General features: G+C 59.5%; 79 protein-coding genes, 5 tRNA genes, 1 pseudogene and 1 riboswitch (1 of these 86 only partly in view). Of the genes and pseudogenes, 30 read left to right on the top strand and 55 right to left on the bottom strand.

What is annotated here, in order from left to right:
• Positions 1 to 527: GTP-binding protein (locus FHX15_RS13875; RefSeq protein ID WP_138289839.1), on the bottom strand; the 527-nt coding region annotated here is incomplete at its 3' end.
• A 360-nt stretch (positions 528 to 887) separates the two neighbouring features.
• Between FHX15_RS13875 and FHX15_RS13870 the strand changes: the two genes are divergently transcribed.
• Entirely contained in the window at positions 888 to 1,088 is a 201-nt protein-coding gene (locus tag FHX15_RS13870; protein ID WP_184397891.1) for a hypothetical protein, read from the top strand.
• A gap of 35 nt (positions 1,089 to 1,123) precedes the next feature.
• Here FHX15_RS13870 and FHX15_RS13865 read toward each other — a convergent pair.
• Both FHX15_RS13865 and FHX15_RS13860 read right to left on the bottom strand, forming a co-directional pair.
• Positions 1,124 to 1,197, bottom strand: a tRNA-Gly gene (locus tag FHX15_RS13865).
• A 25-nt stretch (positions 1,198 to 1,222) separates the two neighbouring features.
• Positions 1,223 to 1,307 (bottom strand) — tRNA-Tyr (locus FHX15_RS13860).
• Positions 1,308 to 1,511: 204 nt separating this feature from the next.
• On the opposite strand from FHX15_RS13860, the gene rlmB reads away from it, so the two are divergent.
• Together rlmB and FHX15_RS13850 are read left to right on the top strand one after the other, a co-directional pair.
• Positions 1,512 to 2,402, top strand: a complete 891-nt coding sequence (gene rlmB, locus FHX15_RS13855; protein WP_184397889.1) for a 23S rRNA (guanosine(2251)-2'-O)-methyltransferase RlmB — start codon at positions 1,512 to 1,514, stop codon at positions 2,400 to 2,402.
• Between the two features lie 181 nt (positions 2,403 to 2,583).
• Positions 2,584 to 2,739, top strand: coding sequence for a hypothetical protein (locus FHX15_RS13850; RefSeq protein ID WP_184397887.1), 156 nt, complete (start codon positions 2,584 to 2,586; stop codon positions 2,737 to 2,739).
• Between the two features lie 96 nt (positions 2,740 to 2,835).
• Here FHX15_RS13850 and FHX15_RS13845 read toward each other — a convergent pair whose 3' ends face one another.
• Both FHX15_RS13845 and FHX15_RS13840 read right to left on the bottom strand, forming a co-directional pair.
• A complete protein-coding gene (locus FHX15_RS13845; RefSeq protein ID WP_184397886.1) occupies positions 2,836 to 3,177 on the bottom strand; it encodes a hypothetical protein in 342 nt (113 codons plus the stop codon).
• A gap of 106 nt (positions 3,178 to 3,283) precedes the next feature.
• Positions 3,284 to 3,359, bottom strand: a tRNA-Thr gene (locus FHX15_RS13840).
• A gap of 273 nt (positions 3,360 to 3,632) precedes the next feature.
• Between FHX15_RS13840 and FHX15_RS13835 the strand changes: the two genes are divergently transcribed.
• From FHX15_RS13835 to FHX15_RS13825, 3 genes are read left to right on the top strand one after another with little or no spacing between them, the layout of a single operon-like run.
• Positions 3,633 to 4,406, top strand: coding sequence for an NAD kinase (locus tag FHX15_RS13835; protein ID WP_184397883.1), 774 nt, complete (start codon positions 3,633 to 3,635; stop codon positions 4,404 to 4,406).
• A gap of 4 nt (positions 4,407 to 4,410) precedes the next feature.
• Complete coding sequence (locus FHX15_RS13830) at positions 4,411 to 4,941, top strand: hypothetical protein (protein WP_184397929.1); 531 nt, start codon at positions 4,411 to 4,413, stop codon at positions 4,939 to 4,941.
• 31 nt (positions 4,942 to 4,972) lie between these two features.
• Positions 4,973 to 5,992 (top strand): dienelactone hydrolase, encoded by a 1,020-nt coding sequence (locus tag FHX15_RS13825; protein WP_184397882.1) that lies wholly within the window; start codon positions 4,973 to 4,975, stop codon positions 5,990 to 5,992.
• 52 nt (positions 5,993 to 6,044) lie between these two features.
• On the opposite strand, the gene prfB is transcribed toward FHX15_RS13825, so the two are convergent.
• From prfB to FHX15_RS13810, 3 genes are all read right to left on the bottom strand, one after another.
• Positions 6,045 to 7,176 (bottom strand): peptide chain release factor 2 gene (gene prfB / locus FHX15_RS13820; protein WP_184397880.1). Its coding sequence is split into 2 segments (ribosomal slippage): positions 6,045 to 7,106 and positions 7,108 to 7,176, totalling 1,131 coding nucleotides; the frame shifts between segments, so codons are not numbered across the junction.
• A 119-nt stretch (positions 7,177 to 7,295) separates the two neighbouring features.
• Positions 7,296 to 9,743, bottom strand: coding sequence for a penicillin-binding protein 1A (locus tag FHX15_RS13815; protein WP_184397878.1), 2,448 nt, complete (start codon positions 9,741 to 9,743; stop codon positions 7,296 to 7,298).
• Positions 9,744 to 10,003: 260 nt separating this feature from the next.
• Entirely contained in the window at positions 10,004 to 11,173 is a 1,170-nt protein-coding gene (locus tag FHX15_RS13810; protein ID WP_184397876.1) for an N-acetylmuramoyl-L-alanine amidase, read from the bottom strand.
• Positions 11,174 to 11,884: 711 nt separating this feature from the next.
• On the opposite strand from FHX15_RS13810, the gene FHX15_RS13805 reads away from it, so the two are divergent.
• Entirely contained in the window at positions 11,885 to 14,743 is a 2,859-nt protein-coding gene (locus FHX15_RS13805) for a ribonuclease E/G (protein WP_184397874.1), read from the top strand.
• Positions 14,744 to 14,848: 105 nt separating this feature from the next.
• Here FHX15_RS13805 and FHX15_RS13800 read toward each other — a convergent pair whose 3' ends face one another.
• Positions 14,849 to 15,466 (bottom strand): GNAT family N-acetyltransferase, encoded by a 618-nt coding sequence (locus tag FHX15_RS13800; protein ID WP_184397872.1) that lies wholly within the window; start codon positions 15,464 to 15,466, stop codon positions 14,849 to 14,851.
• Positions 15,466 to 17,124, bottom strand: coding sequence for an acyl-CoA dehydrogenase family protein (locus tag FHX15_RS13795; RefSeq protein WP_184397870.1), 1,659 nt, complete (start codon positions 17,122 to 17,124; stop codon positions 15,466 to 15,468). The genes FHX15_RS13800 and FHX15_RS13795 overlap by 1 nt, the downstream gene beginning before the upstream one ends.
• 278 nt (positions 17,125 to 17,402) lie before the next feature.
• On the opposite strand from FHX15_RS13795, the gene FHX15_RS13790 reads away from it, so the two are divergent.
• From FHX15_RS13790 to dprA, 4 genes are read left to right on the top strand one after another with little or no spacing between them, the layout of a single operon-like run.
• On the top strand, positions 17,403 to 18,359 hold the full coding sequence (locus FHX15_RS13790; RefSeq protein WP_184397868.1) for an aspartate carbamoyltransferase catalytic subunit: 957 nt from the start codon (positions 17,403 to 17,405) through the stop codon (positions 18,357 to 18,359).
• A complete protein-coding gene (locus tag FHX15_RS13785; RefSeq protein WP_184397866.1) occupies positions 18,356 to 19,648 on the top strand; it encodes a dihydroorotase in 1,293 nt (430 codons plus the stop codon). The genes FHX15_RS13790 and FHX15_RS13785 overlap by 4 nt, the downstream gene beginning before the upstream one ends.
• 50 nt (positions 19,649 to 19,698) lie before the next feature.
• Entirely contained in the window at positions 19,699 to 20,319 is a 621-nt protein-coding gene (plsY, locus tag FHX15_RS13780) for a glycerol-3-phosphate 1-O-acyltransferase PlsY (protein ID WP_184397864.1), read from the top strand.
• Complete coding sequence (gene dprA, locus FHX15_RS13775; RefSeq protein WP_184397862.1) at positions 20,319 to 21,467, top strand: DNA-processing protein DprA; 1,149 nt, start codon at positions 20,319 to 20,321, stop codon at positions 21,465 to 21,467. The genes plsY and dprA overlap by 1 nt, the downstream gene beginning before the upstream one ends.
• Here the strand turns inward: dprA and FHX15_RS13770 are convergent.
• On the bottom strand, positions 21,447 to 21,653 hold the full coding sequence (locus tag FHX15_RS13770) for a hypothetical protein (RefSeq protein WP_184397860.1): 207 nt from the start codon (positions 21,651 to 21,653) through the stop codon (positions 21,447 to 21,449). The two genes, dprA and FHX15_RS13770, sit on opposite strands and share 21 nt — an antisense overlap.
• A 246-nt stretch (positions 21,654 to 21,899) precedes the next feature.
• Here FHX15_RS13770 and topA point away from each other — a divergent pair, with 246 nt between their 5' ends.
• The 5 genes from topA to rpmG all read left to right on the top strand — a co-directional run bounded on the left by topA (position 21,900) and on the right by rpmG (position 29,097).
• Positions 21,900 to 24,560 (top strand): type I DNA topoisomerase, encoded by a 2,661-nt coding sequence (gene topA / locus FHX15_RS13765; protein WP_184397858.1) that lies wholly within the window; start codon positions 21,900 to 21,902, stop codon positions 24,558 to 24,560.
• A gap of 2 nt (positions 24,561 to 24,562) precedes the next feature.
• A complete protein-coding gene (gene rnr / locus FHX15_RS13760) occupies positions 24,563 to 26,932 on the top strand; it encodes a ribonuclease R (RefSeq protein WP_184397857.1) in 2,370 nt (789 codons plus the stop codon).
• Positions 26,933 to 26,950: 18 nt separating this feature from the next.
• Entirely contained in the window at positions 26,951 to 27,403 is a 453-nt protein-coding gene (locus FHX15_RS13755) for a DUF983 domain-containing protein (RefSeq protein ID WP_184397856.1), read from the top strand.
• A gap of 249 nt (positions 27,404 to 27,652) precedes the next feature.
• Positions 27,653 to 28,837 (top strand): MFS transporter, encoded by a 1,185-nt coding sequence (locus FHX15_RS13750; RefSeq protein ID WP_184397855.1) that lies wholly within the window; start codon positions 27,653 to 27,655, stop codon positions 28,835 to 28,837.
• A gap of 92 nt (positions 28,838 to 28,929) precedes the next feature.
• Complete coding sequence (rpmG, locus tag FHX15_RS13745; RefSeq protein WP_003587245.1) at positions 28,930 to 29,097, top strand: 50S ribosomal protein L33; 168 nt, start codon at positions 28,930 to 28,932, stop codon at positions 29,095 to 29,097.
• 362 nt (positions 29,098 to 29,459) lie between these two features.
• Here the strand turns inward: rpmG and FHX15_RS13740 are convergent, their stop codons facing one another.
• The 3 genes from FHX15_RS13740 to FHX15_RS13730 all read right to left on the bottom strand — a co-directional run bounded on the left by FHX15_RS13740 (position 29,460) and on the right by FHX15_RS13730 (position 31,621).
• Positions 29,460 to 29,645 (bottom strand): hypothetical protein, encoded by a 186-nt coding sequence (locus FHX15_RS13740; RefSeq protein WP_184397854.1) that lies wholly within the window; start codon positions 29,643 to 29,645, stop codon positions 29,460 to 29,462.
• Between the two features lie 213 nt (positions 29,646 to 29,858).
• On the bottom strand, positions 29,859 to 31,232 hold the full coding sequence (locus FHX15_RS13735; protein ID WP_184397853.1) for a PleD family two-component system response regulator: 1,374 nt from the start codon (positions 31,230 to 31,232) through the stop codon (positions 29,859 to 29,861).
• Positions 31,233 to 31,249: 17 nt separating this feature from the next.
• Positions 31,250 to 31,621 (bottom strand): response regulator, encoded by a 372-nt coding sequence (locus FHX15_RS13730; protein ID WP_028754034.1) that lies wholly within the window; start codon positions 31,619 to 31,621, stop codon positions 31,250 to 31,252.
• A gap of 133 nt (positions 31,622 to 31,754) precedes the next feature.
• On the opposite strand from FHX15_RS13730, the gene FHX15_RS13725 reads away from it, so the two are divergent.
• On the top strand, positions 31,755 to 32,069 hold the full coding sequence (locus FHX15_RS13725; RefSeq protein WP_184397852.1) for a DUF3572 domain-containing protein: 315 nt from the start codon (positions 31,755 to 31,757) through the stop codon (positions 32,067 to 32,069).
• Positions 32,069 to 32,749: a hypothetical protein gene (locus tag FHX15_RS13720; protein WP_184397851.1), complete on the top strand. Its 681-nt coding sequence runs from the start codon at positions 32,069 to 32,071 to the stop codon at positions 32,747 to 32,749. Before FHX15_RS13725 ends, FHX15_RS13720 begins: the two co-directional genes overlap by 1 nt.
• On the opposite strand, the gene FHX15_RS13715 is transcribed toward FHX15_RS13720, so the two are convergent.
• The gene (locus FHX15_RS13715; protein ID WP_184397849.1) at positions 32,724 to 33,311 is read right to left on the bottom strand and encodes a GNAT family N-acetyltransferase; all 588 of its coding nucleotides are present in this window, start codon (positions 33,309 to 33,311) and stop codon (positions 32,724 to 32,726) included. The genes FHX15_RS13720 and FHX15_RS13715 overlap by 26 nt on opposite strands.
• A 76-nt stretch (positions 33,312 to 33,387) precedes the next feature.
• On the opposite strand from FHX15_RS13715, the gene FHX15_RS13710 reads away from it, so the two are divergent.
• Together FHX15_RS13710 and FHX15_RS13705 are read left to right on the top strand one after the other, a co-directional pair.
• A complete protein-coding gene (locus FHX15_RS13710) occupies positions 33,388 to 34,677 on the top strand; it encodes a DNA polymerase IV (protein ID WP_184397847.1) in 1,290 nt (429 codons plus the stop codon).
• Positions 34,678 to 34,865: 188 nt separating this feature from the next.
• Positions 34,866 to 36,110, top strand: a complete 1,245-nt coding sequence (locus FHX15_RS13705; RefSeq protein WP_184397845.1) for a L,D-transpeptidase family protein — start codon at positions 34,866 to 34,868, stop codon at positions 36,108 to 36,110.
• 235 nt (positions 36,111 to 36,345) lie between these two features.
• Here the strand turns inward: FHX15_RS13705 and dnaE are convergent, their stop codons facing one another.
• Positions 36,346 to 39,831: a DNA polymerase III subunit alpha gene (gene dnaE, locus FHX15_RS13700; RefSeq protein ID WP_184397843.1), complete on the bottom strand. Its 3,486-nt coding sequence runs from the start codon at positions 39,829 to 39,831 to the stop codon at positions 36,346 to 36,348.
• 312 nt (positions 39,832 to 40,143) lie between these two features.
• Between dnaE and FHX15_RS13695 the strand changes: the two genes are divergently transcribed.
• Entirely contained in the window at positions 40,144 to 40,605 is a 462-nt protein-coding gene (locus FHX15_RS13695) for a DUF5680 domain-containing protein (protein WP_184397841.1), read from the top strand.
• Between the two features lie 3 nt (positions 40,606 to 40,608).
• On the opposite strand, the gene FHX15_RS13690 is transcribed toward FHX15_RS13695, so the two are convergent.
• The 3 genes from FHX15_RS13690 to proS are packed head-to-tail and all read right to left on the bottom strand — an operon-like array spanning position 40,609 to position 43,992.
• Positions 40,609 to 41,292 carry an ABC transporter ATP-binding protein gene (locus FHX15_RS13690; RefSeq protein ID WP_184397839.1) on the bottom strand — a complete coding sequence of 228 codons (684 nt, stop codon included), beginning with the start codon at positions 41,290 to 41,292 and terminating at the stop codon, positions 40,609 to 40,611.
• Between the two features lie 56 nt (positions 41,293 to 41,348).
• Entirely contained in the window at positions 41,349 to 42,653 is a 1,305-nt protein-coding gene (locus tag FHX15_RS13685; protein ID WP_184397838.1) for a lipoprotein-releasing ABC transporter permease subunit, read from the bottom strand.
• A gap of 16 nt (positions 42,654 to 42,669) precedes the next feature.
• On the bottom strand, positions 42,670 to 43,992 hold the full coding sequence (gene proS, locus FHX15_RS13680; RefSeq protein WP_184397837.1) for a proline--tRNA ligase: 1,323 nt from the start codon (positions 43,990 to 43,992) through the stop codon (positions 42,670 to 42,672).
• Here proS and FHX15_RS13675 point away from each other — a divergent pair.
• On the top strand, positions 43,991 to 44,269 hold the full coding sequence (locus FHX15_RS13675) for a hypothetical protein (protein WP_246778949.1): 279 nt from the start codon (positions 43,991 to 43,993) through the stop codon (positions 44,267 to 44,269). The genes proS and FHX15_RS13675 overlap by 2 nt on opposite strands.
• Before the next feature lie 416 nt (positions 44,270 to 44,685).
• Here the strand turns inward: FHX15_RS13675 and FHX15_RS13670 are convergent, their stop codons facing one another.
• The 23 genes from FHX15_RS13670 to FHX15_RS13560 form a co-directional block, all read right to left on the bottom strand.
• Positions 44,686 to 44,961 (bottom strand): DUF1467 family protein, encoded by a 276-nt coding sequence (locus FHX15_RS13670; RefSeq protein WP_184397836.1) that lies wholly within the window; start codon positions 44,959 to 44,961, stop codon positions 44,686 to 44,688.
• Between the two features lie 111 nt (positions 44,962 to 45,072).
• Positions 45,073 to 45,477, bottom strand: coding sequence for a methylmalonyl-CoA epimerase (gene mce / locus FHX15_RS13665; RefSeq protein WP_184397835.1), 405 nt, complete (start codon positions 45,475 to 45,477; stop codon positions 45,073 to 45,075).
• A 3-nt stretch (positions 45,478 to 45,480) separates the two neighbouring features.
• A complete protein-coding gene (locus tag FHX15_RS13660) occupies positions 45,481 to 47,151 on the bottom strand; it encodes a ribonuclease J (RefSeq protein ID WP_184397834.1) in 1,671 nt (556 codons plus the stop codon).
• Positions 47,152 to 47,168: 17 nt separating this feature from the next.
• A complete protein-coding gene (locus tag FHX15_RS13655) occupies positions 47,169 to 47,933 on the bottom strand; it encodes a biotin--[acetyl-CoA-carboxylase] ligase (RefSeq protein ID WP_184397833.1) in 765 nt (254 codons plus the stop codon).
• A complete protein-coding gene (nuoN, locus tag FHX15_RS13650; protein WP_184397832.1) occupies positions 47,933 to 49,378 on the bottom strand; it encodes an NADH-quinone oxidoreductase subunit NuoN in 1,446 nt (481 codons plus the stop codon). Before nuoN ends, FHX15_RS13655 begins: the two co-directional genes overlap by 1 nt.
• Before the next feature lie 14 nt (positions 49,379 to 49,392).
• Positions 49,393 to 50,904: an NADH-quinone oxidoreductase subunit M gene (locus FHX15_RS13645; RefSeq protein WP_184397831.1), complete on the bottom strand. Its 1,512-nt coding sequence runs from the start codon at positions 50,902 to 50,904 to the stop codon at positions 49,393 to 49,395.
• Positions 50,904 to 52,901, bottom strand: a complete 1,998-nt coding sequence (gene nuoL / locus FHX15_RS13640; protein ID WP_184397830.1) for an NADH-quinone oxidoreductase subunit L — start codon at positions 52,899 to 52,901, stop codon at positions 50,904 to 50,906. The genes FHX15_RS13645 and nuoL overlap by 1 nt, the downstream gene beginning before the upstream one ends.
• 7 nt (positions 52,902 to 52,908) lie before the next feature.
• The gene (gene nuoK, locus FHX15_RS13635; protein ID WP_007823900.1) at positions 52,909 to 53,217 is read right to left on the bottom strand and encodes an NADH-quinone oxidoreductase subunit NuoK; all 309 of its coding nucleotides are present in this window, start codon (positions 53,215 to 53,217) and stop codon (positions 52,909 to 52,911) included.
• Positions 53,218 to 53,242: 25 nt separating this feature from the next.
• Positions 53,243 to 53,860 carry an NADH-quinone oxidoreductase subunit J gene (locus FHX15_RS13630; protein WP_184397829.1) on the bottom strand — a complete coding sequence of 206 codons (618 nt, stop codon included), beginning with the start codon at positions 53,858 to 53,860 and terminating at the stop codon, positions 53,243 to 53,245.
• Positions 53,861 to 54,001: 141 nt separating this feature from the next.
• Positions 54,002 to 54,493 (bottom strand): NADH-quinone oxidoreductase subunit NuoI, encoded by a 492-nt coding sequence (gene nuoI, locus FHX15_RS13625; protein WP_183743874.1) that lies wholly within the window; start codon positions 54,491 to 54,493, stop codon positions 54,002 to 54,004.
• A 37-nt stretch (positions 54,494 to 54,530) separates the two neighbouring features.
• On the bottom strand, positions 54,531 to 55,577 hold the full coding sequence (gene nuoH / locus FHX15_RS13620; protein WP_184397828.1) for an NADH-quinone oxidoreductase subunit NuoH: 1,047 nt from the start codon (positions 55,575 to 55,577) through the stop codon (positions 54,531 to 54,533).
• A 12-nt stretch (positions 55,578 to 55,589) separates the two neighbouring features.
• The gene (nuoG, locus tag FHX15_RS13615) at positions 55,590 to 57,671 is read right to left on the bottom strand and encodes an NADH-quinone oxidoreductase subunit NuoG (RefSeq protein ID WP_184397827.1); all 2,082 of its coding nucleotides are present in this window, start codon (positions 57,669 to 57,671) and stop codon (positions 55,590 to 55,592) included.
• Positions 57,672 to 57,892: 221 nt separating this feature from the next.
• Positions 57,893 to 58,555, bottom strand: coding sequence for a 5' DNA nuclease (locus tag FHX15_RS13610; protein WP_184397826.1), 663 nt, complete (start codon positions 58,553 to 58,555; stop codon positions 57,893 to 57,895).
• 4 nt (positions 58,556 to 58,559) lie between these two features.
• Positions 58,560 to 59,864 (bottom strand): NADH-quinone oxidoreductase subunit NuoF, encoded by a 1,305-nt coding sequence (gene nuoF, locus FHX15_RS13605; RefSeq protein WP_184397825.1) that lies wholly within the window; start codon positions 59,862 to 59,864, stop codon positions 58,560 to 58,562.
• An 11-nt stretch (positions 59,865 to 59,875) separates the two neighbouring features.
• Positions 59,876 to 61,021 carry an NADH-quinone oxidoreductase subunit E gene (locus FHX15_RS13600; protein WP_184397824.1) on the bottom strand — a complete coding sequence of 382 codons (1,146 nt, stop codon included), beginning with the start codon at positions 61,019 to 61,021 and terminating at the stop codon, positions 59,876 to 59,878.
• Positions 61,022 to 61,037: 16 nt separating this feature from the next.
• A complete protein-coding gene (locus tag FHX15_RS13595) occupies positions 61,038 to 61,310 on the bottom strand; it encodes a hypothetical protein (protein WP_184397823.1) in 273 nt (90 codons plus the stop codon).
• On the bottom strand, positions 61,310 to 62,500 hold the full coding sequence (locus FHX15_RS13590; protein WP_184397822.1) for an NADH-quinone oxidoreductase subunit D: 1,191 nt from the start codon (positions 62,498 to 62,500) through the stop codon (positions 61,310 to 61,312). The genes FHX15_RS13595 and FHX15_RS13590 overlap by 1 nt, the downstream gene beginning before the upstream one ends.
• A 66-nt stretch (positions 62,501 to 62,566) precedes the next feature.
• A complete protein-coding gene (locus FHX15_RS13585; protein ID WP_184397821.1) occupies positions 62,567 to 63,169 on the bottom strand; it encodes an NADH-quinone oxidoreductase subunit C in 603 nt (200 codons plus the stop codon).
• Between the two features lie 18 nt (positions 63,170 to 63,187).
• The gene (locus tag FHX15_RS13580; protein ID WP_112566273.1) at positions 63,188 to 63,772 is read right to left on the bottom strand and encodes a NuoB/complex I 20 kDa subunit family protein; all 585 of its coding nucleotides are present in this window, start codon (positions 63,770 to 63,772) and stop codon (positions 63,188 to 63,190) included.
• The gene (locus FHX15_RS13575; RefSeq protein WP_184397927.1) at positions 63,763 to 64,128 is read right to left on the bottom strand and encodes an NADH-quinone oxidoreductase subunit A; all 366 of its coding nucleotides are present in this window, start codon (positions 64,126 to 64,128) and stop codon (positions 63,763 to 63,765) included. Before FHX15_RS13575 ends, FHX15_RS13580 begins: the two co-directional genes overlap by 10 nt.
• A gap of 247 nt (positions 64,129 to 64,375) precedes the next feature.
• Positions 64,376 to 64,452, bottom strand: a tRNA-Asp gene (locus FHX15_RS13570).
• 73 nt (positions 64,453 to 64,525) lie between these two features.
• Positions 64,526 to 64,602: transfer RNA gene (locus FHX15_RS13565), tRNA-Asp, on the bottom strand.
• 321 nt (positions 64,603 to 64,923) lie between these two features.
• The gene (locus FHX15_RS13560) at positions 64,924 to 65,325 is read right to left on the bottom strand and encodes a cupin domain-containing protein (RefSeq protein ID WP_184397820.1); all 402 of its coding nucleotides are present in this window, start codon (positions 65,323 to 65,325) and stop codon (positions 64,924 to 64,926) included.
• A gap of 149 nt (positions 65,326 to 65,474) precedes the next feature.
• On the opposite strand from FHX15_RS13560, the gene FHX15_RS13555 reads away from it, so the two are divergent.
• Together FHX15_RS13555 and FHX15_RS13550 are read left to right on the top strand one after the other, a co-directional pair.
• A complete protein-coding gene (locus FHX15_RS13555; RefSeq protein WP_184397819.1) occupies positions 65,475 to 66,461 on the top strand; it encodes an aldo/keto reductase in 987 nt (328 codons plus the stop codon).
• A 75-nt stretch (positions 66,462 to 66,536) separates the two neighbouring features.
• A pseudogene (locus tag FHX15_RS13550) lies at positions 66,537 to 67,022 on the top strand (LysR substrate-binding domain-containing protein); the annotation flags it as partial.
• On the opposite strand, the gene FHX15_RS13545 reads toward FHX15_RS13550, so the two are convergent.
• From FHX15_RS13545 to clpP, 5 genes are all read right to left on the bottom strand, one after another.
• On the bottom strand, positions 67,012 to 67,761 hold the full coding sequence (locus FHX15_RS13545; RefSeq protein WP_184397818.1) for a DMT family transporter: 750 nt from the start codon (positions 67,759 to 67,761) through the stop codon (positions 67,012 to 67,014). The pseudogene FHX15_RS13550 and the gene FHX15_RS13545 overlap by 11 nt on opposite strands.
• A gap of 92 nt (positions 67,762 to 67,853) precedes the next feature.
• A riboswitch (FMN riboswitch) is annotated at positions 67,854 to 68,006 on the bottom strand.
• A 117-nt stretch (positions 68,007 to 68,123) separates the two neighbouring features.
• Positions 68,124 to 68,399, bottom strand: a complete 276-nt coding sequence (locus tag FHX15_RS13540; protein WP_184397817.1) for an HU family DNA-binding protein — start codon at positions 68,397 to 68,399, stop codon at positions 68,124 to 68,126.
• Between the two features lie 207 nt (positions 68,400 to 68,606).
• On the bottom strand, positions 68,607 to 71,024 hold the full coding sequence (gene lon, locus FHX15_RS13535; protein ID WP_184397816.1) for an endopeptidase La: 2,418 nt from the start codon (positions 71,022 to 71,024) through the stop codon (positions 68,607 to 68,609).
• A gap of 401 nt (positions 71,025 to 71,425) precedes the next feature.
• Positions 71,426 to 72,703, bottom strand: a complete 1,278-nt coding sequence (gene clpX, locus FHX15_RS13530) for an ATP-dependent Clp protease ATP-binding subunit ClpX (RefSeq protein WP_183730245.1) — start codon at positions 72,701 to 72,703, stop codon at positions 71,426 to 71,428.
• Positions 72,704 to 73,008: 305 nt separating this feature from the next.
• The gene (gene clpP, locus FHX15_RS13525) at positions 73,009 to 73,638 is read right to left on the bottom strand and encodes an ATP-dependent Clp endopeptidase proteolytic subunit ClpP (RefSeq protein WP_184397815.1); all 630 of its coding nucleotides are present in this window, start codon (positions 73,636 to 73,638) and stop codon (positions 73,009 to 73,011) included.
• A 370-nt stretch (positions 73,639 to 74,008) separates the two neighbouring features.
• Between clpP and FHX15_RS13520 the strand changes: the two genes are divergently transcribed.
• On the top strand, positions 74,009 to 75,262 hold the full coding sequence (locus tag FHX15_RS13520; protein ID WP_184397814.1) for a GGDEF domain-containing protein: 1,254 nt from the start codon (positions 74,009 to 74,011) through the stop codon (positions 75,260 to 75,262).
• A 45-nt stretch (positions 75,263 to 75,307) separates the two neighbouring features.
• The gene (locus tag FHX15_RS13515; RefSeq protein ID WP_184397813.1) at positions 75,308 to 76,552 is read left to right on the top strand and encodes a cytochrome P450; all 1,245 of its coding nucleotides are present in this window, start codon (positions 75,308 to 75,310) and stop codon (positions 76,550 to 76,552) included.
• Between the two features lie 160 nt (positions 76,553 to 76,712).
• Here FHX15_RS13515 and FHX15_RS13510 read toward each other — a convergent pair whose 3' ends face one another.
• The 6 genes from FHX15_RS13510 to FHX15_RS13485 all read right to left on the bottom strand — a co-directional run bounded on the left by FHX15_RS13510 (position 76,713) and on the right by FHX15_RS13485 (position 85,014).
• On the bottom strand, positions 76,713 to 78,839 hold the full coding sequence (locus FHX15_RS13510; RefSeq protein ID WP_184397812.1) for a bifunctional diguanylate cyclase/phosphodiesterase: 2,127 nt from the start codon (positions 78,837 to 78,839) through the stop codon (positions 76,713 to 76,715).
• 147 nt (positions 78,840 to 78,986) lie between these two features.
• Positions 78,987 to 79,331, bottom strand: coding sequence for a cupin domain-containing protein (locus FHX15_RS13505; protein WP_184397811.1), 345 nt, complete (start codon positions 79,329 to 79,331; stop codon positions 78,987 to 78,989).
• Positions 79,332 to 80,191: 860 nt separating this feature from the next.
• On the bottom strand, positions 80,192 to 80,386 hold the full coding sequence (locus FHX15_RS13500) for a hypothetical protein (RefSeq protein WP_064801787.1): 195 nt from the start codon (positions 80,384 to 80,386) through the stop codon (positions 80,192 to 80,194).
• Positions 80,387 to 81,171: 785 nt separating this feature from the next.
• Positions 81,172 to 82,143 carry a sensor histidine kinase gene (locus tag FHX15_RS13495; protein ID WP_246778948.1) on the bottom strand — a complete coding sequence of 324 codons (972 nt, stop codon included), beginning with the start codon at positions 82,141 to 82,143 and terminating at the stop codon, positions 81,172 to 81,174.
• 1,045 nt (positions 82,144 to 83,188) lie between these two features.
• Positions 83,189 to 84,472 (bottom strand): O-acetylhomoserine aminocarboxypropyltransferase, encoded by a 1,284-nt coding sequence (locus tag FHX15_RS13490; protein ID WP_184397810.1) that lies wholly within the window; start codon positions 84,470 to 84,472, stop codon positions 83,189 to 83,191.
• Between the two features lie 113 nt (positions 84,473 to 84,585).
• Entirely contained in the window at positions 84,586 to 85,014 is a 429-nt protein-coding gene (locus tag FHX15_RS13485) for a CoA-binding protein (RefSeq protein ID WP_184397809.1), read from the bottom strand.
• A 103-nt stretch (positions 85,015 to 85,117) separates the two neighbouring features.
• Here FHX15_RS13485 and FHX15_RS13480 point away from each other — a divergent pair, with 103 nt between their 5' ends.
• Together FHX15_RS13480 and FHX15_RS13475 are read left to right on the top strand one after the other, a co-directional pair.
• Complete coding sequence (locus tag FHX15_RS13480) at positions 85,118 to 85,441, top strand: hypothetical protein (RefSeq protein ID WP_184397808.1); 324 nt, start codon at positions 85,118 to 85,120, stop codon at positions 85,439 to 85,441.
• A gap of 477 nt (positions 85,442 to 85,918) precedes the next feature.
• Complete coding sequence (locus tag FHX15_RS13475; RefSeq protein ID WP_184397807.1) at positions 85,919 to 86,755, top strand: EamA family transporter; 837 nt, start codon at positions 85,919 to 85,921, stop codon at positions 86,753 to 86,755.
• Here the strand turns inward: FHX15_RS13475 and FHX15_RS13470 are convergent, their stop codons facing one another.
• A complete protein-coding gene (locus tag FHX15_RS13470; RefSeq protein WP_184397806.1) occupies positions 86,756 to 87,589 on the bottom strand; it encodes an enoyl-CoA hydratase in 834 nt (277 codons plus the stop codon).
• Positions 87,590 to 87,937: 348 nt separating this feature from the next.
• Between FHX15_RS13470 and rplM the strand changes: the two genes are divergently transcribed.
• A complete protein-coding gene (rplM, locus tag FHX15_RS13465) occupies positions 87,938 to 88,402 on the top strand; it encodes a 50S ribosomal protein L13 (protein WP_184397805.1) in 465 nt (154 codons plus the stop codon).
• Between the two features lie 3 nt (positions 88,403 to 88,405).
• A complete protein-coding gene (gene rpsI / locus FHX15_RS13460; protein WP_184397804.1) occupies positions 88,406 to 88,879 on the top strand; it encodes a 30S ribosomal protein S9 in 474 nt (157 codons plus the stop codon).
• A 56-nt stretch (positions 88,880 to 88,935) separates the two neighbouring features.
• On the opposite strand, the gene FHX15_RS13455 is transcribed toward rpsI, so the two are convergent.
• A protein-coding gene (locus FHX15_RS13455) for a VOC family protein (RefSeq protein ID WP_184397803.1) crosses the window boundary here: on the bottom strand, positions 88,936 to 89,136 show its 3' portion. 177 nt of this gene lie beyond the right edge of the window; 201 of the gene's 378 nt are visible here — the last part of the coding sequence; its start codon lies off the right edge, out of view; the stop codon is at positions 88,936 to 88,938.

Here is an 89,136-nt window from a genome sequence, read left to right as displayed (position 1 = left end):
TCTTCAAGAGCAGCAAGGGCCGAACCCTTGACGACCGGGATGTCGTCGCCCGGGAAGTCGTAGGACGACAGCAGTTCGCGAACTTCGAGCTCGACAAGTTCGAGAAGCTCGGCATCGTCAACCTGGTCAACCTTGTTGAGGAAGACAACGATTGCCGGAACGCCAACCTGGCGGGCAAGCAGGATGTGCTCGCGCGTCTGCGGCATCGGGCCGTCGGCGGCAGAGCAGACCAGGATCGCGCCGTCCATCTGCGCAGCACCCGTGATCATGTTTTTCACATAGTCAGCGTGGCCGGGGCAGTCGACGTGCGCATAGTGACGGTTGGCCGTCTCATACTCGACGTGCGCCGTCGAAATGGTGATGCCGCGGGCCTTTTCTTCCGGCGCTGCGTCGATCTGGTCATACGCCTTGAACTCACCGAAGTACTTCGTGATCGCTGCCGTCAGAGACGTCTTGCCGTGGTCAACGTGGCCGATCGTGCCAATGTTGACGTGCGGCTTGTTGCGCTCAAACTTACTCTTTGCCATTTGAATGCTTCCTGTGAACGTAAATTGGTGACCCCGGCGAACCGGTTTAGTGCCGCCGTTTAAGGCTTTCGGCGAAATTGCGCAAGACTTAATTGCAGACGCCATTCTCGGCGTGTGGGCGCATATGGGCGATAATTCGGAACTCGCAAGGTGAGTCGCCGAGACCTGCCTTAAAACACCTGGAATCTCAGGCAAAATCGACAGTCGATCCCGCTTCCGTTGGCGGCAGCAGGTGGCGAGCGCAACTTCTGCAATCGTAACCCCAACATCCGCCGATCAGATTATATTACATTTTACTAATTGATTTCACCAAACAGGAAAGCTTGCATGATACCTCTCTAATATTCGGAGGGACATCCAATGCGATCGGAAAGCTACAACAACCACTATTCGGCATTCGCGGAAGATCATCATGCATTCGGCTTTCCGCACGAAGACGAGACGGGTACGAGCGTTAAAAGAAACGCGGCCCGGTATTCGGTCTTCGTCGCCGGCATAGCCATAGGGGTGCTCGGCTACTGGATCATCGGCAATTTCATGAATCTCGTCTTCGAGTTCTGAAAGCCGGCGTCATTCGGCGGTAGCGGGAGGCAAGATGGAGCGGGTAGCGGGAATCGAACCCGCGTATTCAGCTTGGAAGGCTGCTGCTCTACCATTGAGCTATACCCGCGGGATTGGTCAGATCCAATGACGAATGGTGGAGAGAGTTGGATTTGAACCAACGTAGGCTGAGCCAACGGATTTACAGTCCGTCCCCTTTAACCACTCGGGCATCTCTCCAGTCTTTTCGTCCGGATCGTGAGACCAAGTTCGTCAGACGTTGAAGCGTTGCCGCCCCGTCGTCTGCGCCGCGTATATGACCGGACGATTTCAGTCTGTCAACACGATGACAATGGAAAAGACAGGAAAAATTTCATCGCCTGTTGAAAGCCGGCACATGAAAGAAGGCCTATGCGGCAACCGGCGCCATCGTTATAAAGCCGCATGAGCAAAGATAACAAATCCGGCGGAAAGTCCGCTACCGACAAGTCCGCAAAGGACACGCATTATGCAACGCTCCGGCGCGCGCATCGCGACGCCAAGCGCGAGCGTGGTGAAATTCCGACCCCCGGACCACAGAAGCGTAGGCGCGGCGCAGATGACTGGAAGCCGCCGGCGCTCGCCCCCGATCAGGTCTTCCTTTACGGCCTTCATACCGTTCGCGCCGCGCTTGAAAATCCTGAACGTAAGAACATCAAGCTGTCGGTAACACAGAATGCTCTGGCGCGCCTGGAGATCGATCCGGACGGGATCGGCATTGCTGTCGAAGTCGTTTCCCCGCAGGATATCGACAAAGTGCTCGGCCCGGAAGCAATTCACCAGGGCGTGATGCTGGAAACGCGGCCCCTGCCCGTCCGGCGACTGGAAGCGCTGAAGGACAGCCCGTTGCTTCTCGTGCTCGATCAGGTGACCGATCCGCACAATGTCGGAGCCATCATGCGTTCTGCGGTCGCTTTCAACGCCGGCGCCGTTATCACCACCCAGAGACATAGCCCGACCGAATCCGGCGTGCTTGCCAAATCCGCTTCCGGCGCGTTGGAACTCATACCTTATATACAGATTACCAATCTCTCCGACGCACTTGGCGAATTGCACAAGCTCGGCTTCTTCACGATCGGGCTCGATTCGGAAGGACCGGCGCCGATCGAGGGCACATTCTCGGGAAATCGGGTCGCTCTGGTACTCGGCTCGGAAGGCAAGGGACTGCGGCAGAAGACCCGCGAGACCGTCAATGCGCTTGCCCGGCTCGACATGCCCGGCGCTATCAAATCGCTCAACGTCTCGAATGCAGCGGCGATAGCGCTTTATGCTGCGCGACTGCACCTCAAGGCGTAGAACTGATACCGGCTTGTCGGGCGCCGCCACCAAATGTCGTGGACAGACGTAACGAATACCGCTCTTCCGGTTGAACACCTCTGCTCATGGTCCATATTCCGCTTTGGAAAGAGCGGGCCGGTCCTGATGATCGGCGACACGCTCTCTTTCCAGGGGCGACGGTAAAAAGGAAATCCATACTATGGCATTTCGACCGCTGATCTTCGGCGTCCTCTTTATCGCGGTCTTCGTCATGATCATTCTAAGTCTCATCTGGGTGGACAAGTCGCACCCAATCCGGCAGCCGGACCCGCTGGCGCCGACAGCACCGGCAAACTCGGCTCAGCCGGGGCAGTAGCTTGCCTGGAACAACGAAAGTACAAAACCCGTCGCAAGGTCGAAATCTTGCGACGGGTTTTGTTTTGGCTGGAAGATGGTTAGTCCCTGGCAGCTATCAGCCCCGGTAGAGCCAATAGGGTCCACCGTGATGGCGACGCCAATACTGACGTTCCCGCCAACGCTCTTCCTCCCACGGACTCCAGCGGCGCTCATAGCCCCAGGCCGGGCGCCAGTAGCGACGTTCACGCCAATAGCGGCGCTCGCGCCAGTCACGGCGATCACCCCAATCGCGGTCACCGCGATCGCCCCAATCGCGATCACCGCCGCGGACCTGAATCACATCGTTCTGTTGCGAGACTGCCGGACGGTCGAGAGGGATAGCCTCAGCCGGGGCAACGGCGGAAAACAAAGTGCCGGCCGAAAGGGCGGCTGCTAGGAGAAGACTGGAGATCTTCATGCTCACTTCCTCGTTTCTGATGAAGCGATAGTGGCCGAGCACGCCTGAATTGCCCCTGAATCAGCTCTTCAGTCTCTGTTCATATAGTGGAGAGTGCTTGGAAAGATGGTGCCCCCGGCAGGGTTCGAACCCGCGACCCCCTGATTACAAATCAGGTGCTCTACCAACTGAGCTACAAGGGCAATGGCTGCGAAGTAGCAGATTCTGATTTTTTGTAAAGGAAATTTGCCCCTTATGGCGTTTCGGCAAAGCTATCCACAATGGAGTTTTTAGTCATCGGCCTTTTAATAAGGTTCAATTCGAGTGCGGGCGTAACCTGATACGGCATATCGATCGAAAGGCGGCGACCTATCTCTTGTTTCCTGAAATTGCTCAAACTCCGGCAGCAGACGCAAAACGTCTTGTCGTACAAGCCTTTTATCCTTTAGCTAGAGCAGCATAACAAAGGGCATTGCATGGGCCGTTCATTTCAGACGCTTTCTTTTATCGCTTCGCCGACCACGGAAGCGCTTGCCGCACGAGACGAACTGATTCGTCTCTACGGCGACGTGCCCGCAAACGAAGCCGACGTGATCGTCGCCCTTGGCGGTGACGGCTTCATGCTCCAGACACTGCACAGTACGATGAATAGCGGCAAACTCGTCTATGGGATGAATTGCGGCTCGGTCGGCTTTCTCATGAACGACTACAAGACAGCCGATCTGCATGACCGCATCTGTACCGCCGTGGAGAATGCCTTTCATCCGCTGAAAATGACGACGACCAATGCCGACGGCAGCAATGCGTCCGCGCTGGCAATCAACGAGGTCTATCTTTTCCGCCAGTCCTATCAGGCGGCGAAGCTCAGGGTGGAAATCGACAACCGTGTGCGGCTCGAGGAATTGATCTGCGACGGCCTGATGGTGGCAACACCTGCCGGCTCCACCGCCTACAATCTTTCCGCTCACGGTCCAATCCTGCCGCTTGACGCCCCCCTGCTCGCCATGACGCCAGTCAGCGCCTTTCGGCCGCGACGCTGGCGTGGCGCTCTGCTTCCCAACCGGGTGACGGTCGATATCCACATATTGGAAGCGGGAAAGCGGCCGGTGAATGCCGTGGCTGACAACACCGAGGTCAAGTCCGTATTGCATGTGCGCATTGCCCAATCCGAAGACATGACGGCACGCATCCTTTCCGATCCCGACCGCTCATGGTCGGACCGGATTCTGGCAGAACAATTCGAGGACTGAGATGATGGCCATGCGGCAGGCATTCGTGGCGACGCTCATTGTGGCAAGCTTTACTGCGGCGGGATCAGCCGTCGCGGTCCGGGCGCAGGCCGTTCACGACGACATCCTGCCGCCGTCTATCCTCTTTGCGACCAGTACCGGCTATTGGGAAGACGACGGTAATTCTCTGGCGGTCGAGCGCGCTCCGACCACCACGCAGAGCGTCAGCACCGAAGATGCCAAGCCGCAGCAGCGGCACGGCTACTACAAGCTTTTCGCTGTGCGCCAGCCGGACAAGACCTCCAAAGTCTATCTGCAGCAGATTGCCCAGAGCGACATCGGGCCTGCTATCGTCTCGACGGCCGAACTGCAGGAAATCAGCGACCTGAAACCCTATGTCACCGACATCCGACCCGAAAATTCGAGCGGCTTCATCAAGGAGCCGGGCTTTTTCGCCACAATCTATCTGAAGACCGATCCTGCCGCCGAACCCGATGGCTGGACGGTGCTGATCGATGAGTTTGGAGACATCACCGTAGAGAAGGCGACCAACTGAGCGCCCCAGGTCCATTCGTCGGAGCCAAGCCATGAAGCTCGGCTTTCGGGAAGGCGTTCTCTACGACGAGACGCGGCAGGACTGGGACGCGACCGGCCCCAGACCCGTCCGCTGGTCTCTGTGGTATCCGGCAGCCGAGGGATCGATTGAAACCGACATCCCGGGACGAAGCTGGTTCCGGAGGGCCGCGGTCGCCCGTGATGCGCCCGTTCGGCCGGCAGCAAAGCCCTACCCGCTGGTTCTGCTGTCGCATGGTACCGGCGCTTCGGCCGCAGCGCTGGAATGGCTCGCCCGCCGCCTGGTCAATCGTGGGTTTATCGCGCTCGGCGTCGACCATCACGGCAATACCGGCGGCGAACCTTATCGTGCCGAGGCTTTCGCCTGTCTCTGGGAGCGCGCGCCCGACCTCAGCCTCCTGCTTGATCGCCGAAAAGACTGGCAGGACGACCTTGCCGGGCATATCGGCACCGACAGAGTGTTTGCTGCCGGATTTTCAGCCGGAGCCTATACGGTGATGCTGCTTCTTGGCGCCGTCGCGCAATTCTCGCAATTCGAACAATCTAGCCTGAAGGCTGGAGGGCCGCGCGGTCCTCGGGAATTTCCTGACCTCGCCGACCACATTCCGTCGTTGTTTCGTACGAGCACGGCATTTCGGCAATCATGGTCGCGAATGTCGCAATCCTATCGAGACGACAGGATCAAAGCCGCGCTGCTCTGCGCGCCGGGTCGCTCGATCCGCGGCTTCAGCGAGGAAAGCCTGAAAGCCGTCGATAAGCCCGCACTAATTCTGGTCGGCGATGCCGACGACACGGCCCCAGTCGAAGAATGTTCGTCATGGCTGCATGCGCGCCTTCGCCGAAGCACCCTCAAAATCCTTCCGGGCGGCCTTGAGCATTATATCTTCCTGCCGGAAGGCACTGCATTAGGACTTTCCTTTGCAGAGCACCTGTTTACCGACCCGGCCGGCATAGACCGTTCTGATGCCCACGATGAGATCGCCGATCAGGCGGGTGTGTTCTTTCACGGAGTCGGCATTTCAGCGGACTCCTGAAAAAGAAAAGCCCCGTTACCGGGGCATTTCATCTCAGGCCTGCCTTTTCCGCTCAGTCGATGTCATCGACGACGGCATCGGCTGCGCCGCTAATGCGGTGAGCGAGCGCTGCCTCCATGAACTCGTTCAGGTCACCATCGAGCACGTCGTCGGGAGCGGTGCTCGTAACGCCGGTGCGCAGGTCCTTCACGAGCTGATAGGGCTGCAGGACATAGGAACGGATCTGGTGGCCCCAGCCGATATCCGTTTTGGAGGCGGCTTCGGCATTGGCAGCTTCTTCGCGCTTCTTCAGCTCGGCTTCATACATGCGGGCACGCAGCATTTCCCACGCCTTCGCGCGGTTCTTGTGCTGCGAACGCTCCTGCTGGCAGGCAACGACAATACCCGTCGGGATATGCGTGATGCGTACAGCCGAGTCTGTCGTGTTGACGTGCTGGCCGCCGGCGCCCGAGGAGCGGTAGGTATCGATGCGGCAATCGCTTTCGTTGATCTCAATGTTGATCGAATCATCGACGACCGGATAGACCCAGATGGACGAGAAGGACGTATGGCGGCGCGCATTGCTGTCATAAGGCGAGATACGCACCAGGCGGTGCACCCCCGATTCCGTCTTCAACCAGCCATAAGCGTTGTGGCCCTTGACCAGCAGGGTCGCGGATTTGATGCCGGCCTCTTCGCCGTCATGCACTTCCATGAGCTCGACCTTGAAGCGCTGGCGCTCAGCCCAGCGGGTATACATGCGCAGCAGCATGTTCGCCCAGTCCTGGCTTTCCGTGCCGCCGGCGCCGGAATGAACTTCCAGATAGGTGTCGTTGCCGTCGGCTTCGCCTGATAGCATGGCCTCGACCTGCCGGCGGGCTGCCTCGGCCTGCAGGCCTTTCAGCGCCTCCTCGGCTTCCTTGACGACGCTCTCGTCGCCTTCTTCCTCGCCGAGCTCGATGAGCTCGATATTGTCGGAGAGCTGCTGCTCGAGCGTCCGGACGCCGTTGATGCCGTCATCGAGCTGCTGGCGCTCGCGCATCAGCTTTTGGGCTTCCTGCGCATCGTTCCAGAGGTTGGGATCCTCTGCCTTGTTGTTCAACCAGTCCAGTCGCCTTATTGCCTGGTCCCAGTCAAAGATGCCTCCTCAGCAGGGTGATAGCCTGCTTGGTTTCATCGACTATGTTCTGGATTTCCGCTCGCATTTTCCTGCTTCTTTGCCTCGGTATTCTGTGAGTGCCCGGTATTCTGTAAGGCTGGTGACATAGAGACGCCCGCCACGGATGTAAAGAGCCGTGGCGGGCGTAACGGAGATCAGTCTCTATCAGAAAAGGCCGGGCGTGTTGGTCTGGACCGCCTGGTTTGCTTGCGGCGAGGTGCGCAGGATTTCCTCCGGCGCCATCGTGCCGTCCATGCCGATGACCGAGAGGCTGGTGGCCGGGCCGGTGCCGGGCTTGAAGGCTTCGATAATCGTGCCCGGCTCGCCGTCGCCAGCGGCCATACCGGTCTTGCGGTTGATCGCGACCATATTCATGCCGGCCGGGACGACGAATTTCGATTCCGGCATGTCCTTGACGGCAGCCTGCATGAATTCATTGAAAATCGGCGCCGAGAGAACGCCGCCCGTGCCGCCGCGGCCGAGCGGGGCGGGCGTGTCAAAGCCCATGTAAAGGCCACAGACCAGATCCGGGGTGAAGCCGACGAACCAGGCATCCTTTTCGTCGTTGGTCGTGCCGGTCTTGCCGGCAACGTCGCGGCCACCGAGATCGATCTTGCCTGCAGCCGTGCCACGCTGAATGACGCCCTGCATCATCGAGGTGATCTGGTAGGAGGTCATCGGATCGAGAACCTGTTCGCGGTTGTCGACGATGTGGGGTTCTTCCTGGCTCTGCCAGTCGCCGGCATTGCAGCCTTCGCAGAGACGCTCTTCATGCTTGAAGATCGTCTTGCCGTAACGGTCCTGGATGCGGTCGATCAGCGTCGGCTTGATCTGCTTGCCGCCATTGGCGATAACCGAATAGGCCGAGACCATGCGCAGCACCGTCGTTTCGCCCGAGCCGAGCGACATGGCGAGCAGCGGCGGCATCTTATCGTAGATGCCGAAGCGTTCGGCATATTCGGCAACGATGTTCATGCCGAGATCGTTGGCGAGGCGCACCGTCATGAGGTTGCGCGAATTCTCGATGCCCGAACGTAGCGTCGAAGGGCCGCCGACTTCGCCACCATAATTTTCCGGCTTCCAGACCTGTCCGCCCGAAACGATCTCGATCGGCGCATCCATGATAACGGAGGCCGGCGTATAGCCGTTGTCCATAGCGGCAGCGTAGACGAAAGGCTTGAAGGAAGAACCCGGCTGGCGCATGGCCTGCGTGGCGCGATTGAATTCCGACTGACCATAGGAGAAGCCGCCAACCATGGCGAGAACGCGGCCGGTCTTCGGGTCCATGGCGACCAGACCGCCCTGCACCTTCGGCGGCTGGCGCAAACGATAGGAAGTCGAACCGTCAGCACCGAGGCGCTCGACATAAACGACATCGCCTGCAGAAACGACGCCGACCGGCGACTTTGTCGACCGGCGGTCGCCAGCGGCGGAGCGGAAGGCCCACTGCATATCCTTGGCGGCAATCGAGCCGCGCTCACGTGCCGCGGAAACCTTGCCGCCTCCATCCTTCGGCGGTTGGAGGCCAATATCGACGCCGTCACTGGAAACTGCGAGCACGACTGCCAGGCGCCATTCCGGTACGTCGGAAAGCGCGGGAACGTCAGCCAGCGCCGGTCCCCAGTCACCCGACATGGCGATCTGCTTGATCGGACCGTGGAAACCGCGACGCTCGTCATAATTGACCAAGCCGTCCTGCAGCGCCTTTCGGGCCGCGAGCTGCATCTGCGGATCGAGTGACGTGCGCACCGAAAGACCGCCTTCGTAGAGCGCCTTCTCACCATACTGGTCGATAAGCTGGCGGCGCACGGCTTCGGCGAAGTAATCGGAGGCAAACAGAGATGGGCCGCTGTTGCGGGCCGTAACGCCGAGTGGCTGCTTCTTGGCATCCTCACCGTCGCTCTGGCTGACATAGCCATTTTCGACCATGCGATCGATGACCCAGTTACGGCGCGTGATGGCGGCATCGGGATGGCGGAACGGATGGTAGTTGGCTGGCCCCTTCGGCAGCGAAGCGAGATAGGCTGCTTCGGCGATTGTCAGTTCACTGACGGACTTATTGAAATAGGTCAGAGAAGCGCTGGCGACGCCATAGGAATTCAGGCCGAAGAAAATCTCGTTCAGATAAAGCTCGAGAATCTTGTCCTTGCTGTAGGCCTGCTCGATGCGGAAGGAGAGGATCGCTTCCTTGGCCTTGCGCTCCATGGTCTGTTCGCTCGACAGCAGGAAGTTCTTGGCCACCTGCTGCGTGATGGTCGAACCGCCCTGCGTCGGACCGCCGGTCAAATAGGCAACCAACGCGCGCATGAAACCGGTGATATCGATACCGGGATGCTGGTAGAAATTCTTGTCTTCGGCAGAAAGGAAGGCCGCCTTTACGCGATCGGGCACCGCCTGGATTGGAAGGAACAGGCGCCGCTGCTTGGCATATTCGGCCATTAGCGCGCCGTTGCCGGCATGGACACGCGTGGTAACAGGCGGCTCGTAGCTGCTCAATACGGCATAGTCGGGAAGATCCTTCGTGACGCTGGCAAGATAGACGCCAACGACAGCCGCGGCGGCCAGGAAACCGACGCACGCTATTCCGAAGAAATATCCAAGAAGTCTAACCATATTTTTTCAGCTACCGGTATTTCTAATCACTAGATCGGCGCAGTCGCACAATCGCACGGATCATAGCTCTTCGCACGCTGCGCGGCTTACTCCATGCGCGTTAACGCTACAAGCCGATTTCGTCTCGCCAATGCGAAACACATAGATCGGAGTAATGGCGCGAATGTGAGGAAAATAGGGCCCGACCTGCCACTTTCCCCTTCGCGTTCGGCAAGCGATCCGGTTTCGGCCCCGGTGTCACTTCAGGGCAACGCTTGGCCTCATCCACCGTTCGCCATCAGGCTCGTGCGGTAACGCTTCACCGCATCGGTCAATAGATCGGCCATCTTCACACGCCAGCCATCATCAAGCAGACGCTTTTCGTCCTCGACATTGGAGAGGAAGCCGAGCTCGAGCAGGATCGACGGGACGTCAGGCGCCTGCAGTACACGGAAGCCGGCGTGACGGTGCGGATTGTTAATCGTCCCGACCTGATCTTTGAAGGAGGCTAACACGCTTTCGGCAAGCGAGATCGAGAAAGCCTGTGTCTCGCGCCGCGTCAGATCAAGAAGGATATCTGCGACTTCAGGCGGCTCGGCTACCGTTTCCTTGCCGGCGATCTGGTCCGACAGATTTTCTCGATCGGCAAGATCGGCGGCGAGCTTGTCTGAGGCTTTGTCGGAAATCGTGTAGACCGTCGCGCCGCGAATATCCTTCTGCTTCAGCGTATCCGCATGCAGCGAGATCAAAAGGGCCGCATGGTTCTGCCGGGCGATCAGCACACGCTGCGAGAGCGACAGGAATTCATCGTCGTCGCGCGTCAGGAAAGCCTTGATGCCCGGCTCCTTGTTCAGGCGGTCGGCTAGCGCCTTGGCGAAGGCGAGCGTCACCTGCTTTTCCTCTGTCTTCGTATCGACGCCGATGGCGCCCGTGTCGATACCGCCGTGGCCGGCATCGACTGCGATCACGAAATCCCCAGGGGCGGTCTTTTCCGGCAGGGGAATGGCGCTCGTCGTTTGGGTCGCATCTGCCTGGTTGTTCCAGGACTGGGTCTTCACCAGTTCGGCGAATTTCTGTTCGTCGATCATTTCGGCATCGAGCACCAGCCGATGACCAGTGCCGTTCTCATCGGACTGCACCTTGGCGAGGGCAAGCTGAACCGGACGCGACGCCGTCAATACAATGCGAGCGCTTCCTTCATCCATCGCGCCATAACGGATGTCCTTGAAGAGGCCCCGTGCCTCAAGGTCTTTGGCCGGAAAGCCGAAAGCAGTTGCCGGCAGGTCGACTACGATGCGTTCGGGATTGGCAATGTAGTGGACGGAAAAACGAGGCTCACGGTCGAAATCGATGACGATGCGGGTTCTGGCGTCGTCACCGACGATACGCGCCCCGTAGGCCAGCAAGGGGTTCTTTATGCCGGTCGCGCCGCCTGGAACCGCGCAAAGCACTGCAAAGGCACAAAGCCACCACGCGAAACCTAGATTTCGCCCTACGGACAACCCCGCCGCGATTCGATCCCTCTTAAACAATAGCCCGCCACACCCTATTTATTCTGCGATGGCCCCTTACAGCGTCCTGCGGACGCCCGCTAGAGGCGAGCCCGCACGCGCCGACCCGCGAATCGGGATCGCTTATCCCCGAGAAGTTTATGCGATACGAAATCCATCAATATTATGGCACATTTGGCTTTTCCCTTGCTATTGTGACAGAGAAAACATACAACGAATTTTAGGGTAGAAGTGTCGACGGGATAGAATCGCCGCAAGGCAGCCAGCCGCCCCCGGACCTGGCGCCACAACCGGTAATCGTCCGCCGTCTAATGCATTTCCGCCCGAGAACTGGATCCTGATTTTCCGGCATCATGCTGGGATTTCATTGGTGGATCAGCCACCACGCTCTTAGGGAGCAAACTCATCGGACCCGAAATGGGTCTTCGTCATTGTCGATCACGCTTGGTTGTTGATGGTTTCGCAGCAGGTTTTATCTGAAGTGTACAGGCCCCGGAACGAAAAGGTTTCGGCTGCGGTCTGGCTGCTGCCCTCCCCCTCGCACCAATCGCGACTTTCATTATCCGGCGCGGCCACGGCGGACCGCATTCTTTCTGTGTCAATAGCAGTCGGGAATGCGCTCTCGCGGCCTCGCCGAGGAGCTCAGCTTACATGGCAGACAAAATGCTTATCGATGCGTCTCACGAGGAAGAGACGCGCGTCGTTGTCGTTCGCGGGAACCGCATAGAGGAATTTGACTTCGAGTCGCAGCACAAGAAGCAAATCCGCGGCAACATCTATCTTGCAAAAGTAACGAGGGTCGAACCCTCGCTGCAGGCCGCTTTCGTCGACTATGGCGGCAACCGGCACGGCTTCCTGGCCTTCGCCGAAATTCATCCTGATTATTACCAGATTCCGCTCGCCGACCGTCAGGCCCTACTTCGCGCTGAAGCCGAGGAGCATCGCCGCGACGAGGATGTCGAGCATGTCGAGACCGCTCCAGTCGTCGATCTCTCGACACAGGAACAGCCCGATATCGGCATCGTCCCGGTCGAGCAGCCCGAAACCGAGTCTGCGGAAACAGACGTAGCGGCGGCGCCGGCCGAAGAAGCAGCACCCCTCGCTGAAGAAGCGCCGGCCAAGAAGCCTCGCGCCCGTCGCAGCCGCAAGAAGGCAGCCGAACCTGTCGCCGAAGAGGCCGCAGCACCGGAAGCATCCTTTGCCGATAGCGACGATGAAGGCTCCGCCGGTGGCGAGATGGCCGCTATGGTCGAAACGGACTCTATTTCCGAGGACGTCGAGGTCTCCAAGCGCCGTCAGGACGATGACGACGATGACGACGATCACGGCGAAGAAGAAGTCATCGAATCCGTCGGCGCCGAAGACGCGATGGAAGAGGTTCCCGACCGTGTGCAGCGCAAGCCGCGCAAGCAGTACCGCATCCAGGAAGTCATCAAGCGCCGGCAGATCCTGCTGGTGCAGGTCGCCAAAGAAGAGCGCGGCAACAAGGGTGCTGCCCTCACGACCTATCTCTCACTTGCTGGCCGCTATTCGGTTCTGATGCCGAACACGGCACGCGGCGGCGGCATTTCCCGCAAGATCACCAATCCGCAGGATCGCAAGCGGCTGAAGGAAATCGCCCGCATGCTGGAAGTTCCGCAGGGCATGGGCGTGATCCTGCGTACCGCCGGCGCGAACCGCACCAAGGTCGAGGTCAAGCGCGACTTCGAATATCTGATGCGCCTGTGGGAGAACGTCCGCACGCTGACGCTGGCATCGACCGCCCCATGCCTCGTCTATGAGGAAGGATCGCTGATCAAGCGCTCGATCCGCGATCTCTACAACAAGGATATCGGCGAGATCATCGTTGCCGGCGAAGAAGGCTATCGCGAAGCGAAAGACTTCATGAAGATGCTGATGCCGAGCCACGCCAAGGTGGTTCAGCCCTATCGCGACATTCACCCGATCTTCTCGCGCTCCGGCATCGAAGCCCAGCTCGACCGCATGCTGCAGCCGCAGGTGACGCTGAAGTCCGGCGGCTACCTGATTATGAACCAGACCGAAGCGCTGGTTTCGATCGACGTCAACTCCGGCCGCTCGACCCGCGAGCACTCGATCGAGGACACGGCGCTTCAGACGAACCTCGAAGCGGCGGAAGAAATCGCCCGCCAGCTTCGCCTGCGCGACCTCGCAGGCTTGATCGTCATCGACTTCATCGACATGGAAGAGAAGCGCAACAACCGCGCTGTCGAGAAGAAACTGAAGGAATGCCTTAAGAACGACCGCGCCCGTATCCAGGTCGGCCGGATCTCGCATTTCGGCCTTCTCGAAATGTCGCGCCAGCGTATCCGCGCTTCCGTTCTCGAATCGACGACCCAGGTCTGCTCGCATTGCGGCGGCACCGGGCACGTCCGTTCGCAATCCTCCGTCGCCCTGCATGTGCTGCGCGGCATCGAGGAATATCTGCTCAAGAACACGACACACAATATCACTGTACGGACGACGCCGGACATCGCGCTCTATCTGCTCAACCATAAGCGCCAGACGATCGTTGACTATGAAAGCCGCTTCGGCGTGGCGATCATCATCGATGCGGATGGCTCGGTCGGTGCGCAGCACTTCGCGATCGATCGCGGCGAGCCGGTCGAAAACCCGGTCAAGATCGAAAGCCTCTTCAACTTCGCAGCCATTCCTGATGACGATGACGACGATGTCATTATCGAGCATGACGAGGAAGAAGACGAAGAACTGGAAGAAAAGCCCGCTGCCGCCGAGCGCCCTGTTGCCCGTGCTGAGAGCGAGGGCGAAGGTGGACGCAAGCGCAAGCGCCGTCGCCGCCGTCGCGGCCGCAATGGCAATGCCGAGCAGCAGGTTGCTGCCGATGCCGTTTCCGGAGATGCGGATGAAGGAGATGAGGGCGACGACGAAGGCAGCGAGGGCGATAGCGATGCGGCCGAAGGTGCCGCAGAGACCCGTGCCGAAGGCGAAGACTCCCAGCGCCGCAAGCGCCGCCGTCGCGGCAAGCGTGGCGGTCGTCGCAATCGCGGTGAGGAAGGCGCCGAGACGGGCGCTGCTTCCGAGGGCGACGATGCCGATGAAGGCGATGATACCGCAGCCGAGGAAAGCATAGAGACCGAAGGCGAAGTAATCGAAGTCGCTACGATCGACGTTGTCGATGCTCAGCCGGCCATGGCGGCTACCGAAGGCAACGAGAGCGTTGCCGAGGAAGTCAAGCCGGCACGCGGACGCGGTCGCGGTCGTCGCAAGGCTGATGCCGCACCTTCGCCGGTCGAGGAGCCTGTGATCGAAGCGCCGGCTATGGAAGCAGAAGCCGAGCCGGAAGCGGCGGAAGCGTCTGCAGATCTTGCCGAACCTGCTCAGGAAGAGGCCAAGCCGGTTCGTGCTAATCGCGGATCCAACATCTCGTCTTCCGAGCCGACGGTCACCTCGAACCGCACGGATAGCGGGGAAGCCGAAGGTGAAGGGAAGCCGAAGAAGGCAGGCTGGTGGCAGCGCCGCGGTTTCTTCTGAAAGCTGCTTTTCGGCGATAAATGACATGATCCGGCTGCGGCGACGCGGCCGGATTTTTTGTGCCGTAGAGTGACGAACGGTCAGCCTGTGGCTAATAGAGAAGGCTTAGAGTGCGCGCCCGAACCAGACGGAGACTTCCGATGCCGGGACGAGCGGCGGTAGCAGGCGCTCGAAACCACGGGAGGACCAGAAGCCTAGGCCGCTCTGGTTGCCGGCATTGACGCCGAGATGAATGCCGCGCACACCGGCCTGACGGGCTTCACATATCCACTGCTTCAGAAGACGGCTTCCGACACCCTTTCCCTGCAGGCGCGGCAGCAAGTTCATGTGGATATGGGCCGGATAGGCGTCGACGATCTCGGCCCACATGGTGTGCGGATGATGGATCGCAAAGCTGCGGCGCTCATCGGCCGTCCATCCGGAGGGATCGCCGGCCGGATCGGCATATTGATCGCGCAGAGCGGGCCACCATTCGCGTTCGAGCCGCGCTTCGAAAGCTGCTGTATCGTAGGCGCCGACGATATAGCCGGCGATGCCCAGCTCATCCTCCGCAACGAGGGTCATTTCCGGATTGAGCGCGACATAAGGCGCAGAATAGATATGGCCGACCAGGCGGCCATCGCGGTAGAGGTGGCTCGCATCCTGGCCGCCGTCGCCGGTGGCAAGCGAAATACCGTATATCTGATCGAGATCGTCCCGCCGCGCGTTCCGAAACATCTGCATCAGGCAGCCGGCGGGTAAAGCAGGTCGACAATGTAGCTCGCGTCGAAACGGGAATCGAGCATGCCGTAGGTGGAGCGCCAGCCACCCGCGAGACGGGTCTCGATGAAGGCGTCGGCAATGCGCCCTGCCCCGAGACGGTAGAGCTCGGCTGCGCCGGCAACGAGTGCCAACTGCTCGACGAGCAGGCGGGCAGCGCCCTCGTCCTGTTCGCAAAGCGCAATTGCGGCGCGCAGCACGTCGATCGTCTTCTTGCCGGCGGGGCCAAGGTCGCGCGCGAAACCTGCAAAGACCGTCTCGAAGAGATCCTTGCCGCGGTTCAGCACGCGCAGCACGTCAAGCGACATGACGTTGCCCGAACCTTCCCAGATCGCATTGACCGGGGCCTCACGGTAGTGCCGGGCGATTGGACGCTCCTCAATGTAGCCGCTGCCGCCGATGCACTCCATCGCCTCATAAATCAGCGACGGGGCGATCTTGCAGCACCAGTATTTGGCGACCGGCGTCATGACGCGGGCATAGGCAGCCTCTTCGGCGTTGCCGCGAGCCTTGTCGAAGGCGTCTGCCAGACGGAAGGAAAGAGCCGTGGCGGCTGCGACATCAAGCGCCATGTCGGCGAGTACACGCGCCATAATCGGCTGGTTGACCAGCATCTTGCCGAAGACGCTGCGACCGCGCGTATGATGCACGGCCTCGGCGAGAGAGGCGCGCATGATGCCCGAAGAAGCCAGAGCGCAATCGAGCCGCGTCAGCGTCACCATGTCAAGAATAGTGCGGATGCCGGCATCGGAGCCGCCGAGCAGGAAGCCGAACGTATCGGTGAATTCCACTTCGGAAGAGGCATTGGAGCGGTTGCCGACCTTGTCCTTCAGGCGCTGGAACTGCAAGCCGTTGGCGGAACCATCCTCCAGCAGGCGCGGCACCAGGAAGCAGCCCATACCCTCCTTGGTCTGCGCCAGCATGATGAAGGCGTCGCTCATCGGCGCGGACATGAACCATTTGTGGCCGGAGAGCCGATAAATGCCCTCACTCACTTTTTCGGCCGCGGTCGTGTTGGCACGGACATCCGTGCCACCCTGCTTTTCAGTCATGCCCATGCCGATCGTCACGGCGGATTTCTGCATGGCCGGACGATTGGAGGAGTCGTATTTGCGCGACAGGATTTTCGGCGCCCAGTCTTTCTGGACAGCCGGTGAAGCCGAGAGCGCGGCGACAGAGGCGCTCGTCATCGTGAGCGGGCAAAGATGGCCGGTTTCAAGCTGCGCCGTCAGATAGAAGCGGGCTGCGCGAATGTGGTGGGCCTGATCCTTGGCTTCGGTATCAGCCTGCGGATCCCAGACCGAGGAATGCAGGCCCGAAGCCATGGAACGGCGCATCAGCGCATGCCAGGCCGGGTGAAATTCGACGATATCCAGACGTTCGCCGCGGGGACCGTGGGTGCGAAGTTGCGGCGTGCCCTGGTTTGCCATGCGCGCCAGTTCCTGCGCTTCCGGCGAGGTGACGAAGCGGCCCATGTTTTCCAGGTCTTCACGGATGGTGCGCGGCAACGAGGCGGTCAAGTCGACGATCAGCGGATCGGATCGATAGGCATTGATTCCCGACCAGAGGCTCGGCTGGTTGAGTTCGGCGAGTTTGTCTTCAGTCCGGTTTGCGGCGGTCATTGTTCGCTTCTATTTCATGAGCCCGGCAAAGGGAAACCGGAAGTTCGTGATAAGCAGAATTCTGCTCTACAGCGCACGTCTTCTCAGACGCGGAAAGGACGCTGTAGCACTTAAATTGCTGCGTAATTCTATCCTTAATCGATTCCGATTTAAGGAATCATGCAGTAGCGGGATTCGACGGAAAATGCATGGGGAACATGGGATTTGCGCACAGCACGCGCTTGCCCCTTCCCCCCGCACTCTTTATAGACCCCGCGAAGACAATAAGAGGCAGGGTCATGGTCTTTTTCCCCCACCGTCACCTCATTGGCATCAAGGGCCTCACCGAGCAGGATATTACCTATCTCCTCGACAAGGCTGACGAAGCCGTCAAGATCAGCCGGCAGCGAGAAAAGAAGACGTCGACCCTCCGGGGACTAACGCAGATCAACCTCTTCTTCGAAGCGTCGACACGCACACAATCCTCCTTCGAACTTGCCGGCAAACGCCTCGGCGCCGACGTGATGAACATGTCAGTCGGCAATTCCTCGGTGAAGAAGGGCGAGACGCTGATCGACACGGCGATGACGCTGAATGCGATGCGGCCGGATGTTCTGATCATCCGTCACTCCAGCGCCGGTGCGGCAGCGCTTCTCGCCCAGAAGGTCTCCTGCTCGGTCGTCAATGCCGGCGATGGCCAGCACGAACATCCGACACAGGCGCTGCTCGATGCGCTGACCATCCGCCGCGCCAAGGGCCGGCTGTCGCGCATCATCGTGGCGATCTGCGGCGACGTCTTACATTCGCGCGTGGCGCGCTCCAACATCCTGCTTCTGAATGCCATGGGCGCGCGGGTGCGGGTCGTGGCTCCGGCGACGCTGCTGCCGGCGGGGATTGCCGAAATGGGCGTCGAGGTCTTCCATTCGATGAAGGAAGGGCTGAAGGACGCCGATGTCGTGATGATGCTTCGGCTGCAGCGCGAGCGCATGTCTGGCGCCTTCGTGCCGTCGGTGCGCGAATATTATCATTTCTACGGCCTCGATGCCGAAACGCTGAAGGCGGCGAAAGAGGATGCACTGGTCATGCATCCGGGACCGATGAACCGTGGCGTCGAAATCGCCTCCGAGGTCGCCGATGGTCCGCAGAGCGTGATTGCGGAACAGGTCGAAATGGGGGTCGCGGTGCGCATGGCTGTCATGGAGGCACTGCTCGTCTCCCAGAACCAGGGTCCTCGTACTGATGGAGTGGGCGCATGAGCAATCTCGTCCTCAAGAACGTCCGCATTATCGACCCCTCCCGCGATCTCGATGAGGTCGGCACTGTTATCGTCAAGGACGGCCTCATCGTTGCCGCCGGCAAGGATGCGCAAAACCAGGGTACGCCCGCAGGGGCGACCGTGCGTGATTGCACCGGCCTCGTCGCAACCCCTGGTCTCGTCGATGCCCGCGTCCATATCGGCGAACCTGGCGGCGAGCACCGCGAGACCATTGCTTCGGCGAGCCGCGCGGCGGCGGCGGGCGGCGTAACCTCCATCGTCATGATGCCGGACACGCATCCGATCATCGACGACATCGCGCTCGTCGAGTTCGTCAAGAAGACGGCGCGGGATACGGCGATCGTCAACGTCTATCCGGCAGCGGCCATCACCAAGGGGCTTGCCGGTGAGGAGATGACGGAAATCGGCTTATTGATGCAGGCGGGCGCCGTTACCTTCACCGATGCGCATGCCAGCATTTCCGATACGCAGGTCCTGCGCCGGGTGATGACCTATGCACGCGAATTCGGCGCCGTCATTTCCTGCGCAACGCGCGACAAATATCTCGGCGCCAACGGAGTCATGCATGAAGGCCTGCTCGCAAGCTGGCTTGGCCTTTCCGGCATTCCGAAGGAAGCGGAGTTGATCCCGCTCGAACGCGACCTGCGCATCGCCCAGCTGACGCGCGGCAACTATCACGCGGCAATGATATCAGTGCCGGAATCGGTCGAGGCGATCGAGCTTGCCCGCTCGCGCGGCGCGAAGGTCACCTGCGGCGTGTCGATCAACAATCTGGCGCTGAACGAGAACGACATCGGCGAATACCGGACCTTCTTCAAGCTCTACCCGCCACTGCGCTCCGAAGACGACCGTGTAGCAATGGTGGATGCGCTGGCAAGGGGCGCTATCGACATCATCGTCTCCTCGCATGATCCGCAGGACGTCGATACCAAGCGCCTGCCCTTCGGCGAGGCGGAAGATGGCGCTGTGGGCCTTGAAACCATGCTCGCGGCAGCTTTGCGGCTCTATCACAGCGAGCAGGTCAGCCTGATGCGGCTGATCGATGCGATGTCCACGCGCCCGGCGCAGATCTTCGGTCTTGATGCCGGGACGCTGAAGCCTGGGGCGAAAGCTGATATCGCATTGATCGATCTGGAAGAACCTTGGCTTGTCGCAAAGGACATGCTTCTTTCCCGTTCGAAGAATACGCCGTTCGAGGATGCACGCTTCAGCGGGCGAGCCGTTGCGACCTATGTCGGCGGCAAGCTGGTTCACGCATTGCAGAGCTAGGTGCTGCCCTGCCCTTCCGGGCGGCCTCCGGCAAAGAATTGGGGAACAAAATGATATCTGATCTTGTCACCTGGCAGATTACACTGCCTCTGGCGCTTGCAGCGGTCGTCGTCGGCTACCTGCTTGGCTCGATCCCATTCGGCCTCATCCTGACGCGCGCCGCGGGGCTTGGCGACGTGCGCAGCATCGGCTCCGGCAATATCGGCGCGACCAATGTGCTGCGCACCGGCAACAAGAAGCTTGCAGCCGCAACGCTGCTGCTCGACGCGCTGAAGGCTGCCGCCGCCGCCTGGATCATGGCCTATTTGGCGGGCGAGGAAGCCGGCATCATCGCCGGTTTCTTCGCCTTCATCGGCCATCTCTTCCCCGTCTGGATCGGCTTCAAGGGCGGCAAGGGTGTCGCTACCTATATCGGCACGCTGCTTGGTGTTGCGCCGCTCATGGTCCTGCTGTTTGCAGCCGTCTGGCTGGGAACCGCCTTTATCACCCGCTACTCCTCGCTTTCCGCGCTGATCGCCATGCTTGTCATACCGGTTGCATTGTTGATATTAGGCAACGAAAAGGTTGCGGCGATCATGGCCATCATGACCGTCATCTCCTATTGGAAGCACAAGGCCAATATTTCCCGCCTGATGAACGGCACGGAAAGCAAGATCGGGGCTAAGGGATAATGGACGCGCTCGGCGCAAGGCCAAAGGGAGTTGCGCTGACCGACAAGCAGAGGATCGCCTGGCTGCGGCTGATCCGTTCCGACAATGTCGGCCCCGCGACCTTTCGCGACCTTATCAATCATTTCGGCTCGGCGGAGGCCGCGCTTGCGATGCTGCCGGAGCTATCGGCACGCGGCGGAGCGACACGCTCGATCCGTATTGCCTCCGAGGCTGAAGCGCATCGCGAGCTCGAGGCGGTACAGCGCTTCGGCGCCCGTTTCGTCGGCATCGGCGAGCCCGACTACCCGCAGGCGCTGCGCCAGATCGATGGCGCGCCGCCGCTGCTGACGGTCAAGGGCAATCTTTCCGTGCTGAACAGGCCGGCGGTCGGCATTGTCGGTTCGCGCAATGCTTCCATCAGCGGCTCGAAGTTCGCCGCGATGATCGCCCGAGACTGCGGCCGGGCCGGCTACGCCGTTGTCTCCGGCCTTGCCCGCGGCATCGACACCGCCGCCCATCGAGCAAGCCTCGATACCGGCACCATTGCCGCAATGGCCGGGGGGCTGGACCAACCCTACCCGCCCGAAAATGTCGGACTGCTGGAGGCGATATGGAATGGCAACGGGCTTGCGGTCAGCGAGATGCCTTTCGGCTGGGAGCCCCGTGCCCGTGATTTCCCTCGCCGCAACCGGCTGATTGCTGGCATCTCGCTCGGCGTCGCGGTCGTGGAGGCAGCAGTTCGTTCCGGCTCGCTTATCACGGCGCGGATGGCCGGCGAATTCGGGCGGCTGGTCTTTGCCGTGCCGGGTTCGCCGCTCGATCCGCGCTGCCACGGCACAAACGGCCTTCTGAAGGAGGGGGCGACGATCGTCACTTCGCCTGAGGATGTCGTGGAAGCGTTGACGCCGCTGTCACAGCCCGATCTTTTCTCACGGTCATCAGCCGAAGAGCCGAAGCGCGAAGACAGCAGGATGTCGCTTCCGCCCGACGAAACCGATCGCTCGCTCGTCATCGATGCGCTGGGCCCGACGCCGGTGGAGGTCGATGACATCATCCGCCACACCGGCCTTTCTGCTTCTGCGGTCTATCTCGTTCTTCTGGAGCTGGATATGGCCGGTCGGCTTCACCGCCATGCCGGCGGACTGATTTCAATTTCCATGCTGGACTGAGCCGCCACTGATGCGCGACTGGAGGTCCCCGGCTTCGACATAGGCCATTTCGATGAGATAGCTCAGCATCTCCGCCTCTTCGCGTTCTGCCATCTGGTGCAATTCTGCGAGCATCTGCCGGATGAAAGCAATGTTCTCAAGCGACGCCGAGCGATTGGTATCTTTCTCTGCAATCTCGGGCGTCATAATTGTCTCTGTGAAATTGCTTGATAACGAACCTGAACAACGCTTCAAAAACGATAGAGCAATTATCCTTAATTGCAACACTCTTTCAATCCCGCAATAGTTGCGAAACACCGCAAAGAGGTAAAATTCGACCAAACCTCTTGACCGCAGCGAATTCCCTGTCCATGTCGGAGGGCCGGCATTCATGTTGCAGTGCGTATTGCGCCTGCTACTTCGCCGGTTCGGTATCTTTTTTAGAGAATCATCATGAATGTTGTAGTGGTGGAATCGCCTGCCAAGGCAAAGACGATCAACAAGTATCTTGGTCCAGGATACAAGGTGCTCGCCTCCTTCGGCCATGTGCGCGATCTGCCTGCCAAGGACGGCTCCGTCCTTCCGGATCAGGATTTCGAGATGCTGTGGGAGGTGGATGGCGCCTCTTCCAAGCGCATGAAGGATATTGCAGACGCGGTGAAATCCTCCGATGCCCTGTTTCTTGCAACCGACCCTGATCGCGAAGGTGAGGCTATCTCTTGGCATGTGCTCGACCTTCTGAACAAGAAACGGGTCATCAACGGCAAGCCGGTCAAGCGCGTCGTCTTCAACGCCATCACCAAGAAGGCCGTGCTCGACGCGATGGCCGATCCGCGCGATATCGACGTCCCGCTGGTCGACGCCTATCTTGCCCGCCGCGCGCTCGACTATCTCGTCGGCTTCAACCTCTCGCCGGTTCTCTGGCGCAAGCTGCCCGGCGCACGGTCTGCCGGCCGCGTGCAGTCGGTGGCGCTGCGGCTCGTCTGCGATCGTGAATCCGAGATCGAGCGCTTCATCTCCGAAGAATACTGGAACCTTTCGGCGCTCTTGAAGACGCCGCGCGGCGACGAATTCGAGGCGAGGCTGGTTTCTGCCGACGGAAAGCGGCTGCAACCGCGCTCGATCGCTAATGGCGATGAAGCCGGCAAGCTGAAGGCGCTGCTTGAAGGCGCGAGCTATGTCGTCGAAAGCGTCGAGGCAAAGCCCGTCAAGCGCAACCCGGCCCCGCCTTTCACCACCTCCACTTTGCAGCAGGCCGCCTCCTCCAAGCTCGGCTTCTCGGCCTCGCGCACCATGCAGATCGCGCAGAAGCTTTATGAAGGCGTCGACATCGGCGGCGAAACCGTTGGTCTCATCACCTATATGCGTACCGACGGCGTGCAGATGGCGCCTGAAGCGATCGATGCGGCACGGCGCGCCATCGGCGAGCAGTTCGGTGACCGATACCTGCCCGAAAAGGCACGCTTCTACTCCACCAAGGCGAAGAATGCCCAGGAGGCACATGAAGCGATCCGCCCGACCGACTTCAACCGTTCGCCGGATCGTGTCCGCAAGTTCCTCGATGCCGACCAGATTCGTCTCTATGACCTGATCTGGAAGCGCGGCATCGCCAGCCAGATGGCCTCGGCCGAAATCGAGCGTACGACAGCCGAGATCCTGGCTGACAATAATGGTCGGAAGGCGGGCTTACGTGCCGTCGGTTCCGTCATCCGCTTCGACGGCTTCATCGCCGCCTATACCGACCAGAAGGAGGATGGCGAACAGAGCGACGATGCCGACGACGAGGATGGCCGCCTGCCGGAAATCAATGCGCGCGAGAACCTCGCCAGGCAGAAGATCAACTCCACGCAGCACTTTACCGAGCCGCCGCCGCGTTATTCCGAAGCCTCGCTCATCAAGAAGATGGAAGAGCTCGGCATCGGCCGGCCGTCGACCTATGCCGCGACGCTGGCGACCTTGCGCGACCGCGACTATGTGACGATCGACAAGCGCAAGCTGATCCCGCAGGCGAAGGGGCGTCTGGTCACCGCCTTCCTCGAAAGCTTCTTCACCAAGTATGTCGAATATGACTTCACGGCCGACCTCGAAGAGAAGCTCGACCGGATTTCGGCCGGCGAACTGAACTGGAAGCAGGTTCTTCGCGACTTCTGGAAGGATTTCTTCTCGCAGATCGAAGACACCAAAGAGCTGCGCGTCACCAACGTTCTGGACTCGCTCAACGAGGCGCTCGCACCCCTAGTCTTCCCGAAGCGCGAAGACGGCAGCGATCCGCGTATCTGCCAGGTGTGCGGCACCGGCAACCTGTCGCTGAAGCTCGGCAAATACGGCGCCTTCGTCGGCTGCTCGAACTACCCCGAGTGCAATTATACCCGTCAGCTCTCCTCCGAGAATGGCGGTGAGGCCGAAGGCGCTGCGCTGAACGAGCCGAAGAGCCTCGGCACCGACCCGACCACCGGCGAGGAACTGACCCTGCGCTCCGGCCGTTTTGGACCCTATATCCAGCGCGGCGACGGCAAGGATGCCAAGCGCTCTTCGCTGCCGAAGGGCTGGAAGCCCGAAGATATCGACTATGAAAAGGCAATGGCGCTGATTTCACTGCCGCGCGATATCGGCAAACATCCGGAAACCGGCAAGATGATCTCTTCCGGGCTCGGCCGCTATGGGCCGTTCCTGCTGCATGACGGCACCTATGCCAATCTGGAGAGCATTGAGGACGTCTTCTCGGTCGGCCTCAACCGCGCCGTGACGCTGATTGCCGAAAAGCAGGCCAAGGCGCCGGGCGGCAACCGCGGAACGCCAGCCGCCCTGAAGGAACTCGGCGATCATCCTGACGGCGGTGCGATCACCGTTCGCGACGGCCGCTATGGTCCCTATGTCAACTGGGGCAAGGTCAATGCGACGCTACCCAAAGGCAAGGATCCGCAGACGATCACCGTTGAGGAAGCGCTGGCGCTGATTGCGGAAAAAGCCGGCAAGGCGCCTGCTGGAAAGACCAAGGCTAAGACGGCTGCGAAGGCTAAATCCGCCGCGAAACCGAAGGCCGCGGCGGCCGAAGCCAAGACGACGAAGACCGCTGCAAAGCCGAAAGCAGCGGCGAAAACGAAAAAGAGCTGAGAGTGGCGAGAGAACCGCGCGAGACTACGAGAGCCCTGGGCAAACGCCCGGGAAAGTTCGGACGCGCGAGCAGGGAAGCTGCGCCCGAGCCGCTGAATATCGTGCACGGCATTCTGCCGCCGCGCGAGGTTATCCTGCGCTTCATCGCCGAGCATCCGCAGAAGGCCTCCAAGCGCGAGCTTGCTAAGGCCTTTGGGCTGAAGGGGGAAAGCCGTGTCGAGCTCAAGCACCTGCTTCAGGAACTGGAGCAGGAAGGCATGCTGCAGAAGACCCGCAAGTCGCTGATCCGGCCGGGTGCCCTGCCGCCCGTCACCGTGCTCGACATCACCACGCGTGACAAGGACGGCGAGCTGATCGGCCGACCGGCCGAATGGCCGGAGGATCAGGGCGTGGCGCCGGCCGTCGCCATTCGCCAGCAATCGCCGGCCGGCCGTCAGGGTAAGGGCAAGTCGCCTGTTGCTGGCCTGGGCGATCGTATCCTCGCGAAGATATTCCCGGCAGTCGACCGTGGTGGCCCGGCCTATACGGCCCGCATCATCAAAGTGATCGACAAGCGGCGGGGCGCGACCATGGGCGTCTTCAAGGACGCGCCGGGAGGTGCCGGGCGCCTGCTGCCGATCGACCGGCGCGGCGAGGAAATGGTGATCGACCCCGATTACAAGGGCGATGCGCAGGACGGCGATCTGGTCGAGGTTGAAATCGCCCGCCTTGGCCGTTTCGGACTGGCCCGCGCCAAAGTGCTCTCCGTTATCGGTTCGGTCGGCTCCGAAAAGGCGATCTCGATGATCGCCATTCATGCCCACGGCATTCCGCATATCTTCCCGCCTGCCGTCATAGCCGAGGCGGATGCGGCAAAGCCTGCCACCATGTCGCATAGGGAAGACTGGCGCGATATGCCGTTGATCACCATCGACCCGGCCGATGCGAAGGATCACGACGATGCCGTCTATGCCGAGGCCGACCCCTCAGAGGAGAATGCCGGCGGCGTCATCGTCACCGTCGCGATTGCCGACGTCTCCTGGTATGTGCGGCCGAACTCGCCGCTCGACCGCGAAGCTTTGAAGCGCGGCAATTCGGTCTATTTCCCCGACCGCGTCGTACCGATGCTGCCGGAGCGTATCTCCAACGACCTCTGCTCGCTGAAGGAAGGCGTCGACCGCCCTGCCCTTGCCGTACGCATGGTCTTCTCGAAGGAGGGCCGCAAGATCGGCCATACTTTCCACCGCATCATGATGAAAAGCGCGGCCAAGCTCTCCTATCAGCAGGCGCAGGCGGCAATAGACGGCAAGCCCGACGACAAGACCGGCCCGATGCTGGAACCAATCCTGAGGCCGCTCTGGCACGCCTACGAAACGATGAAGCGCGGCCGCGAACGGCGCCAGCCGCTCGAACTCGATATGCCGGAGCGCAAGATCCTGCTGAAGCCCGACGGCACCGTCGACCGTGTGTTCGTGCCGCCGCGCCTCGATGCGCACAAGCTGATCGAAGAAATGATGATCCAGGCGAATGTCGCCGCTGCCGAGACGCTGGAGAAAAAGCGCCAGGCGCTGATCTACCGCATCCACGACTCGCCGACGCTCGCCAAGCAGGAAGTGCTGCGCGAGTTCCTCGCTACGCTTGGCATCTCGCTCGCCAAAGGCGGCAATGTGCGCGCCAACAGCTTCAACGGCATTCTCGCCAAGGCGGACGGGACGCCGCACCAGACCATGGTCAACGAAATGGTTCTGCGCTCGCAGAGCCAGGCAATCTACAGCCCCGAGAATATTGGCCATTTCGGCCTGAACCTGATGAAGTATGCGCACTTCACTTCCCCGATCCGCCGTTATGCCGACCTCATCGTGCACCGCGCGCTGGTCGGTTCGCTCGGCCTCGGCGAAGGCGGCATCACGCCGGAGGAGGAGGCAACGCTCGACGATATCGCTGCCGAGATCTCGACCTTCGAACGTCGCGCTATGGCCGCCGAACGCGAGACGGTCGATCGTCTGATCGCCCATCATCTCGCCGGCCGCATCGGTCAGGAATTCGAGGGCCGCGTTTCGGGCGTCACAAAATCCGGTCTGTTTATCTTGCTGCCGGACTATGGCGCCGATGGTTTCATCCCCATATCTACGCTCGGCACAGACTACTTCATCTATGACGAGGCACATCAGGCGCTGACGGGTGAAAAAACCGGGCTCGGCTATCGTCTCGGCGACGATGTGACGGTGCGGCTGGCAGAGGCGATTCCGCTTGCTGGTGCCCTGCGTTTTGAAATGGTGAGCGAGGGACGCAAGATGCCGACGGCTGTGCGCTCCTTCCACAAGGCGGGACGGCGCGACGCAGGCCGCGCTCGCAAAAAGGTCGGAACGAGGCCCCCGCGCGGGCGGCGCTAGTTCCGGAAAGGAAGACTTATGAGCACACCGACAAACGAGGTGGTCAGCTACGGGGATACGCCCGATGTCGAGCGCCCCCTCGGACGCTCCATCATGCGCGGCATGCTGAACCGCTGCCCGGCCTGCGGCAGCGGCAAGCTGTTTCGCGCCTTTCTCAAACCCGTCGACCATTGCGCCGCCTGCGGCGAGGCGATGTACCACCATCGTGCTGACGATCTGCCGCCCTATCTCGTTATCCTCGTGCTCGGCCACGTCGTCGTTGGCGGCTTCATGCTGACCGACATGGCCTTCGTACTGCCCGTCTGGGTGCATCTCGCCATCTGGGCGCCGATTACCATCATCACCGCACTCGTCTCGATCCAGCCGATCAAGGGCGGCGTCATAGGCCTGCAATGGGCTTTGAAGATGCACGGTTTCGGCGGTAACGATGACGAACCCGATGATTACGACGCATCCGGCCGGCAAGCTTGAGCACCTTCACCTTACAGACATATTTCGCGTGTAGTGGCAGCGGCCAGACCGCGATGGCCTGTAGCCGACTATCGGCAGCAGACTGCCGCGGCAATTATTTCTTGTGCGAGAAAGGCCTACACTGAAGAACTCGTCGGCGAATGTCAGAATATTATGAAACCCTACCGTCACTTGGATTTGGCATGCCTATGTCTTTTTATGTGGCACCAGACGGACGATTCGTCCGCATACTTCTCTAAGGATGGATAAATGTCTCAGCCGAGGAACGGCACACCGGGCGATGTCGAGGAAATCCATTGGCCTTCTCTGGTGGCAGCCGTCTCTTCCATTTCCGCGGTCGGTATAGCAATCGGCCTGGGGCTGCCTCTCCTCAGCATCATTCTCGAAAAGCGTGGCATTTCCTCCACGCTCATCGGCCTCAACACCGCGATGGCCGGTATAGCAGCGATGGCGGCAGCGCCGATCACCACCAAGCTTGCCCATAAATACGGCGTCGCACCGACCATGATGTGGGCGGTGTTGATTTCGGCGCTTAGCGCACTCGGTTTTTACTATGCGCAGGACTTCTGGATGTGGTTCCCGCTGCGCTTCGCCTTCCATGGCGCCACGACCACGCTCTTCATCCTATCGGAATTCTGGATCAATGCAGCCTCGCCGCCTTCCAAGCGCGGATTCGTGCTCGGCATCTATGCCACGGTCTTATCGATCGGTTTTGCTGCGGGACCGCTGATCTTTTCGTTGCTCGGCAGTGACGGCATCCTGCCCTTCCTGGTCGGCGCCGGCGCGATCCTTCTCGCTGCCATTCCGATCTTCATCGCCCGCTACGAAAGCCCTGTTCTGGACGAGAAGCCCGAACTGCATTTCATGCGCTACGTCTTCCTGGTGCCAACTGCAACGGCTGCTGTTTTCATCTTCGGCGCGGTCGAAGCCGGCGGTCTGTCGCTCTTTCCGATCTTTGCCGTTCGCGCTCACTTTACCGAATCGCAGGCCGCTCTGCTGCTCACCATGATGGGTGTCGGCAACGTCATCTTCCAAATCCCGCTCGGCCTGCTTTCCGACCGCATCAGAGACAAGCGCCCTCTGCTGGTTCTGATGGCGCTGACCGGGTTCGTTGGCACGATGATGTTGCCGGTCCTCGTCAACAACTGGCTTCTCATGGCTGGCATCCTGCTTTTCTGGGGTGGCTGTGTCTCCGGCCTCTACACGGTTGGACTCAGCCATCTCGGCTCCCGTCTGACAGGTTCGGACCTTGCGGCGGCAAATGCGGCGTTCGTTTTCTGTTATGCAGTCGGCACTGTTGCAGGCCCACAAGTGATCGGAGCGGCCATAGACGTTGCCGGAAACAACGGTTTTGCCTGGGCAATTGCCGGTTTCTTCGGGCTTTATGTCCTGCTTGCCGGCATAAGGCTGCTTTTCCTCGGAAAGCGGGCTTGACTTTTCGGGCGGGATTCGTAGTTTCGCGCCAGAATTTGCCGTGGAGCCTATCCGGCTTCCACGGCTTTCATTTTCTTAAAGGCAGGACGACCATGGCCAAGGCTACCACTATCAAGATCAAGCTTCTGTCGACGGCCGACACCGGTTTCTTCTACGTCACGACGAAGAACAGCCGTACAATGACGGACAAGATGACGAAGACCAAGTACGACCCGATTGCTAAGAAGCACGTCGAGTTCAAGGAAACCAAGATCAAGTAATTACCTGATCTGACGTTTTTCAAAAGCGCGCACCGTCGGGTTGCGCGCTTTTTGTTTATGCCGGTTCGCCTGAGAACGATGTTAGCGCAAACAAGAAAAACGCCGCCCTTCCATCTTCGGGAAGTGACGGCGTTTTTACGAAATGGGGGTCGGCCAGCATGCAAAACGGCACGAGGAACCGTTTGAAGTTGCGTACCAGCCGACCGACCCCACGACCCAGGAGATGCGGCGGACCTGAGCATCATGGGGTATCGATGGCTCCTCCACGGGAGCGTTTTTATCTTCTGAGCCGATAATTTGCGCAAAAATGAAAGAAAATCAACAAATTCTTAATGGTGAGATTTCAAGGCATGATTCTATGGTTAAAAGTCCAGTTTTGGCACATATGAAGAAGCAGCCAATTCTGTTTTACCAAGCGGACAATATTTGATCAAACCAAGCATTTCATAAATAGATTGCAATAATATCATCGCTCCTTCCGCTACGTAAGGCTCCGGCATTACATTTTCCGAAATACCATTTGCGCGGATAAACAGCTCGGGATGCACCTATAGTCCGCTCTTCTTTCTTCACTCTCCGCCTCCAGCCTTCGAGAGAAGGCGATACGTGTTGTCAGAAGAAATGCGCTTTAAAGTCCATTCTTGGGCTCGGATTGACAATCCACCGCCGTCGTTGCAGCTGCCCATATTAAACCTTCGCAAGGTCCGGTTCTTCCCAGTGGATAACCCAACGAACGCGACGCATTACGGAACATTCTATCGTCAGGCGGCTGAGGCCACGACACGGTTGCGCCCGGTGTTTTTCGCCTCATAAAGCGCGAGGTCTGCCTGTCTCATCAACTGATCGGGCGTTATGACCGAGGCGATACGCGAGGATATGCCGAAAGAGGCCGTAATATTCAGCGTTTCGCCCGACAACTTCAGCAGGAAGGGCGTGTTTTCGATAGCCGCCCGCAGGCGCTCGGCAACGGCCGCCGCAACTTCAGGCGAGGTGTCCGGCATGACGACGACAAATTCCTCCCCGCCGTAACGGCAGGCGAGATCAGCCCCGCGGACGGTCGATCGTATCCGGTTTGCAAACTCCTTCAGCACCTGGTCGCCGCCATCATGGCCATAGGTATCGTTGACCTGCTTGAACCGGTCGATATCGGCGATCAGTACCGAGAGCGGCCGGCCGCGGGCCATCGAGCGACTGAAGAGCACATTGAGATGGTTATCGAGGTAACGGCGATTGCTGAGGCCGGTCAGTGGATCCGTGACAGCAAGCTCAATCGTCTGCTTGACGCTGGCGCGCAGGCGATCATTATAGCGCTTGCGGCGGATCTGCGTCAGGCTGCGGGCAACGAGCTCATTCGGATCGACGGGGCGAACGATATAGTCATTGACGCCAAGATCGAGCGCGCGGATGACCATATCGTCGGCACCCTGCTCCGTGATGATCAGGATCGGCAGGAAACGAGTCCGTTCCAGCGAACGAAACTGCGAGCAGAGCCGCAACGGGTCATAATCATCGAAATTGGTGTTGACAATAACGAGTTCGAAGGCGCTCTCGGCCGCTTCAAAAAGGGCAGCCTGCGGATCGGAAATGGCGATCACATCGGCGACAGGCTTCAACGTCTTGATGATGCGTTCCTGCGAGTTGGCGCGGCTGTCGACCAACAATATCTGTCCCGCCTCATCGAGGCGTCCATCGCCGGCGCGTATCAGCTCATCGATGCCTATCGTTTGAGCCGTCTCGGCGCGCACGCGCAGTTCGTCGCTCAACGTCTTCAGGCGCAGCAGGCTTTTTACGCGGGAGATGAGCTGCAGGTCGTTGACTGGTTTGGTCAGAAAATCGTCCGCACCGGCCTTCAGGCCACGCACGCGGTCGGACGCCTGGTCGAGCGCGGTAACCATGACGACGGGAATATGGGAAGTTTTGGGGTTGGCCTTCAACCGCTCGCAAACTTCGAAGCCGTCGATGCCGGGCATCATGATGTCGAGCAGGATGAGATCGACCTGGTTACGATCGCAGATCGCCAGTGCCTCGTGGCCGTCGGCGGCGGTCAGCACGTCGAAATATTCGGCCAGCAGCCGCGCTTCGAGCAGTTTCACATTTGCCGGAATATCATCAACAACCAGTATTCGCGCAGTCATGAATCTCTTCCGATGCCTCAGGCGTCGCCCAGATAAGTCTTGATCGTCTCAATGAATTTCGGAACGGAGATCGGCTTGGAGACATAGGCCTCGCAGCCGCCCTGTCGGATCCGCTCCTCGTCGCCCTTCATAGCAAAGGCGGTGACGGCGATGACCGGTATCACATGCAGATCATCGTCTTCCTTCAGCCACTTGGTGACTTCGAGACCGGAAACTTCCGGCAGCTGAATATCCATAAGAATAAGATCGGGACGATGTTTGCGCGCAAGATCAAGCGCTTCCATGCCGTTGCGGGTCTGGATCGTTGTATAGCCCGAGGCCTCGATGAGGTCGCGAAAGAGCTTCATGTTGAGCTCGTTATCTTCTACTATCATCACCTGTTTGGGCATGACAAGTTGTCCCTACGTCCGTTCTTGAAGCCAGATGTCCCATGATAAAGGCATCAGCTGACAAATGGCTTCATGAAACCGATAGTGCAAGCTACCGGTATTTGGTTGAAAAAAAGGTAACTTGACCGCCGCAATGCAAAGTAACTTCAAGCCTTCCAAACAACTTACAGCGGCAGTCGATCCGCAAGAAACGGCCATCGCCGTCCTCGGCTGGCTGGCGAACGATCCGGATCTCTTCGGTCGCTTCCTGGCACTGACCGGCGTCGAGCCGAGGCAAGTGCGTAATGCCATCAACGATCCCGGCTTTCTTGCCGGCATGCTGGATTTCCTCATGAACCATGAGCCGACGGCGATCGGCTTCTGTGAGGCGACAGGCACGACGCCGGAAGCGCTGACGGCGGCATGGCGCCACTTCTCGCCACCCGGCCTCGATTCCGGAGAATATTGATGGTGAGCGGCAACGCCAAACTCGACATCTCGCATATTCGCCTTAGCGACAGGCCGCTCCTCGTCTGCGATGTCGATGATGTGGTTCTGCAATTCATCGATCCCTTTCAACTATACCTCAAGAGCCTTGGCCATGAATTCCTGCCGCGCTCCTTCCGCCTTCACGGCAACGTCGTCTCGCTCGCCGACGGGCTTGAGCTCGAGGATCAACACGTCAGCCAACTGATCCTGGAATTCTTCGAAGCCCAGGAAAGCTGGCAGACGCCTATCGACCCGGTCGTTTCGACGCTCGAACGCCTGTCCAAGAGTGCCGATATCCTGTTTCTCACGGCGATGCCGCCGCAATTTTCCGCTCATCGCCGCCGCCTTCTCGACAGTGTCGGTCTCACCTTTCCGCTGCTTGCCAGCGAACAGCCGAAGGGGCCGATCGTGCAGGCACTGCATGGCGGTCGCGATCTTCCGGTCATCTTTATCGATGATATGGCGCGCAACCTGCATTCGGTGAAGGAGCATGTTGCAGAATGCCTGCTCATCCATCTGATGCCGAATTCGCCCGTTCACCGCTTCGCACCTTCTGCCGCCGAGGATATTGCGCGGGCGCGAGATTGGATGCACGCGGCCGAACTGATCAACCAGCATCTTGCGACAGACACTGTTAAGCGTGTAAATCCAGCCGCATAAGCGGCCGGCCATCTTTGCGCCGCGCGATCATTTCAAACCCTGCCGTATCGAATATTGCCGTCGAGCCGATGCATAGCGTGACGGATTTCGACTGCTTCACATGATCTATCGGACAGGCCTCCAATAGCCTTGCGCCCTGGCTGCGAGCGTAATCGATCGCGCCGCCAAGCAGTTTGCGGCTCAGGCCCTTTCCGCGCAGCTTAGGCAACAAGAAGAAGCAGCTGACTGCCCAGATCGAGGGATCATGCGCATCGCTCTCCTCCAATGGCCGCGAGACCGTTCGGGGCGAATTGAATTGCGGCACGTCGTGGCGCGGTCCTATCTGTACCCACGCCACAGGCTCGCCTTCGACATAATAGAGAATGCCCGGCGGCGGTCCCGCCGCAATACGGCTCTGCATATGGGCCTTGCGTTCCGAAGGCTGCATCTTCGTGCGCACAGCATGCGGAAGGCGTAGTGCCACGCACCAGCAATTATAGAAGGCGCCCTGCGGACCGAACAGCTTTTCGAAGTCGCCCCAGCGCTCGGTGGTGACAGGTTCGAAGCGGAGATCGATATCCACGGCCAAGCGTTCCTCCCTCTCTTGAGACTCAAAAGCTTAGGGCGTAATGTTGCGATGTTCAACCTTTGTTCCTGCCATGGCGCCTGCATCTGACAAGACACCCGGCTTCTGTCGCGACTGCCTTGCCGAGCAGAAGGGAGAGGTGCGCCGCTGCCATGCCTGCGGCAGCCCGCGACTGGTGCGTCACAAAGAGCTCCATCAGCTGACGCTTGCACATATCGATTGCGACGCGTTCTATGCTGCCGTGGAGAAACGCGACAATCCCGAGCTTGCCGACAAGCCGGTAATTATCGGCGGCGGAAAACGTGGTGTCGTCTCGACCGCCTGCTACATCGCCCGCATTCACGGCGTTCGCTCGGCCATGCCGATGTTCAAAGCGCTGGAAGCCTGTCCCCAGGCGGTCGTCATTCGCCCCGATATGGAGAAGTATGTCGCAGTCGGCCGGCAGGTGCGCGCGCTGATGCAGGAACTGACGCCGCTGGTGCAGCCGCTCTCCATTGACGAGGCTTTTCTCGAACTCGGCGGCACCGAAAGGTTGCATCACGATTCGCCGGCCAGAACGCTGGCGAAATTTGCCCGCCGCGTCGAGAAGGAGATTGGCATTACCGTTTCGGTCGGGCTTTCCTATTGCAAGTTCCTCGCCAAGGTCGCTTCCGATCTGCAGAAGCCGCGCGGCTTTTCCGTCATCGGACGTGAGGAGGCAGTAGAGTTCCTGGCGCCGCGACCGGTGACGACTATCTGGGGTGTCGGCAAGGCCTTTGCGGCAACGCTCGAGGCCGATGGTATCCGCACGATCGGTCAGCTGCAGGGAATGGAGGAGAACGATCTGATGCGCCGCTACGGCAGCATCGGCCAACGGCTTTCCCGCCTGTCGCGCGGCATCGACGATCGCGAGGTGCATATCAATGACGCCGCCAAGAGTGTGTCCGCCGAAACGACCTTTTTCGACGATATTGCCCGTTACGACGACCTGGTGCCGATCCTGCGCAATCTCTCGGAAAAAGTCTCCTGGAGGCTGAAGAAAAACGGCATTGCCGGGCAGACGGTCGTGCTGAAGATGAAGACGGCCGATTTCAAATCACGTACCCGCAACCGCCGCCTGGAAGATCCGACACAACTTGCCGACAAGATCTTCCGAACGGGTATCGAGCTTCTGGAAAAGGAGACGGACGGCACGAAATTCCGGCTGATCGGCATCGGCGTGACCGATCTCGGCGATGCCAGCCGCGCCGATCCGCCCGATCTTATCGACCATCAATCCGGCCGGCGCGCAGCAGCAGAGGCCGCCATGGACAAACTGCGCGACAAGTTCGGCAAAGGCACGGTCGAAACGGGCTATACGTTCGGCGGCAAAGGCAACCGGTAAGCTCTCTTTGCTCGAGGCCGGCACAGTTTCCGCTTCCGGTAACGTGGCATCGCAATTCTTTACCGCGTGATCATAGCCAGGCTCCAATATTCCACAATCTCGTGATCGATGGGCGAGCGCCTATTCAAGCCTTCGTTAAACTTCGCGTGCTTAACTCCAGGCGTTTTGTGCATGTGGTGTATTGCGTCATGTCTGTACAGGTAAGCGTCCTTATCGGGTTGCTGTCGGCAACCGCTCTCGTTCATCCGGCTTTTGCCACCGATGCGCGCACACTGCAGATATTCGTGTCCAAGGATAAACAGTCGCTCGCCGTCTACGACGGTGCGGAGGTCGTCGCGACCTCCAAGATCTCGAGCGGCAAGGACGGGCATACAACGCCGAGCGGCATCTTCTCCGTTATCGAGAAGCAGAAGTACCACGAATCCAACATTTATTCGAACGCGCCGATGCCCTTCATGCAGCGGCTGACATGGTCCGGCATCGCGCTGCACGAGTCCAATTCCGTGCCGCGTTATCCAGCCTCGCATGGCTGCGTGCGCATGCCCGGCGCCTTTGCGCAATCGCTCTACAAGATGACCGAGATGGGTGTGCCCGTCATCATCACCGACAGCGAACTGACGCCCGAGCCAATCGATCATCCGACACTTTTCCACCCGGATCGGCCAGAGCCGGCGCCGCTGCTTTCGGACGTGGAGCTTCGTCCGGCCATCGGCGATGCGAAGACACAGGTGCAGGTTGCGATGAACGAGACCACGGCTTCCCTGCCGCTGATCCAGCTGCAGGCGCCGGCTGCGGAAACCTCGCCGATCAGCATGCTGATCACACGCCGCACGCTGCGTGAGAACGTCATCGATATCCAGACCCTGCTGAACCGGCTCGGCTTTACCGCTGGCGAGCCGGACGGGCTGGCCGGCCCTTCGACCGTTCAGGCCATCAATGCTTTCAAGGCGCTCAGGCCGAAGGAATTCGCCCGAGACAGGGGGCTGATAACGGACACGCTCCTGAGGGAGGTTTACGCAGCGGCCGGCAAAGGCGAGCCACCGAACGGCCTCATCATGGTGCGGCAGGATTTCAAGCCGCTTTTCGAGGCGCCCGTCACGATCGCCGATCCGAGCCTCGCGCTCGGTACGCATTTCTTCTCCCTGCATGCCGTCGATGAGACGGCGGGCACGGCGGACTGGCTGGGCGTGACGCTGGAAAACAACCTGTCCCGCGAGATGGTAAAGCGGCTCGGCATCACCAATCAGGAAAGCTCGATCATCAGCGGTCGGCCGATCGCCAAGGCGCTCAGCCGCATCTCGATTCCGGACGAAACCCGTCACCGGATCGACGCGCTCATCTCGCCCGGCTCGACGTTGACGATCTCTGATACGGGCCTTAGTCCCGAGACCACCGAAGGTACCGAATTCATCACCATAACACGCGAGAGCTGAGGCCTAGCAAGGCTTCTCGCTGGCGCGCCCCTCGAAGCTTCGGCCGGCGGCGATGATTCTCGTCTGATACATCTCCGTCCGGACATGAGCGCCTCGATAGTTTCATGCAGTGTGCAGCCGCTGGGCTGGTCCTCCTTCGAAACCAGCCTCGCACTGATCGTGATCGGCATAGATGCCGACTACAAGCCAGCCAATAAGCCAAGGCAACCGGCGCACGGCCGGTCGCCCCTTCCCATTAGACGAGTTCGACGTCGACCACACCAGGGGCAGCCCGCAAGGCCGCGGCAATCTCCGGCGTGATGCGGTACTTGTCCTGCAACACTACCTCGACTTCGCGTTTGCCCTCTTCCTTGATGACGATGAAGGAAACGAGGCCATCGCCCTTGGCGTTCAGATGCGCCGCGACGGCGCGCAGAGGTCCCGAATCGCGGACATAGACGCGCAGCGCCTTCTGCATCTGCAGCGACTTTTCTTCAAGCGACTGGATGGTCTGCAGACGCAGGCTGACACCTTCCGGCCGCTCTTCGCCGACAGCCGTGATGACGAAGGATTTTCCGGGCTCCAGCACATCCCGATACTGATTCAGCATCTCCGAGAAGAGCACGGCTTCGAACTGGCCCGAGGAATCCGAGAAGACGATGATGCCCATCTTGTTGCCGGTGCGCGTCTTGCGCTCCTGCTTGGAAATCACCGTTCCTGCCAAACGCCCATTGGCGGCACCCTGCTTTACGGCCGTGGAGAAGTCCGCGAAAGTCTGTACGCGCATCTTCTGCAGGATGTTGTTGTAGCTGTCGAGCGGGTGGGCCGTCAGGTAGAAGCCCAGCACCTGGAATTCCTTGAGCAGGCGCTCGGAGGCAAGCCATGGGGAGAACGGCGGCAGGGCGATCTTTTCCGGGCCTGAGGACAGCGCCCCGCCAAAAATATCCGACTGGCCGCTCAGCTTGTTTTCCTGGGCGCGCTGCGCATAGCCAAGTACGCGGTCGAGGCCTGCCGAAAGCTGGGCCCGGTCGAGATTGAAGCAATCGAAGGCGCCGGCATAGATCAGGCTTTCCAATACACGGCGGTTGACTTGACGCGGATCGATCCGCAGGCAGAAATCCTCGATGCTGGCAAAAGGCTTGTCGCCACGCATTTCGACGATGTGGTCGACAGCGGACTCACCAACGCCCTTAAGGGCTGCAAGCGCATAATAGATGCGGTTATCGCCAGTCTCGAAATGGCGGAAAGAGGTCTGGACGGAGGGGGCGACCACCTCGATGCCAAGACGCTTGGCATCCTGGCGGAAGTCGTTGACCTTTTCCGTGTTCGACATATCGAGCGTCATCGAGGCGGCCAGGAATTCGACCGGGTAATGCGCCTTCATATAAGCCGTCTGGTAGGAGACGATGGCGTAGGCTGCCGCATGGGACTTGTTGAAGCCGTAGTTCGCGAACTTTGCCAAGAGTTCGAAAATGTTGTCGGCCTGCGGCTTCGAGACTCCGTTCTTGACCGCACCGTCGACGAAGCGTTCGCGCTGCTGGTCCATTTCGGCCTTGATCTTCTTACCCATGGCGCGGCGCAGAAGATCGGCTTCGCCGAGCGAATAGCCGGACAGGACCTGGGCGATCTGCATCACCTGTTCCTGGTAAACGATAACGCCCTGGGTTTCCTTAAGCAGATGGTCGATCATCGGATGGATCGATTCCAGCTCTTCGTCACCATGCTTGCGGGCATTGTAGGTCGGGATGTTCTCCATCGGGCCTGGACGATACAGCGCCACGAGCGCGATGATGTCCTCGATACAGTCCGGCCTCATGCCAATCAGCGCCTTGCGCATGCCGGCACTTTCAACCTGGAACACGCCGACAGTTTCGCCACGCGAGAGCATCTCGTAGGTCTTCTTGTCGTCGAGCGGGATCTTGGCAAGATCCACCTCGATCCCGCGCTTCTTGCAGAAATCGACGGCGACCTTGAGCACGGTCAACGTCTTCAGGCCGAGGAAGTCGAACTTCACGAGGCCGGCCTGCTCCACCCACTTCATGTTGAACTGCGTGACCGGCATATCGGATCGCGGATCACGATACATCGGCACAAGCTTCGACAGTGGACGGTCGCCGATCACGATACCGGCGGCGTGGGTCGAGGCGTGGCGGTAAAGGCCTTCAATCTTCTGAGCGATATCGAGCAGGCGCGCGACGACCGGCTCCTTTGCCGCCTCTTCCTGCAGCTTCGGCTCTTCCTCGATCGCCTTGGAAAGCGGCGTCGGGTTTGCCGGGTTGTTCGGCACCAGCTTGCAGATCTTGTCGACCTGGCCGTAGGGCATTTCCAGCACGCGGCCGACGTCTCGCAAAGCGGCGCGCGCCTGCAGCGAACCGAAGGTGATGATCTGCGCCACCTGCTCACGCCCGTACTTGCGCTGCACATAGCGGATCACCTCTTCGCGGCGGTCCTGGCAGAAGTCGATATCGAAGTCCGGCATCGAGACGCGTTCCGGATTGAGGAAGCGTTCGAAGAGCAGCGAAAAGCGCAGCGGATCGACGTCGGTGATCGTCAGAGCATAGGCAACCAGCGAGCCTGCACCCGAACCGCGCCCCGGTCCGACAGGGATATCATGCTGCTTGGCCCATTTGATGAAGTCGGCCACGATCAGGAAGTAGCCGGGGAACTTCATACGCTCGATGACGCTAAGCTCGAATTCCAGCCGCTCGCGGTAATCCTTCTCCTCGTACCCAGCCGACATGCCGAGCGTGGCCAGACGCATATCGAGCCCCTCCTGCGCCTGACGGCGGAGTTCGAGCGCCTCAGCGCGTTCGGCCTCTTCGGGATCGGTCGTGGCGCCGGTGAAGCGCGGCAGAATCGGCTTGCGGGTCTTCAGCACGAAGGAGCAGCGCCGCGCGATCTCGACGGTATTTTCGAGCGCCTCAGGCAGATCGGCGAAGAGCTTTTCCATTTCGGCGCGGCTCTTCAGGTAGTGATCCGGAGAGAGACGGAAACGGCTGTCGTCGGAAACAATGGCGTTATGGGCAACCGCCATCAGCGCGTCGTGGGCATCATAATCGTCACGCGTCGGGAAGAAGGCCTCGTTGGTCGCGACCAGCGGCAGGTCGTGCTTATAGGCGAGGCCGACAATCTTCTGCTCGTGCCGCTTGTCGTAAGTCCCGTGCCGCTGCAGCTCGACATAGAGCCGGTCTCCGAAGATGCGCTTCAGCGTCAGCAGACGTGTCTCAGCCTGGGCGGTATGGCCGTCCTTCAGCGGCATGTCGATCGGCCCGGTCGAGGCACCCGTCAGAGCGATCAAACCTTCCGTGCCGATCTCATCCAACCAGGAGGAGCGGATATGGACGGTCGAGTTACCCTCGCCGCCGAGGTAGGCGCGGCTGACGAGATCGACCAGCCGCTCGTAGCCCGCATCCGTCGCGGACAGAAGCACGATGGACGGCAGCTTGACCAGCGCCTGCTGGCCTCCCCGTTTTTCGGTTTCAAGGCCGTCTTCCATGTCGATCGACACCTGGCAACCGATGATCGGCTGCAGGCCTTCGTCCATCGCTTTCTGGGAAAATTCCAGAGCGACGAAAAGATTGTTGGTATCGGTAATGGCGATCGCCGGCTGGCTATCGCCAGCTGCCTTGTAGAGGATCTTTTTGAGAGGCAGCGCGCCTTCGAGCAGCGAATAGGCGGAATGAACCCTTAGATGAACGAAGCCCGGCTTTCCGCCGATCGCACCCTGTTCCGCATCCGCCATGATATGCCTTTCCAACCGTCTCAATGAAGAGCGCGCATTGTCGGCATTGAAGGCGATTCTGTCCAGAAAAAGTCCCGCTTCGGGACCGCATGGCTGCCATGCGATCCCCTGAATTCTTACATTGCCATGACGATCAGCGAGAAGCTGGCAACGAACATTGCGATGGAGGTGAATGCTGCGATATCACGGATCATGTCAGTCATTTGGCTCTCCTTTGCTCTTATGTTTTTAATTTGTTCCATGTATGTTCTGTTGTCAACAGGTTTACCCCCCGCTTCTGCGGGACATGGTTAACATCGGAGCGGAGGGACTATGGACGTTTTGGAACTCAACAACTTCATTGTCGAAGCCAAATCGCAAAGCTATGTCGCCGGCGCCAAGGCGCAGCCATCCTACCGGATCGGTGCCCACGACATCAGCTACAGGCGCGGCATCTGGCGCTATCTCGACAGCTATTTCGGCGGCACGGACTTTGCCGGCCAGGAAGTGGTGTGGCTGGAGGAAAAGCCGGTCTGGGCGATGAACTATTTCGGGCACATCATGGAGCCCGCGATCATCGACGGGACTGTTGCCGGCACCATCATCACCGCCGCGCTTTCACAGCTCTACAAGCAAGGCCGCTTCCTCGGCGGCATGATCTTCGATCATTCGCTCGGGCGCTATGTCGATACAAGCGAAGGCGATTGCACGCATTTTCGCGGTCACGAATTCATCGAGGTGGCTGGACGAAAAGCCTATGAGCTCGACTATCGCGGCGGGCTGATCATCCCGTGATAATCAGAAATCCACCACCTTGCCGTCGGAAATCGTCACGCGCCGGTCCATACGTCCGGCGAGCTCATGGTTGTGCGTGGCGATCAGCGCAGCAAGACCGGACTGCCGCACCAGCGCTTCCAAAGCGTCGAAGACGTAGCTTGCGGTTTCCGGGTCGAGGTTGCCGGTCGGCTCGTCGGCCAGAAGCAGGCTCGGCGCATTGGCGACGGCGCGCGCAATCGCCACACGCTGCTGCTCGCCGCCGGAAAGCTCTCCTGGGCGATGCATGCCGCGATGGCCGATGCGCATGTAATCCAGAAGCATCTTTGCCCGCTCGCCCGCCTCTTTCCAGGAGAGGCCGGCGATGAGCTGTGGCATCATGATGTTTTCCTGTGCCGAGAATTCCGGCAGCAGGTGATGAAACTGATAGACGAAACCGATTTCGCTGCGGCGGATCGCCGTGCGCTTGTCGTCAGAGAGGCCGTCACAGGGGCGACCATTGACCGTTACCTCGCCACCGTCAGGATGCTCCAGTAGCCCAGCGACATGCAACAGCGTCGACTTGCCGGTGCCTGATGGCGCAACCAGCGCCACCATCTCGCCGCTCGTCAGGGAGAAATCCGCCCCCTTGAGGATGGTCAGCAGCGTTTCGCCCTGCCCGTAATGGCGCTCGACGCCCGAAAGCTTGAGAACGACGTTGCGTTTCATGAATGCGGCATTCCTTGGATTTGGCCTTGGATCATGCATGACCTTGGATCGAAGCCCTATTCGTAACGGAGGGCCTGGACGGGGTCGAGGCGGGAGGCGCGCCAGGCCGGGAAGATCGTGGCGATGAAGGAGAGCGTCAGCGCCATCACCACGACGGACACCGTTTCGCTGATATCCATTTCCGCCGGCAGCTGGCTCAGGAAGTAAAGCTGCGGGTCGAAAAGCACCGTGCCCGATACCCAGGAGAAGAACTGCCGGATCGACTCGATGTTGATGCAGACGAGCACACCGAGCAGCACGCCGGCGATCGTACCAACAATGCCGATTGCGGCTCCAGTCATGAAGAAGATGCGCATGATGGCGCCCGAACTTGCGCCCATGGTGCGCAGGATCGCAATATCGCTGCCCTTGTCCTTCACCAGCATGATGAGGCCAGAGATAATGTTGAGCGCGGCAACGAGCACGATCAGCGTCAGGATCATGAACATGACGTTACGCTCCACCTGGAGAGCGGAGAAGAAGGTCTGGTTGCGCTGGCGCCAGTCGGTAATAGCGACCTGCCGGCCAGCGGCCTCTTCGACCTTGGGCCGAAGATTATCGATGTCATCAGGGTTGTTCACAAAGAGCTCGATCGACTGTACCAGCCCGTCGGCATTGAAATAAAGCTGTGATTCCTCGAGCGGCATGTAGATGATCGAGGAGTCGTATTCCGACATGCCGATCTCGAAGAGGCCGGAGATCTTGTAGGACTTGATGCGCGGATTAACGCCCATCGGCGTCACGTCACCTTCCGGCGACGTCAGCGTGATCAGATCGCCGGCGCGCAATCCCAGCTGTTCGGCCATGCGCGTGCCGACGAGAACGCTGTCGCCAGCGGCAAAGCCGACCATATCGCCGGACTTGATGTTGTCGGAGACGGCCTTGAGCTTGCTCAGATCTTCGGCTCGGGTGCCACGCACCAGCGCGCCGGTGCTGCCGCCGGTCTGCGAGGAGGCCAGCACCTGGCCCTCCACCAATGGCAGCGCCATCTTAATGCCGGGCACCGCCTCGAATTTCTTCACGAGGTCGGCATAGTCGGTGAACGGACCATCGACCGGCTGGATGATCATGTGGCCGTTGATGCCGAGGATGCGCGAGACGAGCTCGGTGCGGAAGCCGTTCATGACGGCCATGACGATGATCAGCGTCGCAACGCCCAGCATGATGCCGACGAAGGAGAAGCCGGCAATGACAGAGATGAATGCCTCCTTGCGGCGAGCGCGCAGATAGCGCCACGCCACAAGGCGTTCAAAGGTGGAGAATGGCTTGCCAGCCGGACCCAAGCCGGATTTGGAACTCCGGTCCACTGCTGCCTCTGCCATTTCGCCTCCGTCTTTCTTAGGCCACGAACCTGTTGATCGCCGCTTCGATGGTCATCGTCTCGCGGGCGCCGGTCTTGCGGTCCTTCACTTCCACTTCGCCGTTCGCGACCGCACGCGGACCGGCAATAATCTGGTACGGCACGCCAATCAGGTCAGCGGTCGCAAACTTGGTGCCAGCACGATCGTCCGTGTCGTCATAGAGCACGTCCTTGCCTGCCTTGGTCAGCGCCGCATAGATCAGCTCGCAGGTGTCGTCGCACGCCTCGTCACCGGCCTTCATGTTGATGACCACGACATCGAAGGGTGCGACCGATTCCGGCCAGATGATTCCGTTCTCATCATGCGATGCTTCGATGATGGCGGGAACAAGGCGCGTTGGGCCGATACCGTAGGACCCCATGTGAACGAAGTGCTCTTTGCCATCCGGACCCTGCACCTTCGCGCCCATCGGCTCGGAATACTTCGTACCGAAGTAGAAAATATGACCGACTTCGATGCCACGCGCAGAAAGGCGCTCGGCTTCCGGAATGGCGTTGAAGGTCGCCTCGTCGTGCATTTCCGAAGTCGCGGCATAAAGCGACGTCCACTTGTCAAAGATCGACTTCAGACCGTCGACGCTGTCGAAATCCGTATTCTCGGCGGGGATATCGAAATTGACGAAATCCTTGTGGCAGAAAACCTCCGACTCGCCGGTATCAGCCAGGATAATGAATTCATGGCTGAGATTGCCGCCGATCGGGCCGGTATCGGCGCGCATCGGGATGGCGCGCAGGCCGAGACGATCGAAGGTGCGCAGGTAGGCGGTGAACATCTTGTTGTAGGAGTGCTCAGCGCCTTCGCGCGTCAGGTCAAAGGAATAGGCATCCTTCATCATGAATTCGCGCGAACGCATGGTGCCGAAGCGCGGACGGATCTCGTCGCGGAATTTCAGCTGGATGTGATAGAGATTGAGCGGCAGATTCTTGTAGGACTTCACGTACGAACGGAAAATATCCGTCACCATTTCCTCATTCGTCGGGCCATAAAGCATCGGACGATCCTGGCGGTCCTTGATGCGCAGCATCTCCTTGCCGTAGGCGTCGTAACGTCCGCTCTCCTGCCAGAGCTCAGCCGACTGCAGCGTCGGCATCAGAAGCTCGATTGCGCCCGCACGGTTCTGCTCTTCGCGGATGATGTTGTTGACCTTGTCCAGCACCTTCTTGCCGATCGGCAGCCAAGAATAGATACCCTGCGACTGCTGACGGATCATGCCGGCACGCAGCATCAGCCGATGGGAGACGATTTCCGCCTCCTTGGGATTTTCCTTGAGGATGGGCATAAAGAAGCGGGACAGACGCATGGCGGATTCCGGTACAGTTGAGACGCCGCTTACCCAAGCGGAATCGACGGTCTTTGTTAAAGATGGGAGCGTTCATAGCCGCTTCGCGGCAGGAAAGAAACCCGCGACCGACGCGAGCTGCCTCCCGCAGACGCATGTTAGCGCCCACAAATTCAGAAGGCGCGAAAAAGCGCGTATTTATAAGGGCTTGAAGGTAAATCTTGTCAACAGAAAAATTTTGCTCGAGTGTAGCAAAAATGCAAAAAAACCTAATGACAAAGCACAATCTTTGAGCTAGCTTTAGCTCACAAAACAGGCAAGAAGGTTAAATTCTTGCCGAATTCGCGGTCAAGTCTTGGGAGGATCAGATCTTAGGCGCGCTTGTCGCTGCCCCGGTAACGGTTAAGGATCACGCGATAATTAAAACAAGGCTTCTAGCCTTGTTTTTTTTTGCTTTTTCGACTTCTCGCATTCCCGAAAAATCAAGCTTAACTTGCGTTAAGTAAGACCACCTTCCGTTACGCAAGCTCATTGCCTCACTTGCATGACGTGCATATGACAGATTTTTCGCGGTTACATTTACATCTGCTCAAAGTTTGAGCAAAAGCCGCTTCTAAAGCCCGTCACGATCTTTCAGATTTGCCTGCCACACTTTAAGTTCTTGTTTCGCTTGTCGTTACCGCAATACCGCTGCACACTTTTGCGCGACATGCTTTAATAGAAGCTAGGCCCTATTTGTGGAAGTGCATCGAAGCCGAAGCCGAAATAGGTCGAGCCGATGTACCAGACACCGTAAATCGCTCCCGAGATAAGCGTCGTCAGCGAGAAGACGAAGAGCGGACGAAAACGTGTCGGCGCGCTCGGCACAGTGCCGAGTACGATATCATTATCCTCCGCCTGCGTGCGCAGGCCGATCGGCAAGACGGCGAAAAGCGTGATCCACCAGATGATGAAGTAGACTGCAAATCCCTGGAGGAGGGCCTGAAACATGATGGTTCCCGTCGGTATGGCGCGTCGGCGCTTCGCTTTGCGTGCTTATAAGCGGGAATGACGGGCAATTCAAAGGCTGCGAATAATTTAGGTCACTCTGCCGCAGCGCGTTCAGACCTGCTCCAGCTCAATCAGCGTGCCGAAGAAGTCTTTCGGATGGAGAAAAAGCACGGGCTTGCCATGAGCGCCGACCTTCGGATCACCATTGCCGAGCACCCTCGCCCCCGATGCCGCCAGCCTGTCGCGCTCTGCCAGGATATCATCGACCTCGTAACAGATGTGATGCATGCCGCCGGACGGGTTCTTTTCAAGGAAGGCCGCAATCGGTGAAGCTTCACCGAGCGGTTCCAGCAGCTCCACTTTGGTATTCGGCAGTTTCACAAAAACGACCGTCACACCATGTTCCGGCAGTGCCTGAGGCTCGGAGACCACAGCGCCCAACGTATCACGATAGCTTGCGGCGGCAGCAGCAAGATCCGGCACGGCGATAGCGATGTGGTTCACCCGGCCGAGCATCGGTCAGACCCTGGTGACGAAGACAGTAACGACAGGCTTCTTGCCCCAGGCATGATTGGCAGCCGCGCGCACAGCGCGGCGAACGGCCTCCTGTACCATGTCGATATCTTTGCGGCGGGCGCGTGGAATGCTTTCGATCGCGCCGATTGCGGCGTCGAACAAAGCATCTTCCATGTCCTCGCCCTCGTCATCATAGGCCGGCAGGCCGACTGCTACGAGATCAGGCTCGCCGACGATGTCATAGCGGCTGTCGAGCACGATGCTGGCCGCGACATGGCCGACATAGGCAAGCTTCTTGCGCTCGCCGATCCCCATCTCATCGAAGTCGCCGATCAGAGACCCATCCTTGTAGATGCGGCCATGCGGTGCCTCGTCGATCACCTCGACAGGGCCAGGCGCCAAACGCAGCACATCGCCGTTGCGCACTCGCGGTACGTTCTGGATGCCGGACTGTTCGGCCAGCTCCTTATGTGCCGTCAGGTGCGTCGCCTCGCCATGCACGGGCACGACGATCTTCGGCCGCGTCCACTCATACATCTTCTGCAATTCGTTGCGGCGCGGATGGCCGGAGACATGCACCAGCGCCTCTGTATCGGTGATGATATGGACGCCCTGCTCGATGAGGCCGTTCTTGATGTCCTGGATCGCCTTCTCGTTGCCGGGGATGGCGCGCGAGGAGAAGACGACGATGTCGCCGGCGGCAAACGCCACGTTGCGCATCTCGTCGCGGGAGAGTTTGGCAAGGGCAGCGCGCGGCTCTCCCTGACTTCCGGTGAGGATGACGACCACCTTATCACGCGGGATGAAGCCGTAATCCTCTTCAGAGATGAACGGCTTTATGCCCTCCATCAGGCCGACATCCTGAGCGACATCGCACACACGCTTGAGCGAGCTTCCCAGCAGCAGCACTTCGCGGCCCGCAGCTTCTGCGGCTTCGGCGACGGTGCGGATACGACCGACATTCGAGGAGAAGGTCGTGATCGCCACACGGCCCTCGGCATTCTCGATGATCTTGCGCAGGCTCTCAGAGACATCCTTCTCCGAGGGCGAAACACCGTCGCGCAACGCATTGGTGGAATCGCAGAGCAATGCCAGCACGCCTTCATCACCAAGCTGGCGAAAGCGCACTTCGTCCGTCAGCGGCCCAAGCGACGGCTCGTGATCGATCTTCCAGTCGCCGGTGTGGATGACATTGCCGAGCGGAGTGCGGATCATCAGCGACATCGGCTCAGGGATCGAGTGATTGACGGCGACGCCCTCGATGCTGAAGGGGCCGACATTGATCGTATCGCCAGCCTTGAAGATCGTCACCGGCACTTCGCCGATCGCGTCCTTTTCGAAATTGCGCTTGGCTTCCAGGAGGCCGGCCGTAAAGGGCGAGGCGTAAACCGGCACATTGAGGCCCGGCCAGAGGTCGGCGAGCGCGCCGTAGTGATCCTCATGGGCGTGGGTAATGATGATCGCCTTGAGGCTCTTGCGCTCATTGGCGAGGAAGCGAATGTCCGGCAGGACGAGATCCACGCCCGGCAGATCGGGCCCCGGAAAGGTGACACCGCAATCCACCATGATCCATTGGCGATGATCGGAAGGACCGAAACCGTACAGTGCGAGGTTCATACCAATCTCGCCGACGCCACCCAGAGGCAGAAATACCAGTTCGTCCTGTTTCGCCATAATGTTTGCTTTTTCCACTATCCAAAGAATACATCGCCGGCCGCAATCGGCATCATCCTGCCTGTGCCCGTATCGAGCATCAACAGGCCATTATCATCTATTCCGGCGAAAAACCCGGAAATCGACCTGTCAGGCAAATTCACGGTTATCTTTTCGCCAATGCCGCAGGCAACCGCGCGCCAGCGCGCAGTGATCTCGCTGATACCTAGCCCTTCGTCCCAGATATTCAGCGCCTCGGTCATGGAGGCAAAAAGATGGGCAAAGAGTTCTTCGGGCGAAGCCGCACTTCCATGATTCCGCAGGCAGGTGACAGGATAGATAGGGTTCCCGGGCATAACGGATACATTGATGCCGATACCGATCACGACGGCATGGCGCCCATCCGCGAGCCGCTCTCCTTCAACGAGAATACCGCAGGTCTTCTTGCGTCCGATCAAGATATCGTTCGGCCACTTCACCTCTACCGGCTCAGAGCCGGGTGGCAGCACGCTGCGAACCGCCTGCTGAACCGCAACGGCGATCGCCAACGGCAGGGAGGCAAGGCGCTCCATCGGCGCCGGGTCAATGAGGAGAAGGGAAGCGTAGAGATTGCCGCGTTCGGAAACCCAGGGACGGCCCCGGCGGCCGCGGCCGCCGGTCTGTCGTTCGGCGGTCACCCAGAGGAGACCGCCATCCCCGGCCCGAGCCCGGACAAGGCACTCCGTGTTGGTCGATGACGTCTCCGACAAGGCCTCGTGCCTGACATCGCCGAGCGATATCCGGCGCCGCTTGTCGGAAGCCATCAGAAGAGCGTTGCCGCAGCGAGCTCGGCCGCGCCGCCGATCGGACCACCAATGAGAACATAGGCGGCGACGAAGAGGCCGGAGAGACCAAAGACAAGACGCAGCGAGCCGGAGACGCGGGCGAATTCGTCGGTCGCCTCATCAAACCACATCAGCTTGATGACACGCAGGTAATAGTAAGCGCCAACGACCGAAGCCAGAATACCGATAACGGCAAGCGCATAGAGCTTGGCTTCGATAGCGGCGACGAAGACGAAGTACTTCGCGAAGAAACCTGCGAGCGGCGGAATACCCGCAAGCGAGAACATCAGCGCGGTGAGGACAACAGCCATGAACGGGTTCGTCGTCGAGAGACCGGCGAGATCGCTGACATTTTCGACAACCGTGCCGTCCCGACGGCGCATCGACATGATGATCGCGAAGGAGCCGAGCGTCATGACCATGTAGATCGCCATGTAGAGCATGACGCCAGTGACGCCCGTCTGGTTGCCGGCCGCGAGACCGACCAGCGCGTAACCCATGTGACCGATCGAGGAATAGGCCATCAGTCGCTTGATATTCCTCTGGCCGATTGCCGCAAAGGAGCCGAGCAGCATGGAGGCGATCGAAATGAAGACGATAACCTGCTGCCAGTCGGTCAGCACCGGCTGGAAGGCGGTGATGACGATACGAGTCATCATCGCCATGGCGGCGACTTTCGGCGCACTTGCCAGGAAAGCGGTGACCGGGGTCGGAGCACCTTCGTAAACGTCTGGGGTCCACATATGGAACGGCACGGCCGAAATCTTGAAGGCGATGCCGGCGAGGATAAAGACGAGACCGAAGATCAGGCCGAGCGAACGCGTGCCTTCAACCGTGAGAGCCTGGGCGATTTCGGCGAAGTGCGTATGGCCGGTGAAACCGTAGACCAGCGACATGCCATAGAGAAGCATGCCCGAGGAAAGCGCGCCGAGCACGAAATATTTCAGGCCGGCTTCAGTCGACTTAAGGCTTTCGCGGTTGATCGCGGCGATGACATAGATTGCCAGAGACTGCAGCTCGAGGCCGAGGTAAAGCGCGATCAGGTCGTTTGCCGAGATCATCAGCATGATGCCGAGCGTGCAGAGCACGAGGAGAACCGGGAACTCGAACTTGTCGAGTTGGTTTTCCCTCGCTAGGCCCATCGACATGAGCAGCGCGATGAACGAACCGATCAACGCCAGCACCTTCATGAAGCGTGCAAAGCCGTCAGCGAGGTAGACGCCGCCATAGGCAAGGCCGTCGCCGGGAACGAAGATCAGCCAGAGGCCGGAGACGGCGATCACGATCATCGCCAGCGTGCTGACGAGCGGGCCGGACCGCTCGCCCGCGAAGACGCCGATCATGAGCAGGACGAGGGCACCGATCGCCAGGATGAGTTCCGGCGCGGACAGGTACAGGCTCAGGGAGATTGTTTCAGCGTTCATGTCCTAAAGTCCCGTCATTTCATCGACAGCGCAACATTCTGCGCTGCCTGCACTGCGGCCGAATAACTGTTGATCAGATGGTCTACTGAAGCTGCGGTCGCATCGAAGACCGGAGCCGGATAGACGCCGAAGAAGATGGTGAGCGCAATCATCGGGTAAAGGATGATCTGTTCACGCGGCGAAAGGTCGAGCAGAGCCTTCAGCTTTTCCTTCTCCAGCGCGCCAAAGATCACCCGGCGATAGAGCCAGAGCGCGTAGGCGGCCGAGAGGATGACACCGGTGGCGGCAAAGAGCGCAACCCAGGTATTGGCGCGGAAGACGCCGATCAGGGTCAGGAACTCGCCGATGAAGCCCGAAGTGCCCGGGAGGCCGACATTTGCCATGGTGAAGACCATGAAGGCGACGGCATATTTCGGCATATTGTTGACGAGGCCGCCATAAGCCGCGATCTCGCGGGTATGGGTACGATCATAGACGACGCCGACGCAGAGGAAGAGCGCGCCAGAGACGATCCCGTGCGACAGCATCTGGAAGATCGAACCCTGCAGGCCCTGCGCGTTGGCAGCGAAGATGCCCATCGTCACGTAGCCCATGTGAGCGACCGAGGAATATGCGATCAGCTTCTTGATGTCGTCCTGCATCATCGCGACCAGCGAGGTGTAGATGATGGCAATCACGGACATCGCGAAGACGAGCGGCGCGAAATAGTCCGATGCGACCGGGAACATGCCGATCGAGAAACGAATGAGGCCGTAGCCGCCGAGCTTCAGGAGCACGCCCGCCAGAATGACGGAGCCAGCCGTCGGCGCCTGGACGTGCGCATCCGGGAGCCAGGTATGGACCGGCCACATCGGCATCTTCACCGCGAATGAGGCGAAGAAGGCCAGCCACAGCCAAGTCTGCATCGCCGGCGGGAACTTATAGTTCAGAAGCTGTGCGATATCGGTCGTACCGGACTGCCAGTACATAGCCATGATCGCAAGCAGCATCAGCACCGAGCCGAGCAGCGTGTAGAGGAAGAACTTGTAGCTCGCGTAAACGCGGCTCGCACCGCCCCAGACGCCGATGATGAGGAACATCGGGATGAGGCCACCTTCGAAGAAGACGTAAAAGAGCACGATATCGAGCGAGACGAAGACGCCGACCATCATCACTTCGAGGATGAGGAAGGCAATCATGTATTCCTTCACGCGCTTCTCGATCGAGAGCCAGCTTGCCAGCACGCAGAAGGGCATGAGGAAGGTCGAAAGGATGATGAACAGCATGGAGATGCCGTCAACGCCGACACGGTATCCGATGCCGGTGCCGAGCCAGCTATGCTGTTCGATCATCTGGAAGCCCGGATTGGCATTGTCGAAACCGGTCCAGATGAAGAGCGACAGGATGAAGGTAAAGACCGTGGTAATCAAAGAGATCCACAGCACGTTCTTGCGGCCGTTCTCGGTTTCGCCGTTCATCAGCAGCAGAAGCACCACGCCGACGAGCGGCAGGAAGGTGACCGTTGAAAGAATGGGCCAATCGGTCATCAGAGGGAACTCCCGAGCATCATCCAGGTAACGAGCGCCGCAACGCCGATCAGCATCGCGAAAGCATAGTGATAGAGGTAGCCGGTCTGCAGGCGTACGACGCGATCGGTCACGTTGACCACGCGGGCAGCAACGCCGTTCGGACCGTAGGTATCGATGACGCCGACATCACCTTTCTTCCACAGAAACGTGCCAAGCGCCTTGGCAGTGCGGACGAAGAGGAAGTCGTAGAGTTCGTCGAAATACCACTTGTTGAGCAGGAACTGGTACAGGACACGATGCTGCTGGGCGAGCTTGCGCGGCGTCGAGGGGGAGCGGATGTACATGTACCAGGCGGTCACGAAGCCGAGCAACATGGCGATGAAGGGGCTGAGACCAACCCACGCCGGTACATGGTGGAATTGTTCCACCAGTTCGTTTTCGGCGCCGGTGAAGAGCGCGCCCTTCCAGAACTCGGAATATTCTTCGCCGTAGAAGCGGCCTTCGAAGAGCACGCCTGCAAAAACTGCGCCGATGGCGAGGAGGTACAGCGGCACCAGCATGACCTGCGGTGACTCGTGGACATGATGCATGACTTCATGCGAAGCGCGCGGCTTGCCGTAGAAGGTCATGAAGATCAGGCGCCAGGAATAGAAGCTGGTGAAGAGCGCGGCGATGACCAACAGCGTGAAGGCGAAGCCCGCAGCCGGCGAATGGGCTGCATAGGCGGCCTCGATGATGACGTCCTTCGAGAAGAAGCCGGCAAAGCCGACCGGGGTGAAGGGAATGCCGACACCGGTGATCGCCAGCGTGCCGATGATCATCATCCAGAACGTCCACTTGATGTGCGGACGCAGGCCGCCCATGTAGCGCATGTCCTGCTCACCATCGACGGCATGAATGACCGAGCCGGCGCAGAGGAAGAGCAGAGCCTTGAAGAAGGCATGCGTGAAGAGATGGAAGATTGCCGCGCCGTAAGCACCGACGCCGAGAGCAACGAACATGTAGCCGAGCTGCGAGCAGGTCGAGTAGGCGATGACGCGCTTGATGTCGTTCTGCACGAGGCCCACGGTTGCGGCGAAGAAAGCGGTGATCGCACCGATGATCGTCACGACGACGAGCGCATCCGGCGAGAGTTCGAAGATCGGCGACATGCGGGCAACGAGGAAGACGCCGGCGGTCACCATGGTTGCGGCATGGATGAGAGCCGAAACCGGCGTCGGGCCTTCCATGGCGTCCGGGAGCCAGGTATGCAGCAGGAACTGCGCCGACTTGCCCATCGCGCCCATGAAGAGCAGCAGGCAGGCGCCGGTCAGCGCGTGCGCCTTGTCGAGATGCATGCCGAAGAGGTTCAGGACCACCTCGCCAGCCTTGCCTCCGCCTTCAGCCGGAGCGAAGGTCGCAGCGTTGGCGAAGATCGTATCGAAGTTGATCGATCCGAACAACACGAAGACAGTGGCAATGCCAAGCACGAAGCCGAAGTCGCCGACGCGGTTGACGATGAAGGCCTTGATCGCAGCCGCCGATGCCGAGGGCTTCTTGAACCAGAAGCCGATCAGCAGGTACGAGGCCAGACCCACGCCTTCCCAGCCGAAGAACATCTGCGCGAGGTTGTCTGATGTCACCAGCATGAGCATGGCGAAGGTAAAGAGCGACAAATAGGCGAAGAAGCGCGGGCGGTGCGGATCGGTATGCATGTAACCGATCGAATAGATGTGCACCAGCGTCGAAACCGTGTTGACGACGATCAGCATGACCGAGGTCAGCGTATCGACACGCAGCGACCAGGACACGTCGATCCCGCCGGACTGGATCCAGCGCAAAACTTCAACCTTGATGGCGCCTTCGGGATGGCCAAGGGCAACCGTGAAGAAGACGACCCAGGAGAGGACGGCGGCGATGATCATCAGGCCGCTGGTGACATATTCCGACGCCTTGGCGCCGATTGCGCGGCCGAAGAGGCCGGCGATGATCGCACCGATCAGGGGAAGGAAGACGATAGCCTTATAGAGGAACATGAGCCGCTCAGCCCTTCATCATATTGACGTCTTCGACCGCGATCGAACCGCGGTTACGGTAGAAGACAACGAGAATTGCAAGACCGATCGCCGCTTCGGCAGCAGCAACAGTCAGAATGAACAGTGCGAATACCTGGCCGACGATATCGTTGAGGAACGAGGAGAAGGCGACCATGTTGATATTGACCGACAGCAGGATCAGTTCGACCGACATCAGGATGACGATGATGTTCTTCCGGTTCAGGAAGATCCCGAAGATGCCGATCGTGAAGAGGATGGCGCTGACCGTGAGATAATGGGAGAGTCCGATGACCATGTTCTTTGTTCCTTGACCTCTCGGTTCAGTTCACGCCCTGCCCCGGCTTGACCTTGACCACCTCGACGGCGGTCGCGGGCGTGCGGGCAACCTGGCGGGAAATATTCTGCCGCTTGATGTTGGTGCGATGCTTCAGCGTCAGCACGATCGCGCCGATCATAGCGACCAGCAGGACCAGACCGGCAATCTGGAAGAAGTAGACGTAATTCGTATAGAGGACGTCGCCGAGCGCGGCCGTATTCGTGCGTTCGGTGAGCGCCGGGATCGGCATGGCGACCGTCTTGGCAATCTCCGGCGAGATCACGCTGCCGCCGGCGACGACGATCAGTTCAGCTGCGAGGATGAGGCCGATCAGCGCGCCGATTGGCGCATATTCGAGAACGCCGGCGCGAAGCTCGGCAAAATCGATATCGAGCATCATCACCACAAAGAGGAAGAGAACCGCGACCGCGCCCACATAGACGACGAGCAGGATCATCGCCAGGAACTCAGCACCCAACAGCAGGAAGAGACCCGCCGCATTGAAGAACACCAGGATCAGGAACAGAACCGAGTGAACCGGGTTCTTCGCCCAGATGACCATGAACGCCGACGCTATCGCGACAAAGGCGAAAAGATAGAAAAATAGAGCCTGCAGACCCATGTTGGTGCCTTTTTCATCTTCCCCCGGGCAGCCGGGAGTTTCCCTGCCCGATAGGGCTTCACGCAGCTTTCGCCGGCAGAGCCCCGGTGCATGTTGACCGCGGCGGGCAAGAGCCCCTCTCCCGCGGCATTTCAATTTCAATCAACGATACGGTGCGTCCATCGCCATGTTGCGGGCGATTTCACGCTCCCACCGGTCGCCGTTGTCGAGCAGCCTCTGCTTGTCGAAATAGAGCTCTTCGCGGGTCTCGGTGGCGAATTCGAAATTCGGGCCTTCGACGATCGCATCGACCGGGCATGCCTCCTGGCAGAAGCCGCAATAGATGCACTTCACCATGTCGATGTCATAGCGCACGGTGCGGCGCGTGCCGTCATTGCGGCGCGGGCCGGCTTCGATGGTGATCGCCTGAGCAGGACAGATTGCTTCGCACAGCTTGCAGGCGATGCAGCGCTCTTCACCGTTCGGATAACGGCGCAGCGCGTGCTCGCCGCGAAAGCGCGGGCTGACCGGACCCTTTTCGAAGGGGTAATTGATCGTCGCCTTCTGCTTGAAGAAGTAGCGCATCGACAGGAAGAAGGCGCCGACGAATTCCTTGAGGAAAAGCGAGTTGATGGAGGCGGACAGGCTTCCCATCTTCAATCTCCAATTTTGCCGGAAACGAGGTTAGACATCAGCCTGCCCATCCCGTCAGTTTCAGCACGAATGCAACGATGACGACCATGGCGAGCGACAGAGGAAGGAAGACCTTCCAGCCGAGACGCATGAGTTGGTCGTAGCGGTAACGGGGCACGAAAGCCTTGACCATGGCGAACATGAAGAACACCAGGCACGCCTTCAGCATGAACCAGATGATGCCGGGCACCCAGTTGATGAGCCAGAAATCGACCGGAGGCAGCCAGCCACCGAGGAAGAGGATCGTCGTCAGCGAGCACATCAGCACGACGGCCGCATATTCGCCGAGCATGAACATCATGTACGGAGCCGAGCCGTATTCCACCATGAAGCCAGCGACGAGTTCGGATTCTGCTTCCGGGAGGTCGAATGGCGGGCGGTTCGTCTCGGCGAGCGCCGAGATGAAGAAGACGATGAACATCGGGAACAGCGCCAGCCAGTGCCAATCGAGGAACGAGTTCGGCAGGCCGATCATCGTGCCGAGGCCCGTGCGCTGGGCATTGACGATGTCAGTCAGGTTCAGCGAACCGACGCAGAGAAGAACGGTGACGATGACGAAGCCGATCGAGACTTCGTAGGACACCATCTGTGCGGCGGAGCGCAGCGCGCCAAGGAACGGATACTTCGAGTTCGAAGCCCAGCCGCCCATGATGATGCCGTAAACCTCGAGCGAAGAGATCGCGAAGATATAGAGAATGCCGACATTGATATTGGCAATCACCCATCCGTCGGCGAGCGGCACGACCGCCCAGGTCGACAGCGCCAGGAGCACGGTCACAAGCGGAGCGAGCAGGAAGATCGCCTTGTTGGCGCCGGCCGGAATGACCGGCTCCTTGAACACGAACTTCAGAAGGTCGGCGAAGGACTGGAACAGACCGAAGGGACCGACGACGTTCGGACCGCGGCGCAGCTGGACGGCAGCCCAGATCTTGCGGTCGGCAAGAAGAACGTAGGCGATGAAGACCAGCAGGCAAACAAGCAGCAGCAGGGACTGACCGATCATGATGATCGCCGGCCAGACATAGGTCGAGAAGAAAGAATCCATGAGTTCCTGCCCTTACTCTGCCGCGACTTTGAAATTGTTGCGGGCCAATGCCGAGCACTCGGCCATGACAGCCGAGGCACGCGCTATCGGGTTCGTCAAATAGAAGTCTTCGACCGGCGACGCAAACCCGGATTTGTTCATCTTACCGGCTTTTTTCGCCAGTGCGGCAATTTGGGCGCTGTCACCTTCGGCGATCTCGTCGATGGCCGCAAAATGCGGGAATGCTGCATAGAGCTTGGCGCGCAACTCGCCGAGCGAATCAAAGGGAAGCCTCTTGCCGAGCACGTCGGAAAGGGCACGGATGATCGCCCAGTCCTCGCGGGCGTCGCCCGGTGCGAAACCGGCGCGGTTGCCCATCTGGACGCGGCCTTCGGTATTGACCCAGGTGCCGGATTTTTCGGTGTAGGCAGCGGCCGGCAGGATGACATCGGCACCATGGGCGCCATTGTCGCCATGCGAGCCAATATAAACCGTAAACTTCGCGGCCTTAGCCGAGAAATTAAGCTCATCGGCGCCGAGCAGCAAGAGCACGTCCATCGCCTTCAGCATTTCAGCAGCGTTGACGCCTTTGGCGCCGGGGACGAAACCGAGATCGAGACCGCCGACGCGGGACGCTGCAGTGTGCAGCACGGCGAAACCGTTCCAGCCTTCGGCGATCGCGCCGACATTGACGGCAAGCTTGGCAGCCGTTGCGAGAACGCCTGCGCCATCGGTCCGGGTCAGAGCGCCCTGGCCGATGATGATCATCGGCTTGGAAGCCTTGGAGAGGACTTCGGCGAAGGCGTGGCCGCCATCGAGAATGTCCTTCAGCGTATCCGGGCCAGCGCCGAGGTAATCATACTTGTAGCGCATCTCGCCGCCCTCCCCGATCACGCCGATCGGGAAGCCGCCGCGGCGGTAACGCTTGCGGATGCGGGCGTTGAGGATTGCTGCTTCGAAGCGCGGGTTCGCGCCGATGATGAGCAGCGCGTCGGCCTGTTCGATGCCGGCGATAGTTGGGTTGAAGAGATAGCTTGCACGGCCGAGCGACGGATCGAGTGCCGCCCCATCCTGGCGACAGTCGAGATTCTCGGAACCCAACGACTTCACCAGTTCGGAGAGGGCATACATTTCTTCGACCGAAGCGAGGTCACCGGCGATCGCGCCGATCTTGTCGCCGGACGTGGCCGAAACGGCAGCCTTGATCGCGCCGAAGGCTTCGCTCCAGGTCGCAGGCTGCAGGCGGCCGTCCTTGCGCACGTAAGGCCGGTCGAGGCGCTGCGTCTTCAGGCCGTCCCAGACGTGGCGGGTCTTGTCGGAAATCCACTCTTCGTTCACAGCCTCATTGACACGCGGCAGAATGCGCATGACTTCGCGGCCACGCGTATCGACGCGGATCGCGGAGCCGACAGCGTCCATAACGTCGATCGATTCGGTCTTGTTCAGTTCCCACGGACGAGCCGTGAAGGCGAAGGGCTTAGAGGTCAGAGCACCAACCGGGCAGAGGTCAACGACGTTGCCCTGCAGCTCGGAGGTCATGGCCTGCTCGAGATAGGTGGTGATCTCCGCGTCTTCGCCGCGGCCGATCAGGCCGAGCTCTGAGATGCCGGCAACCTCAGTCGTGAAGCGAACGCAACGCGTGCAGTGAATGCAGCGGTTCATGACCGTCTTAACGAGCGGGCCGATATACTTGTCTTCGACGGCGCGCTTATCTTCCTGATAACGCGAGGTGTCGATGCCGAAGGCCATCGCCTGGTCCTGCAGGTCGCATTCGCCGCCCTGGTCGCAGATCGGGCAATCGAGCGGATGGTTGATCAGCAGGAATTCCATCACGCCTTCGCGGGCCTTCTTGACCATCGGCGTATTGGTGAAGACTTCCGGCAACTCGCCGTTCGGGCCGCCGCGGATATCGCGCACGCCCATGGCGCAGGAAGCCTGCGGCTTCGGCGGACCGCCCTTGACCTCGACGAGGCACATGCGGCAATTGCCGGCAACCGAAAGGCGCTCATGGAAGCAGAAGCGCGGAACTTCAGCACCGGCCTCTTCGCACGCCTGCAACAGCGTGAAATGATCCGGAACTTCGATCTCGTTGCCGTCAATCTTCAGTTTAGCCATCGTCAGTCAGTCCTGTTTCCCATTCGCCGGGTACCGGCAAACAAACCTCTTTTTGCAACATCCGTATTGCCAAGACGGTCATTTCATCCGTCCTGGCGCTGGTATTGCCCAAATTTTCCTTCGCCGGTTCCGAGACCCGGAACCGGCCAGCGGCTTGCAACCAGGAGCCCCTGCCCCACCGATCGATCCGCCACCCTCCGGCCATCATATGCGGCCGGACATTATTTCTTCCTGCGGCCCCGCATCGCCAGCACCTTGGCCTGGCCAACCCAGTCATCGCGAAGGATACGGCCATCGACACCAAGCTCGGCATCCAGTCTCGCAACGTCCTGATCGCTCCACGCCGCGATATCGGCGAAGGTACGGATGCCCTTTCCGTTCAGCACCTGCTCCAACTTCGGACCAATGCCGGCGATCAGCTTGAGATCGTCAGCCTTCCTGGACCTTGCTGCCGGCCTGGCTTTGGCAGCAGCCGCAGGCTTGGTGCTCTTCTCGGCCGGAGGCTTGGTGGAAACGACCGTCAGCTTCGGTTTTGCCGCCCTGCGAACCGGCTTCGCCTTCTCCACTGGCTGCCGGATGTTGTCCGGATGGATATCCAGCTCCGGCGTCTCTTCCTCCGGCGGCGTTTCGTCGAGTGCTGCAGCTGCCATGTTCGCCGTTTCGAGCGCGCCCTGCAGCGCGCCGAAGAAGGCGCCGGCCATCTGAGTGGAGAGGCCGAATCCGATCGCGGTCGCCGCGGCAAATGCTGCAGCCGGATGGGCCATCAGCGGATGAATGGGCATGGCCCGCGTATTTTCCAGCATGCCGGCAGCAAGGCGGCCGAAATCAGCCGCGAAATCGGCTGCCCCTTCCCTCACCTTGCTCTCGGGTGTGCTGGTCGTCATGCGCTTACTCCGCCGCCTCCAGAACCGCGCCGTGATCGAGGGCATTGGCTGTGTACTGGTCGATGCGGGCCTCAATTTCCGGGCGGAAGTTACGGATCAGACCCTGGACCGGCCATGCGGCGGCGTCGCCGAGAGCACAGATGGTGTGGCCTTCGATCTGCTTGGTGACCTGGAACAGCATGTCGATTTCGCGCTTCTGCGCGTTGCCGCGCGCCATACGCTCCATCACGCGCCACATCCAACCCGTGCCTTCGCGGCACGGCGTGCACTGGCCGCAGCTCTCATGCTTGAAGAAGGCGGAGATACGGGCAATCGCCTTGATGACGTCGGTGGACTTGTCCATGACGATCGAAGCGGCCGTGCCGAAGGAAGAACCGACAGCGCGCAGGCCGTCGAAATCCATCGGGCAATCCATAATGTCCTTGGCCGGAACGATCGGGCAGGATGCGCCGCCCGGAATGACGGCAAGCAGGTTGTCCCAGCCGCCACGGATGCCGCCGGCGTGCTTGTCGACCAGCTCGCGGAAGGTGATGCCCATTGTTTCTTCCACCGTGCACGGACGGTTGACGTGGCCCGACAGCATGAAGAGTTTGGTGCCGACATTGTTCGGACGTCCGAAGGACGAGAACCAGCCGGCGCCACGGCGCAGGATGGTCGGGGCAACGGCGATCGATTCAACGTTGTTGACCGTCGTCGGGCAGCCGTAGAGACCCATATTGGCCGGGAACGGCGGCTTCAGGCGCGGCTGGCCCTTCTTGCCTTCGAGGCTTTCGAGCAGCGCGGTTTCTTCACCGCAGATGTAAGCGCCGGCGCCGTGATGGACGAAGATATCCATGTCCCAGCCGAGTTTGTTGTTCTTGCCGAGAAGACCCGCGTCATAGCATTCGTCGATTGCGGCCTGCAGGGCTTCGCGCTCGCGGATATATTCGCCGCGCACGTAGATGTAGGCAGCATTGGCGCCCATGGCGAAGCTTGCAACCACGCAGCCTTCGATCAGCGTATGCGGATCGTTGCGCATGATGTCGCGGTCCTTGCAGGTGCCGGGCTCCGATTCGTCGGCATTGACGACGAGGTAATGCGGGCGGCCATCGCTCTGCTTAGGCATGAAGGACCACTTGAGGCCCGTCGGGAAGCCTGCGCCGCCGCGGCCACGAAGGCCGGAAGCCTTCATTTCTTCGATGATCCAGTCGCGGCCCTTTTCCAGAATCAGCTTGGTGCCGTCCCAGTGGCCGCGGCTCATCGCGCCCTTCAGGGACTTGTCCTTGAGGCCGTAGATATTGGTAAAGATGCGGTCTTTATCTTGCAGCATGTCTCACCCTCTTACCGCGGCTTCTTGCCGAAGACCTTGATATATTCCGCTTCGCCGCCCTTGGCGAGCGCCTTGGCCTGCTTGACCCAGTCGTCGCGCTCGATGCGGCCGCGGAAATTCAAGAAATTATCGACCCATTCGCGTTCGGCCTTCTTCCAGCCCGCGATCTGCGCGAAGGTGAAGATGCCGATTTCATGCAGCGTCGCCTCGATCTTCGGACCGACGCCGGAGATCATCTTGAGATCATCGGGAGCAGCGGGCCTTTCGATACCGGCCGGGCGATTCTTATCAGTCAGCGATGGCTTTACAGCGGCCCCGGCGGCAGCCTTCGGAGCCGGCTCGGAAGCGGCAGTGCCCGACAGCGGCTGAACTTCGGCGGCCTTTGCGTTCTTGGCCGACGCCTTGGGAGACGTTGCCGGCGTCTTCAGCGACGCGTTGGTTTCGGCATCGGTGCTCTTCGGACGAGCAGCCTCGGAGGGCGGGACCGGCGCGCCGTCTGCCGGTGCGGTCGTTGGGGCCTTGTCAACCCAGGTGCGGGTAACGGCAACGTCATCGAGAAGCGTCGTCGGGCCACCTTCGGGCGAGGACAGGTGACGGTCTATCTGCGGACCGACCTTGACGCCCGCGCCGTTGCCGGCTGCAAACGCATCGATGATTTCTTCCAGGCGTTCCGGCGTCAGGTCCTCATAGGTATCCTTGCCGATCATCACCATCGGTGCGTTGACGCAGGCCCCGAGACATTCGACCTCTTCCCAAGAGAGCGTGCCTTCCGCATTGCGCTCGAACGGGTGCTGATGGATCTTGCTGCGGCAGACGCCCATCAGCTTTTCCGAGCCGCGCAGCATGCAAGGCGTCGTGCCGCAGACCTGCACATGAGCGCGGGTGCCGACCGGATGGAGCTGAAATTGAGTGTAGAAGGTCGCGACTTCGAGAACGCGGATATAGGCCATGTCCAGCATGTCGGCGATCTTTTCGATCGCTGCGCGGGTGACCCAACCATCCTGCTCCTGGGCACGCATCAACAGCGGAATGACCGCGGACTGCTGACGGCCTGCGGGATATTTCTGAATCGTCTTTTCCGCCCAGACCGCGTTTTCATCGCTGAAAGCGAATGCGGCCGGCTGGAATTGATCTTCGGCTAATCGACGAACGGACATTCTTCCTCACGCCTTGTCAGTTTAGCGTTCCACACCGCGAAGCAGTCAAAGACTGCATTTCACAGGCATAGGCCGACTGGTCTTTTTGCATAAACACTACGAACTTGCCGCCATTCGGCACGGCGGCCTTGATTTGATAGCCCTTGGACAAAAGCTCGCCCATGGACGACTGCTCTGCCGGCGACTGCGCCTCTTCATGGCCCAGCGGCGTGCCGAGCTTTCCGGCATCCTGCGCAAAGGCAACGGAGGCCGAAAGAAGAAATGCAGCTGCGAGCGGCAGAGCCTGCATTAGCGGTCCACCTCACCGAACACGATGTCGAGCGAGCCCAGAACCGCCGCGACGTCGGCCAGCTGGTGGCCCCGGCACATGAAGTCCATCGCCTGCAGATGCGCATAACCCGGCGCGCGGATCTTGCAGCGGTAAGGCTTGTTGGTGCCGTCGGAGACGAGATAGACGCCGAATTCGCCCTTCGGCGCCTCGACGGCAGCATAAACTTCACCCGCCGGAACGTGATAGCCTTCTGTGTAGAGCTTGAAGTGATGGATCAAGGCTTCCATCGAGCGCTTCATCTCGCCACGCTTCGGCGGAACGACCTTACCGTCGATCGAAGAGAACGGACCAGTCTTCGCATCGCTGAGCAGGCGGTTCACGCACTGCTTCATGATCTTCACCGACTCGCGCATCTCGATCATGCGGATCAGGTAACGATCGTAGTTGTCGCCGTTCTTGCCGACCGGAATGTCAAATTCGAGATCCGAATAGCATTCGTAGGGCTGCGCACGACGCAAATCCCAGGCAGCGCCCGAACCGCGCACCATGACGCCCGAGAAGCCCCAGGCCCAGCAATCCTCCAGCGAGACGACGCCGATATCGACGTTGCGCTGTTTGAAGATGCGGTTGCCGGTGAGAAGGTCGTCGATATCGTCGAGCTTGCCCGGGAATTCGTCGCACCACTTGCCGATATCCTGCACGAGCTGTTCCGGCAGGTCCTGGTGAACGCCGCCCGGACGGAAGTAAGCGGCATGCATGCGGGAGCCACTGGCGCGCTCATAGAACACCATCAGCTTTTCGCGCTCTTCGAAGCCCCAGAGCGGCGGCGTCAGCGCACCGACGTCCATGGCCTGCGTGGTGACGTTCAGCAGATGCGACAGGATGCGGCCGATTTCCGAATAGAGAACGCGGATGAGCTGGCCGCGGATCGGGATCTCGATGTCAAGCAGCTTTTCAACGGCCAGCGCATAGGCATGCTCCTGGTTCATCGGCGCCACGTAATCGAGGCGATCGAAATAGGGAACGGCCTGCAGGTAGGTTTTGGTTTCGATCAGCTTTTCAGTACCGCGGTGCAACAGGCCGATATGCGGATCGACGCGCTCCACGATTTCGCCATCAAGCTCCAGCACAAGACGCAGAACGCCGTGCGCTGCAGGATGCTGCGGCCCGAAATTGATGTTGAAGTTACGGACGTTATGTTCGGTCATGGCGATGGGCTCGCTTTTTCGGGTAGTCAGTGAACGGCGGACGAAAGCCCGCCACACGCCTCAAACTTACTGCTTCGCCTTTTCGTCGCCCGGCAGCACGTATTCCGTGCCTTCCCAGGGGGACAAGAAATCGAAATTGCGGAATTCCTGCTTCAGCTCGACGGGTTCGTAAACGACGCGCTTTGCAGCATCGTCGTAACGAACCTCGACGAAACCGGTCGTCGGAAAATCCTTGCGCAGCGGGTGACCTTCGAAACCGTAGTCGGTGAGGATGCGGCGCAGGTCCGGATGGCCGGTGAAGAGCACGCCATACATGTCCCAGGTCTCGCGCTCGAACCAGTCGGCGCCCGGATAGACGGCACAAGCGGACGGAACCGGCGTATCCTCGTCGGTCGCCACCTTCACGCGGATGCGCAGGTTCTTCTTCGGCGACAGGAGGTGATAGACGACATCGAAGCGCAATTCGCGCTGCGGCCAGTCGACGCCGCAAATATCCGTCAGGTTGACGAAGCCGCACTTGGCGTCGTCACGCAGGAAGGTCAGCAGCGGAATCAGATTGTCGCCGGTCGTCGTCAGCGTCAGCTCGCCATATTTGAGCTGCGAGGCGGCAATCAAATTGCCGCGCGCTTCCGAAACGTAGGACGAAAGCTCAGTGAGGGCTTCGCTCATAATTTTCTGTCCTTGCCCTTAGCGTTCGATCGTGCCGGTGCGGCGGATCTTCTTCTGCAGCAAAAGCACGCCATAAAGCAGCGCCTCTGCCGTGGGGGGACAGCCCGGCACGTAGATGTCGATCGGCACGACGCGGTCGCAGCCACGAACGACCGAATAGGAATAGTGATAGTAGCCGCCGCCGTTGGCGCAGGAGCCCATCGAGATGACGTAGCGCGGCTCCGGCATCTGGTCGTAGACCTTACGGAGCGCAGGCGCCATCTTGTTGGTCAGCGTGCCGGCGACGATCATGACGTCCGACTGGCGCGGCGAAGCGCGCGGCGCAAAGCCAAAACGCTCGACGTCGTAACGCGGCATGGAAAGCTGCATCATTTCGACGGCGCAGCAGGCAAGACCGAAGGTCATCCACATCAGCGAGCCGGTACGGGCCCAATTGATGAGTTCATCGGTCGAGGTGACGAGAAAACCCTTGTCGGCGAGCTCGTTGTTGATCTCGCCGAAGAACGCGTCGTTGCTGCCGATCGGTTTGCCGGTCGAAGGATCGATGATCCCTTTCGGCTGCGGCGCTACGAGCGTCTGGTTGCCAGCGGGGACTACTCCCATTCCAGGGCTCCCTTCTTCCATTCATAGATAAAGCCGATGGTCAGCACGAAGAGGAAAACCATCATGGACCAGAAGCCGAACCAGCCGATAGCACCGAAGGAAACGGCCCAGGGGAAGAGGAAGGCGACTTCCAGATCGAAGATGATGAAGAGAATCGACACGAGGTAGTAGCGGATGTCGAACTTCATGCGGGCGTCGTCGAATGCGTTGAAGCCGCATTCGTAAGCCGAAAGCTTTTCCGAATCGGGCGCCTTGAAGGCAACGGCAAACGGCGCAATGAGAAGCGCCAGGCCGATGACGAGCGCGATGCCGATGAAAATAGCGATCGGAATATAGGAACTGAGCAGTTCAGTCATCATGTTCATCCCTGCTTGCGGGCGGCGCCAGGCGGCGCTCCTGGGCAAATGCCCGGCAAGCGAACGTGCGTTGCAACAAGCCGTGGTTAGCGCAGCCGGAGCCCGGGCGCAAGACTTTTACAGAGCTATTCGAACTGTGTCAGACGGACATTATCAAGCAGATGCAACGATGTCGCGACAATTCCGCAAATGCCGCGGAAAGCCGCATGGCTGACCCTCAGAAACTGCATGGCTTTTTGGAAATAAATGGCGCGAGTGACGGGGCTCGAACCCGCGACCTCCGGCGTGACAGGCCGGCACTCTAACCGACTGAGCTACACCCGCGCATCGGACCTTTCGGACCATGAGGATACCACCAAACCGGATTGACAGCGACGTTTTGCCGCCTACTTTGAAATGGCGCGAGTGACGGGGCTCGAACCCGCGACCTCCGGCGTGACAGGCCGGCACTCTAACCGACTGAGCTACACCCGCATTCTTTCAAACAATCCGGTGCCTGAGCACCCTCTCCGAACGGGCTGGCCGTTTGGATGAGCGGCTAACTAAGGGGTTCGCCTTTTAGTGTCAAGCAGGTTTGGAGACAAAACCATGACAGTCCTGAAATTGTTTCAGAAGACCCTCCCAATCCTCCGGCAGATCAGCGACTCTGCTTTGTGTGCGGCGCTGCGATCCGTTGCGTCAGGTTTTCCACAAGCAGAGCGACGGATGCCTGAGAAGCTCCTCTCCGCGGAGCCTCATAGCAGGAGCTCGAATCGCATACACGCTTCTCAGAAGCCGAAGCTTCTAGCCGCAAGCTCAGGCCTTGCCGGCATACTGCTCCTCACTAACCTGCTCAAGCCAATCCGCGACACTGCCATTCAGCGCTTCCTGGATGGCGATATGGCTCATCGCGGCTTCGGGACTTGCACCGTGCCAGTGCTTCTCGCCCGGTGAGAACCAGACGACATCACCTGTGCGAATTTCCCTGATTTCCCCGCCCCATGTCTGAGCAAGACCTTTGCCTGAGGTAACGATCAGCGTCTGCCCAAGGGGATGCGTATGCCAGGCGGTCCGCGCGCCGGGTTCGAAAGTCACCTGAGCGGCCCGCACGCGCGCCGGTCCCGGCGCCTCGACAAGTGGATCCAGGTGAACGGCGCCGGTGAAATAATCGGCCTGGCCTTTCGTGGAGGGGCGCGAGCCTGCGGTCTTGATATCCATGATTTTCCTGTTCCTCCATCGTCTGCGGTTGAAGCCGTCCCGGACAAGAATATTTGATCGCGGCAGGCGATCCAAGCGGCATCGGCGATTGCCGCTCCAGTTCACGCCTGCTACTGCGAAGGCCTTTCATCACGAACGGAGGATTTTCCATGAGACATCATGCTTTCGGCCGCCTGCCCTTCACCGTCACCGATGTCGGCTTCGGCGCCTGGCAGATCGGCGGCTCCTGGGGCGATGTCAGCGACGCGGACGGCCGCGCAGCGCTGAATGCAGCACTCGACGCCGGCATGACTTTCATCGATACCGCCGACGTCTATGGCGATGGCCGCTCGGAAAAGATCATTGCCGACGTGCTGAAGGCTCGCGGTGGCCGGCGCCCGATGGTCGCGACGAAAGCCGGCCGCCGACTCAACCCGCATGTCGCCGACGGCTACAACAAGGCCAACCTGGAAGGCTTCATCGACCGGAGCCTGAAAAACCTGCAGGTGGACAGTCTCGATCTCGTGCAGCTTCACTGCCCTCCGACGGAGGTGCTCTACCGCCCCGAGGTCTTCGCAGGTCTCGACGAGCTGCAGAAGGCTGGCAAAATCAAGGGCTACGGCGTCAGTGTCGAGAAGATCGAAGAGGGGCTGAAGGCAATCGAATATCCCGGCGTCGCCAGCATCCAGATCATCTACAACATCTTTCGTCAGCGCCCCGATCATCTGTTCTTCAGCGCGGCCCGCCGCAAGAATGTGGCAATCATCGCGCGCGTGCCGCTTGCCAGCGGGCTGCTCTCCGGCAAGATCACCCGCGACACGAAGTTCGCGAGCGACGACCACCGCAACTTCAATCGCAATGGCGAAGCCTTCGATGTTGGCGAAACCTTCGCAGGCGTGCCCTTCGAAGTCGGCCTGCAGGCAGTCGAGGAAGTGCGCAAGCTCGTTCCGGCCGGTGCCAGCATGGCCGCCTTTGCGCTGCGCTGGATTCTGATGGCCGATGCGGTCACCGTCGTCATTCCCGGCGCGCGCAATGCCGAGCAGGCCAAGGCGAACGCTGCTGCCGCCGATCTGGCGCCGCTGTCGGCTGATGTCATGGCAGCGACGCGGGAGATTTACGGGCGGCTGATCGCTCCGCATGTACATCAGCGCTGGTAGGCTCCGCAGACCATCAAGCCCGGCCTGCAAGTTGCTGGCCGGGCTTGAGACATGATCCCCAGTAGGACCGCATGTTACGATCTCGCGATTCGGACCGGCGAACTGGCAGACAGGTCAGGCATTATCGCGCGACGCATTGCGCGCCAGCGCATGGTCGTCTGCGCCTCACCAAGCTATCTCGACGCGCATGACAGACCGCAGCAGATCGAGGATATCGGCCGGCACAATGCGATCATTTACGCGCGCTCCGCCCGCTTCAGCCCATGGCTCTTCCCACATGGCGACCAGCCTCCGGTGGAAGTTCGACCAAACGGCCGATTACGTCTCGATGATCTCGATGCGATTGCAGATGCGGCAACGGCCGGCATGGGGCTCGCCTGGCTGCCTTATTGGCTCATCCGCGAACGCGTGCAGGCCGGAACGCTCGAACTGTTGCTGCCGGGGCAGCCGGAATTTCTCTACGACTGCCACGCGCTGTGGCTGCAGACACCGCATTTGCCGCTCAGGATCCGGCTTGCCGTCGACGCGCTGGCGGCCACCCTTCCCAAATTCATAACCTAAGTCTGCCGACTTGTCTCTCGCGACGCATCTCGATCCGCATGATGAAGAGCGATGCGGCAAGGATGAGCGCGGCACCTAGCCACAGATAACCGGCCCGCGCATAGCCAAAGAAAAGCCAGCCTGCCAGCACGTTCAGCGGCAGCTTCAGGTCGTCGAACGGCTGGACATAGGCTGCATCTGCACTGGCATAGGCAAGGGTCAACAGATACTGCGCCATGAGAGACGATGCGCCCCAGAGCAGCGCGGAGAAGACAGGCAGGAGTGCCGCCCAGGTAAAGCTGTCCGACCACGGCTGGAGGATGATCATCGCGCCGATAAAGCCGACACTTGTCGTCATCCAGCGAGCAGGTCCGACACGCTCACCGAGGAACAGGCGCGCACCGAGAATGATGAAAAAAGGTGATGTCATGACAAGCGCGATCGCCTGCCAGATCGGCACCGAGGCGAGACCAGAGACCCATGCCTGGACGCCGAGCGCTGCAAAGACGACGCGCACGACATGGCGCCAGGGATAGTCCGTGCGCATGGCCTTAAGACCGGCTTTACGCAGAAAGGGCAAGGAGAAGAGGAAGGCCAAACCATATTGCCAGAAGGCGACAGACGCAGCCGGAACGGCGAGCGTCATGGTCAGCCATTGGGTCACGACATTGATGAGCGAGAAGGCGACGCCTCCAAGGACCATGAAGGCTGCGCCGGCAAAGGCGCGGGAACGTGGTATTGCAAGGGAATTCTGATTCATGTCTTCCATCCAGAATAAGGACCAAGCATAAATCAGGACGCATGAGGGAATGACGCACAAACGCTGGCAGTCCCCTGCCCGCGCGCGGCCATGCTCATTCTCTTCCATCCGGACTTTAACCGTCGGCTCCGGAATCGCACCGAATCTGCTGACCCTTCCTCGGACGAGCCTCGAGAAGGCGCTCGCGGGCTCAGGCCGTAGCCCTTACCGCCGGTGGGGACTTTCACCCCGCCCTGAGAACATCATCGTCGTAAGACAAAGCGCGGCATGGGGCAAGCGTCGAAAAGAAAAAGGGTTCGGCGACGCCGAACCCTCAAAATCCTGCGCGGTCGTTCTCGTTTACGGCCGGCGGATATCTCGTATCAGCCGTTGACGGCGTCCTTCAGGCCCTTGCCGGGCGTGAACTTCGGCACGTTGCGTGCCGGGATGTCGACTTCGGCGCCGGTCGACGGGTTGCGACCCTTCGTGGCAGCGCGATGAGAAACCGTGAAGCTGCCGAAGCCGGCGAGGCGAACGTCGCCCTTGCCCTTCAGTTCAGCCTGCACAACGTCGAAAACTGCGTCGACGGCAGATGCTGCATCAGACTTCGTCAGTCCAGCCTTTTCGGCTACTGCGGACACGAGTTCATTCTTGTTCATGTTTCCACCCCTTTCTAAATGGTTTGAAACAACTCAATCTGTAAGCTAGGCGCAGAAATCGCTTTCATCAGGCCCGCCGGGAACTCAAAAACCCTGCAAATCAAGGAAAAGCAAGCGTCTACATGAGGTTTTCACAAAAAAGGCCGGCGTTTCCGCCGGCCTTTTGCATGATTTGCCACAATTGGGCATAAATACGGCACCCGAAGCTCAATGAGCTATGGCTGCTCCTGCATCGTCGAGCCCTTCGACCGTCGCGATAACAGGTGTTTCAACCGTGCCATCCCACTCGATCGGCTCGGGACGACGGACCAGCGCGTGCTTGATCACTTCGCCCATACGGGAGACCGGAATGATCTCCATGCTGTTCTTCACATTGTCCGGAATCTCGGCCAGATCCTTGGCGTTCTCTTCCGGAATCAGCACCTTCTTGATGCCGCCGCGCAGTGCGGCAAGCAGCTTTTCCTTCAGGCCGCCGATCGGCAGGACCCGGCCGCGCAGGGTGATCTCACCCGTCATCGCCACATCCTTGTTGACCGGAATGCCGGTCATGATCGACACGATCGCGGTTGCCATGGCGACACCGGCCGAGGGACCATCCTTCGGCGTTGCGCCTTCCGGCACATGCACATGGATATCGCTCTTGTCGAAGCGCGGCGGCTCGATGCCGAAATCGACGGCACGCGAGCGGACGTAGGAGGCCGCCGCCGAAATCGATTCCTTCATTACTTCCTTCAGGTTACCCGTGACGGTCATGCGGCCCTTGCCGGGCATCATGACGCCTTCGATCGTCAGCAGCTCGCCGCCGACTTCCGTCCAGGCAAGGCCCGTAACGACGCCGACCTGATCCTCACGCTCGGCTTCGCCGTGGCGGAAGCGCGGAACGCCCAGGTAGTCATCGATGTTCTGGGCCGTGACATGAACCGACTTCACCTTGCCCTTGATGATCTCGGTAACCGCCTTGCGGGCGAGCTTCATCAGTTCGCGTTCGAAGTTACGAACACCGGCTTCGCGAGTGTACTGCTGGCTGATCGCCATCAGGGCATCATCGCTGACCGAGAATTCGTTCGGCTGCAGCGCATGCTCCTTGATGGCCTTCGGCAGCAGGTGCCGCTTGGCGATTTCGCGCTTCTCATCTTCGGTGTAGCCGGCGATACGGATGATTTCCATGCGGTCCATCAGTGGAGCCGGGATATTCAGCGTGTTCGCCGTGGTGATGAACATCACGTCCGACAGATCGTATTCGACTTCCAGGTAGTGATCCATGAAGGTCGAGTTCTGAGCCGGGTCGAGCACTTCCAGCAGAGCCGAAGACGGGTCGCCGCGATAGTCCTGGCCGAGCTTGTCGATTTCGTCGAGAAGGAACAGCGGGTTGGACTTCTTCGCCTTCTTCATCGACTGGATGACCTTGCCGGGCATCGAGCCGATATAGGTGCGGCGATGACCGCGGATTTCCGCTTCGTCACGAACGCCGCCGAGAGCCATCCGGACATACTCACGGCCGGTCGCCTTGGCGATAGACTGGGCAAGCGAGGTCTTGCCGACGCCCGGAGGGCCGACGAGGCACAGGATCGGACCCTTGATCTTGGTGGCGCGAGCCTGGACCGCCAGATACTCGACGATGCGCTCCTTGACCTTGTCGAGACCGAAGTGATCGGCTTCGAGGATCTTTTCGGCGTTGTTGAGATCGGCCTTGATCTTCGACTTCTTGCCCCAGGGGATACCGAGCAGCCAATCCAGATAGTTGCGCACGACTGTGGCTTCCGCCGACATCGGGCTCATCTGGCGCAGCTTCTTCAGCTCAGCATCAGCCTTTTCACGGGCCTCCTTGGAGAGCTTCGTCTTGGCGATGCGCTCTTCCAGCTCGCTCATCTCATCGCGGCCTTCCTCGCCGTCGCCGAGCTCCTTCTGGATCGCCTTCATCTGCTCATTCAGGTAGTATTCGCGCTGGGTCTTCTCCATCTGGCGCTTGACGCGCGAGCGGATGCGCTTTTCGACCTGCAGGACCGAGATTTCACCTTCCATGAAGCCGAGCGCCTTTTCGAGGCGAGCCTTGACGCTGGTGGTTTCCAGCATCTCCTGCTTCTCGGTGATCTTGATCGACAGGTGCGAGGCGACCGTATCGGCAAGCTTGGAATAATCGTCGATCTGGCTGGCAGCACCAACAACCTCGGGCGAGATCTTTTTGTTGAGCTTTACATAGCTTTCGAATTCAGAGACGACCGAACGCGACAGAGCTTCCAGCTCTACCGGATCGTCGTGCGGCTCTTCGAGAACATGGCCAAGGGCCTCGTAGAAATCTTCACGGCTCGTATAGGTATCGATCTCGGCGCGGGCGCGGCCTTCGACCAGAACCTTGACGGTGCCGTCAGGCAGCTTCAGGAGCTGCAGCACGTTTGCGACCGTACCAACGCGGTGGATCGCAGACGGGTCCGGGTCGTCGTCGCTGGCGTTGATCTGGGTAACCAGCATGATCTGCTTGTCGGACCCCATGACCTCTTCGAGCGCGCGAATCGACTTTTCCCGCCCGACGAACAGCGGCACGATCATATGGGGGAACACCACGATGTCGCGCAGGGGGAGAACAGGATAAGCGGTGCTGCTCGCTACAGACGTTTTCTTCGTCATTTTTATTCCTTTCCATCGTCCCGTTACCGGGCTCTTTGGCGCGGCCGCTTGGGACCGGCCGGCACTCTCACTTGCTGTTACAAGTGGAGGTTCTGACTACGCTTTTCAAGCCACGTTAACGCCCGCGTTCCACGGTTGTGACAGCTTATTACATGGAACGCCAACACAATGAAGCGCCTATCTGGAGCGACGCTTACCATTTCCGAACGGCCTAAAATAGCAACGCCAGCAACACGCTACGGAATCACAGCATCATTGCCAAGGGTCATCGTTTGCGCAATATCGGCCAAGGCTGTTTTCACCCTTGCCCGCAACTATTAACAGCGCCCGGCACCCGTTTTCAAATAGAAAGGGGCCCGCACAAGGCAAGCCCCTTAAAATAACGGTTATCGAGGCAAGCTTCACGCCGAAACGTTTGCCTTCTCGTCCTGACGGTCGGCATAGATATACAGCGGGCGAGCCGAACCGCGGGCGACCTCTTCGGAGATGACGACCTCACGTACGCCTTCCAGCGCCGGCAGTTCGAACATCGTGTCGAGCAGGATCTTTTCCATGATCGAGCGCAGACCACGAGCACCGGTCTTGCGGACGATCGCCTTGCGGGCGATTTCGCGCAGCGCATCCTCGTGGAAGGTCAGCTCGACGTCCTCCATCTCGAACAGACGCTGATACTGCTTGATGAGCGCGTTCTTCGGCTCGGACAGGATCTGGATCAGCGCGTCCTCGTCGAGGTCTTCGAGCGTCGCCAGGACCGGCAGACGGCCGATGAATTCCGGAATGAGGCCGAACTTAACCAGATCTTCCGGTTCCAGCTCGCGCAGCACTTCGCCAACGCGACGATCGTCCGGAGCCTTGACGGTTGCACCGAAGCCGATCGAGGTCTTCTCGCCGCGGGCGGAGATGATCTTGTCGAGACCTGCGAAAGCGCCGCCGCAGATGAACAGGATGTTCGTCGTGTCGACCTGCAGGAATTCCTGCTGCGGATGCTTGCGGCCGCCCTGCGGCGGTACCGAAGCAACCGTGCCTTCCATGATCTTCAGAAGCGCCTGCTGCACGCCTTCGCCCGATACGTCGCGGGTGATGGACGGATTGTCGGACTTGCGGGAGATCTTGTCGACTTCGTCGATATAGACGATACCGCGCTGGGCGCGTTCGACATTGTAATCGGCAGCCTGCAGAAGCTTCAGAATGATATTTTCGACGTCTTCACCGACATAGCCGGCTTCCGTCAGCGTGGTGGCATCCGCCATCGTGAAGGGAACGTCGATGATGCGGGCAAGCGTCTGGGCGAGATAGGTCTTGCCGCAACCCGTCGGGCCGACCAGCATGATGTTCGACTTCGCCAGTTCAACGTCGCCATTCTTGGAGGCGTGCGCGAGACGCTTGTAATGGTTGTGAACGGCAACCGACAGGATCTTCTTCGCCTGACGCTGGCCGATGACATATTCGTCGAGAACCTTGATAATGTCCTGGGGCGTGGGAACGCCATCACGGGACTTGACCATCGATGACTTGTTCTCCTCGCGGATGATGTCCATGCACAGCTCGACGCATTCATCGCAGATGAACACGGTCGGTCCGGCGATAAGCTTCCGGACTTCGTGCTGGCTCTTTCCGCAGAAAGAACAATAGAGGGTGTTCTTACTGTCGCCGCCGTTGCTGCCGCTGACCTTGCTCATATCACTTTCCTTCCAGCACGCCGCATTTCGAACACGAAATCGCGGTCCACTCAATCAGCTCCCTGACGGCGCCCCCTACCCGGAGTTTCTGCCGACAAAGGCTTCAGGGGGTACGAACCGGTCCCAATCAATCATGTCCGGGTGCCGGCGGCAACGAATTCCCCTTCGGATGCCGAATGCTATGTCACAAAAATTCAACATAGCATTAATAGTTACTATTAGCGTCTCCGCCGCCAGTTGAAACCCCTTGTTCGATCACAAATGGGATAGAACTGTGGCAGCGAAAACACCATCCCTATTTATTACTAGGCCTGATCGCCTTCGATTTCGACGCGCGATGTCAGAACCTTGTCGATCACGCCCCAGGACTGGGCCTCGTCCGCATCCATGAAATGGTCGCGATCAAGCGTTTTTTCCACTTCCTCATAGGTCCGGCCCGTGTGCTTCACATAGACCTCGTTGAGGCGGCGCTTCATCTTCAAGATGTCACGGGCGTGACGCTCGATGTCCGATGCCTGGCCCTGGAAACCGCCCGAGGGCTGATGGACCATGATGCGGGAGTTCGGCGTAGCGAAACGCATGTCCTTGTGACCAGCAGCGAGAAGCAGCGAGCCCATCGAAGCGGCCTGACCGATACATAGGGTCGAGACGGCCGGCTTAATGAACTGCATCGTGTCGTAGATCGCCATGCCGGCGGTGACGACGCCTCCCGGCGAATTGATATAGAGCGCGATTTCCTTCTTTGGGTTTTCGGCCTCGAGGAAGAGAAGCTGGGCGCAGACGAGCGTCGCCATATGGTCCTCGACGGGGCCGGTCAGGAAAATGATGCGTTCCTTGAGCAGGCGGGAATAGATGTCGTAGGAGCGTTCACCGCGATTGGTCTGTTCCACAACCATCGGCACGAGGGCCATAGCGGTATCGACTGGGTTTCTCATGTGCGTCCTTTTAACGTCTTTCCGGCGAATGCCGGGAATCAAAGAAAAATGCCTTGCCTCCTACATAGAGTGTCCCCGCCCCCCTCTTCAAGACACGCATGAGGATAACGTTAAGAAGCGGGCGCTGGATGGGGTTTGGCATTTCCTTATCCCGTTTCCTCTAAGCGCCCGCTAACGGCGAGGCCCCACCTTTGCCTCACACAGCTTTTCTCTGTGAGAGGATGAAGGAAGCATTACCGCATTCAGGGATATTACGCGCATTTACCAGGCGGAAAGCTTATCGGCAGATCGTCCATGTCAGATTTATCCCATTAATCAAACGGCGAGCTTCTTCGGCCAGAATGCGATCAACATTCAAGGGGTTGCTGCCGTGTTCAATGTCGCTACAGGTCTGTCCATCTGGTGCTCCGAAGCACTGACGCTGGCTCTGGTTCTTTTCGTGGCCTGGCGCCACAACCAGAAAGGCGGCGCCTACCTCTATTGGGGGCTCGGCTTTCTGTTCAGCGGCTTGGGCTTTGCGCTCGTCGCAGCCCGCGGCGAAATTCCAGATTTGCTTTCAATCGAAATCGGCAATGCCGTCGCCCTGCTCGGCCAGAGCGCCTGGGCCGCCGGATTTCTGGTGCTCGACCGCAAGAAGCTGGAATGGTGGGCGCTGCTGCCGCCGGCCATCTGGCTTGCCGGCGTCTTTCTGCCGTGGATCAACGAAGATTATTCCAACCGGGTCATTCTCTACAATCTTTCCTCGGCCACCGGGGCCACTGCTCTTGCCATGGCGGTCGCCGCCGGCGACATCAACCGCGAGCGCACGCGCATCAAGCTGATGGCGATCTTCGTGCTGCAGGCCTTCCTCTGCTTCGGCGTGGCTGTGGCGATGGCGCTCATACTTCCTTCGGACAAGGAGGCGACGAATTTCGGCGGCGGGGCCGCCATGGCCAGCGCCTTCCTGCTCACCATCGCCTTCGCGCTCACCTGTCGTCTCATCATGGAACGGTCGGAACGCCACCTGCGCCTCCTGACGCTTACGGATTCGCTGACAGGCGTTCTGAACCGGCGCGGCCTCCTCGGCTATTTCGATAAGATTCAGGAAAAGGCGCATGACGATCAGCATCAAGTCGGCGTCATCCTCTTCGACCTCGACCATTTCAAGCGGGTCAACGACCGCTTCGGCCATCAGTCGGGCGACGCCGTCCTGACTGCGTTTGCCCGCCTTGCCCGCCAATACATCCCCAATAATATCTTCGGCCGTATGGGCGGCGAGGAGTTTGCAGCCTTCGTGACGGTCCGCGATCAGACGGAAGCGGAAGCACTGGCGGAAGCGATCCGCTCCGAATTCTGCCGCCTGCCGGTCAGTACCGGCGAGGCACTGATCCCCGCTACTGTCAGCGTCGGTATCGCATTGTCCGCAGCGATCGAGGCCAATATCGACCGGATGGTATCGGCCGCCGACCGGGCGCTCTATGCGGCAAAAGCTGCCGGCCGCAACTGTACGGTCGTCTTCGGCGAGGAGGAGACCGCAGCACCCGCGCCTGGCGAACCGAATTCGCATGCCGGAGAACTAGTGCCGACCGTCGACGATCAGGTCGAAGCGTTGCGCCGTATGGGTGTACTCTCGCGCGCGGGCTAAACCGCTACCTTTTCGGGGCCCGGCAAATCCGCTAAGCCTCTGCCCATGATGATACCACCCTTTCTCAAGATCGATCCAGCAACCCGCCGCGTGTCGCTCGACGGCAACGACCCGGCTTTCTACAGCAACCCCAATGCGGTCTATGCAGCGCTTCATGCCCATTGCCCCACCTTCTACTGGGAACAGCAGAAGCAGTGGTTCGTCACTGGCTACGATCATGTGAACGGACTGCTGCGCGACCGCCGCTTCGGCCGGCAGATCCTGCATATTGCCAGCCGTGAGGAGCTCGGCCTTCCCGATCCCGATCCGCATATCGCTGGCTTCGATCTCGCTGAGCGCTATTCGCTCCTGGAACTGGAGCCGCCGGAACACACACGGCTGCGCACCCTCGTCAACCGCGCCTTCGTCTCGCGCCATGTCGAGAAAATGAAGGCCGAAATCGAAGAACTTGCCAACCGGCTGATCGACGCCTTTGCCGGCAAGGGCGAAGTCGAGCTGCTATCAGCCTTCGCCGATATCATTCCGGTGACGATGATTGCCCGCATGATCGGCATTCCCGAGGAGATGGGACCGCAGCTGCTCAAGTGGTCGCATGCCTATGTGCGCATGTATATGTTCGGGCGCACCCGGGCGGACGAGGACGCAGCAGAGCAAGCGGCCCGGGAATTTTCCGACTACGTGAAGACCGTCATTGCCGAACGCCGTGCCGAACCTCGCGACGACCTCTTGACCCACATGATCCATACTGAGCACAAAGGTCAGTACTTGACGGAAGACGAGCTCGTTTCGACGACCATCGTGCTGCTCAACGCCGGCCATGAGGCAACGGTCCACCAGATCGGCAATTCGGTGCGCGTCATCCTGGATAGCGGCTACGATCCGGCCGAGCTTTTCCGTGACGAAGCTGCCACCGAGCGTACCGTCGAGGAATCGCTGCGTATCTGCGCGCCCGTCCACATCTTCCAGCGCTGGGCTCTCGAACCCGCCGAGATCGACGGCATAGAGTTCAAGCGCGGCGACAAGGTGAGCATGATCCTGGCGGCCGCCAATCTCGACCCGGCGAAATTCAGCGATCCCCTCACCTTCAAGCCCGACCGCAACGAGGCGGCCAACCTCTCCTTCGGCGCCGGCATTCATTTCTGCATCGGCGCACCACTGGCGCGGCTGGAGCTCAACGTCGTCCTGCCGATCCTGTTCAAGCGCCTGCCAGGGCTGAAACTGGCGAAGACGCCTGTCGTCAAGGATGTCTATCACTTCCACGGCCTCGATCGCCTGGATCTCGTCTGGTAAGCCATCATCTCCGATATCGCGAAACGAAAGCGGCCGGCATCCTCATCGCATGCCGGCCGCTTCTGTTCCGCAAGAGAGTGTCATATCAGCCGTAGCGGCCGGTGTAGTTCTGTGCTCTTAACCTTCGGCGGCTGAAAGATCTGCGCCGTCGGGCGCGGCCTCATGCGGCATGGTCCTGAAGCTTGGCGGAGATGTCGTTTGCCGACATAGGTTTTCCGATCAGATAGCCTTGCAGCTGATCGCAGCCAGCCTCTCGCAGGATCGCCGCCTGGCGCGTATTCTCGATGCCTTCCGCCGTGACGGGAATCTGCAGAGCGGTCGCCAAAGAGATGGTTGCCCTCAGAACATCGGCGCCATTCGAGCCTTGGTCGAGAGCGGAGACGAGCGAGCGGTCGATCTTCATTCGATCGAACCCGAATTGCCTCAGTGCGCCGATGCTTGCATAGCCGCAGCCAAAGTCATCAAGGGCGAATTTTATGCCGACCTGTTTAAGGTGATCTATCGACCGCCGGGCCTGTTCCGGATTTGTCATGAGCACGCCTTCGGTGATCTCCAATGTCAGGCGCTTCGGATCGAAATCGAGCTCGTGCAGGAGCGAGATCACTTCGGCGGCGAATTCCGGATTGCAGAGTTGAACCGGCGAAACGTTCACCGACAATGTCAGATCGAGCCAATTCTTGGCGTGTTCTATCGATGTTTTCAGCATATGAACGCCGAGCGCGTCGATGAGGCCGCACCGCTCGGCAAGCGGAATGAAAATCTCAGGGCTGATGTTGCCAGTTGGAGCCCGCCAACGCGCAAGCGCTTCAAGACCGGTGACAACGCCTGTGCTGGCGGAGACGAGCGGCTGGAAAAATGCTTCGATCGCACCATTGCTGATAGCGCTCTTAAGCAAGCCTTCCATTTCGGCGATCCTTTGACGCTCCCGATCCAGTTCCGGGTCGTATTCGATCGCCCGGCCTCTGCCATTTTCCTTGGCGCGATAGAGCGCCATGTCTGCCCTGCGGAGAAGCTCCAAGGGCGTCATGTCTTCCTCTCGCGCGGCAGACCCGATGCTAGCACCGACTTCGATCGTCCGCCCGTCGATCTTGAAGGGTTCGGCAAACAGTCCCAAAACAGTTTCTTCTATCTCTTTGCGTGCAGCGTTCCCAATCTGCACCAGCGCAAATTCGTCGCCTCCCAGCCGTGCCGCCGCTACGGCTTCAGGGTGGCAGGCGATGAGGGCCCTCGATACGATCCGGATCAGATCATCCCCTACCGCATGCCCCCAGGCGTCGTTGACAGCCTTGAATCCATCGAGATCGACCAGAAAGAGCCGGGGCGAGGAAAAGTCATTGCCTTCAAACTCTTCCAGCAGTGCGAGAAGCCCATGCCTGTTCAACAGGCCGCTTAGGCTATCGTGGTTCGCTTGGAAGATCGCTGCCTGCGCCTGCTGGTGCAGGCGCCGGGCCTCGATCGCACCTACCAGCAGGACACCCCCAAGGAACATCACGAGGATGATGACCGCAGCAGCAACGTAAGGATAGACCTGGTGAAACACGGTATTTCCGGGCGCTTTACTAGGCCAGACAAGATGACCGATGACGTCACCCCCCATGTCTGTGATCGGGGTGCTCAGCAGGCCCGCCTCTGGCGTGGCAGCAATACGCAGCCCTTCGAGTTCGTGTTCGCCCGAAAGCGTGCTGAGAACTTCTGGCGTGAGATCCTTGTAGAGGCTCAGCACGCTCAGTTTCGGGAGCTCGCCTTGTGCGGCGAAAGGCTGGACTGCCTGTGACACGATCAGCGCGATGCCTGTTTCGGTCTTTATGAAATTGACGACCGGCCCCCGTCCCGGGGCGGCGGCTTTGTCGATCTGCCGGTAAAAGGCATCGCCAAAAAACGCACCCGGCTCGAAGGGCTTACCTTTGGCATAGGCGGAGATGATCGAGGAGCCGTCGGGGCCAATTACGATCGCGCCGTCGTAGAGCGCGTAATCCGCACTGGTCTTACCCCAGTTCTCATAGGCCCAATCCGCGGCAGCAGGGGATGAAATCGCCTGATACGCGTCATCCCAAACGGCGTTGTCCGTGGTTGTCGCGCTCAGGCGACTGGCAAAAGCTGCAATCGCCGCACGGGCGGCGCGAGTGGCCCTGGCATCATCGATCTCGTTTGCAGATCGGGCCATCGTGACCACGACATGGGCCATGAGGCCTGTCAAGACGAGAGCGACAAGGACAAAACAGACCGTTGTCGTAATGATGGAAGACGTTTGGGTCCGAACGTGCCCACCCGCAAGATTCGACGACATGCCAATCCTGAAAAGATGAATTGCAAGGCCATGTCTATGGTGACGGCAGGAGACATCATGTCCGCAATGCGCTGCAGATCAGATCTATCATATGATGATGTAGGCACCATTAACGAGAATGGTCAAAACCTGTCGTTCGGTCGCCCCTCAAACCTTGATAACATAATCCTTGCGAGTCGTTTCAACGACTTCCCAGGTTCCCTTGAAGCCGGGCCTGAGGATCATCCGGTCGCCCGCCTTCAGATGAACCGGCTCACCGCCGTCCTCAGTTACGATCGAATAGCCGGAGAGCAAGCTGAAATATTCCCATTCCTCGTAGACGATCCGCCATTTGCCAGCCGTAGCCTCCCAGATGCCGGCATAGAGACCCCCTTCGGCCTCTTCCAGGCTCCAGGTGCGGAATTGCGGATTGCCGGAAATGATGCGGTCAGCAACGGGAGCGCCGACTTCCGGTTCGACGCTGTCGATATCGAAAGGCATCGCGTTTGCCATGGTCACCCTTTCTCTCAGTATCTTTCGCGGCAGAGATTAAGCACAAAAAGAGCGAATCGGCAGGGACAAAACTCGCCGACCATCGCGACAATCAAAAATTCCTAGTATCGCGGACGCCGGAAGCAGGCGTGCGGCCGGCGGTGACGCGAGCGCCAGCAACTGTGACACATAGCGAACGAAATAGCACCCGACTCTGTTCAAATCGCGCACTGATCCGGTGGTTGTATCCAGACGAAGGTAGTCTGCGAAGTTACAACCTTGCTAAGGAGGACACTCGGTGTTCTTCGCAGCCATTGGTATGTCGCCTAGATGCAGTATTAGCACAAATTGATATATGTCCGAGAGCGTTGCTCTATGTGAAAATGCGACCCTTGACACCACAAGGGAGGCATCCATGAAGCCTTTTTGTGCCGCATTGACGATTTGCCTGGTGTTCGGCATGCCGGCAAGTCGCTACATCTCCCTCCCAGGTTATGCGTTCAGGACAGACCCAACTTGCCACCGCACCGTCTCTAAACTGCAGTTCGACAGGAAGTGCGATTGGCCGAGAGCTGGAATAAAAGACTTTTCACAGCCGAACCAGTTTGGCTTCGGGCTCTAAATGGCCCCAGCAAAGTCTATCGCCGCCTTGCGACAAGTTCTGGCCACCTGCAGCGGCGATCAGAACCAGGTCCGGATTGCGGCGGTCGAAATCAGACCGCGCAGAAATGCCTTCTCAACGAATGGCGACTGCGAGAGTTCAGTCAGCTTGCGTCGGCACGGAACCGCCTCGGCAAGCGAGGACAGATGATGCTCTTTCGCCCCCACAAGTGAGCCTGCAATCCCAGTTGTGCTGTGGTGCTTAAGAATATCTCCTGCACTCAGTGAGAGGCGATCGCGCGACCGCTGGACGCGAGATGCTCCGTAATAGCGCGCCGGATTTCGGTAACCGTGTCGAAGAGCCTATTGTCCAAGTCGATGACATTGAAGCGGACAGCGATGAATTTCAGGCGGTTTTCGACAGGGACCGCGATCCCGACTTCCTGACCGTTGAATACGACAGCTTGCTTTTGCATAACAAACCTCGAGCGCGCCACACGGGAGCACCATCTTAGACAAAGTGGACAAAGGGTTTACGACGCGTCAGATTGCCGTCGTCGGTCGGTAACGGATCGAAACGAGATCACGCACTCGCTGCACCATTGCGAAGAAACGAAGTCGGACAAACAACGTTATCATCCTCCCTCAAGCAAGCCGAACGACCACTGAGTATCGCCGGCAAGGGGCTAGGTATTTCCGAGCTCTTGTGTAAGAAACGTAGTCGAGAAACTTCAAGCAAGCAACTGATTTTTGTGATTATTTAGCGTTTTGAATCGTATGACAATTACCGCAGCTGCGAAGTAACAAATGATGTACGTTCGTCCGAACCCATCGAAGGGCCGTCGAGGGCTTTATCCGGACGATATTGCGGATTAAGCGGCATTTATTCGGCAGCGCGCGACGCGCGATCCCCCCAGACCGCCAGGGACCATGCGCCCCATCGGCCGAGACCAAAACTCGAGCTTGGTACAACAAAAGCTATCTAGGTCTAAAATGCCATCTTTACGCATCGAAGGCTCATTGGCGTTGTTCAACGGCCGGGGGCGATATGGGCGGGAGCAGAATATCCCACTAGGAACAATCCCAAGACCCGGAAGTTAATAGTTTAGTCGGGCGTAAGCGTAATCGGAGCGTGGCGCTCTCCCCATCCCTCGGGTATCCGAGGTTGCTTCCAGCTTTCGAGCTGTGACGCGGGGTTCGAATCCCTGCCCCGACAACCATATTCGATACCATCGAACAAAGCCTGCGGTTTCTCGTCGGGCTACCTCAGCCTGACCTCGACACGGCAGCCCTTCTCCGAGGGGTGCCTGATCACCTCGCCATCGAACTGCGCCGCCATCAGCTTGACGAGTTTCGATCCGATCCCGTCGCCGAGGTCGGGCGGGCACCCCGCCCCGTTGTCTGCCACGGTGATCAAGATGTCCGCTCCTTCGAAAGTCAGCGTAATCTCAATGCTCCCGCCATCGTCGTTCGGGAAGGCGTACTTGAAGGCGTTCGTGACCAATTCGTTGACAATCAGGCCGATGGACGAGGCCTTGTTCGAGGGGACGAGTAGGTGCGGGCTCCTGACCCTGAGGGCAATTGGCCTCACGTCACTCAGCAGATCGGCCAGCCCTTGGGTCAGCTCTTCCAGATAGTAGGCGATGTCGACCGCCGCGCCGTCATCGTTACTTTCCTGAAGATGGCGGTGCACATGCGCGATAACGTTCAGCCGGGAGGCCGCGTCGTCCAAGGCGGCCCGGGCTGGACCTTGTTCCATGGCGCGTCCCTGAAGGCGTAGAAGTGAGGCCACGGTGGCCAGATCGTTCTTGGTGCGGTGGCCGAGTTCTTCCAACTGGACGGCCCTCGCCTTCTCCGACCGGGCCAGATTTGTGACGGCGCGCCTGAGGCTCTCGGTCACAGCTGTAATGCCGAAACCGATCACGACGAAGAGGAAGAGAGGGAGCCATTGATCAGCCCCGATGGCCACGCTCCACGTGGGAGCAATGAAAATCCATGTGGCGATCACGGCGCTCAAAACGGTGGCGAGATAACCGGAGCCTCGATCGAACAACAAGGCGGCCAGGAAGACCGCGGGTACGAACAGAAGCAGCTGGTAGTTTTGCAGAGATTGATCGAGCGCCGCTCGCAGAAGCGCAGCCGAAGCCACGATGCCAACGGTGACCGAGTAACGCACCAGCGTCGAAGTCTGCGTTCTGGACAACACCGCAAGCAGGAGATTTTCCATGGCCATCGAAGCTCCCTTCACAGGCCAAGGTCCCTGTTGGGCGGAAGGCCTGGAGGGGTCATCATACACCCATCATCCAAGCCTTCCGATGTCCTTCCGGGATGCAACAAGCTACGCCAGTCGGCCACGCGCGGAAGTAACCGCGCATTACGAAGAAGAATATTCAAGCGTGAAGATGCCGTATTCGACCCCCATGGCGGTACGTCTTCCTTGCTGCGTAAAGGCTTCGGGATCGCGCGGGGCGACGCCTGACCTCATGATCACCTTCCGAGTGGACGGTTCTACGAAGCTGCCTCGCGGAACAAAATATCGGCAAATTCGTTCGGGTGTCCTGACCTGCCAATTCTGTTTTGGTGGGGCTTGGGGGATGCGCGATGGACCGATTACTTGTTATCTTCATCCGACAACGGATGACAGGGCGCGTCGATTTTGATCTTGGAGAAACTTTCGACGCTGCCGAACAGTATTTTAGAACGAAACTTGATGCACGTGCATTTTTCGATGCCCTTTGTGTGGTCTTGCGCGAACGGCGGCAGGAAAGGCATAGCGCAATGGCGGCAGCTAGCAGCAGACAGCTGCCCGTCCGCCCGCTTAGATAGGGACTATTGCGGTGCTTTAAAGCCTAAAGAATTGAAGGCGCAAGCGTACGCCGACGGCGGCTCTAAAACCCATCCGCGGCGTGATCCCCGTCATACCGAAGCCCGCAGGGAAGCAGACAAGAATTCCGCGAGAACGGATCGAAAAGGGCGGCCCCCGGACAGGAAAGCCACCCTTTCCGTACTCTAGGCGCCAGCCAATACTGTAACTAGCAGACGGACTGCGGCCAGCAATCGGACTAAAGACCCCTGCATCAAATCTTCGTATAGATCGCAAAAGAGAGCCCGCCGAAGCGGGCAAAGGGAAGTTAGACAGGTCGTCCGACCGTTTTGAGGTTCGGGGCGAAATGAAACCTCAGCCGTGCGACCCGGACGCATTACATCGCTGCGCTACGAAAGTTCCCAAGCTCTGAATATTTTGCGGGAGGCCTGCAACCGTTTGCTGCGAAGAACACTCAGATCTTCGATAGCGACTGCTCAAGATCGGCGATGATATCCTTCACATCCTCGATGCCGACGGAGAGCCGCACCACGTCCGGCCCGGCGCCGGCGGCGATCCTCTGTTCGTCTGTCAGCTGCCGGTGCGTGGTAGAGGCCGGATGGATCACCAGAGAGCGCGTGTCGCCGATATTGGCAAGATGCGAAAAGAGCTGCAGCCCTTCGACGAGCGTCTTGCCCGCCTCGTAGCCGCCCTTGACGCCAAAGGTGAAGACCGAGCCTGCACCCCTCGGCGCATAGCGCTGCTGTAGAGCGTGGTTCGGGTCGTCCTCGAGGCCGGCATAGTTCACCCAGGCAATCTTGGAGTGGGCCTTCAGCCATTTGGCAACATCAATCGCATTGTCGCTATGGCGCTGCATGCGCAGCGGCAGCGTCTCGATACCGGTCAGGATCAGGAAGGCGTTGAAGGGCGAAATGGCCGGGCCAAGGTCGCGCAGGCCAAGCACACGGCAGGCGATTGCGAAGGCGAAATTGCCGAAGGTCTGGTGCAATACGACGCCGTTATATTCCGGCCGCGGGCTGGAGAGCATCGGATAGTTGCCGGTCCTCGACCAGTCGAAGGTGCCGCCATCGACGATGATGCCGCCCATGGAATTGCCATGGCCGCCGAGGAATTTGGTCAGAGAATGCACGACGATATCGGCGCCGTGCTCAATCGGCCGGATCAGATAGGGTGTGGCCATGGTATTGTCGACGATCAGCGGCAGGTCGTGGCGGTGGGCGATTTCGGCGATTGCAGCAATATCGACAAAAGTGCCGCCGGGATTGGCGAGGCTCTCGATGAAGATCGCCCTCGTCTTGTCATCGATCTTGCTCTCGAAGTCGTCGGGATTTTCCGAATCGGCCCAGCGCACCTGCCAACCGAAATTTTCGAAGGCGTGACCGAACTGGTTGATGGAACCGCCATAGAGACGGCGGGCAGCGACGAAATTCTCGCCGGGACGCATCAGCGTGTGGAAGACGATCATCTGCGCAGCATGGCCCGAAGCAACGGCAAGAGCAGCCGTGCCGCCTTCAAGTGCTGCGACGCGTTCCTCCAGAACCGCCTGTGTAGGGTTCATGATACGGGTGTAGATGTTGCCGAACTGTTGCAGGCCGAAGAGGGCTGCGGCATGCTCGGAATCGTTGAAGACGAAGGCCGTAGTCTGATAGATCGGTGTAATCCGCGCGCCGGTAGCCGGATCGGGCTGGGCGCCCGCATGAATCGCCAGCGTGTTGAATCCCGGATCGTTTTTGGCCATGTCGTCCTCCCGTACAATTGTTAGCGGGCGCGATCATAGCCGCTCAAACGCGAAAGTTAATCGTGATCTGTTTCAACCGTTGCGCGTTCCGGAGAAAATCCGTTCTGATGGCGTCAGCCGAGAAGACGCGGGTATTCGATTGCCGGGCAGCGATTCATCACGACCTTGATGCCGCCGGCTTCCGCCTTGGCGGCGGCTGCATCGTCTCGCACGCCAAGCTGCGCCCATACAACCTGCGGCCGGGACTCGAGCGCCAGCGCCTCATCCACCACGTCATCAAGATATTCGGATGCGCGGAAGACATCGACCATATCGACCGGCTCCGGAATGTCAGCAAGGCGGGCATAGACGGTCTGGCCATGGATCTGCTTGCCCGCCTGCCCCGGATTGACGGGAATGACCTTGTAGCCGCGCGACAGGAGATAACCCATGACACCGTTGCTCGGCCGGGCCGGATTAGGCGACGCTCCCGTCAGCGCGATGGTTTTCACGGATTTCAGAATGCCGGAGAGATAGTCGTCGGCATAGGCATCATGATTCATATCTATAGCTCCCGGATACGGATTCATTATCGCGATTCATTGAAACCAACGGCTTATTTCAGCGTATATATAAGTGTCGGACATATCGGGGAGAAATTCACCCATGATAAAAATCGCTCTTGCCCTTGCGCTCGTGCTGGCCGCCTCGCCGGCGCTTGCGATCTCGCGCTACAATCCGCTTGCCATGAGCTGCCAGAGCGTGCGGGCAGCGATCCACAACCAAGGCGCCGTGATCTTTCGCTACACTTCGCCGCGCGGCCTTCCTCTCTACGACCGCTATGTCCGCAACAGCAACTATTGCGATGCGACCGACTATGCGGAATGGACCACCATTCCGTCCAAGGACAATCCAAGGTGTCGCGTGCTGAACTGCCAGAACATCGACAACCTTGACGGGATGTTCTTCATTCCACACTACAGCCTATAATCCGGAAGTCATTCGAAACCGTGAATATTATCGATCCTTTCGCACCCGCGAAAGGATCGATATTCAATTTACGGCTACAAAAATCTGTAAAATATCGCCTGGTTGTGAATTTATAATCATTTCAAAACTATGGAATAATCTCTATATTTCAGCATCATAGGATTGGAGATATTTTCTCTCTTCCGCATAACTTCACCTTTCATGCATAATTTGATCATGATATGTTCACGTATTCATTAGAAACATCTCATAGTTGAGTGAGCCGGCCGTAATTGAACGTATTTCGAGCGCACGCAGAAATTGCCACAACGATGAGCAATTGTTCACTCGTTTGATCCATGGTATTCAAATTCGAAGATGCGGAGTACCTCTTCAGATTAAATAGCACAGATACAGGTTGTCATTTCAAAGCAGTTCTAGACGGGAAGGCTGTGATGCTTTCCAACATTTTGCTGCGCTGCTTCCGGATCATCCATCTTGGCCTTTGATGTCGTTCTTCTCGTTCTTTTCGGTGCTCTTCTGCATGCGACATGGAATGCCATCATCAAAGCGGGCGCGGACAAGTCGCTCGATGCGGCACTAATCTCTGCAGGCGGCGCGGTCGCCTCGCTACCTTTTCTTCCGCTGCTTCCCCTGCCGCAACCGCAAGCCTGGCCCTTCATCGGCGCCTCCGCCATCCTCCAATTCATCTATTTTCAGCTGGTTGCCGCCGCTTACAGAGCCGGCGACATCGGTCTTGTCTATCCGCTGATGCGTGGCGCCGCGCCGCTGCTCATCGTCGCTACCAGCGGCTTCATTCTCGGAGAGCAGCTGCCTGACGGCGCATTGATCGGCACCATGACGATCTGCGCCGGCATTCTCACGCTCGCCTTCGAGGCACGCCACGGCAGCCGCCACGCGGTCGGACTGGCCCTCATCAATGCCTGCGTGATCGCAACTTATACCTATGTGGACGGGATCGGCGCCCGGCTTTCCACCAATGCGGTTTCCTATACGCTATGGATGTCGCTGCTGCCGCCGGTCCTGCTCTTTTCCTGGGCGCTCTCGCAGCGCGGTCTGCTGACCGTCGTCAAGCATGTCCGGCGCAACTGGTGGCGCGGACTGATCGGCGGCGCAGGCTCGATTGCCTCCTACGGGCTGGCGCTCTGGGCCATGACGAAGGCTCCGGTCGCGGCCGTTGCAGCGCTGCGGGAAACCGCCATCCTATTTGCGCTTGTGATCTCGGTCACGGTGCTGAAGGAGAAGGCCAGCGTCTGGCGTTACCTCGCCGGCGTTATCATAGCGACCGGCGGGCTGATCCTGAAACTTGCCTGATCACTCGCCCTTCCATTCGGGCGTACGCTTTGCGAGAAAGGCGCCGATGCCCTCCTGCGCATCGCCTGTTAGCATACTGTCGACCATGACGCTTGCAGCATAATCATAGGCTTCCGCCACCGGCATTTCGAGCTGCGTGTAGAAGGCTTCCTTGCCGATCCTGAGCGCCTGCGGCGACTTCGAGGTGATGATGGACGCGTATTTGCTGACCACCTGCGTGAGATACTGTTTCGGCACGATACGGTTGACGAGGCCGAAATCCTTTGCAGTCGAGGCATCGATCGTCTCTCCGGTCAGCAGCATCTCCATCGCCTGCTTGCGGTGGGCGGCGCGCGAGACGGCCACAGCCGGCGTCGAGCAGAAAAGACCGATATTGACGCCCGGCGTGCAGAAGGTGGACGTATCCGTGCAGATCGCAAGATCGCAACTTGCGACAAGCTGACAGCCCGCTGCCGTCGCCAATCCGTCGATCTCGGCAATGACTGGCTTCGGCAGGCGATTGATCTCCAGCATCAGATCGGCGGCAAGCGCGAAGCTCTCCTCGAAAAAGGCAACGCCATCGTCATCGTCGGCGCGATGGGCCGTCAGTTCCTTGAGGTCGTGGCCTGCGGAAAAGACATTGCCGGTCGAAGCGATGACGACGACGCGTATATCCTCGTCGCCGGCCGCGCCCTGCAGCTCGCCCATAAGCGTTTCCATAACGGATAAAGACAGGGCATTGGCGGGAGGATTATTGAGCGTCAGGCGCAATATGCCGTCTGCCAGCTGGCGGAGAACGAGGTCACCGTCGCCTGCGCTGTTTGGGTCCTTGCGAAAAGATACGATCTCGGCCATGGCGTTCCCTGCTCTGTCTGTGTTCGGTTCTTGTGCCACAGGGGAGCGGCAATTTCGAGCCGAATACGGCGCGAGGGCACTCTAAAGGGTAAAACTTCGGCATTTCAGGAGCATTAAATTGAGGTATCACAATACCCCATACTTAAGTCATTGTTTTCATTTTCTCTATTTTTCCAACCGCCAAGATGGCTCATATTGACCTCATAAGCGATTGAAGTTATAAGCCGCGCCGGAAATGCAGCCTTTCGGGGCTGCTTTCTTTTTGGTCTGCCTTACTGCCGACCAAAGCCAAGCAACAAGAAACGCCCCTCGCCTTCGGGCATGGGGATCCAAGAAAGAGTGACAATTATGGCAACCTTCTCCCAGAAGCCTGCAGAGGTGGAGAAGAAGTGGGTCGTCATCGACGCCGAAGGGCTCGTCGTTGGCCGTCTCGCTTCTGTTATCGCTATGCGTCTGCGCGGCAAGCACAAGGCAACTTTCACGCCTCACGTTGACGACGGCGACAACGTTATCGTCATCAACGCTGAAAAGGTCGTTTTCACCGGCAAGAAGTATTCCGACAAGGTTTACTACTGGCACACCGGTTATGCAGGCGGCATCAAGGAACGTACGGCTCGCCAGATCATCGAAGGTCGCTTTCCGGAGCGCGTCCTCGAGAAGGCTGTTGAGCGCATGGTTCCGCGCGGCCCGCTCGGCCGTCGCCAGATGAAGAACCTGCGTGTTTACGCGGGCCCGAACCATCCCCACGAAGCGCAGCAGCCGACCGTCCTCGACGTCGCATCGCTGAACAAGAAGAACGTAAGGAGCGCCTGATAAATGGCTGACCTCTCCTCCCTGAAAGATCTCGGCACGTCGTCGGAAGCCGCTGTTGCTGCTCCGGTTCACGTCCGCAAGGTCGATTCGCTTGGCCGCTCCTACGCGACCGGCAAGCGTAAGGACGCCGTCGCCCGCGTTTGGGTCAAGGCCGGCTCCGGCAAGATCATCGTCAACGGCAAGGACTTCACGGCTTACTTCGCCCGTCCGGTTCTGCAGATGATCCTGCGCCAGCCGATCGTTGCGGCTGCCCGTGACGGCCAGTTCGACATCGTTGCAACCGTTGCCGGCGGCGGCCTCTCCGGCCAGGCCGGTGCCGTTCGCCACGGCCTGTCCAAGGCCCTCACCTACTTCGAACCGGGCCTGCGCTCGGTCCTGAAGAAGGGTGGCTTCCTGACCCGCGACAGCCGCGTGGTCGAACGTAAGAAGTACGGCAAGGCCAAGGCCCGTCGTTCGTTCCAGTTCTCGAAGCGCTAATCGCTTTTTCGATATGCTTTCGTGGAAAGGCCGGGTTTTCGCCCGGCCTTTTCTCTTTACTCAGGCTTGTTGAAGAAGGCTTCCAGCCGATAGCCGTCCGGATCGATGACGAAGGCTGCATAATAGAACTGTCCGTAATCCGGACGGATGCCCGGCGGGCCATTATCCTCGCCGCCGTTAGCAAGCGCTGCGGCGTGGAAGGCTTTCACGGCTTCTTCGCTCGTGGCGACGAAGCAGAAATGCAGGCCCGAGCCGCG

This window comes from Rhizobium sp. BK650, assembly GCF_014195325.1.
Lineage (GTDB): Bacteria > Pseudomonadota > Alphaproteobacteria > Rhizobiales > Rhizobiaceae > Rhizobium.
The sequence above is the reverse complement of the archived record's forward strand: the minus strand, read 5'-3'. Positions and strand labels throughout refer to the sequence as shown.

What these genes read in the sequence shown, in the direction of transcription:
- FHX15_RS13770 (WP_184397860.1), bottom strand. Translation starts at nt 21,653, where the DNA reads ATGACGCCCGAGATTGCAGAGAAAGATACCAATCGCTCGGCGTCGCTT.
- FHX15_RS13540 (WP_184397817.1), bottom strand. Translation starts at nt 68,399, where the DNA reads ATGAACAAGAATGAACTCGTGTCCGCAGTAGCCGAAAAGGCTGGACTG.
- clpX (WP_183730245.1), bottom strand. Translation starts at nt 72,703, where the DNA reads ATGAGCAAGGTCAGCGGCAGCAACGGCGGCGACAGTAAGAACACCCTC.
- FHX15_RS13685 (WP_184397838.1), bottom strand. Translation starts at nt 42,653, where the DNA reads ATGGCAGAGGCAGCAGTGGACCGGAGTTCCAAATCCGGCTTGGGTCCG.
- rlmB (WP_184397889.1), top strand. Translation starts at nt 1,512, where the DNA reads ATGAGCAAAGATAACAAATCCGGCGGAAAGTCCGCTACCGACAAGTCC.
- FHX15_RS13660 (WP_184397834.1), bottom strand. Translation starts at nt 47,151, where the DNA reads ATGGCGAAACAGGACGAACTGGTATTTCTGCCTCTGGGTGGCGTCGGC.
- FHX15_RS13560 (WP_184397820.1), bottom strand. Translation starts at nt 65,325, where the DNA reads ATGGATATCAAGACCGCAGGCTCGCGCCCCTCCACGAAAGGCCAGGCC.
- FHX15_RS13690 (WP_184397839.1), bottom strand. Translation starts at nt 41,292, where the DNA reads ATGAAACGCAACGTCGTTCTCAAGCTTTCGGGCGTCGAGCGCCATTAC.
- FHX15_RS13825 (WP_184397882.1), top strand. Translation starts at nt 4,973, where the DNA reads ATGAAGCTCGGCTTTCGGGAAGGCGTTCTCTACGACGAGACGCGGCAG.
- nuoL (WP_184397830.1), bottom strand. Translation starts at nt 52,901, where the DNA reads ATGTTCCTCTATAAGGCTATCGTCTTCCTTCCCCTGATCGGTGCGATC.
- dnaE (WP_184397843.1), bottom strand. Translation starts at nt 39,831, where the DNA reads ATGGCGGATGCGGAACAGGGTGCGATCGGCGGAAAGCCGGGCTTCGTT.
- FHX15_RS13675 (WP_246778949.1), top strand. Translation starts at nt 43,991, where the DNA reads ATGGCGGATTCCGGTACAGTTGAGACGCCGCTTACCCAAGCGGAATCG.
- FHX15_RS13600 (WP_184397824.1), bottom strand. Translation starts at nt 61,021, where the DNA reads ATGTCCGTTCGTCGATTAGCCGAAGATCAATTCCAGCCGGCCGCATTC.
- FHX15_RS13870 (WP_184397891.1), top strand. Translation starts at nt 888, where the DNA reads ATGCGATCGGAAAGCTACAACAACCACTATTCGGCATTCGCGGAAGAT.
- FHX15_RS13610 (WP_184397826.1), bottom strand. Translation starts at nt 58,555, where the DNA reads ATGACGACCAGCACACCCGAGAGCAAGGTGAGGGAAGGGGCAGCCGAT.
- nuoG (WP_184397827.1), bottom strand. Translation starts at nt 57,671, where the DNA reads ATGGCTAAACTGAAGATTGACGGCAACGAGATCGAAGTTCCGGATCAT.
- FHX15_RS13750 (WP_184397855.1), top strand. Translation starts at nt 27,653, where the DNA reads ATGTCTCAGCCGAGGAACGGCACACCGGGCGATGTCGAGGAAATCCAT.
- FHX15_RS13545 (WP_184397818.1), bottom strand. Translation starts at nt 67,761, where the DNA reads ATGAATCAGAATTCCCTTGCAATACCACGTTCCCGCGCCTTTGCCGGC.
- topA (WP_184397858.1), top strand. Translation starts at nt 21,900, where the DNA reads ATGAATGTTGTAGTGGTGGAATCGCCTGCCAAGGCAAAGACGATCAAC.
- FHX15_RS13480 (WP_184397808.1), top strand. Translation starts at nt 85,118, where the DNA reads ATGATAAAAATCGCTCTTGCCCTTGCGCTCGTGCTGGCCGCCTCGCCG.
- FHX15_RS13805 (WP_184397874.1), top strand. Translation starts at nt 11,885, where the DNA reads ATGGCAGACAAAATGCTTATCGATGCGTCTCACGAGGAAGAGACGCGC.
- FHX15_RS13830 (WP_184397929.1), top strand. Translation starts at nt 4,411, where the DNA reads ATGGCCATGCGGCAGGCATTCGTGGCGACGCTCATTGTGGCAAGCTTT.
- FHX15_RS13725 (WP_184397852.1), top strand. Translation starts at nt 31,755, where the DNA reads ATGCAAAGTAACTTCAAGCCTTCCAAACAACTTACAGCGGCAGTCGAT.
- FHX15_RS13755 (WP_184397856.1), top strand. Translation starts at nt 26,951, where the DNA reads ATGAGCACACCGACAAACGAGGTGGTCAGCTACGGGGATACGCCCGAT.
- FHX15_RS13695 (WP_184397841.1), top strand. Translation starts at nt 40,144, where the DNA reads ATGGACGTTTTGGAACTCAACAACTTCATTGTCGAAGCCAAATCGCAA.
- FHX15_RS13735 (WP_184397853.1), bottom strand. Translation starts at nt 31,232, where the DNA reads ATGACTGCGCGAATACTGGTTGTTGATGATATTCCGGCAAATGTGAAA.
- FHX15_RS13835 (WP_184397883.1), top strand. Translation starts at nt 3,633, where the DNA reads ATGGGCCGTTCATTTCAGACGCTTTCTTTTATCGCTTCGCCGACCACG.
- FHX15_RS13795 (WP_184397870.1), bottom strand. Translation starts at nt 17,124, where the DNA reads ATGACCGCCGCAAACCGGACTGAAGACAAACTCGCCGAACTCAACCAG.
- FHX15_RS13670 (WP_184397836.1), bottom strand. Translation starts at nt 44,961, where the DNA reads ATGTTTCAGGCCCTCCTCCAGGGATTTGCAGTCTACTTCATCATCTGG.
- mce (WP_184397835.1), bottom strand. Translation starts at nt 45,477, where the DNA reads ATGCTCGGCCGGGTGAACCACATCGCTATCGCCGTGCCGGATCTTGCT.
- nuoH (WP_184397828.1), bottom strand. Translation starts at nt 55,577, where the DNA reads ATGGATTCTTTCTTCTCGACCTATGTCTGGCCGGCGATCATCATGATC.
- FHX15_RS13595 (WP_184397823.1), bottom strand. Translation starts at nt 61,310, where the DNA reads ATGCAGGCTCTGCCGCTCGCAGCTGCATTTCTTCTTTCGGCCTCCGTT.
- clpP (WP_184397815.1), bottom strand. Translation starts at nt 73,638, where the DNA reads ATGAGAAACCCAGTCGATACCGCTATGGCCCTCGTGCCGATGGTTGTG.
- FHX15_RS13655 (WP_184397833.1), bottom strand. Translation starts at nt 47,933, where the DNA reads ATGGCTTCCGACAAGCGGCGCCGGATATCGCTCGGCGATGTCAGGCAC.
- plsY (WP_184397864.1), top strand. Translation starts at nt 19,699, where the DNA reads ATGATATCTGATCTTGTCACCTGGCAGATTACACTGCCTCTGGCGCTT.
- nuoK (WP_007823900.1), bottom strand. Translation starts at nt 53,217, where the DNA reads ATGGTCATCGGACTCTCCCATTATCTCACGGTCAGCGCCATCCTCTTC.
- FHX15_RS13575 (WP_184397927.1), bottom strand. Translation starts at nt 64,128, where the DNA reads ATGACTGAACTGCTCAGTTCCTATATTCCGATCGCTATTTTCATCGGC.
- FHX15_RS13850 (WP_184397887.1), top strand. Translation starts at nt 2,584, where the DNA reads ATGGCATTTCGACCGCTGATCTTCGGCGTCCTCTTTATCGCGGTCTTC.
- rpsI (WP_184397804.1), top strand. Translation starts at nt 88,406, where the DNA reads ATGGCTGACCTCTCCTCCCTGAAAGATCTCGGCACGTCGTCGGAAGCC.
- FHX15_RS13470 (WP_184397806.1), bottom strand. Translation starts at nt 87,589, where the DNA reads ATGGCCGAGATCGTATCTTTTCGCAAGGACCCAAACAGCGCAGGCGAC.
- FHX15_RS13710 (WP_184397847.1), top strand. Translation starts at nt 33,388, where the DNA reads ATGGCGCCTGCATCTGACAAGACACCCGGCTTCTGTCGCGACTGCCTT.
- dprA (WP_184397862.1), top strand. Translation starts at nt 20,319, where the DNA reads ATGGACGCGCTCGGCGCAAGGCCAAAGGGAGTTGCGCTGACCGACAAG.
- FHX15_RS13790 (WP_184397868.1), top strand. Translation starts at nt 17,403, where the DNA reads ATGGTCTTTTTCCCCCACCGTCACCTCATTGGCATCAAGGGCCTCACC.
- FHX15_RS13800 (WP_184397872.1), bottom strand. Translation starts at nt 15,466, where the DNA reads ATGCAGATGTTTCGGAACGCGCGGCGGGACGATCTCGATCAGATATAC.
- FHX15_RS13510 (WP_184397812.1), bottom strand. Translation starts at nt 78,839, where the DNA reads ATGTCGTCGAATCTTGCGGGTGGGCACGTTCGGACCCAAACGTCTTCC.
- FHX15_RS13785 (WP_184397866.1), top strand. Translation starts at nt 18,356, where the DNA reads ATGAGCAATCTCGTCCTCAAGAACGTCCGCATTATCGACCCCTCCCGC.
- proS (WP_184397837.1), bottom strand. Translation starts at nt 43,992, where the DNA reads ATGCGTCTGTCCCGCTTCTTTATGCCCATCCTCAAGGAAAATCCCAAG.
- FHX15_RS13505 (WP_184397811.1), bottom strand. Translation starts at nt 79,331, where the DNA reads ATGGCAAACGCGATGCCTTTCGATATCGACAGCGTCGAACCGGAAGTC.
- FHX15_RS13815 (WP_184397878.1), bottom strand. Translation starts at nt 9,743, where the DNA reads ATGGTTAGACTTCTTGGATATTTCTTCGGAATAGCGTGCGTCGGTTTC.
- nuoF (WP_184397825.1), bottom strand. Translation starts at nt 59,864, where the DNA reads ATGCTGCAAGATAAAGACCGCATCTTTACCAATATCTACGGCCTCAAG.
- FHX15_RS13500 (WP_064801787.1), bottom strand. Translation starts at nt 80,386, where the DNA reads ATGCAAAAGCAAGCTGTCGTATTCAACGGTCAGGAAGTCGGGATCGCG.
- nuoN (WP_184397832.1), bottom strand. Translation starts at nt 49,378, where the DNA reads ATGAACGCTGAAACAATCTCCCTGAGCCTGTACCTGTCCGCGCCGGAA.
- FHX15_RS13495 (WP_246778948.1), bottom strand. Translation starts at nt 82,143, where the DNA reads ATGGCCATGGAAAATCTCCTGCTTGCGGTGTTGTCCAGAACGCAGACT.
- rpmG (WP_003587245.1), top strand. Translation starts at nt 28,930, where the DNA reads ATGGCCAAGGCTACCACTATCAAGATCAAGCTTCTGTCGACGGCCGAC.
- rplM (WP_184397805.1), top strand. Translation starts at nt 87,938, where the DNA reads ATGGCAACCTTCTCCCAGAAGCCTGCAGAGGTGGAGAAGAAGTGGGTC.
- lon (WP_184397816.1), bottom strand. Translation starts at nt 71,024, where the DNA reads ATGACGAAGAAAACGTCTGTAGCGAGCAGCACCGCTTATCCTGTTCTC.
- FHX15_RS13730 (WP_028754034.1), bottom strand. Translation starts at nt 31,621, where the DNA reads ATGCCCAAACAGGTGATGATAGTAGAAGATAACGAGCTCAACATGAAG.
- FHX15_RS13515 (WP_184397813.1), top strand. Translation starts at nt 75,308, where the DNA reads ATGATGATACCACCCTTTCTCAAGATCGATCCAGCAACCCGCCGCGTG.
- FHX15_RS13580 (WP_112566273.1), bottom strand. Translation starts at nt 63,772, where the DNA reads ATGGGAGTAGTCCCCGCTGGCAACCAGACGCTCGTAGCGCCGCAGCCG.
- FHX15_RS13645 (WP_184397831.1), bottom strand. Translation starts at nt 50,904, where the DNA reads ATGACCGATTGGCCCATTCTTTCAACGGTCACCTTCCTGCCGCTCGTC.
- FHX15_RS13555 (WP_184397819.1), top strand. Translation starts at nt 65,475, where the DNA reads ATGAGACATCATGCTTTCGGCCGCCTGCCCTTCACCGTCACCGATGTC.
- FHX15_RS13590 (WP_184397822.1), bottom strand. Translation starts at nt 62,500, where the DNA reads ATGACCGAACATAACGTCCGTAACTTCAACATCAATTTCGGGCCGCAG.
- FHX15_RS13585 (WP_184397821.1), bottom strand. Translation starts at nt 63,169, where the DNA reads ATGAGCGAAGCCCTCACTGAGCTTTCGTCCTACGTTTCGGAAGCGCGC.
- FHX15_RS13490 (WP_184397810.1), bottom strand. Translation starts at nt 84,472, where the DNA reads ATGGCCAAAAACGATCCGGGATTCAACACGCTGGCGATTCATGCGGGC.
- FHX15_RS13705 (WP_184397845.1), top strand. Translation starts at nt 34,866, where the DNA reads ATGTCTGTACAGGTAAGCGTCCTTATCGGGTTGCTGTCGGCAACCGCT.
- nuoI (WP_183743874.1), bottom strand. Translation starts at nt 54,493, where the DNA reads ATGGGAAGCCTGTCCGCCTCCATCAACTCGCTTTTCCTCAAGGAATTC.
- FHX15_RS13485 (WP_184397809.1), bottom strand. Translation starts at nt 85,014, where the DNA reads ATGAATCATGATGCCTATGCCGACGACTATCTCTCCGGCATTCTGAAA.
- FHX15_RS13720 (WP_184397851.1), top strand. Translation starts at nt 32,069, where the DNA reads ATGGTGAGCGGCAACGCCAAACTCGACATCTCGCATATTCGCCTTAGC.
- FHX15_RS13845 (WP_184397886.1), bottom strand. Translation starts at nt 3,177, where the DNA reads ATGAAGATCTCCAGTCTTCTCCTAGCAGCCGCCCTTTCGGCCGGCACT.
- FHX15_RS13630 (WP_184397829.1), bottom strand. Translation starts at nt 53,860, where the DNA reads ATGGGTCTGCAGGCTCTATTTTTCTATCTTTTCGCCTTTGTCGCGATA.